Genomic DNA, 115,343 nt, shown 5'->3' with positions numbered 1-115,343 from the left:
TCAGTCTTGCAGTGCCCGCCCCGATACCGGAGACGCTGATCAATCCCAGAAAAATATCCTTCTCTTTATGTTCGGAAAATCCATACAGCAGCTGTGCATCTTCCCGCACGATGAGGTGTATAAAAAGGAGCCCTTCCTCCAGGCCCTCAATCATTGAATAAGTATTCAGGCTGATGTTTACTTCATAGCCCACACCGTTCACATCAACAATTACAGAGGACGGGGTCTTGCTTACAAAGCTTCCTTTTAGATATGCATACATGATGCGAATTTAAATTTCTAATTCCGGATTTTCCATTTCTAATTTATGATTTCCAATTCCCGCACATTCACCCTAACTTTGGCGCTAAATTTTTTTTACCAGATGAGCAACAAAGTTACAGCAGCCATTACGGCAGTGGGCGGATATGTTCCTGAAGACAAGTTAACCAATTTCGACCTGGAGAAAATTGTAGATACTACAGACGAATGGATCCGCACACGTACGGGGATCGAGGAACGCCGGATACTGAAAGGCGAAGGGAAAGGCATTTCAGAAATGATCGTACCTGCTGTAAAGCAACTTTGTGAAAAACGGGGCATCGATCCCATGGAGATCGATTGCCTGATCGTGGCCACGGTAACGCCTGATATGGTCTTTCCGGCTACGGCAAATCTTGTTTGTGATAAGATCGGTGCAAAAAATGCATGGGGGTTCGATGTTTCCGCAGCCTGCTCGGGCTTTTTGTACACCCTTACGCTGGGCGCCACACTGATCGAAAGCGGGCGCTACAAAAAAGTAGTGGTGGTGGGCGCTGATAAGATGAGCTCCATCATCGATTATACCGACCGTGCTACCTGCATTATTTTTGGCGATGGCGCCGGCGCCGTTTTACTGGAGCCCTCCGAAAACGGGTATGGCATCAAAGACAGTGTTTTGAAAAGCGATGGAAGCGGCGCGCAATATTTAAGGATGAAAGCCGGTGGATCCATGTACCCCGCAAGCGCCGAAACAGTGGCAGCCCGCGAGCACTATGCTTACCAGGAAGGTAAAGCCGTTTTCAAATTTGCAGTTACCGGTATGGCAGATGTAAGCGCCCTGCTGCTGGAACGCAATCATTTAACAGGAGACGACATTGCCTGGCTGGCCCCCCACCAGGCCAACCTCAGGATCATTGATGCTACCGCCCAGCGCATGGGCCTGCCGAAGGAAAAGGTAATGATCAACATTCAGAAATACGGAAATACGACCGCAGCTACCATTCCCCTTTGTCTTTGGGAATGGGAAGACCGTCTGAAAAAAGGAGATAAAGTTGTATTGGCGGCATTCGGCGGAGGCTTTACCTGGGGCGCTACCCTGGTAGAATGGGCTTATGACCGTAAGGGATAATGAATATGGAATCCATGTCGTTTCCTTAAGAGAGAGTTCCAGGTTTAATGTTCAAAGTTCCGTTTAGAACCAACTAAAACTTGAAACCTGAAATCTGAAACACCCCGGAATTGCCATCAACCGGTTTTATTTGGATATGCTGTCTTTTACATTATACCCATAAATAACCAGCAAAGCAGCCAGCAGTGGCGCTATTTCTTTCAGCGGCATTTGCTGAATGCCGCAAAAATGTACAACCAGAGCAGCGATAAGCGCGGCAATAGCCAAAATACTGCAGTACTTCCGCAACCGGTTATCCTTTATAAAAGCCATAAATACATTGAGCGGAAAGGCCCATAAGATATTCCAGTTGTAGGCGCAGGACTGGTGATTGGTGAACAGCCACATGAACAGCAGCTGCAATCCCAGCAACCCGGTAAGAAACAGGACCGCAACAGCCACGCTCTTCCTGTATTTTTGAAGCGCCGTAATAAGATGTACGGCAGCTACCAGCAACAGCAGGAGCAGCAGGATCCAAAAAGGCTGGTTGCTGGTGTTCCCCCGGAGATGCAGACCGCCTATAAAGATCTGCCTGCTGGTAACCAACGGTTTTCCATGATACCGGGCACCTTGCAGGCCGTTGTAAAGGTAATCCGGCAGGAACATAGAGGCCTGGTCATTCATGCGCGCATCTACCGGGTTGCCCAATATGATATCGATCCCCAGGCGCTGCCAGGGCTTGCCGGACAGGCGCCGGTCGATCGCCTCGCGGAAACGGAGCGGTTTTTCCTGAAGTGCCGCTCCAAACTGAAACGACCGCCCCAGCACCAGTGGAAAAACATCCCGTACTCTTGTGGCGCAATTGTCAAAAAGAAAATCGTACCGGTAGGCCCGGTTGGCCGGCAGCAGGTTATTTTCGAGAAAGGCCCGGATCTTTTCCCCGTCTTCATTTGACAGATGGAGCACCTGTTCCGTCACCGCCCTGCCCTCCTGCACATAATCATACAGGAAATCCCCGTAGGCTTCTTTTTCCAAAAAATACAATAGCTTTCCCAGAGTGAACTTCGAATAGAACTGCGGATCATTAAAATCAAAAGTGCCATAATTATACACTTCATCTGTCCCGCCGGTGCTATCGCTTATCCTGATGGCCGTATGCCCGAAGGAAGCGTAAAGTTCGCTGCCGGCCCCGCAGGTCAGCACGCTGATCCGCAACCTCTTTTCTGTGGTTCCCGCGCCGGTTTGCGCCCACAGGCCGGTAACGCCGGTGACCAGGAACAACCAGAACAGAACGATTCTTATCATAGAAACAGGCTGCCTACTTTTTAGCGAGCACAGAAAGCATAACGATCACTTTATCCGCCATTGTAATGCTGCTCCGGCCGATCTTATAATCCAGCCGGTTCAACGAAAAATTCGAGGTCAGCAGAAATCCGCCGTCAGCGGGCCGGGCAATAAAATCAAATCTGATCTCCCGGGAAATACCGTGCATGGTGAGCGTCGCTTCCGCATAATAAATATTCCCCTGCTTGGGTAGGATGCGGCTGGACCGGATCCGGATCTCGGGATATTGAGCCGCGTTAAAAAAATCGGGCCGCTTCAGGTGATTGTCCCGTTTACTGTTTTTGGTATCGATCGTATTTACATCCACCGTTACATCAAAATAACTTTTGCTCCAGTCGGCCGGGTTTATATGGATCACGCCCTCCAGCCCTTTAAAACTCCCTTCCACATCTGTGCCCATATTCTTGATCACGAATACTACTTTGCTCTCTGCCTCAACCGGTTTATAGGATTGGGCCTGCAACGTACTTTTCAGTACAATGGCTGCAATAAATAACAGCAAGATCTTTCTCATAGCTTCTTTTTGGGTTATCGTTTAAAATTGATTGGTAGCCAATAGTACCAGGGTACAGGCGGCAACCGGCTCTATTCCCTGTAGCCTTGCTTTTTGCGCCAATACCTCGTTTTCCGCGCCCGGGTTAAAAATAATGCGTTTAGGGTGTAATTTCAGGATATAATCTTCGTACTGCTGCTGATGTATGGGATTCAGGTACACTGTAACGGTGTCCACATCCTGTTCTTCCGGCTGCTCCTTTTGTATTGCCACATCATTGATCCGGCCTTCCCGCTTGCCAATGGCCACCACCTCATGTCCATGAGTCCGCAACCGCTTAATGGCCATATTGCTGTACCGGGCGGGATTTTCAGATGCTCCCAGCACCACTGTTTTTTTACTCATACATTTTTTCTTTCCGTATAATAGAACAGGCTGCTCCCAAAAAAGGTTGCAGCCTGTATGATTTATTTTCCGGTCACGCGGTTTTAAACCAGCATCCGGAGCGGTTCTTCCAGAAGTTGTTTAAGGGTTTGGAGAAATGCCGCGCCCGTTGCCCCGTCCACCACCCGGTGATCGCAGGTAAGGGTCACTTTCATAATATTACCAATCCCGACCTCACCGTTTTTGATAACCGGCACTTCGTTGATCGCACCCACTGCAAGGATACAGGAAGCCGGGGGGTTGATGATGGCCGTAAATTCCTCAATTCCAAACATTCCCAGGTTGGAGATCGTAAACGTGTTCCCCTCCCAGTCTGCCGGCTGCAGTTTCTTATTTTTCGCCCGCTGGGCAAAGTCTTTTACCTCTCCGGCGATCTGCGACAGGGATTTTGTATCCGCAAAACGCACTACCGGTACCAGCAATCCTTCCTCCACGGCCACCGCTACGCCAATGCTCACATGATGATTGACCCGGATCGTTTCGCCCATCCAGCTGCTGTTGATGGCCGGATGTTTCTTCAATGCCACGGCGCAGGCTTTCAGAACCATATCGTTATAAGAGATCTTGTTGGCCGAAATCTCATTCAGCTGGGCGCGGCTGGCGACCGCTTTGTCCATATTGATCTCCATAGTAAGGTAAAACTCCGGAGCCGAGAACTTTACTTCGGAAAGTCGGCGGCTGATGGTTTTACGCATTTGCGAAACGGGGACATCTTCAAAGCTTTCCTGACCGGCCGGTGCTGCAGGTGCTGCCGGGGCCGAAGCCGGGCTTTGCGCTGCCGCCGGCTGGTAATTATCAATATCCGATTTGGTGATCCGGCCATTATCGCCACTGCCTTTTACACGGCTCAGGTCTACCCCTTTTTCTGCGGCCAGCTTTTTTGCCAGCGGCGATGCCTTGATGCGGCCGTCGCCGGAAGCCGGAGCCGTTTCCGGGGCAGGTGCTGCCGGAGCGGATGCCGGAGCCTGTGGTTCGGGGGCAGCCTCGCCGCCCGTTGCTGCAACAGCACCTCCGCCTTTGACCGCGGCCACAATGGCGTCTACATCCACTTTTGCCGCATCACCGATGATGCACAGCAGGTCATTCACCTGTATCTTTTCTCCTTTTGCAGCCCCCTGGTAAAGCAAGGTGCCGTTCTTATAGCTTTCCAGCTCCATCGTGGCCTTATCGGTCTCAATCTCTGCCAGGAGATCGCCTTTTTTAACAGGATCGCCTACATTCTTTGCCCAGCTGGCAATAACGCCTTCTGTCATGGTATCGCTCAAACGGGGCATCAGCACCACTTCTTCCATTTTAGATACATCCACCGCCGGTGCCGCAGCAGCAGCCGGTTGGGCTTTGGGAGCTTCTTTCGGCGCCTCTTTAGGAGCCTCAGCTTCTGCAGGAGCAGCGCTTTTGGCAGCGCCGCCGCCATTGCCGATCAGTCCGGAAATATCCTCCCCTGCTTCACCCACGATCGCCAACAGGTCGTCTACCTGTAATTTACTACCCTTGGGGCCGCCCAAATGGAGAATCACCCCATCCTTATAGCTTTCCAGCTCCATCGTGGCTTTATCGGTCTCGATCTCTGCCAGCAGATCGCCTTTTTTAACAGGATCTCCTACTTTTTTATGCCAATCTGCGATAACTCCTTCTGTCATGGTATCACTCAAACGGGGCATTAATATCTTCTCGGCCATTACCTAATTTATTTTCGCCGAAATTAAGATAAAATGATGAATTTGCAGGAAAAGATCATGAGCTTTTCCTGTGCAGACGAGGCGGTTAATTGTAATTCCGGCAATTCATCCCCGCCCCTTCTCCCCGGGTTCCGAAGCCGGATATTCTATTTTTTCATACGCAACCATTTCACTAATTTGGCTCGTCTGTACAAAGTATTGAATGGAAATGAAAAAAACAGTTGTAACAGTATTGATGGGGTTGTTTTTGAGCACTGCCATCTGGGGCCAGAGAAAACTGACTGAAGCCACTATTTATTATGATATTGTCATCAATACCAATAATGACAAGCCCAGCAAGGCAAATATGCTGGATGGTGCCACCAGTGTTATTTATCTGAAAGGAAATGCCAGCCGGGCGGATATGATCAGCTCCCTGGGTACCGAATCGGTGATCATTGACGGCAAAACCGGGGGCGCTACCATTTTAAAGGATTATGGCGAAAAATACATGATGAAGCTTTCCGCAGCCGACTGGAAGAACCACAACAAAAAAAACGAGAACATTACTTATACCATTGAGAACGAGTTTAAAACCATTGCCAATTACAACTGTCAGAAGGCTATTGGCAAAATGACCGATGGTACTACGTTCACCGTTTACTTTACCAAAGAACTCATTCCGGTCAATACGGAGTTCCAGTATCTCAACAAGAACCTGCCGGGGCTGGTAATGGAATATGGCGCATCCGATGGAAAAACAAAGGTCACCTATACCGTTTCCAGTATCGATTTCGGGGCCGTTCCCTTATCAAAATTCGACCTCCCGGAATCGGGGTACCGGATCATTCCTTATAAAGAGAAAAGCAAAAAGTGAGCATAACGCAAACAAAAAAGTGCCTTCCGGCACTTTTTTAATTTCAGGTCCAACGGTCACCGGTTGTATCATTCAAACGCCTCCTGCCAGGCCATCACGCCGCCTTCCACATTCACCGTATTTTGAAAACCCATGGCATCGAGCAGCAAACAAGCGGTAGCGCTCCGTTTTCCGCTGCGGCAATGAAGGATCACTTCTTCTTCTTTTAAAGATTCCAGCTCCTCAACCTCCATATTCTGAATTTTTCCCAGCGGGACCAGCTTACCGCCAATATTGTATTCGTCATACTCAGCCGGCTCTCTTACATCAATCAGGTTGATCTTTTCGCCGCTGTCGATCCTTTTTTTCAGATCCTGAACAGTAATGGTATTCATATTTATGTATATTTTAAACAATGATCAAAACAGCTACTCCGCCGGCGTATCAGGAGATTCCTGCTGCAGCGAATCGGGCAGGGTACCGCTGCCCGTTGAATCCACCACCGGCCGTTCCAGGCTCAGCCATACATCCACGATCTGTCCGGGGCGTATGGACCGGGCATTTCCTTCCGCGTCAAAACGGTCCGGGTTCTGGCGGTACACAAAGGCACTGGCCGTATCCGCAACCCCCGCTTCAGGGATAACGGACCCCACCCCGAGGCCCTTGCCCTCCAGAAGCGCTTTTGCCTCTGCATACGTAAGCCCCACAAGCCTGGGAACCAGGAAGGAAGTTCCCAGCCCGCTTCCGATGATCAGGTCAATACGGGCGCCCTGTCTTATTTTAGCACCGGGCTGGATGGCTACCCCATTATACAATTGCTCCAGTACGGTATTCTTGGCAAAATCCGGCTTAAAAGTGGTATCGCCCAGCTTCAGGCCCATATTCGTCAACGTAAACTCGGCGCTCCGTAAACTGTACCCGATGATATTGGGCATTTCAATTAACGGCGGCGCGGCACGGTTGATGGTCAGGTACACGGTTCGGTTAGACTTTACCACCTCGTACTCGTCCGGCACCTGCCGCACCACCTGCAGGGGCTTCAGCGTGTCGTTAAAGATACTGTCCTGCACCACTACTTCAAAGCCGGCATCGGTCAGGATCTTTTCCGCCTGCGCCAGGGTTTTGCCCAACAGCGGCGGCACCGTCTGCGCATCGTTGTGATGTGTCAGCCATCCCAGCGAGAGGATCACCATTGAAAAAACGGCTAAGGCCAGGATGATCCCGGCCAGTATATTTACCCAAAGCGGTCTTCTTGTTATAAAACGAAACATGCGTTGATTATTCTCGGTAAATATAGCATAATTCAGCTATCAGCTGTCAGCTTTTAGCAATTTGAAAATGTGCAAATGTGCAAATCAGGCATAAAACCGGAGCCCATGCACACCCGGAGCAGGAAACCTTAAAAACACTCGTCAACCAGAAGGCTATAAAAATCGGTCAGCTTTTCCCCGGCCGCAGCTACCTGCTGGGGTACGATGCTGGCGGCGCTTTGCCCGGGTATCGTGTTCACTTCCAGCATATACGGACGGTCTTCCTGTTCATTATAAATAAAATCGATCCGGATCACACCGCGGCAATTGAATACTTCATAGACCTTTGTTGCCGCTGTCCTTATTTTTTCTGCAATGGATTCCGCTACCACGGCGGGTGTAACTTCCGTAGATTTCCCTTCATACTTTGCTTCAAAGTCAAAAAAGGCTTTGCTGTCGTGTGCCTTCACTTCGGTCAGCGGCAATACATGGATCGCTCCGTTTGCCTTATACACACCAACGGTAAACTCGCGCCCGGTGATCATTTCTTCCACCAGTACCTGGTTGTCCTCTTTAAACGCTTTTTCTATTGCAGCATCCAGTTCGTCCGCTTCCCCTACCTTGCTCATGCCGATGCTGGACCCGCCGTTATTCGGCTTTACGAACAGGGGCAATTGCAGCTGCTGCAGGATCGTTGCCGCTGCTACGGGTGTATGCGCAAACAGGTGCCGGGAGTTGGCTACTCCGATGCCTGCCATCCTGGCTACCGCAACGGCATATCTTTTATTAAAGGTAATGGCGGAGCTGGCCGCATCACAGCCGGTATAGGGGATCCCCAGCATATCAAAATAGCCCTGGAGCTTCCCGTCTTCCCCCGGAGTGCCGTGCATACCGATCAGCGCCGCATCAAAATTGATCTTTTGCCCGTCTGCAACAATTGAAAAATCGTCCTTGTTTACAGCCGTTTTGTTGCCGGCACTATTGGTATAAAACCACCCTTCGGGATTGATGTCGATAACATACACATTGTACTTTTCCCGGTCCAGGTTCTTTTCGATAGTAGCAGCGCTCTTATAAGAAATCACCGATTCTCCCGAAAGTCCTCCTGTTACTAACGCGATCGTTTTCTTCATATTTCCAGTTAAAGACCAGACAACGCTGCCATGAACCGCATCCCTGTTGATCCGCTCTTGTTGACGTTTATAAATGTAATTTCTCTTTTTTGGCGAGCAATTCTTCTACGGTTTCCTGGTACATTTCATCCGGTACGCAGCAGTCAACCGGACAAACCGATGCACATTGGGGCTCTTCATGAAAACCCTGGCATTCGGTACATTTATCGGGCACAATATAGTAGGTATCATCACTGATGGGCGCATTTTTAAAGTGGGCGTCTACCACATTGCCGTTAAACAGCTTAAACTCTCCTGCAACCGTATTTCCGTCTGAAATGGTCCACTCCACGCCTCCTTCATAAATGGCATTATTGGGACATTCCGGCTCACAGGCTCCACAGTTAATACACTCTTCGGTTATTTTTATTGCCATGTCGAATAATTATTATTTGATTGAACGTATGCTGTAATCTATTTATTTTGTACAAAATTAATCATTGAAGATGACATTATCGCAACGCATCCGTTTATTGACCAAATTGGGCGCTTATATGCAGGCAGACAGTCCCGGCTGGCTGGCAGCGAAAGAACAGGCATTCCGCAACAACGGGTGGTTCTTACCGGAATTCATCGACCGGTCGGTGCACAATATCGTTACTGCATTCTTACAGGAGCCCCTGTTAAAAACATGGGCCGGCTCCTATGCGCTTCCGGAAGCAGGCAATCCGGCTCCAAAACTGGTGGGCGTTGTTATGGCCGGAAACATTCCGTTGGTGGGGTTTCACGACCTGCTCTGCGTTTTTATCAGCGGGCATCGATGTCTTATCAAAGCCTCTTCAAAAGATGAAGCCCTCATCCGGCATCTGGTAACCCAAATGACAGCCTGGGAGCCAGAAGTGGCAGAATGGATCCGTTTCTCTACCCTGCTGAAAGGCTGCGATGCTTATATTGCCACCGGCAGCGATAACACTGCCGGTTATTTTGATTATTACTTTGCCCCGTACCCGCACCTCATCCGCCGCAACCGGACCTCCGTTGCGCTGCTGACCGGGAAGGAAACAGAAACGGAACTGGCGGCGCTGGCAGACGATGTGCATCTGTACTTTGGAATGGGATGCCGCAACGTGACCAAGATCTTTGTGCCGGAGCAGTATTCTTTTGAGCCCCTGCTGCAGGCCTTCCGGAAATACGACTACCTGGCGGATGTACATAAATACAAGAACAACTATGACTATAACCTGGCCCTGTGCCTGCTCAACAACCGGTTTTATATGAGCACGGCCGCCTTGTTGCTTGTAGAAGAGCAGGCCCTGTTTTCGCCGGTAAGCCAGCTGAACTACGGTTTTTATGGAAACAAAGCCAACCTGGTGGGCGAGCTGGTCAACAATCCGTCCGTGCAATGTATGATCGGCCACGATTGCATTCCCTTCGGACAGGCACAGTCGCCGGCAATAGACCAGTATGCCGATGGCGAGGATACGCTCGCCTTTTTAAACTCCCTGAACCCCGCGGTCTGAAAGGGCCTACTGGTCAGGATCTTCGAACTCCGGACGCCCCGGACCGAAGTACGAAGACTTTAGTAAAACTTTGTTAAACTGACGCCCTGCTCTTTCAAATGTCCTGTACAGTTCGTTATTTTGCAGGAGCAAGGCATAATTTTTGAAAACGAAACTTTTAAATTGAATCGTAAAATGAAATTGAAACAAATTCTTTTAGTGGTTGTGATCAGTGTGCTGTCTGCATTCGCAGGCATTTTCCTTTACGGAAAATTTGCACGCAGTGGCGCCAGCACCGTGGGCGTGCCTGTAGATGGAAAATTGCCCGCAAACTATGCCAGTTTCTTTGACAGCAAAGGCAATGCTGCCGAGCCTACTGATTTTACCAAAGCATCCGAATCGGCGATTCCTGCGGTCGTGCACATCAAAACAAAAATACCCGCTAAAAAATTGGATAACGGGCTGCCCAACCGGGGCAGAACCGGTGATCCTTTTGACGACTTCTTTGGCGATATGTTTGGCCTGGGCCCGCAGATCCGCCCGGAGCAGCGTGCCTCCGGCAGCGGGGTGATCATCAGCCAGGACGGCTATATCGTTACCAACAACCACGTTGTTTCTGACGGCGGGGATGGTGTTGCTGCAGAAATAAAAGTGACCCTGAATGAAGGGCGCAAAACGTATAATGCAAAGGTGATCGGACGTGATCCCAGTACGGATATCGCTGTTTTAAAAGTTGAAGCCAACAATCTGCCGTATATGATCTATGGCAATTCGGACGATGTAAAGCTGGGGCAATGGGTACTGGCAGTTGGTTATCCCTTTAACCTGGAAGCTACCGTTACTGCGGGGATCATCAGCGCCAAAGGCCGCAGCATCGGCATCAACGGGCAGCAGAGCATGTCGCCTGTAGAGTCTTTCATCCAGACCGATGCGGCCGTGAACCAGGGAAACAGCGGGGGCGCATTGATCAATACCAGCGGACAGCTGGTGGGGATCAACTCTGCCATCCTGGCCCCAAGCGGTACCTATGCAGGCTACTCTTTTGCCATACCCGTTAATATTGTAAAAAAAGTGGTCAACGACATCATCAAGTATGGTGATGTAAAACGCGGTTACCTGGGCATCAGCTATTTTGACGAACAAAAAACTCCCGGTGAAAACGAACGCCGCCTGAAACAGGCCGGCCTGCAGCACGGAGACGGAGTATATGTACTGGAAGCCCCCGGCGACGGAGGTGCTTCAAAAGCGGGGATCAAACGGGGCGATATCATTACCAAAATAAACGGTACGGCTGTTTCTTCCGGCCTGCAAATGTCGGGCATCATTGCCAGCGCACAACCGGGAGATAAGGTAAAACTTTCCTACCTGAGAGGTGGTAAAGAAACCACCACAGATGTAACCCTCTCCGGAAAGCCCAGTGCAAGCAGGCTCACCAATGCCGACCAGATCGCCGATCAGTTAGGCGTGGAGCTGGCGAACGTTGACACAAAAAGAGCGGAGCAGCTGCGCATACATGGCGGCGGCGTTGAGATCAAGAACATACGCCCCAATGGCCTGCTGAGCAAAAGCCGGATCGATAAGGGATTCATCATTACCGCTGCCAACGGCCAGCGTGTTAAATCGATCGACGAGCTTGCAAAAGTATTAAGCAGCAGCCGGAGCAGCAGAATCGAACTGGAAGGCATTTACCCGGGTTACAGCGGTCTGTACTCCTACCAGATCAACCTGGATGGTGACGACGGCGATCCCGGCTCCTTCTAAGAAATATCCGGATCTTACACCAGAAAGAGGCTGTTCCTGAAAATAGGAACAGCCTCTTTTTATTTTCTCATACCGATGACAACAGCGGCTTACGGCTTATTCCGTTGTCCGCGTGATCCTGCGGCATCCGTAAAAAATAATACCGGATGTTTATTGATCATTTGTTATGCCCCCGCAGACGGGATGCACCATCTTTTTTGTATATTTATATACGGGAACTACCGCGCTCCGTATGTATTTCCCGGCCATGAAAGTACGGTCCTGCTGCCCGGCAGTGATAAACCGGTTGCAGGACGTACAGCAGTTGCAGGTATAAAAACATAAAAATGAAAAAGATCCTCGCTCTAACCGATTTTTCCGAACAGGCAGCGCACGCCATTGACTACGCACTGGGTCTTGCTGCATTTTGGCAAACAGAAGAATTGGCTTTGCTGCATGTTTATGAGCCGCCTGTTCTTTTTCAGGCGGACCCTTCCGGTGGCATCAACCCCGAAGGCACACCCGGCCTTATCAATTATACGCTCATGGAGGCGCAGTCTGCCGAAATAGCCAAACACGCGGAACAAAAAATAAATGTGCTCCGGGAGCAGCTTGCGGCCGCTCATCCGTCCATCCGCATCACTACCCGGGTTACGGAAGGCCTGCTGGGAGATGTGGTAAATGAGGATACCGAAAAGGGCGCCCCCAACCTTATCATCATGGGCATCACCGAAAAATCGGGACTGGAAAAGATCCTCATCGGCAGCAATGCGATCAAGGCCATTGAAAGCCTGTACCATCCGCTGCTGATCGTTCCGGGCAAGCCGGCAGGCGCCGTCCCGGGCAAAATAGCATTGGCATCTGATCTTGAAATGCTGAACGAAACCGGCATCCGCCAACTGGAAGCGTTTATGGACGGGCTGCCGGTTAAAGAGCTTCAGCTGGTAACGGTGAACAAGAACCCAGCCGACCCCATCAACCAGGAAAAAATAAGCGCCATCAAGGCACAGCTGCACCACCTGAACCCCGTGGTACATTTCCTGCAGGCGCCGCATATAGAAACGGGACTGGAAACATTTGTAACGCAGCAGCATATTTCGCTCCTGGTATTCATTCACCACGATCGAAGCTTCTTTGGACAACTCTTTCACAAAAGTGTAAGCAAACAGATCGCCTGGAACACCACCATCCCCGTATTGCGCCTGAAAGGATGATGCGCCTGCCTGTTGCTACGCATATTCCTTGTGGTTCAATGAACCGCAACGCACTCAAGGTCATCCAAAGGAGGTTCTAAAAAAGACGCAGAACAAAAAGATGGTTTGAACAGCCGCTGCTTCGCTGCTCCCCTGTATTGCCGCGTGAAATGAAACCGAAAAGAACGCGAGGGGCCATCATCAAAACAGCACCTGCCGGATGATCGCGCCGATCTCATCTGCGCGGTTCCATACCATCATATGCGTTCCACCTTTAATGACAAAATCTGCGTGGATATATTTTATCGGAAAAATACGGTCGTGATCGCCATGGATATGGACAACATTCTTAAAGCCATTTGTATGCCGCCAGTTGAGTATTTTATCAAAGGACCAGTTTACATAATTAAGTGTTGCCGTGCGGCGGTAGGCGTTTGCAAACTCCCGCTCTTCCTCGGTATAGGCGCCCAGCTTCCGGTTTGCAATTTTGTACGCCACCGCACTTTGCTGTATCTGTTTTACAGGAACGATACGGTTTAAACGGAGCAGGCCGGCAAGCCGCATTGAAAGCGGCATTTCGGACCTGTTTTTAATGCTCGAAATCAGGATGATCTGTTTTATCTTCCGGAACCCTGCAATTTCCAGGGCGATCATACCGCCGAACGAGATGCCTACCAGAACGGCATTGTCTTCTTTGATCCCTTCGGCCATGCGCCGCGCATAGGCATTGAACGATTCGCCCGGTTCCGGATCCAGCCAGTTCAGAAAACAAAGACGGGTACCATTTACAGACAGGTTGCCATAGATGCGCTCATCAACCCCAAAGCCTGGTATGCAATACAGATTCAATGGTTTTCAGTTATCTACCACCAGCTTTTAGCTTTCAGATCTCAGCTATCAGCTATCAGATTCGAGATTTGAGAATCGAGACATCGCATCGGGTATAAAACCGGCTCTGACCTGAGACCTTAAACCTCAAACCGGAAACCAATTCTACCCATCTCCTCTAATCCAGTCCAAACATTCCCTTATTCAGCTGTTTCAGCAGGTGCACTTTTTCATCGGCGCCTACCAGCAGGGATATATTGTGCTGGCTTCCGCCGTAAGACACCATGCGGATGGGAACATTCCGGATGGAACCGAATAATTTCTTGATGATCTCTTCTGTTTCATTGATCCGGTAACCAACCACCGATACAATGGTCTGGTCCTTATCTACGCTTACAGCGCCCAATACTTCCAGCTCTTTAACGATCTGTCCCAGGTGATCCGCATTATCCACCGTCAGCGAAACAGCCACTTCTGAGGTGGTGATCATATCGATGGAGGTTTTGTATTTTTCAAATACTTCAAACACCTTTCTCAAAAATCCGTAAGCCAGCAGCATCCGGCTGCTTTTGATACGGATGGCATAAATATTGTCTTTTGCGGCAACGGCCTTTACCCCTGTACCGGAAGGATCCTGGGTAATAAGGGTACCTTTGGCTTCGGGATCCATTGTATTGAGCAGCTTCACCGGTATTTTATACTGCTGTGCCGGCCAAATGGAAGCCGGATGCAGGATCTTGGCGCCAAAATATGCCAGCTCCGCTGCTTCCTCAAAGCTCAGCTGTTCCACCGGCCGCGTTGTGCCTACCATCCGCGGGTCATTGTTATGCATGCCATCAATATCCGTCCATATTTCGCAAACAGAAGCGCTGATCGCGGCGGCAATCAGGGAAGCAGAATAATCGCTGCCGCCCCTCTTCAGATTGTCCACTTCCCCCCGTGCATTGCGGCAGATATATCCCTGCGTTACCAGCACTTTTTTATCTGCATGCTGACCCAGCAGCTGTGTTAGTTTAATACGGATGCTCCCGATCTGCGGTTCCTCATTTTCGTCGATGCTCATAAACTCAAGCGCCGGCAGCAAGGTATAGGATTCATCCTGCTCCTCCAGGTAGGTGGAGAAGATCTTTGTGGAAAGCAATTCGCCCTGTGCAAGGATGTCTTTGCTCAATGCCTCGCTGAAGGATATTTTCAGGATGATGTTCAGGAATTCAAAATGTTCATCAATAATGGCCTGGGCTTTTGCCAGTGCCGCTTCTTTTGTAAAAAGTTCTTTTATGAATTTGTTGTAATGTTCCTGCAGGTTATTAATGGATTGCTGGGCCGTATGCCGGTCGCCCCGTGCAATGGAATTTCCGATCTCCACCAGTGCGTTGGTGGTTCCGGAAAGTGCGGAAAGCACGACTATTGATGGTTCCTGTTCTTTCTGCAAAAGCGATGCAATATGTTTCATCCGTTCTGGTTTACCAACACTGGTACCTCCAAATTTCATTACCTTCATGGCTCTTCTTGTTTATTTCTTTTTACGATTTAGTTCTTGTTACCGGCAATCGGGTATCTGCCTGATCTTTTTTTACGCCGGGCCCTTACAGCTCCGGCGGCGACGCAATCACATACCGGGTTTATTCCCTTTCCCCTGCCTCATTGTTTTAACCCGGTCGCGAATTTCGCAAAAAATCACCAGTAAACAGCATCCTTTTTAAAATACCACACCCAACCGTTCTCCCAGGGCTTTCAGATCTGCAGCTACTGCCGGCAGCAACGGAATGCCGTGCACCCGTCGCACTGCTTCCGTTTCCCGTTCGGGATCGCCGGGGACCAGCACTTTGTGCTGCCCCTTTACCGGGGTAGCATTGCGGAACCCGCCGATCCAGTCGTCCATATCCCGTTTATACGCTTCTACCGGCCGGAATGCATCTACCCGCATGGCGCCAAAAAAATGGCCGATGCCTTTTCCGGGCTGCCGGTCGGGCATGGGCACGTAGGCCGGAAAAGGTGGCACCCAGGGAGCATAGTTGGCCCCGCTTAAAAGTGCCGAAAAAATATCCACTACGGCGCCCAATGCATATCCCTTATGGCTGCCGTGCTCCCGGTCGCCGCCCAACGGCAACAGGGCGCCTCCTTTTTTCAGGACCCCCGCGTCTGTAGAGTCCAGCCCCGCGGCATCCTGCACCCACCCCAGCGGGGCCGCTTCATTCTTGCGCTGCAATATTTCGAGCTTCCCGTTGGCCGCTGTTGTCGTTGCAAGGTCCGCCACGAATGCCGGTTCAGTACCGGCAGGTGCCGCTACACAGATTGGATTGGTGCCCAGCATTTTTGACGTGGAAAAAGTAGGCGCTACCAGCGGACTGGCATTGGTCATCGAAATTCCGATCATATCATGCTCCAGCGCCTTCATGGCGTGGGCCGCCGCGATCCCGTAATGATTGCTGTGCTGCACACTTACCCAACCGGTGCCTACATTGCGGGCCTTTTCAATTGCCAGCGCCATGGCATAAGGCGCCACTACCAGGCCCAGCCCGCTATCCCCATCCACCACCGCCGTGGAAGGCGTTTCATGAATGACCCTTACCTGCGGGGTGGCATTGACGCGTTTTGCCTCCCAAAGCCGTACATAACCCGTCAGGCGGGCCACCCCGTGCGAATCCACGCCCCGCAGATCCGCGGACAGCAATACTTCCGCCGCACTGGCAGCATCTGTATCCGGACAACCTATCTTTTTAAAAATCTGAATGGTAAAATCAAGTAATTGCTGATAAGCATATGTTGTATCCTGCATGTCTACAAAGTAACAATAAAGCCTTAAATTATTGTATAAATGTTTGTACCGGATCCGGAAGACCCAAGGTTCCGGCAGATGCCTGCATGCGTTTTGTTCGTGTGGCAGCAGTTACCCGGGCTCCGGAAAAGTCAACCCCATCAGTGCACATTCAATTCGATCACTGCTGCAAGATCCTTCATAAATGCAGCATAGGCCAGCATATAATTTTTTATACGGGGGTAAGGACGCACGTTGAAGTTTTCTTTCAGCAGCTCATACGCCTTCCGGGCATCTCCGCTGTTATAAAACAGCGCCGCAAACGGCGAGGCCGGATCGAAGGCTTTCATCCCCATTCCGCCATTATAGTAGGAAAAGGGTAAGTGAAATTTCCTTGTATTGAAATAGTCGCTGTTAGAGCTGTTCAATACCTCCAGGTACAGCGCATCGTAACGCAGCAGGCTGACCACCCTGGAGGCGATCTGCGCGCGCGTTTCGGCTTGCCGGGGTGGCTGCCGCCATTGATTCAGCAGCGGATGGCTCAGGTCTTTTCCTTCATGCTTACCTGCATCCACCCGGTAGCAGGCCAGCAATGCATCGGTATGCGCCTTCTTCTGATCGATCCTCAGTGAAAGAGCCAGGGTGCTGTCCGAAAGGACGGCGATCTCAAACACTTCTCCTCCTGCTAACCCGATCATATCCGGCGGCAGCAATTGCCAGGCCTGTTGCTGCAGCCTTCCCGTACTGTCTTCGGTAATGAACCGGCGGGGCGCAATGGTTACGGCGGTCAGCTCAAGACGGTCCTTCAGCCGGTTAAGTGTATCCTGCAGCGGCTCCAGCTGTGCTTCGCCTGCCTTCCGGGTGCCTACCTTATAGATCAGCCAGCTTCCCTGCAATTTCTTTTCTATCTGTTTGGGCGAAAGGGACCTGACGTCCCGGGAAGAATTCACCACCGGACCACAGCTGGCCAGGGTGCATAAAAGTATCAGGCAAAAAACAGGGCGCATTCGATTTTGGTCGACCGGGTTTAAAAAAGGCCCCATACACTGGGGCCGGTTCTTACTGTGTTTTAAAAATTTAGAAAGGAAGATCATCCGCAGCGTCATCATTGCCCGCACCCGATGGGGTGGTAGTGGCAGCGCCGGCACCATAACCGCTGTTGGCTACCGGAGCACCGCCTTCTCCGCGCCCTCCGAGCAGCTGTACCTCTCTGACCCTTAGCGACAACACCGCGCCATTGGTTCCGTCTGTACGCGTAAAGCTTCTTACCTCCGGTGTTCCTTCTGCGTACACCTGTTTTCCCTTTGTAAGGTATTGGGATATTGCAGTACGGTCTGTCCACCAGGCACAATCCACCCAGGTCGTTTTTTCCTGGTTATTGCCCTGGGCATCCCGAAATCGTTCCGTATGGGCTACTGTAAAATTGATAACGCTTTTCCCATTCACATTATTTACCACACAATCCCTGCCCAGGTTCCCGATAATCTGCATCTTTAACATAGTGCTCAAATTTTGATTTATAAAAATAATTTAGCAAGATAATATTTTCGTGCAGAACCACCTAAAATTTTACGCAACCGTGATAATCTTCAGAACCTATGATTTACAGCACTTTACCCTCTTTTACAGGGAAGAAAGAAAAGGACAGGCCCGGGCCCGCCGCGCGGGCTCCCCAATTCTGAAATCTTCGTTTATCTTTGCAAACTATTATTATGAGCAAGAAAGGAAAAGTTTTAGTGGCGATGAGTGGCGGCATCGACAGCACAGTGGCAGCACTCATGCTGAACGATCAGGGTTACGAGGTGATCGGCATTACCATGAAAACATGGGATTATACCGGCAGCGGCGGTGGTAAAAAAGAAACCGGCTGCTGTAATGTGGACAGTTTTAACGACGCCCGGATGGCAGCGGTTCAGCATGGGTTCCCGCATTTTATCCTGGATATCCGCGAAGAATTCGGCGATTTTGTGGTCAACGATTTTGTGGAGGAATACCTGGCAGGGCGTACCCCTAACCCCTGTGTATTGTGCAATACGCATATCAAGTGGCGGGCGCTGCTGAAAAGAGCAGATGCCCTGGGATGTGATTTTATTGCTACGGGGCATTATGCCAAAGTGCGCCGGCACGACAATGACCGCTTTGTGATCAGCAAAGCAGTGGATCATACCAAAGATCAAAGCTATGTGCTGTGGGGCGTAGACCAGGAGCTGCTGGCACGTACCATTTTGCCGCTGGGCGGCTACCATAAAACGGAGATCCGGCAAATGGCCATGGACTACGGGTACCCGGAACTGGCAAAAAAGAGCGAAAGCTATGAGATCTGCTTTGTGCCGGACAACGATTACCGCGGCTTTTTAAAAAGAAGAGTGGAAGGTTTGGAGGAGCGCGTAAATGGCGGTAATTTCATTGACAAAAACGGAAAAGTGCTGGGCAAGCACAAAGGGTATCCCTTTTATACGATCGGGCAGCGGAAAGGCCTGGATATTGCGCTGGGCAAACCTGTATTTGTAACAGAGATCGACCCGGACAGCAATACCGTTGTTTTAGGTGATGAGGATGAACTGGAAAAAAATGAGATGCTGGTGACCCGGATCAATTATATCAAGTACGATACCATTACACCCGGAATGGAAGCAGTTACCAAGATCCGTTATAAAGACAGCGGAACCCTGTCGAACCTGTATATGGAGGACAACGATATAAAAGTTTCTTTCTACCAGAACGCCAAGGGGATCGCTCCGGGTCAGAGTGCCGTATTCTATGAGGGCGACGATGTGATCGGTGGAGGCATTATCCGTTCCGGAAGAAAGTTTGCGTTACCCCTTATTTGAAATACTACAATCCAACTACGCAATGAGTAAATTGTTTGATCCCCTGCGCCTGCTGCTGGCTGCTCTGCTGCTCTTTTCCTGCGGGGAAAAAAAAGCAGATTTCATTCCTGCCTCCCAGGTAAAGGATTATTTTCCGTTGCAGGTGGGCAAATTCATTACCTACCGCATCGATTCCACCGTTTTTGTAAGGAGCGGAAGCGAAGTTGAAGTGCACCAATACGAGGTAAAGCACAGCATTACCGGTACCACCACCGATAACGAGGGCCGCCCGACCTATATCGTACAACGCAGCATCCGCAACGCCAACGGCAGCTGGGCAGACAATGGCCGGTATTACATCACGCCTTCCGATAACAATGTAGAAGTGATTGAGAACAACCTCCGGGTTGTTAAAATTGCCGGCCCGATGCTGCAGGACTATGAATGGAAAGGGAACCAATACCTGGTAGGACCGGACAGCCTGTCCAATGCCTCCCCCTACAGCGACCTGTACGATACACAGGCCGATGACAACATGAACAAATGGGTATTCAAATATACGCAGTTCGGGAACGAGACCATCGAAGCCCAGCAATATTCCGATGTATGGACCATTGAACAATCAAACGATGTGCTCAACATGCCACCCACGGGATCCAGCTATGCCTCCATGGCGGTATCCTCTGAAAAATATGCCAAAAATATCGGGATGGTCTACCGCAATTACCAGATATACGATTTTCAACCGGGGCATGTTGACAACGGGTACCAGCCTACCTATGCCGGCTTTGGCATCCGGATGTGGATGATCGATCACAATTAGACGGCAAAGGGCCTGGTAAAGCCCCGCAAGCCGGATGCAGCGCCCCGGGGGTTCGTTATGCAAATAGTATGCAATGAAAAATTATATTTTCCTGTTCCTCGCCATCATCTTTGAAACCATTGCCACTTCCATGTTGAAGACATCCGAACAATTTACCAAACTGATCCCCAGCATCGTTACCATTGCCTGTTATGCCGGCGCCTTCTACTTCCTCAGCCTTACATTAAAAACAATACCCGTTGGCATTGCATACGCCATATGGTCGGCCGTCGGCATCGTTCTGATCACTCTTGTTGGGATGCTGGTATTTAAGCAGGTACCTGATCTCCCGGCCATTATCGGTATGCTCCTGATCATCGCCGGGGTAGTGGTCATCAATGTTTTTTCAAAAACCGCGGGGCGGTAACCCGCCGGGGCGCAACAGATCCCCACATCATTTACCGGATGCCTTTCCTGGGCCGGCATCCCCTATTTTTGAACAAATCACAACAAAACAGATGCATACAACGCAATTAGCAACAGCAGGCATGGTAGTGCTGAAGGCGAACAAGGTGCTCCTGGCCTACAGTAAAAATAAAAAAGCCTGGTACCTGCCCGGAGGCAAAATCGAGGAAGGGGAAACAGCCATCCATTCCCTGCAAAGAGAGATCCGGGAAGAACTGAACCTGGACATTAACATAGAAGCGCTGACATACTTTGGTCATATTACGGCACCGGCCTACGGAGAAGCCCCGCAGGTGATCATGGAACAGGAATGCTTTCTTTACCACATTGCAGAACCTGTACGACCCGGAAACGAGATCGGGGCTATTGCCTATTTTGATGAGGAAACCTATAAAAAGGAGCCGGCACAGGTTCCGGGCGTTCTCCAATTATTTGAGCGACTGAGAACCCGTTTAAAAACAAGCCGCTAATAAAAAGGCTCTGTCATTATCCGGCCGGCCGCATCCTGGTGAGGATGGAGGATGCAGCACTTCCCGTATCATCCTCCACTATCTGCTTCTTAACGGGTTTCGAAGGCAAAACATCCGGCAGATATATGGCTCAAAGGTCCCTTTTCGGGCCGGCAAGGCGATAAGGCGTTATCGATTGGTACGTAAATCCCCCTTGCTTTCCCGTCCTGACTGATGATGGATTCACTGTTTTTGAGGCGATGCCGCTGCCTGCCTGTTTTGAAGATTGCATGCATCTGATACCGGCAGTTATCGTTAAATTACATTGAAAAAAGACCCCCGATTTGAAACAAAAGCTTCTCCTGCTGCTTTTTCTCCTGGTAGTGACCCGGCTTAGTGCCCAACGCGAGGGCGACAAAGTGGTGGCTTATTATTCCGGCGACAGTGCCACGCTGCTTCAATATGACTTCCGTAAGATCACGCACCTGGTCTATGGTTTTGCGCACCTGGATGCAATGGGCCATCTGGCTATATCCCGGGCAAAAGACACAGCCGTCTTAAAAGCATTTGAGGTCGTAAAAAAAAGAAACCCTCATATCCGCACCCTGATCGCCCTCGGGGGCTGGGGAGGCTGCAAGCCCTGCTCCGGCACCTTTAGTCATGCCGACAGTACGGAACTGTTTGCATCCTCGGTAAATACGTTCCTGCATACCTTCCGGCTCGATGGCATCGACCTGGATTGGGAGTACCCGGCATTGCCCGGTGTACCGGGTCATCCCTTTGCGCCGGCAGACCGGCCCAATTTTACCCGGCTGATCCTAAGCCTCCGCAAAAAGCTGGGGAACCGGAAGCTGATCACCTTTGCCGCCGGGGGCTTCCGGAAGTACCTGGAGCAGTCCGTAGAATGGTCGCAGATCGAAAAAGCCGTCGATTTTGTCAACCTCATGACCTATGATCTCGTACACGGGTATTCGGAAAAGACAGGGCATCAGTCGGCGCTTTACTCCGCGTTGCCCGAAGCCGAGTCCGTTGACAGATGCATTCAATTTTTCAGGAGTATACATTTCCCGCTGCAAAAGGTTGTCATAGGCGTTCCGTTCTATGTAAGGGCCTTCCAGGTGAACAGCACCTTCAATAACGGCCTTTTTCAACCGGCCCGGTTCCTTTACATGAGAGGCTACCGGCGCAATCTTGATTCGTTGACCGTGGCAAACGGGTTTACCCGCTACTGGGACGACCGGGCAAAAGCGCCCTATTGGTTCCATCCGGTACGCAGGATCTTTGTTACGGGTGATGATCCGCAGTCGCTCCGGCATAAGATGGCTTATATCCGGCAAAACAAGCTGGGAGGCATTATGTTCTGGGAGTTGTTCTACGACAGTTTCAAAAACGGATTGCTGGACCAGCTGCATTTTTAGAAAGCAGCGTGAAACCGTTTTTTGTAAAAAGTATTCGTATTAGCCGCAGCGCGGCGGAAATCTTTTTGGAGCAGCCTTATATTACCGGCAGGCTGCTCGTCCGAACGGATCAGGGGCGAACACCTCCGTTTAATCCTGTGTTCCCTGCTGATAAGAAGCTGTTTAAAAACGATCCGGGAGCATCCGTATCGTCACAAAAAGGGTACGGGTTTTTTATCGCTGCTACTTGGGGCTTTGCTGTAGCCGCCATCTGTAAAAAGCGGGGTTCAACGACCATTTTAGCAAAAGAGGCATGGCCTCGAAAGATCCGGCAAGAACGGGTTTCAATCCGTTTATAAGTCCAAAAGAACAACAGAGCGCCATAGGCTCGGGGCATGATGAGCCGTGCCTATGGCACTTATGAAATTACAGCTTCTAAGAGCACAGCTGTGCTGCAGCTTTTGCCGCTGACCATTAAATTCTTAAAATTAACCTGACGCATATGCGGGCCCTCGGGACGGCATGGCAAACATAGGAGACAACCAGTATCCCTCTTTCAACTCCGGAATTTATTCCGGAAACAGGACCCGCTGATAGGAGACGGAGTGCCATTGGCACGGTAGATTTCGGGGAAAGGGATCCGAGCCGTAAGCTTCGCTTTTCGCTCAAGTAGACTGCTATGGTAAGGACCCGGACCGGGTAGCCGGTACGCGTTTCTTCAGCAATAAAAATGTTATGCGCCCGTTGATTTACATAAATAAAATATAATTATCTTTAGTACTGTAATACAGCCCTTTAACAAAAGCCCTATTCAAATAATTGTATTATGAGCCCTAAACGATCGCTTCTGCTGGTGTTCCTGATCCTGTCTGGCACCCTATCCCACGCACAAACAGCCATCTGTGGTTTTGATGGCATCCATCAGCGTTTAAAAAAAGACGCTGTCTATGCAGCAAAAGCGGAGCTCGCAGAAAGCAAGATCCGGCAAAAAGCAACCGAATTAGCTACATTTCGCAAGTCAATGCACAACATGAGCGTGCAGTCGGGGTCCTTTTACGAGATACCGGTAGTGGTGCATATCATTCACCGGACGGGAGATGCCAACCCCGGCTCCGCATCAAATCCGACCGACGCGCAGATACAGGCCGCCATCGACCGGTTAAATGCCAATTTTGCAGCCGCGCCGGGGTCCGGCAATGTGGGCGCCGGAACGCCTATCAGGTTTGCCCTGGCAAAAAGAAATCCGGATTGTGGCAGTACCACCGGCATTGAACGGTTTAACGGAGGCACCGTCAGCGGTTATGATACCTACGGCGTTTCTTACCCCGGATCCGGGGTCTCCGGGGCTCCCGAAAATTCCATCAAAAGCCTGAGCACCTGGCCGGAAAAGCAATACTATAATATTTGGGTGGTATGGAAGATTAACGCCGTTACGCCCGGCTCCAGCTTTATTGCCGGGTACTCCAGCTTACCTTATATCGGAAACGACTATCATATCTATCCTGCAGAAGGCATGGTTATCCTGAGTCAGCAAATGAACGGTACGACGCCTACCCTCACGCATGAAATGGGCCATGCTTTTGGGCTGTTCCATACTTTTGAAGGCAGCGATGAAACGGACTGTCCTGCAAACGCAGACTGCAGCCTGGATGGAGACAGGGTTTGCGATACCGACCCCGTAAAGCACCTGCAGGGCCCCTGCCCCAACCCCGCCGACATCAACGCCTGCACCAGTGCTCCCTATGAAGCCATTCAAAAAAACATTATGGGCTACGGGTCCTGCCTTGACCGGTTTACCCCGGGGCAGAGCGACCGGATGACGGCCACACTCCTGGCAATAAGAGGCGGGCTGCTTACTTCGCAGGCTACCGTTCCGCTGCCGGCGCAACCGGTTAAGCCCTCCAGCCAGGTACCGGCGGGCATTGCAAAATCGGGGAACACCAGCAATGTAGGGCCTTGCAATATAACCCTGGGCAATCTGTCCTATACCTCATATGGGTATAACCTGGACGGCTACAAATCCTATTCAGACAACAGCTGCAATATCGGAACCGCACTCTATGTAGCTTCAGACCAGGTCCTCAATGTTACCACCCAAACCAACCGCCAGGTCTGCAAAGCATGGATCGACTTTAATAATGACGGGCGGCTCAGTGATGACGAGCAGGTACTGGACAGCCAGTCTGATATTGCAGCCTACACACACTCGGCAACCCTTCCGGTGGAAAAGCTCAATCTTGCTGTCAAAAACACGCCCTTACGGATGCGGATCATGGCCGATATGCTTATTGATCCCGATTTTACTGCCGGCAGCCAGCTGCTGTTTGGACAAACAGAAGATTTCTGGGTAAGCATTGACCAGGCCTTATCCGTAGTTATGGAAGCCGTAAGCGCATCAATGAAAAATAACCTGTTGAAAGTCCAATGGCGTACCACCTCTGAAACCAACAGCGATCATTTTCTCATTGAAGCCTCCGCCGACAACCAAAACTTTATACCGGTTACCCAGGTGGAGAGCAAGGCCGAAAACGGCTTCTCCCACAGCCCGTTGCAATACAGCATTTCATTTGATGGCAACGGCAAACTGGCGGCAGGACTGGGATTGATCGCCTTCCTCCTTTCCCTGCGACCCCGTCGCAACAGTAAAAAATGGCGATTCGCCCTCTCTGCATTGACCGTTTGTTTATTCATAACCTGTAATAAACAAACGGTAACGGAAGCGGGGAAAGACGACCAGATCCGGTATATCCGCATCACTCAGGTCGATAAAAACGGGGAAAAACAGTACACTAAGGTTGTAAAGATCGTAACCGAATAGCAGTGAGCCAGCCTTCCAGCCCGGGCTTTCTCAACGTCTTATCCTGAACAGATGGGGGCTGATGTGCATCCGGCCGGTTGCAGGCGGTATAAAGGAGCGGCGGATCATTCAAAAGATCTTGTTGCTGCTGGTGTTTGCAACGTACTTTGTGGTTAACGCGGGCCACGGGCCGATACCCATAACAAAGAAGCTGCGCCCATCAGCGGCGCAGCAGCAGTTAGTGATAATTGCCCCATTCTAAATTGAGGTTCCGTCAACTATAGTTTGAGCTCCTGTCTTCCTTTAGTTACCTGGAAAATAAAATACCGGTTTTGTAAACAGAGCGCCTTTTTGCAGCTGCAAAGTTAAACGCCCATTCCAATGTTCCTTACTATTTAAGCCCAAGTTTGTCCTGATTTATAAATCAGGACAAACTTGCTATAAGGAGCTGCGATATTGGGCCGGGCTGGTACCCGTTATCTTTTTAAAGGCACTGTAAAAGGCGCTGCGCGATGCAAAGCCACAACTTTTGGCCAATGCTTCAATCGTATAATGGTGCATGGCCTCTTTGGCAACCATTTGTTGCTGTATGTGAAGGACCCGCTGCCGGTTAATAAAATCAACAAAACTAAGCCCGTAAATATTATTGAACAACGCCGATAGCTGGTGCGGGCTTACCGACAATTTCCGGGCTACCTGTACCAGGGTCAGGCCGGCTTCTTTAAATGCGCCCTGCTTTATAATATAATTTTCGATCTCATTGCACCACCGTTCGGTTTCCTGGTCTTTTTGAAGCGACAGGCGGTGCTGCTTTTGCACTCTTAACAACGAAGCAGGCTTCATGTTCAGCATCGATGCTACCAGATGCAAGGGCAGCCGCTCCATATAGCCCGGCTTGGTTTTAATAAAATAGAGGTAGCGTTCCTTAACATTGCCGACCCTGACGATATGAGCCCGCTCCTGCGCATCGCGGTAGTATTGCTCCACCATTACACGAAAGATAAAATTCATATCAAAATATTTCAGAAAAAGTGCCTGCAGGTCCTCATTGTGCATGGCCAGTAATTCCGAATCCTCCACGGCGATAATGGCTTCCTGCGAGGGTGTTACCCCGTGCAGGCCGGAAATAGAACTCACAAATTCATTATCGATGGAAATATAGGTGACTATATTTTTTTTCTTATGGGTCGTTTGTCCCATCAGGGCACCCCGCTTAATAAAATATATGTACCGGCAGCATTCGCCTTCCCGCAGCAGTATGGTTCCTTTTTTTATTTTTAGCCCTACTGCTTTTTTTAAGAGGGCAGCGCTCAGTTCGCTACTTATGGGATAAATCGTCCCCAACATGCCTAAAAGGTAATCAACGTCTGGTTTGGCGGCTTTCTTATAATGCATCGTATGATCGAAAAGGAGCTGCAAATATAACCCAACACCCCCGGCCGGGGAGGATTTTATTATCCCCATCTCATTCCTCCACCGCACGGACCACCTTCGATACCTGCTCCGTACCGTTTTTATCCACCTGCACGATCCGTACGAACAGCTTACCGCCTTCCATACTTTTGAAAATATCCCTCTTGCTGCAGGAGAAGGCCAGCACGCTCATTGCAACTGCGGCTATTGCAAGAACGGATCCTGATCCCCATTGGTCTGTTACGCCCACAAAGGGTGTGCGGCCTGTCATCCCGATTTTGAAAATAAATAGACCGCAATGATGATCACCAGCACAATGATAACAGCCGTTGCAATTTTTGATACCGACAATGGTTTGGTGCCGCTGATGGCGCCCGTTTGCCCGTTGATGATGAACTGGTAGGTCTTTCCTTTGAACAGGTACCGGCACAGCCAGACGGGGAGGATGATCTGTTTAAATGTTTCCCCGGAATAGTCCGTTTGCACCTGCAGGTCGCGGTAAGTATCTTCTGCCAGCCGGGAGATGGCCTCCGCTTCTATTTTTCCGTCCATGATCGTTCGCGCCAGCCGGTAGGTTTCCGACAGGTCCTTATCATAAGCCCGGGCGTTCCAGCCCAGCAGGTACTCATCATCAAATACCACCACATCATTCAGGAGATAAGGGTACACATCATTGATCCGGTCCTGCGGCACGGACTTGTTGCCACAGACCAGCACATCATCAAAAAAGCGTTCAAAAGATCCTGAACGCCAGGTCCAGTCCGTATGCCTTACCTGCTCCGTAACCTCCTGCCCGCTGGCATTCCGCCGGCGCACCGTTTCATAATAATACCGTCCGGAGTAACCGGCCCAGTGATTCTCCGTTTGGCAATCAAAGGTCCAGAAAGGCACATAATGCCCTTCCAGCTTATCGGCCAGCGAAAGCTTTTTCAGATCACCGTCGTTCCAGAACCCTTTACCGATCCATTGTGTGAACCGGTCCAGCGCATCCTGTTTGGATATCTTAAAAGGAATGATACCGGCGGGGCTGATACTTCGGGTAGCATAGGCGGCCGGATTGAGCACGTTGTTCCCGCAGCTGCGGCATTCAAAAAAAGCCACATCTCCGGGCTCCTGTGTTTCCTGCCCGCATTTACTGCAACGGTACACCACAACCCGGACCGGTGCTATGGGGATCGTTTCCGCATCCTTAAAAATGCCGATATTTTTTTCTTCTATGACCTCCGTGCTTGGCCGGATGGCAAATACCGCCCCGCAGTGAAGGCATTTTAAACTCCTTTTTTCCGCATCATAATTCAGCTCTGATCCGCAGTTGGGACAGGGATATTCTTGAAACGCCTGCATAAAATTTATTGATTACAGCCTCGCCAGGATTTCTTTTTTCTTTTCGGCAAATTCTTCTTCCGTAATGATCCCCTGGGTTTTCAGCTCCCCAAGCTGTTTCAGAACATCCATCAGGTTGCTTTTATGCTCCGCAGCAGATTGCTGCTGCGGCTGGCTGGCCTGGGCCATCAGGTTGGTCAATACCACACCTGCGCCTACACCGCCCATATTGCCCGCGGCATCGTTATTTGAAAGGTTCTCCAATGCAATACCGCCCTGCATCTGGTTAAACTCGTTCAGGTTGCCTTTCAGTATATTCAATTCGGTCTTCTTGTCGAGGATCTTCTCCACTTCTTCCGGCAGTGAAATATTTTCAATAAAGAACTTCTCCAGCGAAAGGCCATAGCTATCCAGCTCTTTCTGAAACTCCGGCTTTAACTGCTCGCCCAGCGCCTGGTAGTTGGCCGCCAGCTCCAGGATGGAGATCTTTGCTTTGGCCAGTACTTCCGCAAAGCGACTGGAAAGGATGCCCTGCAATACCTCTTCCACGCCTTCCACACGCACAAAGGGATTGGTGCCGGCAAATTCTGTGATGAACTTTTTGGCATCGCCGATACGGATGGCAAAATTTCCAAAGGCTTTCAGCCGTACCTGCCCCAGCTCCGCATCGCGGATCAGCACCGGGCCGGATGTGCCCCATTTCAGATCTGTGAACTGACGGGTATTGACAAAATAGATGTCTACCTTAAACGGCGATTCAAATCCGTACTTCCAGGATTTCAGAGTAGTAGTAATGGGCATATTACTGGTGGAAAGCGTATGCAGGCCCGGCTGATAAACATCTCCAAACTCGCCTTCATTCATCAGCACCACCACCTGGCTTTCCCGTACCGTTAATTTTGCTCCGTTCTTTATGTTGTTTCCTTTATCCTGGAATTTCCAGATCAGGGTGTTGTCTGAAGTATCCACCCATTCGATAACTTCGATGAACTCGTTCTTAATAAAGTCAAATAATCCCATGAAGTGTCTGTTTTATTTATTGAAATTAAGGGAAAACGATGACAGTTGTGCCGTTGTTGTTCTTGCATTTTAACCTTGGGCATTGTCGCTTTCCGGATGAAGGGCGACGGGGAGATCATTTAGCTGTTAAATCGTCGGCGCTATTGATGATCCGGTACTTCCACCCGGCGGGAAGCGCTATGCTTTCTTTGCAGCAAAGCGCCGAACATCGTATCCGCTTTCTGATCATAGCCGGCGATCACCTGTTGTTCCAGCAGCTCCAACCCCAGTTCCTGCAAAAAAGCAACCTGGTCTTCATTTTCTGCTTTAAATACGGAGCAGGTCATATAAAGCAGGCAGCCACCCGGACGTACCGAACGGACGCAGTTCTTCAGGATCCGCTTCTGGAGCGCAGTATAAGTGGCTATTTGTTTTTCATCAAAAAAATATAATTGTTCCGGTGTGCGGCTCCAGGTGCCGCTGCCCGAACAGGGTACATCTGCGATTACAAGATCAAAGCGCTCCCCCGAAAGCAGTTCATCCGGCCTGGCGGCATCCGCAACCAGCGGCCGGAAATTTTTTATACCGGCCTCATGAAACCGCTTTTTTAAATTGGCAATCATGGAGGGCCGGATATCGGAAACGGTCAGCTGCACCGCGCCCAGTTCGTCCAGGGCCAGGATCGACTTACCCCCGCTGGCAGCACAGCAGTCCCATACCGCTATCTGAGCGTCGGGAGTCGGAATTTGAGATGCGCTCACGGTCAGCGATCTAAAGCGGCGCAGCAGGCCGGCTGTTCTCTGCGAGCTCAGGTCCTGGATCACCACTTCTTTGTTCATTTCCAGGACGGCATCTGCCTTTACCGAATTTTCCAGGCGAAGCGCCTGCTGTCCTTCCACTATGGTTTCAGCAGTAAACCGGACCCCCGCATCATGCAGTTTATCCGTTACCGCATTTTCATGACCGGGCCTTATCCTCAGGAACAGGTCGGGCTGAACAAAAAAGGAGCGTTCAAAAGCCAGGGGATCAATAGGGTTACTTAAGCGGTCTTTCCAGGGGAAAACGGCGCCGGAAAAGGTATCGGGTACCTTATAGATTGTAAACAGCTCCTTCCACGGAGCGGCAACCGCTTTCGATGACAGGCGCAACCCCAGCAAGACCCGTTGTTCAAACGAAAGGTCGGTAAACGCTTTTCCCAGCCGGTAATATGCGTAACACAATTGCGTGACCTGCCTGCGGTCTTTACCGCCAAACTTTTTTTCCCGGGAAAAATAATTTTTAAGAAAATACGCCAGTGGTTCATTGCCCTTATAATCGCCAATGATCTTTACAGCGCTGTTCAGGTAGGAGTAATAGCGCCCCAACGCTTGTGGAGGATCTGGTGACATATTCTAACCGGACCTGTTAGGTCTTAAAGACCTGACAGGTCTATAGTTCCAGTAATGTTTTAATAGGATCCTGCTGTATCAGCAGCAGGGTGGGATTCTCCAGCAATTCCTTTACACGAACCAGGAAGCTCACCGACTCCCGTCCATCTACGATCCGGTGGTCGTAGCTCAATGCAATGTACATCATCGGGCGGATCACTACCTGCCCGTTCTCTGCGATAGGCCGTTCTACGATATTGTGCATGCCCAGGATGGCGCTTTGCGGCAGGTTGATGATCGGCGTGCTGATCAGGGAACCGAATACACCACCATTGGTAATGGTAAAAGTGCCCCCGGTAAGATCTTCGGCCGTTAATTTGCTGTCACGCGCCTTTTTTGCCACGTCCAGCACGGCTTTTTCCACGCCGGCCATGCTCAGGCTTTCCACATTGCGGATCACCGGAACGGTCAGTCCCCGCGGTGTGCTTACCGCAATGCTGATGTCTGCATAGTCATGAAACAGGATCTGGTCGCCGTCGATATAGGCATTTACAGAAGGCCATTCGGCCAGGGCAATGGCACAGGCTTTTGCAAAGAAGCTCATAAAGCCCAGGCCTACACCATGGGCCTCTTTAAACTTATCCTTGTATTTAGCCCGGATGTCCATGATCGGCTTCATGTTCACCTCGTTAAAGGTGGTCAGCATGGCCGTGGTATTTTTTGCTTCCACCAGGCGGCGGCTGATGGTCTTGCGCAGGCTGGTCATTTTTTGTGCGCGCTCATTGCGGCTGTACAATTCTCCTCCTGCAAATGCTTTCCGGCCCGGACTGGCCAGGGCTGCGAGCACATCCTCTTTTACAATTTTCCCGGAATATCCGGAGGGGGTTACGTCTTTGGGATTTACACCCTTATCTGCAATAATAGCGGAGGCTACGGGAGTGGCTTTGATCGCAGCTGCGCCGGCTGATCCGTTTCCGGAAACCACCGCAGGTTTCTCCTTTTCCGGGTCCGGAGCGGGTTTTTTTGCTTCTTCCGGCACTTTATCCGCGGGTGTTTCTTCTGCGCCTGGTGCGGCCTCGGGTTTTGGAGCCGTGTCATCAATGGAAGCGATGGTATCCCCGATATTCAGGGTATCACCTTCAGCGGCATTGGTGGTCAATACGCCTGCTTTCTCTGCATTGACCTCAAACGTGGCTTTTTCACTCTCCAATTCAGCGATCACTTCATCCCGTTCTACATATTCCCCCGTATTCTTTACCCATTTCAACAAGGTTACTTCACTAATCGATTCCCCAACCGTGGGAACTTTTATATCAATTGCCATAAAAAAACTGCTTTTAAAAAGGTATGGCAAAGTACGGTAAAAAATTGTAAATTCTGAATGCTGATCTGAGAATCGGGGTTGGATTATGGAGATTTAAGACGCGGGACACGAGATTTGAGATGTGGGAATCGGGAATTGAGATGCGGATGTATACCACCGGATCCGGGCAAACGCCGGAAACGACATCTACCGGATGCGCGATGCTGAAGTTTGTTTCAGGTTTAATGCTCCAGGTTGGTATCGTTCGCCGCTCAATATGCATTTCGCAGTTCCATGGCACCAAAGCTGAATGCACGATGCTGACAGCCCGATTCTCAATACTCAATTCCCGATCCTCAACGCTCAAAATATCACACAAATTGGCGATAGGCAACTGTTTTTAATGCCGTAATTTTATCATATGAATATGACAACCATACGTGTGGCTGTTTTTGATGATAATGCCTACCGGAGGGACAGTTTAAGTATGTTGATCAACGCATCGCCCCATATGACCTGCACAGGAACCTTTTTTGATTGCAGCAATGTGATCACGGATATACGAAAAGCTGACCCCGATGTGGTATTGATGGACATCGACATGCCCAATGTGAACGGCATCGAAGGTGTCAAGATCATCAAGGTCAATTTTCCGAAGATCCAGGTGCTGATGCAAACTGTTTATGAGGATGATAATAAAATTTTTGCGTCTATTTGTGCCGGGGCTTCCGGTTATATCCTTAAAAAATCGCCTCCGGCACAGCTGCTCCAGGCAATTGAGGATGTATCGAACGGGGACGCAGCCATGACTGCTTCGATCGCCAAAAAAGTGTTGACTGCTTTTCAAAAAAACGTCTTCTTTGAAAACAACGAAGAAGTGGAGCTCACCGGAAGGGAAAAGGAGATCCTGAACCTGCTGGTAAAAGGTTATACGCGCAAGATGGTGGCTTCGGCCTGTAACCTGAGCATTCATACGGTAAATACCCACATTAAGAATGTGTATGAAAAATTACAGGTAAATTCCGTTTCAGAAGCTGTTGTAAAAGCTCTGAATCAGAAGTTACTATAAACGCTCATGTTTAGTTTTGAATAGATAAAAAAAGGGCGGAATTTCTATTCTGCCCGCTATTTCCTGCTACATGGAAAATGCCGTATTAATGATCTCTTCCTGTTCCGCTTTATGGACTTTCATAAATCCCGATGCCGGAGCGGCGCTGGGTTTGCGGCCGATGATGCCGTAGTTGATGTCCTTAAGGTTCATCTGCAGGAACGATGCCGCACCCATATTCAGGGGTTCTTCCTGTACCCAGTACCATACAGCGTTCTTGTACTTCGCGTACAAGGCGTCCAGTTGTTTTTTAGGCAGCGGGTACAATTGTTCCAGGCGCACAACGGCCACATTTTTCCGGCTGTCTTTCTGCTGTTTCTCCGCCAGGTCAAAATAGATCTTGCCGGAGCAGAACAAGACCGTCTTTACCGCCGCCGGTTCGTCCGCATAAGCGTCGTCGATCACTTCCCGGAATTTTCCGTTTGTGAATTCTTCTTTTAAGGAATAGCTGCCCGGATGCCGCAGGTTGGCCTTGGGCGCAAAATTGATCATGGGTTTGCGGAACGGCCATTTGAGCTGCCGGCGCAAGGCATGAAAATAATTGGCGGAATTGGTAATATTGGTCACCACAATGTTCATTTCTGCACAGGATTGCAGGAAACGCTCGATCCGCGCACTGCTGTGCTCAGGCCCCTGCCCTTCAAAACCGTGTGGCAGCAGCATTACCACCCCATTCATCCGGTTCCATTTTTGCTCGGCGCTGGTGATGAACTGGTCGATCATGGTTTGCGCTCCGTTCACAAAATCGCCAAACTGGGCTTCCCAAACCACCAGTACATTGGGCGATGCCAGGGCAAACCCATATTCAAAGCCCAGCACTGCATATTCGCTCAGCAGGGAATTAAAGATCCTGAACTTCTTGGAAGTAGGTAAACCGCTCAGCCGGTTATAGGAGGCATCGGTTACCTCGTCCCTCAATATGGCATGACGGGAGCTAAACGTGCCGCGGCCTACATCCTGACCGGTCATACGCACATCAAATCCGTCCATCAGCAGGCTGCCAAAGGCCATCAATTCCCCGGTGGCCCAATCCACCTTCTGCTCGGTTTCCAGCAACTTTACTTTATCCTGCAGCAACTTGGCCACTTTTCTTAAGGGGGTAAATCCTTCCGGTATGGTCATGAGGCCGTCAAATACGGTTTTAAAATGTTCCGTACTGATGGCGGTATCGGGGCTCTGGTCGAAATCGGCAGGAGCAGCCTTGCGAAGGCTTTTCCATTGTAATTCCGGCTCCTGATAGGTATAGGGCAATGGCTTCTGCTTTACCTCGTCCAGGCGGTCCTGAAGATCTGCCCAGAATTGTTTCTCCAGCTCTTTTGCCAGCTCTTTGGCGTCTTCTTCCCCATTATCCAGTAAATATTTTATATACACTTCCCTCGGGTTGGCATGCTTGTCGATCAGCGCATACATCGCCGGTTGAGTAAATTTGGGGTCATCGCCCTCATTATGTCCGTGTCTGCGGTAGCAAACCATATCGATAAATACATCTGCATGGAACTCATTCCGGTAACGGGTGGCAATTTCTGCGCATTTCACCACGGCTTCGGGATCATCACCATTCACATGCAATACCGGCGACTGCACCATTGCCGCAAGGGAAGTACAATAGTCGGCACTGCGGGCATCGGAGAAGTCTGTAGTGAACCCGATCTGGTTATTGATCACAAAATGGATCGTGCCTCCGGTATAAAAACCGCTCAGCTTTGACATCTGCAGCAATTCATAAACCACTCCCTGACCAGCCAGGGCGGCATCCCCGTGCATCAGTATCGGCAGCACGCTTTCATAACGCTCATCGTGCAGGATGTTGGCGCTGCTTCTGGCAAAACCCAGTACCACAGGATCCACGGCCTCCAGGTGCGAGGGGTTGGGCATCAGTTTCAGGTGCACGGTTTCTCCGTTCGTAGCCTCGATCACACTGCCAAAACCAAGGTGGTATTTTACATCGCCGCTTCCCATGGTCTGATTGATCTCCCCGGTTCCCTCAAATTCGCTAAAGATCTGTTCGTAGGTCTTTCCCAGAATATTGGCCAGTACATTCAGCCGGCCACGGTGGGCCATGCCGATCACGACTTCTTTTACTTCGAGTGTGGCCGCCTTGTTGATGATGGCATCCAGCGCCGCGATGGTGGTTTCCCCGCCCTCCAGCGAAAAACGCTTCTGTCCCACATATTTGGTATGGAGGAACTTCTCAAACATCACCCCATCATTCAGCTTCTGGAGAATGCGTTTCTTCTGCTCCAGCGGCAGCGGGTTGGTAAACTTCTTTTCCATTTCGTTGGTCAGCCAGTCTACCTTCTTCTGGTCGCTGATGTATTTGAACTCGATCCCTACATGTCCTGCATAGCATTTTTTGAGGTGCGACAGGATGTTCTTCAGGGTGGTGGTGCCCAAACCGATCAGGTTGCCGGCTTCATATTCCGTATCCAGGTCGGCCTCGGACAAGCCGAAAAAAGGCAGGTCCAGGTTGGCGCCACGGTCCTTGCGTTTTTTTATAGGATTGGTATCTGCCAGCAGATGCCCCTTGTTCCGGTACCCTAAAATAAGCCGATATACTGCGATCTCTTTTCTCCAGTCAGACCCCCCCGTACCGGAAACAACCGCCGGTGCTCCGTTCTTCTGTGCCAGGCCGTTGCCCACTGCAAAATCGAAACCTTCAAAAAATTTTTTCAATTCGGTGTCTACGCTCTCAGGGTTATTGACAAACTCCTTGTACATATTCTCAATAAATTCCGGCGAGGAGTTTGTGATGTACGAAAAATCCTTCATTGTAAATCAGCTATTTATATATTATTTTATCTTGTATTTTTATATTCAGGATCTGCTTCTAAAATTGCCCCACAAGATACGCAATATTTGCCCATTCCAAGCGTTCTATTTTTCTATTTTAAGTTATGTTTAGTGATTGCCGGGCAGGATCCGGTGGGGCATCCAAAAGAAAAAAGGAACAATTTGCAGATTTTTGATTTATTTCCGTTACCTTTGCCGTCCAAAAAAAGAGATCCATGGCGAATCATAAAGCTACAAAGAAACATGCGCGTCAGGCCTTAAAACGCCGCGACAGGAACAGATATTATGGTAAAACCACCCGTAATGCCATTAAAGAACTGAGAGCAGCGGAAGGCAGCGAAGCAAAGGGTAAATTATCTTCTGTTGAAAGCATGATCGATAAACTGGCCAAGAAAGGGGTGATCCACCGCAACAAAGCGGCGAATTTGAAAAGCAAACTGGCTAAGAAAATCAACGCAGCTACTGCAGCGGCTTAATCAAGATATTTTCTTTACAGGAAACAATAAAGGAAGAGCATCCACTCTTCCTTTTGTTGTTATGAAAAATATCGCTTAATGTATTTGTGCCTGGTTATAGGCGATCACGGCATTTTTTACACTTTTGTTTTCCAATAGCAGCTGTTTGGCCTGTTCATAGTCCTGCAGCCCGGTTTTTTCCATAACCATTTTGGTTCCCCGGTCGACCAGTTTTTCATTGGTAAGCTGCATATTCACCATCCGGTTCCCTTCTACCCTTCCCAGCTGGATCATTACCGTAGTGGAAATCATGTTCAATACCAGCTTTTGCGCCGTACCGCTTTTCATCCGGGTGCTTCCGGTTACAAATTCGGGGCCTACGATCACTTCAACCGGGTAATCGGCAACAGCGCTGACAAGGGCGTTCGGGTTGGAGCTGATGCTGCCGGTAACGATCCCTCTTTTCTGGCATTCCCGCAAGGCACCGATCACATAGGGGGTTGAACCGCTGGCGGCCACGCCCACCACAACATCTTTTTCGTTAACGCCGTGCGCCTCCAGGTCTTTCCACCCCTGTGCCTCATCGTCTTCTGCATTTTCCACCGGGGTGGTGATCGCTTTCCAGCCTCCGGCGATGATCCCGATAACCACCCCCGTAGGCAACCCATAGGTAGGGGGGATCTCACTGGCATCCAAAATGCCCAAACGGCCGCTGGTGCCGGCCCCTATATAAAAAAGGCGTCCCCCGCCAATCATGTTCTCTACAATCGCCTCGATCAGTTTTTCGATATTAGGGATCACCTCCTGAACGGCCAATGGCACCGCCTGGTCTTCTTTGTTCATAGATGAAAGCAACTCCAGTACCGACATTTTTTCGAGGTGATCATATCTGCTCGACTGCTCCGTAATCTTTTCTCCTGCCATATAACCGATTAATTTCTTTTTAACAATTCAGGAATGATATTCAATCAGCCCCTTCATGGGCTTTTGAAGCACCTTACCCAACTCAAAACTATAACTGCCGCAAAGTTCTTTCAATACATCTTTAAAACCAAAAGCGATGCTTCCGACAAAGTTGATCGGGTGCTTCCAGGCTTCCTGGAATTTGCAAAGGTGCGTAAAAAAGAAATCATTCAATCCATCTTCAATAATATTCTCTACCATATAGTGCCCCCTGTTGTCTGCAAGGAACTTTGCAAACCCCGCAAGATAGCGGTTGGGCAACGGTTGTTTATACACCCGTTCCAGGATCTCGGTGGCATTGGTCACATAAGCGGCATCAAACCGGGCGCGCAGGTCTTCATCGAAGGTATTGTACAGAAAATACTGGATCACCTTCCGGCCCAGGTAGGCGCCGCTGCCCTCATCTCCCAGAACATAACCCAGCCCCGGGGCATTCTTCTGGATCTTCCGCCCGTCGTAATAACAGGTGCTGGAACCGGTACCCAGGATGCAGGCAATGCCCTTGCTGCGCCCGCAAAGCCCCCGGGCCGCGCCCTCCACATCGTGCCAAACCTGCACTTTCGCCCCTCTGAACAGGCTGCGAAGACTTTTCTGCACCATTTTGCGGTTGTCCGGGTTCAGACAGCCGGTACCATAATAGAAGACCTCATCCACAGCTGCATTTTTCAGCTTCGGAAGCAGCTCCTTTCCCAACAGCGCAATGATCTGCTCCCCGTTCAGAAAATAAGGGCTCACCCCGCTGGTAAGCACCGTTTTTGCTTTCCCGTTGTTCAGAAGACACCATTCCACTTTCGTAGATCCCGCATCTGCGATGAGTTGCACTTTTGACATTTAGACTGGAGTTTAGTACCCGTAGTTACCCGGGTGGTTCTTACACCACAATATAAGTATCAAAAATAGCTTATTTATAAAATAATCAGAAAATGATTTGATTTCTAAAATAAACAGCAAAGTTTGGCTATTTTGCAGCCTCGCATAAATCATACGAATGAAAAAGAAATTTGAGGTCTGGCTGCCCTTGCTGTTCTCCGTGGTGATGATCATTGGAATGTTTATCGGTTATAAATTGCGCGGTGCGCAACCCAACGGAGGACTTTCAAAACCAGGCCGCAGCACCTCACTGGAGGAGGCGCTTGAGATCATCCGGCAAAAATATGTCGACTCCGTAAAGATCGACACGCTGGAGACAAATGCCATCCGGGAAATGATGAACGAGCTGGACCCGCACTCGGTGTACCTTCCCCCGGTGGACCTCAAAGAAACCAATGAGGAACTTTCCGGAAAATTTGAAGGCATTGGCGTAGAATATAACCAGATCAGGGATACCGTTAACATCACCTATGTATTGAAAGCCAGCCCCAGCGAAAAAGCGGGGCTTAAAATAGGCGACCAGATCATCAGAGTGGACGACTCGCTCCTGGCCGGAAGAAATACCACCAGCGCTACCGTCCGCAACCTGATCCGGGGCGAGAAGGGTACCACCATCACCCTGCAGATACTCCGGAACAATGCCCTGCTCACCATTCCGGTAACCCGGAACAATATTCCGACCCCTACACTGGTAGCCTCCTACATGGTCAACAAGAACGTCGGTTACGTAAAGCTGGACAAATTCGGAAGCACCACCTACCGCGAATTCATGGAGGCCATGGAGCAGCTGAAAAAACAGGGACTGACGGAGCTGATACTGGACCTGCGGGGCAACGGAGGAGGCTATATGGACCAGGCCATCGATATCGCTGATGAATTCCTGAGCGGCGATAAGCTGGTCGTTTTTACCCAGGGCACCAACAGCCCCAAAAAAGAATACCGGTGTAAACGGCCGGGAATTTTTGAAACCGGAAAACTCACGGTACTGGTAGACGAGCTGTCCGCAAGTGCCAGCGAGATCCTGAGCGGCTCCCTGCAGGACTGGGACCGGGCTACCATCATCGGCAGGAGGACTTTTGGCAAGGGGCTGGTCCAGGAGATCTTCCCCCTCAGCGACGGTGCTGCATTGAAGCTGACCGTTTCCCGTTATTACACCCCCCTGGGCAGAAGCATTCAGCGTCCTTACAACAAGGGGAAAAAAGTATATATGGATGATATCTGGGAGCGGTACGCCAATGGCCAGGCTTATTTTGCAGACAGCAACAAGGTCAACAACGGCCAGCAATACAAAACGCCTTCCGGGCGGATCCTCTATGGCGGCGGCGGCATCATGCCCGACGTTTTTGTAGGCCTGGACACCTCCAGGACCTCCAAAGAGATCAACCGGCTGTTCTTCAACGGGGCTTTTACCGATTTTGTTTTCCACTATTACCTCAACAATCAAAAAGTAATGGAGCCTTTTGCCTCCCCCCTTTCCTTTTCGCAGGCTTTTGACCCTGGAAAAGCGATGTGGCAGCTGTTTGTGAGCCGGGCTCAAAAAGATACCGTAAATTTAACCCACATACCGGAGGCAGAAAAACTACGGGTGTCCAACCGGATGGAAGCCTACCTGGCCCGGTTCAAATGGCGGGATACGGGGTACTACCAGATACTCAACCTGACCGATTCGGTGGTACTGAAGGCTGTTGATTATTTAAAAACAAAATAAGATGGATATCAAGAATAATATACTGGAAACCATTGGCAATACTCCGTTAATCCGCCTGAACCGGATCACAAAAGAACTGCCCTGCACCGTGGTTGCCAAAGTAGATTATTTTAATCCGGGCAACAGCATCAAAGACCGGATGGCCATCAAAATGATCGAAGTGGCAGAAGCCGAAGGGCGTCTGAAACCCGGCGGCACCATCATTGAAGGCACCAGCGGCAATACCGGCATGGGGCTGGCCCTTGGAGCCATCGTAAAAGGGTACAAATGTATTTTTGTTACCACCGACAAACAGTCCAAGGAAAAAGCGGATGTGCTGAAAGCGATGGGAGCCGAAGTGATCGTTTGCCCCACAAACGTAGAGCCGGAGGACCCCCAAAGCTACTACAGCGTGGCCGCCCGCCTGGCAAAAGAAACGCCCGATGCGTACCACATGAACCAGTACGACAACCTGGCCAACCGCCTGGCGCACTATGAAACCACCGGCCCCGAAATATGGAGGCAGACCGATGGCAAGATCACCCACCTCGTTTGCACCGCCGGCACGGGCGGCACCATCACCGGCACGGCCCGGTACCTGAAAGAACAGAACCCCAACATCAAGGTGTGGGCGGTGGATGCCTACGGCTCGCTGCTTACCAAATACTTCAATACCGGGGAAACGGACCTGAATGAGGTATACCCCTATTTCAGCGAAGGTTTTGGAGAAGACTTTGTGCCGAAGAACTATGACATGAGCGTGATCGACGCGTTTACCCAGGTAACGGATAAAGACGGTGCCATCATGGCCCGGAAGCTGGCCAAAGAAGAAGGGCTGTTCTGCGGGTACAGCGCCGGAAGCTGCCTTAAAGGACTGATGCAGCTAAAGGGGAGCCTTGGCAAGGACGACCTGGTAGTGTGTATTTTTCATGACCATGGCAGCCGGTACGTCGCCAAGATCTACAACGACCAGTGGATGATGGAACGGGGGTTTCTTGAAGTAAAGACCTTTAAAGATATTATCAACAGCCGTAAAAACCGGCCATTGATCACGATTCCGCCAACTGCTGCCGTATCTGACGCGGTAGCACTCATGCGCAAATACGATATTGAGCACATCCCGGTTATGGAGAACGGAGCCGTGACCGGCTCCGTAAGCGAGAGCGGCCTTTTTCAAAAGATATTCTCAGACCCGAACATCAAAAACGAGAGCCTGGGGAACATCCTGGAGCAGCCCTACCCGATCGTAGCCTTCGACACCCCTGTGGAACGCATCGGCTCGCTGATCAGCAAAGCAAACGGAGCGGTACTGGCACAGGACGACGCAGGCAATTATCATATTGTTACCAAGTACGATATCGTGCAAAGCGTGGCAAAATAACCGGGGCTTCCTACCGCTGTACGGGTATCGTTCTTCTCTCCGGGGAAAAGATGCAAAACATACAGATCATGAAGATCCACACAACCAATTATCAAAACACATTTATTGAAGTGGCTCCCGATTGTCCGGTAACCACCGCCGAAGTGCCCCCCTTAAAGCTTTCCGGGAAAACGGCAGCCAATATGCAGTTTGAGATGATCATGGAGCACCCCTATCAATTTACCTCCGATGACGTGCTGTTCCAGTGTTTTGCCCTGAAAAACAATATTCCGCGGTCCGGCCTGAAAACGGCAAGGGAGCAGTTCTTTTCAAAAGGACAACCCTGCCTCCGGGCTTCCCCGCTTACCAAACGCTATGGATGGGGGGTGCACAGCGACCAGGAAGGTAAAATTGCCCTTTTTGGCGTGGGAACCAAAGAATACCGGAAGCTTTCGGCGGACGGCAGTTTGAAAATAGTGAAAGCCATGCGTTCCGGAAAATAACCGGTACGGCGAGGGGAACATAGATGCGGGCACCATTTACGCCTGCCCGGCACAAAGCTGCCTGCTTTTTGCTAAATTTGGTATTGCAGTTCCAATACGTATATGGAAACTTACGGAAAGATATTACTGGTTGCGATTCCCGCATTCCTGGTACTGGTATTGCTGGAAATGGCTTATGCACGCCGGAAAGAGGGAACGGCCATGCGCACCAATGACGTCATCAGCAGCCTGCTGAGCGGGGTTACCAATATCACCAAGGATGTACTGGGCCTGAGCATTGTCATTTATTCCTATTCCTGGATGGTTCATCATTGGGCCCTGCTACATATCCATGCTACCTGGCTCACCTATGTGATCGCCTTTATTGCACTTGATTTTTCCGGCTACTGTGTCCATCGCATCCAGCATGAATTTAATTTTTTCTGGAACGGCCACCTGGTACACCACAGCAGCGAAGAGTTCAACCTGGCCTGTGCACTGCGGCAAAGCATTTCCGGCTTTGCAAATATTTTCGTCATTTTCCTGCTGCCGGCAGCGCTCCTGGGTGTGCCGGAAAAAGTGATCGCGATCGTGGCGCCGCTTCACCTGTTTGCGCAGTTCTGGTACCATACCACCTTTATAAAAAAAATGGGGTTCCTCGAAAAAGTGATCGTTACCCCCTCCCTGCATCGCGTGCATCACGCCATCAACCCGGAATACCTGGACCGGAACTACTCCCAGATCTTTATCTTCTGGGACCGGCTGTTTGGCACCTACCAGCCGGAGCTGCCGGACATTCCACCGGTTTATGGGATCACAAGACCGGTGCGGACCTGGAACCCGGTAAAAATAAACTTTCAGCATTTGTGGCTGCTGGTAAAAGACGCCTGGCGTACCGGCAGCTGGAAGGACCGGTTCCGCATCTGGCTGATGCCTACAGGCTGGCGCCCCGCTGACGTGATCGAAAAATACCCGGTTTATAAGATAGAGGACGTCTATCATTTTAAAAAATACAATCCCCGCCTGACCAACGCCACCAAAACCTGGCTGTGGATCCAGTTAGCCGCTCTTTTATTTTTTATTTGTTTCCTGTTTGGGAATATTGCAGCCATAGGAGCGCCCGGCATCTTTTACTATGGCCTTTTTATCTTTTTATTCGTTTACGCATTGGCGGAGCTCATGGACGGGAATGCCCATGCCTGGATATGGGAAGCCCTGAAAGCGGGCTGTGGCCTGGGGATCCTTTATCATTACGGAGACTGGTTCCTGTTAAAGAACAGCTTTTCTGCGGGATGGCTTTTTGTGCTGTCCTACCTGCTGCTTTCCGTTGCCATCACCGTGGCCCTCGCCAAAGGCAATCCATCTTCTGTCCGGGTTAAAGGGGCGCCTTCCAACGATCATGCGGCGGCATCCCCGCTCCAAAACCTGCCGGGTACCTGATACATACCGGATGCCTGCGATATTTTGCAAAAGAGCTGCGGAACCGGCACCGTCCGGGCTTTGGTAAGCTTTTTGTTACAATAGTGTGTTAAATCGCAAAAGAAATAAACAATATGAAAAATACAGGTGTTCTTTTTTGTTTACTGGTATTCCTGCTCTCCTGTTCAAAGCCCGTCGATACCCCCACCGCCGCCCGCGAAGCAGCGGTGTATAAGAACCAGGCCTATGGCAACGACCCTTTACAAAAAATGGATGTCTATTTGCCGGCCGACCGAACATCGGTCACCACAAAGGTGCTGATCCTGGTTCATGGCGGCGCCTGGACCGGTGGCGACAAAACGGAATTTGACCCGTTTATCAGCAACTACCTGCTCAAAGAGCTTCCGGATTATGCCATTTTTAATATTAACTACCGGCTCTATAAAAAGGACACGAACCAGTTCCCCACCCAGGAACATGATGTAAAAGCCGCCGTTGATTTTTTAAATTCAAAAAGAAAGGAGTACGCGGTCTCTGAAAAAACAGCCATCCTGGGCGCCAGTGCCGGGGCCCACCTGGCCCTGCTTACCGCCTACAAATACAACCAGGCCGGTAATATCCACGCCGTTGTATCCATTGCCGGCCCCACGGATCTTACTGCCTTATACGACAGCAATACCGTTGTAGCCAATACCTTACTGGTGCCCGTTATAGGAGGAACGCCCGACGAGGTGCCCGACCGCTACACAGAAAGCAGTCCCATCACCTATGCGGCAACCGGCGCAGCACCCACCCTGTTGTTCCAGGGAGGCCAGGATCCGCTGGTACCCCAGTCGCAGGCCGAACTGCTGATAAACCAGTTGCAGCAGCTCAACGTGCCATTCCAGAAAGTGATCTACCCCAACGCCGGTCACGGATGGGGCGACCCGGAGCTTACGGACACATTTAAAAAGACCGGGGAATTCCTGCGGCAGCACCTGCAATAGCAGAACCCGCAAAACACCCACCCGGCTTCGCTGCTAAATAAATTAGTATTACCTTTGGGGTCTTTAAGCAGATCCATTATGACCCCATTGGCAGAACGGTTAAGACCTCATAGCCTTGAAGACCTGGTGGGCCAGGAGCATCTTACAGGCAATGGCAGCATTCTTCAGAAGTCGATCGCTACCGGGAATATCCCCAGCATGATCCTCTGGGGGCCGCCGGGCGTAGGTAAAACCACCATTGCAACCATTATTGCCCATACGGTCCACCGGCCTTTTCTGTCCTTAAGCGCCATTTCTGCCGGCGTCAAAGACATCCGCGATGCCATTGCCACCGCTACGGCCGCACGCGGGGCCATCCTTTTCATCGACGAGATCCACCGCTTTAATAAAAGCCAGCAGGATGCCCTGTTGGGTGCCGTTGAAAAAGGCATCATTACCTTAATAGGCGCTACCACGGAAAATCCTTCCTTTGAGGTAAACAGTGCCCTGCTCAGCCGGTGCCAGGTTTATGTTTTAAAAGCCCTGGAAGACAAAGACCTTGTAAAGCTGCTGCACCTGGCCATGGCTCAGGACGGGCAGATCGTTCAAAAAAAAGTACAGCTGAAAGAGACCGCCGCCCTCATCAATATATCCGGGGGCGACGCCCGGAAACTTTTAAATCTTTTTGAGATCATCTGTGATGCCCTGGAAGCCCCCGCGGTTATTACCAACGAAACCGTTATGCGCATTGCCCAAAAGAAAATCGCCTTGTATGACAAGACGGGGGAACAGCATTACGACATCATCTCCGCATTCATCAAATCCATCCGGGGCAGCGATCCCAACGGCGCCGTTTACTGGCTGGCACGGATGATCGAAGGTGGTGAGGACATCAAATTCATCGCCCGCCGTATGGTCATTTCCGCCAGTGAAGACATCGGCATGGCCAACGCCAATGCCCTGCTGCTGGCCAATGCCACTTTTGAAGCTGTTAATAAGATCGGCAATCCCGAAGCGCGGATCATCCTCTCCCAATGCGCCATCTACCTGGCCTCTTCGCCCAAAAGCAACAGCGCTTACCTGGCCATTGACGAAGCGCTGGCCGCGGTTCGGAATACCGGTGATCTGCCGGTGCCCCTGCATATCCGCAATGCGCCCACAAAGCTGATGAAGAACCTGAACTATGGCAAGGGCTATCAATATTCCCACGGTTTTGAAAATAATTTCAGCGAGCAGGAATACCTGCCGGATAAGATTGCAGGTGCTGCTTTCTACGACCCGGGCAACAATCCCCGGGAAAATGAGCTGCGAAATCACTTAAAAAAATTATGGAAAGATAAATACCGCTACTAATGCCGCAACTACCAGCTATTGCATGGGCCTGTAAACCCTTTGAACAACTGACCCTTACGGAACTGTATGCGATCCTGCAATTGCGGGCCGCTGTTTTTGTGGTAGAGCAAAGCAGTATTTACCAGGATGTGGACGGTAAGGACCTCAGCGCCTTCCATCTAACCGGTACGGACAATGGCCGGCTGGTGGCCTATACCCGTCTGCTGGCACCCGGTATTTCATACAAAGACCCTTCGATTGGCCGCGTGGCGGTTGCCCCATCGCACCGTGCCTTTGGGCTGGGCCGGCAGCTGATGATGCGCAGTATTGAAGAAAGCTACCGCCTTTTTGGAAAAAATGCCCTCCGCATCAGCGCACAGTTATACCTGAAAAAATTTTATGAATCCCTGGGATTTGAAGCGGTAAGCGCGGTGTATGATGAAGACGGGATACCGCATATTGAGATGGTGAAAAGCCGCTAACGCAATGTGGCAGGGCGGTCAGCATGCAATGCCAGCCATGGTCGCGAACCGGTATCGCCCGCCCGCTCCGGCGGGGGTAAGGTTGGTGTAGTTAGCGGGTACGCGCTAAGAGCACTCTTTATGATTCGGGCACAATACACAGCGGATCCTTTTTTATACAAAGAATGCAGTTCGCCATACAAATGAAGACCGCCTCCCGGCAACCGTTTAAAGTTTCAGGAATAGAATGGGCACATACTATATCTATTCCACAGGTGACGCAGGAGACACAGCGACGGCCGGCTGCCAATCTCAGAACGCTGTTTTGCGAACCGTACGCCCCGTTCCGAAACCGGGTGCCCTGCTTTTCAAAAGCTTAACTATAGCGCAGCTGCTGTACAATCACCTTACTTGCCAGTGCAGCTTTCTGCTGGGCAGTAAGTACCTGCAGTTTATAACTCAGCAACTGGCGGCGCTCCGGGCCACAATAAGCCAGGCCAATCAACGTGTGTTGCATCCTGTTTCCTATTAGTTCTGCCTGGCGGCTGCCACGTGGAGTTTCTTCCAACAGTTCTTTCAAAAAATGTAGTTTTTGCAGCAATATCCGGTGCTGGTCTTCTAAAGCAGCAAGTTGCTGTGTAACACTGACAGAACGGATTGCAGCCCTTTGTGCCTGCGCATTCAAGAAGGCAAGACATTGCTCCTGCTGCACGGTTAAATAGCTATTCTGGCCGGGCCGCAGCAGGTTGGGTTTACGCTGGTTTTCCTGCCATTGCTGTTGCATTTTCATCCATTTTAGAGATGCTTCTGGGGGCAGGGGGCGCAGCCCTTTTTCATACATTGCAATCGTGCTGCGCGATACGTTCAGCAGCAGGGCCAGCTCCTGCTGGCTTAGGTTCAGGTTTTTACGGATCTCTTTCATAATGATTATTTTTGGGGTTAAGAAGGAAGCCTGCGGTGCACTCTTTTTAGTGTGTTATATTTAAATTGTCACGAAAAAATGGTCACAGTATATCGCATAGGGTACCCTCCCCGCTTTTGCATAAAATTGCAGTGACCTTATACGCCGGCGAACGGATCTCAAATGGTTCTTGGATTTAGTTTAGATCTATTGCAATGCTGCCGGAGGCTCTTTATTCAGGTAACAATAGCAGGCGATGCTGCGCAGTATAAAGGAGTATCGGTGCATGGCAACCGGTTTAGATTATAAAAAATGGATGACAATTATATTCTAAAATTATTTAATTTGTGATATAAAAGAACAATCAGTCCAAAATATAGGGAATTCCCTACGCCTGGTTCCAAAAGAAAGCTGTTACTTAGCTGTAACCAAAAAGTAATGCTATGACACACGAAATCACACTTGCGGAAGCTACTGCCATGATCAACCGCTATGCCACCAACCGGGAAACCATCCTGGCTCCCACACATCAAAACCAGGATATCCTCGCCATTAGTGAAACCCTGCCCCGCCAGGCTATTGAAAGCCTGCTGCAGGTAACCGGCTGCAGTCAAATGCGTATTTATTATGGTATGGATGAAGGGCTAAAAGTGCATGCCATCCTTGTAGCCGTGGACGCCGCCGGTAAGAATCTGCTGCCCCCTGCAACTGCATACCTGAACGGGAGCGAAGATGACGGCGTTATTATCGAACGGGCCATTCGCTGCCCGCCGCTTTGCCCGGATGATGCGGACAACCCGTTCATGAACCCGTAGGATCTGCTTTCCATGATAACCGGCATACAAAAGGTTGCTTCTTTCGTACCTGCTCCCTTCCGAAGATTGGATCATGAGCACACATTCAAATGATTCGCATGCTTTTTAAACTAAGCGTTTTTTCAGGCCTTTCTATAGGAATTGGCGTTTGCATAGGCTGGCTGCGGTTTTATAAGATGGACCGTTCCTACCTGCCCTTTCTGCTGCTGCTCACACTGGGTTTTATTTCGGAGCTGGGCAGCCTGGCAATGGTAAAGCACCACGGCAGCAATATCGCCATCCTCAATATATACAGCCTGGCAGAAGTATTACTGTTCCTTTGGCAATTCAACAATTGGCAGTCTCAAAGGCCGTATCGCCGGAAGTTATTGTTAACAACTTTTGCCGCTGTTGCATTTTGGGCAGCTGAATGGATGTACAGAGGCACCCTGTGGCAACCTTTTTCAGGGTGTATTATCCTGTTTGCCGCTACACTTATCTTTTTATCTATGGCTATTGTAGTAAGGCAGCTTTACCCCTTACTGCTTCCATTGCGTAGCAATGCCTTATTCATCATCGGCCTTGGGCTTATTTTTTGCAATACCTGTACGGTTATCACAGAAACCTGCTGGCTGCTGCTGCCGGGCACCATGGCCGCACCCATGCGCGCAATGGTAGTGATTTTTGCTGCCGTAAACTTTTTATCTAACCTGCTGTTTATATGGTCCATTTTTTACATACCACCGCGGTTCCGCTATATCTTCCGGTCATCATCTGCTGTGTAGTCTGCTGTTTGATATTAGCCGCCTTTGCCTTGTTGGCATATCGCCATCAACACTCCCTGTTTGAGAAGGTGCGGCAACTGCACCAGGAAGAATTAACAGCGCTTATCGAAGACCAGCGACGCATGGCCGCAGGCATGCACGATTTTGTATGTTCAAAATTGGCTGTCGTATTGATACAGCTGGAAGAAATTGGCAAAAAGGTTCCCGGCCACCAAACAATTACAGAGGAGATGGCCGGGCAAATAAGAGAATCCATTGCCCATATAAAACAGGTGGTTCAAAACATGGATGACGAAAAAATACTCGACCAGGGCCTGCAGCAAAGCCTTCAGCAACTTGTTGCCCAGTGTGCTATTATGGAGGTTTCACCGGTAATAGGGTTTAGCTACGAGGTACACCATGCACTTTCTCCTGTTATCATCAGCAATATTTACCAGATGGTACAGGAGTTACTGCACAATACCCTGGCACATGCCAATGCCGATGTGGTTGCCTTGCGCATTAAACAACAAAAAAAGATGCTTTACCTCTACTATTCAGATGACGGATGTGGGTTACCGGAAAAAATAAGCAACGACGGGCACGGACTTAAGAACCTACATTACCGTGTAACCAAACTGGGGGGAAGATTGAAGATAAAATCGCGTAAAGGACTGTCCTGCCTTATTTCTATACCGCTCATCCCTTAACAGATGATTATGAAGCCCGGTTCTAAAATAAAAATCATAATCGCCGATGACCAGGAAGACTACCACAAGGCAATAACAACGGTGCTCAATGACTGGAATGAAGCAACCGTTATCGGCACTGTTTACAACGGAGCGCGGCTGCTGGAGTTGCTGCAGCAACTAACGCCCGATGTAGTGATCATGGATCTTCAGATGCCGGTAATGGATGGCATTGAGGCTACACGGCAGGTGCGCATCCTGTATCCTCAAATTAAAATACTGGCTTACACCGTCTTTGATGATGAAGCGCTGATCCTTAAAATGATGCAGGCGGGAGCCAGTGGATATGTAATCAAAACAGCCACCAGCTTATCCTTGCAACCGGGTATTGAAGCCTTGTTGGAAGGGAAAAACTATTACTGTGCCAGTTCCAGCATGGCACTCACTAACCTCCTTTTAAAAACTTTTGAGCAGGGGCAGCCTCCCGATGGAGACCAGCAGTTGTTCAACTTCAATGAGCTGGCAATACTGCGACTGATTTGCAAACAACTCACTAACCGGGAAATTTCGGATAAGCTATACATGAGTATTAAAACCGTTGAAAAGTACCGTGCCCTGCTTTTTTCCAAAACCGGGGTAAAAAATGTAGCCGGCCTGGTAGCCTACGCCGTTGAGAACGGGCTCTATCACTCCTGAAAAATAAACACCTCCAACAAACAGCATTCTTTTTACGCATAGGTAAAACCCTATATTTTTAATCGCGAAAAAAATGTAGGGTTTTACCCCTTGACTTTTAGCCGGCGCACACTGTATCTTTAAAACAAGAAGATAAAGAATTCCTCTTTTAACATCAATGCCTATGGATTAAAGTAAAAATCGTAAATGCAACGCCCACTATCAGCGATTGCAGGCGTTGCAGGCCAGCCAGCCAAAAGGCTAACTAATTTAAATATATATTCAAATTTAAATTTTTTTACGGTAATCTTTTTTTGATTTAAAAAAAGACCTGCACATGAATACAAAACGCATTCGTATAGTAAAGCTGGTTTCGGCAGTTGCGATGACATTTGCTACCATTTTCATTTTTTCATTTCGAAATGCTGTCGATGATACAGTTGTTTTTCAGTATCAGCCACAATCAGGAGCCCATCCCTATGACCAATCCTTTGTATCAGATGAAAGTAAATGGGCGCCTGCACCGGATCAATGTACGTCTGGCATGAGTGAGGATGCAGCATGTTCGATCGTTGTCCTTAAATCGAATACAGTCGGTGGAGCTGGCCTTGTACTTGACAACACTAAAGTGTCAATATCAACCGGTGGAAGTTCAACCCAGGCAACTGTAGTTAACGGTACCGGCTATACAAATCCCATCAATATTGAGCTCCCCTAACTTTATATTAGTGACTGTGGTGCGCCTCATCAGCCACCATAGTCACTTTATTTTATATCCAAGTCATCCGGAAGTGCAACCTGGTACCCGTCACTATCAGGTTCCAGAATATACGTATTCACTCCAACTACCCTTTTTAGCACGATATTTTTCCCTTCTTTATTCAGTCTTTTTATATCGCTCCATCGAAGTCCTCTAAACAGCAACTCCTTTCTTCTGTGCTCAAGTACGAGAGCCAGCGCATCCTCCCTTGTAGTCGCAATAAGGGGAGCAAATGCGACTTTATTATTCCACCGTTTTTGTAAAAGATGGTTTAGATCCGCCATTGCGTCCTCTATCTTCCCGATCCTTGCGGCAGATTCCGCCCGAATTAAAAAAAGCTCATCCGTTGCAATGCCTGAAAAAAGCCGAAAATTCCGAGCGTAGCCGCCTTTAAAGCGATGAAATTGCTGATATGGCAAAAAAAAGGCGGTTCTGCGGAGATCACTTACGTTGTAAGACGAATACAGGGCTGTATCAACAAGCCCTTTTGTATGGATGTTTCTTAACAAGTTAATCTCTGTATAAAACACAACTTCCCTGGTGAAACGATTTGCCCCGAAGGTGCTATTAGCGTTAATATTGATACCATCTTCCGGTTTGTTATAATCCATCAAGGAATCGTAAATATGCAGGCCGGCATTTGAATATTTAAAGGAACTGTCATATAGCCGCATTGATAAATATGCCCTTCCCAAAAGGCCGTTTGCCGCTGCTCTTGAACCCCGGGTTGGCAAAAGGGCAAGATCGGGAAGGTACTTTAATGCCTCTTTTGTGTCTGCAATAATCTTGTTATAGGAATCTGCAAGACTGGACCTGTTAAATATCGTATTGAAATCAGAACTGGTTCGTAACACTATGCCATTATCTTTTTGAGCGGTACTAATATCATAGCCTTTGCAATAGGCCCATAGTAAATTTAAAAAGGCATAAGCGCGCGCAAACAAAGCCTGCCCTCTTATATTATCCCATGCAGCGGCTTTTTCTTGTGTTCTCTCTATTTTTCCCAACAGATCCAGGCACAGGTTTGCATTATAAACGATTTTATAGCATACAGACCAGTCATTTGGAAATTTACTCGGAAATTTTTGCCAGGTGTATATCAGTTTATACTCAGGGGCCAGGTTATTAAAACTCGTTTCTGTATGAAAATAGTCATCGCCAAAACATTCAGACAAAGAAGGGCTAACACCCTTGTTCATAACCTCCTGATCGTCTAGAAGCGCCTGCAGGTCTTCCAGTTTCTCCGGAACGGCAATTGAATTATTAGTCTTTTTATCCAGGAACTTTTTGCAGCAGGTTAAGGTGAGCAAAACCATAACAATGAAAAGTAGTCTATTTTTCATTTGTTTATTTTTTATGATTAAAGTGATACTTTTAGTCCAAAGGAAAAATTAGTCACGGGAACCAAGGTGTCCGGATAGTCTGGATCTAACCCTCGTTTGTTAGATCTCCAAATAATGCCCAAATTAGAAGCATTTATATATAGCAGTAAATTATTGTTAAGCAATCCGTACCGCTTGCAATTTGCCCGGTAGCTCATGTTTATGAACTGAAGGCGCAAATGATCGCCTTTTTCAACCAATGCTTCGCCGTTGAAATAAATCGTTTCCCCCGCCGATTTTGGGAGTGGATAAACGAACGCTGGCACTTGCGTTTTTAGTTCATCGCCGGGTTTTTGCCAACGATCAGCATAATCTGAATGGCCCTCTCCAAAAGAAACCAGGCTTGTGTATGAAATTGAGTTTCGTTTAAAGTAGTAGCCCAGCTTATATACCAGGTTAAACGACAAGGTTAGCCCCTTATAAGACAACTCGTTATAGATTGAACCAAAATGTACCGGAGTGGATGGTCCAATATATACCAGCGAGCCCCCGGCGTCTCCCTCTTTATCGGCATTTTCCAGGACAGCTTCGTAGTCGGTTGACAACTTCCCGTTCAAATATCCCTGGGGTGCACCCTGGGCATTTAAGCCGCCCCAGCGAAGCGCTAAAATTGAGTAAAGTGGTTTGCCCACGATAGGTGTAATACGGGTTCCGTTGGCATAAACAGCACTCATAAACCGTCTGTTTTCCTCTAAATAAGCCGTAGTTTTTGCCGTATTGTAATTATACAGAACTCCCCCATTCCATTTCACTTCTCTGTTAAGTATTTTAAGCCGCAGCTGAACGTCTACCCCATTACCTGCCATGTTTGCAACATTTTTTGTAACAATGTTTGAACCGCCCCAGGAGGTATAATCATACGTTGCGGGACCGTAAAGATCTGTTCCCCATTTTTTATAATACTCAACGGAACCGGCGATCCAGGATCGCTTTAAAGAAAAATCTACCCCTGCATTCCATTGCCGTACCTTTTCCCACCGAAGGGAAGGGTTATTAATAGTTGCCACCCGCGCATAAGGTAACCCGCCGTCATTTAATGAATAGGTAGAAAATTGTGCCACCGCCAAAGCCGACCGGTACAGGTCAACATTGCCACTGTAACCGATCGTACTTTTTATTTTTAAATAAGGTATTCCCCGCAGGCGAAAGAATTTTTCTTTTGACACTTCGTACCCGAGGCCTACCGACCATAATGGTTTCCACTTGTTATTGGTTGTAACGCCATAGATATTAGCGCCATCTTTACGCACGCTGCCTGTAAGCATGTACTTTTCGTTAAACGTATAAGATGCATTTGCGTACAGGCTTACAAACCGGTTGGTCGTAGTAGCATTAACAAACGGTGCTCCCGGTATAGAAGCGATACTGTTATTAGGCAAGGTGGGATACGAGTTTCTGAAGTCAACGGACACCGTCGTTAGCGGATCCTCCACATATCCATAAATCGTGTTTGAGTTGCCGTTCTCAACTACCTCCCGAGCTTCGCTTCCGACAATAGCGCTTACGCTATGCTTGTACCACAGCCTGCTGTAGTCGAGCTGCGCACGGTAGTTGCGCGATCTGATGGCATTATTGCTGTATGCTATAATGTTACCTTTCGGCACCATATAGGTTACGGTTCCATTGGTATAATTAATTTGTGAAAACCGGTTAATAAGGTCTCTTGTATAAAACCCCTCACCTTGGCGGGTTGCGGTTCCGGTTACTTTCTGTACCTGATGCTGTGTATTTAGCGACAATGTTAAGCCATTAATTACCTGGTATTTTAGGCCAAAGCGGGCAACCATTTCCTGCAGCGCTGTATTGGTGTAGTTATACCGGTAATCCGTAGCAGGGTAATAACGCCAGTTGAGCAGTTTTCCACTGCCTGCAGTGTCAATATATTCCTTCCTGTATATATTATATACGGGTGCCGGGTTGCCATTCTCATCAATTAATGGTAAATAAGGTACACCCCGCCTTGACCCGATTTGGATAAGGCTTTTATAATCCGGTACCTGATGGCGCTCCGTACTCCTTGTGGTATAATAAACACTGGAGATAATTTGCAACCGGTTAAATGGTTTAAAGGTATTTTCAATCCTGAAATTGCCCTGTGTATTTTGCTGTTCTGTTCTATTGCTTACCCGCACTAAATTGCCCGCTATTATCCACGAAAAACGCTGGCTACCTGCCTGTACGTTTAAGGAATATTGCTGGGTGAGCGTATTTCTTAAAAATAGCCGGGTGTATTGCTGCCGGGCATCCGTTTGTTTTAATTTGCTAATAGCTAAAGCTGCTGCCTCCTCTGTAATCAACCCTTTCTTCCTTTGATACAAAATATCTACCACAGGGGTTAGCGGCGCTCTGGACGCCGGGTCTGTTACATTGTCAAAATACCCCTGATCAAAAAGCAGCTGCTCCACATCAATATAGTCGGATGAATGCATTTGGTGGTAATTATCCAGCCCGGGCCGAGGGCTTATGATTACCGTGCTGTTCAGGTCCATACTCAGTTTTTGATTGAAATGTCCTTTTTTAGTAGTAATAACAATAACACCGTTTCCGCCCCGCGCTCCGTAAATGGAGGTAGCCGCCGCATCTTTCAGAACAGTGATACTTTCTACGTCGTTGGGGTTTATATTATCAATATCTCCTTCGTATACATAGTCATCCAGCACTATGAGGGGGTCCAGCGGCCCGTTGATGGTGCCAGGCCCTCTTATGGAAATATCCGTTTTCCCCTGGGATGCGGGGTTGGTTCTTCCTGTATTAAAGAGTAGGCCGCTGGTAACGCCATTTAAGCGTTGAAGGATATTGGTTCCGGTTTGCTCGCTTAGTTTTTTACTATCAATGATCACATAGGAGCCATTAACTGCATTGGGTTTTAGCTTTTGGTAACCCGTGTTAATCATTACCTCCTCCAGGTTTCCGGTTTTAGGCATCAGGGAGATAGTAACGCCTTCTTTTAACCCGGCAGCCTGTACCGCTTGCGTTGTATAGACAACATGGCTGAACAGCAGCGTATCCGCTGCAGCTACCACAATAGAAAAATGCCCGTTTGGCTGTGTAAATACGGTAGCCTGCTGCAATTTCGAGGTTACGGTAACGTTTTTAACCGGCTCCCCGGTTTCTGAATCTATTACCCGTCCAGTAATGGTAAGCTTGTTTTGGGCCATAGCTGCGCTAAATAGCAGCAGGCTGCATAATAAAATCGCAGTTCTCATAGTTATGTTTTTTAGTTAGTAGAGCGTTTCTGTTTTTTGCGGAATACACGGAATTTTTCTTTTTCCAACGCTTCTGCCACACCGCTCAGGTTGACATCGTTTAAGAAATAAGCAGAGGTTTGCGCTATCACTTCCCCCTCCTGCGATAGCCATATATAGTGCGGAGCATACCTTTTATAAAAACTCTTGTTCAACATCGTATCAGATACTATAATGGGCAGTATAAAACGGGTATTGTTTTTTTGCTCCCAGTTTTTAATAAACGCGCGTACAGCTGTCTCCGGCTCGTAGGTAACCAGCACCAGTTGCATGTCACGGTCGCGCTTTTGTTGTAAGGCGTTTTCTTTAGGAAACTGGGCAATACAGGAAGTGCAATGGGTAAACCAAAAACCAAGAATCACCAGCCTATTCTTAAAATCGGCCAATGTGGCCACATCCTGTTTATAATTAATAAATTTTCCCAGGGGCATATCCAGGCTAATCCGCTCTCCTATATGCACCGGTGTCTTTACCATGCGTAAATCTATTCTGTTATTTTGGCTATAAGCGGTGTTTACAAAATAGCATAGCAAGGCTGTTACGCTCAGCAGCGCAATTTTTTTCATATAAAAGCATTAAAAATGAGCAATATTGTTTGGGGAAACGGGCATTGTATATAGGTATAGCGATGTAAAGGTGTTTTACGCCCAACAAAATGCCGGGAAGGCCGGGCCGTTGCTTAAATGGAGTAACCGGCCCGCCACCCGGCAGTATTTTATACCGGCATTTTGGGTTTACACGCAAAAAGGACCCTGAATGCTACGGCATTGGCAACAATGGTGGAATATGATGTTTTGGCGCTCATCCGTTTGGTTTTGGATGAGTCTTTTCGGCAAGAAAGAACAAACGTGGAACCTCACTTACCGGTCTGAGGCCCTCGGAGCGCCTTGCCACGAATAAGGAGGCCCACGTTTTACCGTGAGCCTTTGCTTATCGTCCTGTGGCATTGAAATTTCCGAGGTTTCAGACCAAGACTCAAAGCGAAAGCTTCAAATTCATTTATGAAGAATCGCGAATTTAATATGTTATTCCTTATGTAAAAATAAGGAAATATGTTTAGTTACGCTTCACCGTAACAAAAAATATTTTTAAAAGCTGTTCCTTTCGATATGAATGAAGAGGAAGGATTGTATTGGATCAAGTGTAGGTATGCATTGGCCTTGCGAAAGCTTATTTCAAAAAATAAGGCTGCAAATCGACATCTGCACCCTTCTTCCTTTCCCGGTATTGATGATAGCTACGACAAACTATCCAGCAGTACCGGCCTTCGTAAGGCTACAATTTCCGATATCATAAATGCAAAATCGGAAATGAAAACGTATACGTTGTACCGTGTCTTACATGCCCTTGGGTACAATCTCACCCAGTTCGGAAAAATATTTGATGCGATTACTGAGGCAGAACTTCACGAATATATGAGATCCTTAAAGAACAATTGAAACGCAGAGCGCCCGGAAAAACCTCATTTTACCCCGCAGGTCCGTTACCGTATCAATGCCCCCGGGAAATCGCGAATGGTTTCACAGCAAAGCTGTTCCATTACCTGTTTTAATTGTGCCTTGAGCATGGCGATGGTATGATCACCACCGGCTTTACCCAGGGCGCCCACGCCATACATAAAGGGCCGCCCCATAAAGGTAAAATCGGCACCGCAGGCCAGCGACCGGCCAATATCCGGACCGGAGCGAAGACCGCTATCGATCATTACCTTGTATTTATCCTTAAACTTTTCTGCCAGTCCTTTTAGCGGGCGAATGGTGGATTCCCCGGCGTCGATCTGCCGGCCGCCATGGTTAGAAACAATGATGCCATCCACCCCGATGCCCGCGCACAACTCCGCATCCTGCTCACTTACCACTCCCTTTACCACCAGCTTGCCCTTCCATTTATCCCTGATGGCTGCTACCTTATCCGCATCCACGCGACCGGTAAAGGTAGCGTTCATAAATTTGCCCAATTGCTTCATATCCATCCCCTTTTTCATATAGGGCTTTAAGGTGGCAAAGGATGGGATGCCCACCCGCAGCGTTTCCAGCCCCCATACCGGGTGCATGGCCGCCTGCACAAAATTGCTGATCGTATTTTTGGGCGGCATGGAAAGCCCGGCCTTTATTTCGCGATAGCGCAATCCAAAGGAAGGTACGTCGATGAGCACTACCAGCACCGGGCAGCTTACGGCCTCCAGCCGGCGCAGGAGATCATCCCGCAATTCATTCTCCGTGGGATGGTATAACTGGAACCAGAATTTGCTTTCTGAAAGCTCGGCGATCCGCTCAATGCTGCTGGTGGATACCGTACTTAAAATATAGGGGATGTTATGTTTTAATGCTGCTTTGGCCAGGATCTCCGGGGCGTTGGGCCACATCAGCCCCTGCAACCCTACAGGCGCTATACCGAATGGTGCATCATACGTGTGACCGAATAATTCGGTGCGCATATCCACACCTTTGTGCTTTTTCAGATACTGGGGCATCAGGAAAATATGCTTAAAGTCCTCCTCGTTCCGCCATACGTTCAGCTCATCATTGCACCCCCCTTCCAGGTAGTCAAAAGCAAATTTTGGCATGCGCTTTTTTGCCTTTCTTTTCAGATCCGCTACGGAAGGATATTGGGGGTTGTATTGCAGTAAATTTGTACTCATAATTCTGTTTGCAAAGAAAAACCGTTCATAGAAACAGCAAGATTAGCAAATAAATTCTAAATTCCTATCCTGTGCCATCCGGTAACACCCTTCCCTGAATAAATTGTTTTATAATTGGTAAAAATGGTTTATTCGAAGGAGGTCTGCAAGGTAGTAGCCTGGGCCTCAATTTCCTTGCTGCAGCCGGCCTTGTGGCTGAGGTGACCGGGAGACAGGGATGAATGCTTTGCGGTTTGTTATTGGAATACTTTTTTAAGATAGGCCACATTGGCGCCGTAATTATACTTTACATCCCGGGGATGCTGTGCATCGCGGGAGCGCTCTACCACCAGCCAGCCGCTCCATTTCATTTTGTCCAGCGTTTTCTTCACTTTATAAAGATCCAGCTGCGGATCATTTTGCAGCCATACACTGTCCTTATTGGTGCAATGGATCATAGCAATATTTTTTGCACCCAAAATGCGAAGGTCTTTACGCAGATCCCGTCCCTCCTTTAAAGGATTGGAAAAATTAAAATAGATCTTTATTGCCGGTGAACCGATCTCTTTCAGCAGCGCTACCTCTTCTTTTGCAGAAAGGGCTGTTTCAATAGCGATGACCACGCCAGCCTCCTGCGCCATCTGCCCCGCTTCTTTTAAACGGGCCACAACAGCCGGCCGTTTTTCCGGGTATTTTTTCAGATCGCATTGGATCCCCAATGGCAAAAAGGCGGTCTTCACCCGCATCTTTTTCATGGTAGCAATACAATCTGTTATTGATTCTTTGTAATGCTCCCTGCCACAAAAAGACTGCGCGTAATAACCCGTCATGGCAAGAGCGGGGATCTCCAGGCCCAGTTCTTTTGCTTTCTGAAGGTATTGCCCCCTGATGGAATCCACTGCCAGCTTATTGTCAAAAGTCTCCCGGTTGCCCAGTCCGCCCATATCGATCTCAATCCCGTCCGCGTTCAGCTCCTTCGCCATCGGCAGCGCGCTGAGCTTCTGGCGCTTCAGCAGCATCAGGTCGATCAATGCGATTTTGTAACGTTGAGATTTTTGGGCAATGCCGGCAAGCGGTAATGTAAGGATAAAGAGATATAAGAGTACTTTTTTCATTTCAAGTAAGTTTTATGCGGCATTTGTTCAAGGCGGGGCATCTTGAATAGTTGCCAGCTTATGAACCGAGCCTACGGCTCTCCGCTTTTATTGTCGCCATTTCAGGCAACGAACTTCAGTTCGTTGCCTGAAATAATAAGCCGAGGCGATGCCTCCAGCCATACCGTCACAAAATTCCAACATATTTCATAACAACTGAATCCCGTATAGATCGCTCCGCTTTGGTCGAGATGAAGATGATGCATAGTATAACACTGAACTATTTTATTGCCGCTTCAAAAACTTTCACCAGGTTATCAAAACCCTTTACCGCATGCGCCGGTAAGCGCTCCCCGTGATCGCCAAAAACATACATTTTTTTCTCTTCTTCTATCGTGACTCCCGATTCATCGACCTGCCCCTGTTTATCTTCAATGGCTTTTATATTCAGTCCCAGGTATTGCGCCATAAAACGGTACACCGCCGTTCTTTTGTTGATGCCGAAGTCGTGCTTTTCTGCCGGCAGGTGCACATTTTGCACATCGGCTTTTTTCCCATACCAGCTGTACATTTTTTGCAGGTAAGGAAAATCATGTTCCGGCATTTTATCCGTCCAGTCGCCCCCATCGCTTACCACCAGCTGCGGACGCGGGGCCGCCATCGCAGCGATCTCTACATTATCGGTACCACCGGCACAGCTATGGATATCCATCCCGCTTTCGCAGGGGCAGCCGCCATAGAAATAAGATGAAAGCGAAACCACGGGAGCCGATACCTTTATGCGATCATCGATAGCCGTCATCAATACCGTATGACTCCCGCCACCGGAGCCCCCTGTAATGCCCACCCGGCTGGTATCTGCATCTTTTAATGCTAACAGATAATCGAGGATGCGGATAGCACCCAATGCCTGTATGGTCATGGCGAGACTGCGGCGATGATCTTCGGACCTGAATTGCAATAAGGATTCACCCCAGGCAAACAGGTCGTAGCTAAAGGCCATGGCGCCCATCTTTGCAAGCGCCGCACAGCGCAGCTGGCAATCGGCACGGTACCGCTGCTGCGGCCAGTGACCATCCGGGTTCAGGATCACCGGGATCTTTCCTTTATATTTTGCCGGCTTATACAGCGAACCATTGATCCATACACCGGGCAAAATTTCCAAAGCAATATTTTGTACTGTGTAACCATTGTATTTTCGAAGCGGGGTGGCAACCGGCTTACTGATGGGCCAGGCAGGTAATTTTGCCAGCCTCAGTTTTTCAAGGATGCATTGCTTTAATGCTTTTTTTCGCAGCTCCCATTCCGGTACATTTTTGTACTGCGACGCAATACGGTCCAGCTCCGCCCAGCCATCTTCCACCGCCCAGCGGTAATATTCATAGCTGCCTATCTTGAATTTTTTATCGCCGTCTTTTTTTGCCTTCAGGTCAAAAGGGGCCAGCACATTGTCCAGCGTTTCCGCCACGCCCGGCCGAAAACGCCAACGTGCATAGTTCAGGACCTTTCCTTTTATCAACGAATCCGGATAACGGATGGCAACATCATAGCGCGTTTCGATATTCTTCAGCACCTGATCCAATGGTTCCGCATAGCGATTGTCCGTATTTTCCTGTGCCCCGGCAAAAAAGCCAAGCAGGGTTGCCCAAAGTACAAGAGTGCGACGCAAGTAAAGCATAATAGTAGTACTGAAGCTGGTGAAATAATAAAAAATCAATTCATTAAATGCTACGTGAGACCTACCACGGCAACATCACCGCAAATTACAACCCTGCGGGCTGAATTCCTAACCGCTCGCACCAACCCCGGAACCGGTCGTACAGCGCATCCACTTCTTTTTTCTGATCCGGTGTCAGGTGCAATGCATAGGCCCTGCTGATGGTACGCACCGGTAACCCGCGTTTTTCCAGAAAGTATTTAGCACTCATGGGATACGCCTGGTGGATCATGGGGTCCACACTGGTGAGCTCCTCCTGCAACCATTTTGCCAGCTCCTGTTGCTGTGGATTATTGGCATTCTTTACCATCCAAACCAACACCTCCGGATAAAAGTTCCCGGATATGGACGACATACCCACGGCGCCCTGTTGCATGCTGAACAAGGCATTGGGTGTATGCGCATCGTAAAACTCAAGCGTACTGCCGGCCGCTTTTAGCACATCCAGCTTGGCTTTTACATTTTCATGCGTGATGGAAGTATCCTTGTGGTAGACCAACCGGTCCGATGCCAGCAATTGTTTAAAAACATCTGCGCCCAGTATGCGTTTGTAAGGTGCCGGGCATTCGTAAATACCTAAAGGAATATTTTCAGTAAGCGCGAACAATTTTTCAAAATTGCGCTGCAATACATCATCGCCTTCCTCCAGTTTTGCGAAATGCCCGCTGATCATGATCACGGCGTTCACACCGGTATCGTAGATCTTTTTTGTAAACAACGCTTTGTCCTCCACGGACAGGCCGAAAGAACCGGTGGCCACCACCGGTACGCGCCCGTTGACACATTCCACTACATGCTGTGTGAGTGCCAGCCGCTCTTCCTCCGTGATGCTGAACATTTCGCTGCTGAGGCAGTTGGCGAAAAAGCCTTCTACTCCGGCTTCCAGGTAGAACGCTACCAGCTCGGTTACGGCATCGTAATCGATGCCCGCCTTCAGGTTAAAAGGCGTGATCATTACCGGTACAAACTTTCCTGCAATCGCTTTCATGGATCCATTATTTGAGACCGATAAAGTTTGCGCATTTTTTTATTTAAGGACTGCACGATCCCACTAAACAGATGTAGGATTTTGTTATTTTTTGAGAGGGGCAGATGGGGCGTGCCGATGGCACTCGGTGCTCGCCCGGTGGGCTCAGTCCCCGGAATAAATTCCGGAGTTGGGAGATGGGGCAGGCCGAGGGCCTTTGGCACTTCATGGAGTATGCGCTTCGTTAGCCGAATAGCCGGTTACCGAGCGACTTCACACAGACAGACCGTGCCTACGGCACTCCGCTCCCGACTTCTGCCCCAGGAATAAATTCCGGGGTTAAAAGAAGGATCAGGCCGATGGCCTTCCGTGTTGGGCGCCAGAGGCATCGCCTCGACCAATCACCAACTGCGAACTTCAGTTCGCAGTATAGCGGAGCATCACCGAGCAGAGAGCCGTAGGCTCGGCGCGTAGGAGCTCATGAAGTATAGCGCGCCCATCAGCCGAATAGTTGGCTATAGAGCGACTTTCCACAGACAGACTGTGCCCACGGCACTCTACACTTCTGTTAGCAGGTTCTGTCACCGGAATAATCCGTACACTCGGATCCGGTGTTGAAAGATGGTCCGAGCCGAAGGCCTTAGGCTTTCTCTGAGAGTACGCCAGAGGCATCGCCTCGCCAGTCACCAACCGCGAGCTTCAGTTCGCAGTATGGCGGAAGATCACCAAGCAGAGAGCCTTAGGCTCGGCACATATGCGCCTAATCACCCCTCACCACGCCCTTGCCACCCGCGGTGCCCGGCCATTTTTTATTCTTTATTGGACTCAGCTTCAGCTTTGACGGATCGAGCTTCACATACTTGATCTTCTGCCGGCGCCAGGTATATACAATGTGCACCATACCATCCTTGCCCTGGATCACGGAAGGATAGGAATACTGGCTGATGGGCGAATCTTCCAGCACCAGGGCAGCCATCCAGTTCTTCCCATCTTTTGAAAGCGCTACATTCAAGGGCGTACGCGGTCCCTTTCCTTTCTTCCAGGTGGAATCCGGCAGCACATGATTATATACCAGCAGCTGACGGCCGTCTTTTAACGTAACGGCATCCGTACCGGAATTGTTGTTGGGCAGCTCCAATGCAGACATCGCCGACCAGGTTTTTCCGTTATCCTTGCTTCTGCTTTGATAGATCACTGTGTTACGCGTGCGGCCTAACACCTGGAGCCCTCCATTTTTATATTTCAAAATAGAGGGTTGAATGGCGGAGAACTGTACCCCGTCATTGATAGGCGCTGACCTGGTCCAGGTATGGCCCCAGTCTTTTGTATATTCAAAATGCACTTTCCATCCGTTCTTCTCGGTACTCGAAGGACAGATCAAAACGCCATCGATCAATTCGGGTTTATTCTTGATCGGTCCCAGGAAGCCTTCCGGCAGCGCCTCCCGCTGACTCCAGGTTTTGCCGTTATCACGGGAGCGCTTCAGCCAGCCGGTCCACCCCGCTACATTGGGCCCTATTTTGTAAAACAATAAAAGCTCTCCTGTGGGCGCATAATATAATACCGGGTTATAACAGGCATAACGGGTAGAGTCATTCAGCACCCCGTCGGCCACCATTTCCGGCGCTGTCCAGTGATCATTTACCAGGTGGCTCGTCCAGATACAGACATCTTTATTCCCTTCCCTGGTGCCACCAAACCAGGCTGCGATCAGCCCGTCCGGCGTCTCTGCAATGGTAGAGGCATGCGCCTGCGGAAAGGATGCCGTATCATAAATAAATTCATCCACCAGGATGCCTTGTTTCCATCGATTGGTCTGTGCCGTAGCCAATGCCGTTACAAACAGGAAACAAATGGTTAGGAAGTTCGCTTTTTTTATCATTGTTATTTGTTCTTTATCAGTTATTATTTTTAGCCCGGCAAAAGTACCCGTGGCGGCTTTACTTGCGTCGCACTCTTATGCTGTAATACAGATGGCACCAGGGCGCCTGTAAAACAAATGTGATTCGTCCGTCATGCTTCGTCAGGCTCAGCATGACAAAGATGTTTCCCATTCACAAAACTCATCCTTTTTTCTTTTCCTTTTCTGCCTTTACCTTATTCACATAATCCTTAAACAGCTGCCGCCAGTTCCTTCCGTTATTATTGAGATATTGTTCGCATTTTGTTTTATAGATCTCAAAGATCCCCGATATTTCTTTCATATTCTTATAGTCGATCGCCTGCTCACGGGCCTGTTCCAGGTTCTTCCGGATCTCGGCGCGCTCTTTATCCGTAAGGTCGGGCACAATGGCTTCGTAGCCTTTTAAGGTAAATGCTACTTTTCCGATCGTATACTGGTCCAGGATAAAAGCAACCTGTTCCGCATTCAATTCTGCGTTTAATACCTGCATAAGCGACGTATGAATGGTAGCCGGTTTTGATGAACAGACGATCAGCTGCCGGTCGAGATCAGACAATTTATTTCCCGTAGCCGGGTTGAGCCCCGCCGGAACCAGTGTAAACGGATGGCTGTTGTGCCAATCTCTTACCGCTGTAAGATGCATCACTATTGCCTCTTGTACCTTTGCTGCCTTTGTTTTATCACCCAGCTTCAGGCCGTCTGCCCATCGCTGTGCTTTTTGTTGCAACTCATGCGTTGCACCGGTGTCCTGTGCCTTTGCACTGCAAAACAATAACAACAAACAAAATCCTAAAACATGTTTCATTTCCTTATTTTTTATTGATCCATAACGATGTTAAACGAGTACCGGCCACTTCCCAGTTCCAGACGGGTCGTATGGTCCTTTACATCCATTGTGGTCTTTAAAGGCTTACCCGATTCTGTTACCCGTCCCGGAGGAAGGATCACTGAAGCCGAGGCATTTGCCGGCACTTCTATATTCCATTCCAGTATATGGGCCTGCCGTCTCCACGAGCTTTTGATCCTGCCATAGGGCGACTGATAAGAAGCCGTAACCTTGTTTAATCCTTTTACAAATACCGGCTGCATGCAGATCTTCTTAAATGCCGGCACCTGCGGGTCTGCCCGGATGCCTGCCAGGCTTTCAAAGCTCCAGGTGATCAGGTCGCCCAGCAACATGACGTGGTTTTGTGAATTCATTTGCGGATTGGCCGTATTGCCATTCCACAACTCCCAGATCGTAGTTGCCCCCTGCTCCACCATATATCCCCAGCTCGGGTAGGTCGTATTACCGGCCAATGTGAATGCTGCATCAGCATATCCAAACTTCGTCAGTCCGCGCATCAGCCACTGTGTGCCGATCACACCTGTACTGATGTGCATATGGTCCTGTTGCAGCTTCTGTATGAGCCGCTCTTTGACGGCTGCAATCTTATCGTCCGGCACCATTCCAAAATACAGCGGCAGCAGGTTGGCGGTTATCGTATTGTTGTCATAATGATCTCCTTTAAAGAATGCTTTATTAAAAGCCGTTCTTATACGGCCTGCCAGCTGGTTGTAGCCGGTTATATCCCCGGACCTGCCGGCAAGCAGGGCAAACTGTTTCATTTTTTGCAGCAGGTGATAATAATAAGCGCTGGCCATCAGCGTTCCGTTCGTGTTCCGCAGCGGGTCTTTCGACCGGATCAGCTCCAGGCTTTCCGGCGGCACGCACCAGTCACCGTATTTATCCTTCGTGATCAGATCCTCCTTCATGTACTTGCGTTGCACATAATCCAGCCATTTCTTCATGGAAGGATAATGCTCCGCCACCGATTGCCGGTCGCCATACTGGCGGTACAGCATATCCGCCACCAGGATATAGGCAGCAGGCCAGGTAACATTATCGCTGTAATAATTCCAGAAGGCTGGCGCTACATCGGGGATGGCGCCCTCTTCTGTCTGCGCTTCCCGGATATCATCCAGCCATTTGGCATATAATGTGGCATTATTAAACAAATAACTTTCGCCCAACGCTCCCTGGGTGCGATCACCCAGCCAGGGCTGCCGCTCATTGCGCTGCGGACAATCCACCGGCATACCCTTATAATTGGAGGCAATGCCCCACCAGGCATTTTTCAACACCTGGTTAAGGGTAGCATTGGAGGTTTCCAGTTTACCGGTTGTCGCCATTTGATCATACACCAGCAATCCAGTAAAGTCATCCACCGTAGGGACACCGGGATACCCCGTAATTTCCACATAGCGGAATCCATGATACACAAAAGAAGGCTGCCATTGTTCTTCACCCCCGCCCTTTAAGGTATAAACGTCCGTAACCCGCGCATCCCGCAGGTTGGCCGTATACAGGGAACCGTCGGGTTGCAGACTCTCCGCAAAACGCAATGTTACTTTTTGTCCGCGTATACCTTTTACTTTCATACGCAGCCATCCGGCAAAGTTCTGACCAAGATCAAGGATATAAATGCTATCCCTTAAATGGCTGATCTTTCCCGGGCGGACGGAATCCATGATCCGCATCCCCGGTATTAGCTGTGCCCGCAGCGTTCCCTCCGGTGCGGTTACCAGTTGCGGCTGGCTCCATTCTGAATCATCAAAGGAGGTGGTTGCCCAGCCGGGAAATTCTTTGGTAGCATCGTATTCTTCCCCATCATATTCATTATTGGTACGGATGGGGCCATCTGCCGTAAACTTCCAGGTATCATCAGAAAGCAGCTGTTGCCTGCTTCCATCGGCATAAGTAATATCCAGTTGCAGTAAGAGCTTCGGATACCCAAAAGTGTTGATCTTTTTTGGCTTGTAATTTTGCCGCATGGTAAAAAAACGGCCATTGCCCAGCACCACACCGATGGCATTGTTTCCGCCGGTCAACGCCGCAGATACATCAAAACTATTATACAGCACCGACTTCCGGTAATCCGTAGGCACAGGCGCCAGCACCTGGTCGCCGATCCTCTTCCCGTTCAGGTAGCATTCATACAAACCCAGGCCCGCAATATGTAATACTGCAGTTTTTATTTTCTTTTGTACCGTAAATCCTTTCCGGAAATACCGCGCGGAAAGCCGCGACCATTGCGTAACACTATCCCAGGGCGATGCCTGGTCATAACCGATCCATTTCGCCTTCCAGTCGCCGGGGTGCAACAGTCCCATACTCCATTGATCCGCAGTGCTCCATGCACTGTCGTTCTTATTGGAAAACACCTGTACTTTCCAGAAGCAGCTGCCATTGGTGCCCAGCGGCTTTCCCTGGTAGGATACAAGCACCGATTGGTCTGAAGCCACTTTGCCACTGTTCCAGAGGTCCGGCGTACCGGCATCCAGCAAGGCCTTTGTAGAAGCCACCCAGATCCTGTAGGCGGTTTGTATTACATTTTTCTGATCGCTTTTTAATTGCCAGCTCAGCCGCGGTTGCAGGACATCGATACCAACCGGGCTTTTCAGTTGTTCGCACTTCAGCTCCTGCACCACCAGCTGTGCCTGCACTGCCGCCGGCAGTACCATTAATAATCCTATGATCACCTGCCACCGCTTCATTTGGCTTCCGGGTTTGATGAAAAATTAAAATACAATACCGTTTTCAGCGCCCTGCCGGGATCTTTCTCATAATCATAAAATATATTCTTTTGTCCCATTGGGCCCGTCGTTTCGCCGGTCTGTGTTTTATTGCCGATAGCAGGGATCCCCTGCATAAATGAAATAGCGCCATCCGGGAAAAGCGGTTCATAATTATGCCAGGGGTCGGTCTTTGGCGTTACAGAGAACAACCGCAAAAACAAATCTTCTGTTTCCGTAGCTACGGCAAAGCGGTGATCCGCTCCATTAAAATAGCCTCCGTAAAAATCGGAATAATACCCTTTAAATTCAGGATATACCCATTGTTCACCGGTTTCCGTGCTATTATATTGTTTGTTCCAGACACCAAAAGCAGTGCCCTTCATCCGGTTCTTCCAAACCCGGTAGGGGCCGTTACCCATATAGGTTACCGAGCGCATCTGCGATTCCGGGTAATCAAAATTCACGCCCAGCATATGGGTATGCAATGCGAGCGGAAAATAATGCACTTCCATCCGCACCCAGCCACTGGGATAAATGGTCCACTGCAACGTATTGAAGCTTTCTTTTTTATCAAATGCCGATTCAATAATGAGGTTCTTTCCCTCAAAGCGGTGTGAAAAGTTTTTGAAGTTGGTAATGCCTTCCTGGATCCGCGGTCCGTTCGTAAGCGGTATGCTCCGGTTCCCATTTTTTACCGACACCAGCAGTCCCGTATTTTTATCAATGCTGATCTGTAGCTCTTTTACCCGGATCTTATACAATGAATCCACCGTATTGATCTGTACCGCGCCTGTCCCCTCTTTCTTCACGATCTCTGCAGCCTTCTTACCGGGCAGGCTAATGGGAAAGCTCCAGGTAAAAAGCTCCATCCGGTTCCGGTCCCTAACCGTTACATACAATGCATCATAGGTCTTCCAGTCTTCCGGTAATTTTAATTCCAGAACACCCTTTGCGCCGGGTGCAACGGAGGGCGCAACAGCCGCACCTTTTTTATTTGTTATAGTAGTCAGTCCAAACCGTTTGAGCTCCCAGCTAAAACTACATTGATCCAGGTTGGTATACAGGTAGCGGTTCTCCATATTCAGTTTGCCATCAAAATCCGGGGTCATCTCCCTGCGTTCAAAATATACCGGGCTCCAGATCTGCTTTACCGCATAAAAACTTCCTTCCTTTTCATGATGCGGTCCTACAATGCCATCCGCACCCCGGTGTTTATCGGTATCCAGGGAATCATTCAGGTCTTTCCGCACCACGGCCTGGTCGGCAAAATCCCATAAGAAACCACCTGCATGCAGCGGATCCCGCCACATTTTATCCCAGTAATCCTCCAGTCCGGCACCATGTCCCCCGTCATATTGTCCATGTAAAAATTCGGTGGGCAATACAATATCATGCCCGTTATCATAGTTGCCAATCCCATAATTGTATTGCCGGTAATGTTGTGTTTCGATCCCGTTGAACAATTGCCAGGGATGCACCACCGGCCGTTGTTGCGGATCAAACTTCGCAAACAGGGAATCGAGATCAAAATTATGTCCGCCTTCATTGCCGTTCGACCAGAGTACGATCGAAGGATGATTGACATCATGACCGATCATCTCCTTCAGCAGCTTTGTTCCGGTAGGCGTATCATAATGACCGTGCCAGCCCGCCAGCTCATCCATTACAAACAATCCCAGCGAATCGCAAACATCCAGGAAGTGACCATCCGGCGGGTAATGGCTCATCCGCACGGCATTCATATTCATTTCTTTTATCAATAATACATCTTCGATACTGTTCTTTTTACTAAGTGTACGCCCCGTCTCCGGACGGAAAGAATGCCGGTTGATGCCTTTGAATTTCACCTTTACCCCGTTCACATAAATACCATCCCGCTTCCTTAGTTCCACCGTACGGAAACCAAATTTTCGCGACAGACTGTGAACCGGTTGACTGTTTCGGTACAATGTAAAAACGGCGGTGTACAATTCCGGTGTTTCCGGCGTCCACGGTTTGATATTATTTGCCTTGCCCCTTACAAAAAAAATATCTTTTTGCAGAACAGAAGCACCCGACATATTATCAGGCAGCTTCTCCCCTTTGCTGTTAAAAAGTTCAACTTTCACCTGCGCCTGTTGGGATGCGTTGGTATGAACAATAGCTGCGAATACGCCATCGGCTCCCGCATTAATGGCTACATTGCTGATATGTAGTTGAGGAAGCGCCTCCAGCCATACAGGACGGAAGATGCCGCCAAAGATCCAGAAATCGCCTTCGCGCTCCGCTGCGTTTACAGACCGGTTGGCGGAATGCTTGGCCACCGTTACTTCCAGCAGATTTTCAGTTCCGTATTTTAGCAATTTACCGATGTCATACCGGAAAGCATAAAAAGCACCCTGGTGCACCGGACCTGCCAGCTTTCCGTTTACCTTTACTTCGGCATCGGTCATCACACCTTCAAAAACAATGTTCACCGTTTTGCTTTTCCAATCCGCCGGCACGGTGAAGCGATGTTTATACAAACCCTTTTCTTTTCCCTTAACGCTATCTTTGGCAAACCCATAGTTATATTTTCCAAAACCCTGCAATTCCCAGCAGGAGGGCACTCCAATGGTGGTCCATTTATTTGCGTTCATTCCGCCGGTGCAATAAAAATCCCATTGCACCATATCATCGCTGCCGCTACCGGATAGATACTGCACGGCTGTTTGCTGGGCATCGGCGCTTACAAACGCCAATAAAAAGAATATATAAACCAGTTTACGCATTTTTTTATTTCTGCCGAGGCTGACCAAAAATTCACCCAAAACGTTTTGTCGTTCTGAACTTGGTTCAGAACCTATTGTCGAGTATTTCTTTTTAGATGCTGAAACAAGTTCAGCATGACAAGTGAAGACTTTTTAGTCAGCTCAAATAACTCTATCTAATTCTTACTGTCCCTTAAATGTTTCTTTCAATTCATTATCCGTCCGGAACGGCAACGCCGGCAACCCGTCTTTGTTGTACAATGCAGGTTTGGCATTCTCCCTCCATGCATAACGCACGGCGCGCGGCACCGTTACCCCCACTGCGTGCACCCAAACCTTATTATCTTTAATGATGGCATCCGCTCCTGTGTACACCCCTTTTTCATTCTCCACTTCAAAGCCCTGTAAAGCCTTTCCATCTTTACTGATCAGTCCTTTTCCCTTATGGTCAAAATCGATCACAAATGTATTTCCTTTTTTTACAGCGCTTTTAAATACCGGCCCCATTGCGGCCGCGGTGCTCACTTTATAGGTGGCACTGAGCGCCGTACCAGCCAGGCGTTTTCCCAGGTCCCATTTGTTCACCGGGTGCAAGTCGGCCGGATCATCGTTCAGATCCATTGTGCTGATCATAGCGGTATGTGGAATCTTTAAGACCGCAGCCTGCGCTTCCCAGAACTCCGGCTCGCTGTACACGGTATAAGGCCGGTCGGTGGCTTTGGAATAATAATAAGGTGCGATCTGTACATAATAAAACGGCAACCGGTCGTTGTTCCATTGCTTGCGCCAATAGTTGATGAGCGCTTCCATTTTATAACTATATTGTAATCGCTCATTTAAAAAACAGTTGGACTCCCCCTGGTACCATAAAAATCCCTTCAGGGCAAACGGTACCAGCGGCCGGATCATCGTAGCATAGAACTTGCCGGGATCACCGTCGATTTTATGTGTGCTGTCTTTTTGTTCCCGGAAAAAATCAAGCGCCGCAAAGGCCTCCCGGGGCATCCAGGGCTCAATGCGGCTGCCGGGTATAGCGGCGGAGATCACGCCTACCGGCACTTTCAGCCTCGCCTGTAATTCCTTGGCAAAAAAATAACCCACAGCAGAAAAACGGCGCAGGTCCGCTCCCTCCGCCACCGCCCACCCGGAGTGCGTGGAATCAGGTCCCATTTTTTTTCGCTCATCCAAAAAGATACGGATGTTTGTATTGTGCGCGGTTTCTACCTCATGAACCGGCCAATCCGCCCCGGGCGGCGGCTGCAGCTTGCCCAACTTCCGCATAGCAAATTCCATATTCGATTGACCGGAGCAAAGCCATACTTCCCCTACGAGTATATTATGCAGCCTTATATGTTCCTTCCCCGAAACGATTTCCAGCTCCGCAGGATCAAAAGAAGCTTTCAATGGCGCAAGCAGCACCTTCCATGCCCCATCCTGGTCTGCGACACCCCGTTTTATCTGCCCTTTGAACCGTACTTCTATTGCAGCCCCTGTCTTTGCCCGGCCCCACACAGGAACAGGCCCGCCCTGCTGCAATACCATATTGTTGCCCAGGATCTTTGGCAGGATCAGTTGCCCCCTTACACACAAAGAGCCGACAAACAGCATCGCTATCGTAAATAAATATTTCATCCGTTTATAACGTTCCAATTATTCTCCTAAGCTTTTTTGACCGCTTTACCAGTTTACCATCTGCCCACACAGAGAGCCCTTTTCCTTTATGGTATTTTTTTCCGGTCCTGTCCCAGATGACCGTGATGATCTTTCCGTGATATAAAACATTGTCCAAAGCAAACCAATCCCATGCACCCGCCGGCAGCAACGGATGGATCTCAACCTGATCATCCGCCCGGGGACGCAATCCTACAAGTCCGGTAATGACCAGGTCGTTAAAGGTGGAATGATTGTAATAGCGGCCGCGCTCATCGGCGGTCAGCCACCTGCCTGTTTTTTCATCCATGTATTCTCCTATATAAGGCCGGCCATTGGCATACTGCGACCGTGTATATTTTTTGAGCTGCGTAAAATAATCCTGTTTACTTATAAAATGTTGCCTGTAATTATTTAACACATTGGCCATTGCGGTCAACGTCTGCGAAGTGGCAAAGGGCCAGACGGCGCCATCCCATTCGCATTTGCAACAGCCATGTGTACGGAATTCGGGGTGACTGCGATCTGCTGTAGTAATGCCTGCGGGTGCATTAAAATGAGCCGGATCCATAAGCTTGCTCCACGCGCTGCTGTATTGCCCGTCGGGCATATTAAAATACCAGGGTATAAAGCCAATCTCTTCCATAACATTGGCCAACGTGTCCGCAGGTTGTTTCCGCACTTCAAAGAAATGGTCTTTAGCATTCCACAGATCCCGCTGCAGCATTTTTTTTAACGTGTCTGCCTTGGCCTGGTATAATTGCTGCAAAGCACCGTTACCGGTTAATGCAGCAATGCCGGATATGGCTTTTGCATTTCCATACATATACCCGTTAATGGATGGACGCGGGTTCTTTTCCCTGCGCCCGCCGCTGATGGTTTCCTCCATGGCATCCCGCACATCATATTGCCAGAACAGGCCGCCGGGGTATCTTTTTTCCGCCTCCCATGCCTGATAGTCGGCAAGCAGGTCGGGGAACAACTTCCTGATAAACGCCGTATCGCCGTTTACCAGGTAACGGTTATAAATGGCATCACTGTTCCAGCCGCTGTAAAACCGCAGTCGCTTTAATGGTTTGCCTTCGTTACCCCGGTACCAGGTCAGCAGATCATCATTCAGGTATTGCTGATCATGCAGCCAGCGGCTTTCATAAATATGATGTCCCAGGGCACTGCTGATAAGATTGTACTTATCTGCATACGACCGTTTTATCAGGAATTCTGTGAACGCAAAGCCATGCGGTGTGTGTTCAATATGCTTGCGCAATGTCCACCAGCGGAAATAGTATATTTCTTCAAAATTTTTGTCGGGGCAGTTAAACAGGGGAATATTCTTTTGCATCCAGTTCCAGGATCCCGTATTGGGTATCGCCTGTACAATGGTTTCCTGTTCCATGGTATTAAAATGATCTACATAATGCTTAAACGTGTCCGGTTGCAGGACCTGAGCCCGGGAGACGTATCCCGTAATCAACAAAAAGAAAATACCATTAAAAAGTTTTATACGCATATTCGGTTATTGCTGTGCTGCTTTAAAATATCCAACCTGATAAACGGCCTTTTTATCTTTTTCTCCCGCCCGGGGCAGATCATAGTCCTGGTCCGTAGGCGTGTCCGCATCCGGAAAACGGCGTACCGGTCCCGTTCTGAAGGTTACATGATGCACTTTATGAACCGGTGCAAAGAAAATATTGTTAACCGGCTTGCCACCATTGACCGACACGGTGTAAAACCGCTTTTCGGCATCCAGCATTATCACAAAACTGTATGTTTTGCCGGCTTCGTATTTTGCAAGCATACGGTCCCTGTAACCGGCTTTGGTAAGGATCGCGCCCGTGGAATCAAATGAGATCCGCACACAGGCCGTATTTTTTGCGTCCTGCAATTCAATATCCAGCCGCCCGTTTACTGTTTGCCCCGGCGTTACACTAAATTCCAGCTTCATTTTAGCAGACTCGGGCACCACCCGCTCCGCCTTTGCAAAATCAAAAGGGTCGTAATCCGTAAGGGACAATACTTTTTTGTTACGCAATTTCTCGATGGTAACCGGCGCCCACAGCGGGCTGTATATATTCCAGCTGTTCCATTCTTCTCCTGGTTTCAACACATCAAAATCATCCTCCACATCGGCCGTCACTGCACTTTTGACCGGAACAGGGATCTTCGCCACCCAGATGTCTTCCTTATTCATGCTATAGCTCACCCATACATTCCCGTCAGGACCCTTACCATTGACTTCCTGTATGCCTCTTACATATTGTGGTCCGTAGCTTTTGTATGCCCCGCCATACCGGAGCGATGTAATCTCACCATTCACCAGCAGCAGGTTTTTATAGTGCAGGCCGTCATCACTTACCGATAACGCCAAAGGCCAGCGAAACTCCGAAGGGTTATACACCGTGATGTATTTACCATCGGAGGTCCTTTGTCCCCATATTTTTGCATTGGCATTTACAAAGCCAGGCGCCCGGGTAGGCGTATATTCCCAGCTTTTGCCCTCATCGCTGCTGATGCTGGTCAGTGCATATTTCCATAAGCCGGCCACCTTCCCATCCGGCAGATGATAATAATTAAACGCTTTGTACTCTTTCCGCAGAGGTATCAGCGGGTCGTTACGGTCCGCCTCTTCTACCATTTGCTGCATCAGCAGCGGCGTAGCCAGGATCTCTTCGCAGGCGGCTACTAGTCCCTTATCTTTTGCGCTTTTATAAAACGGGTAGTTTGTATTCTTTTCGCTGAAGCGATGATTGTATCTTAAAAAATAGACCGGTCCAAAACTGCCATCCTGCTTTATTTCACGGATCACCCGCCCCACGCCGTTCCCGTCGTTGGGGTCATCTTTCGGCCCGAGGGCAATGCCGTAAAAGCCCAGTGCAAATAATCGTTTATCTTTCGAAACATAAAAGCCGATCCGCTGGTGCATCACCGCATAGCTGTTGTGCGCCGCTTCTGTACGGCCTTCCTTTACAAACCCATCCGGCAATCTGTATTCCGGAAAAAGCGTTACCGGGGCCGACCACTGATAACCATCTTTTGAGGTAACCAGGAAGGTAGCTCCCGGAGCCACATGTTCCCCCACCGGATCGCTTAAAAAATGAAGATAGAAGGTGTTGTTCCAGTTCACCAGCATGGGCTGGTGATTGTAGGTCCAGTTCATGCCGCCCGCCCATTCCGGATGCTCCCGGTTAGCGCGGAACACCTGTATATTGTGCACTCCCACTGCCGGGGTCAGTTGCCCGTTGTGATAATCCACATTGGATAAGGTTTCGCCCGTATAACGGATGGTATCCTGCTGTGCGTGCAGGATGCATCCGGTTAAACTTAAAAATGCTGTTATATAATATTTCAATTGCATATTGTTTCCCCTGGGTTTCAACCCTGGGCTATTTGTTTTCATTTTCTAAATTGTTTAACCAATCGCCGCACCACTTTTTTCTTCACCGGCACAATCGTACCATGTTTATGTCCTTCCGGAACCATGACCTGGCCGGTAATATCTTCAAAATGACGAAAGTCCTTTGTTGCTTTTACCTCGTAGATCTTTTTACGGTACGAATCATAATAGATCAGCCAGCGGTCTTTTATCTTAACCACCGAGGGGCCTTCGGTAAAGTGGTCGGAAAAGGGTTTTGACACATTTTCCCAGGGGCCAAGCGGGTCATTTGAAAACGCCACTTTCAGGTTCCGTTCCGGCCGCGTATTGTCTTTTAATACCAGTACATAACCGGCCCGCTCTTTTTTAACGATCACTGCATCGATCACGCTAAAACCGGGATCCAGGAACAACTTTGCCGGCGTGAAGGTTTTAAAATCCTTTGTGGTAGTGACATACATCCTGTGATTGTTGCTATCCTCTTCCATCCCCCGTTCAAAGCGCCCGGGAATGGTACTGGCCCAGATGATCTTGTAATCCTTTGCCGCACCGTCGTAAAATAATTCCGGCGCCCATACATTTACTGTTGTTGGCTCCTGCTCCATTACCGGTATGAACTGCTGCTTGCTCCAGTGCAGCAGATCTTTTGAGGAAGCATAACCAAAGCCCTTATCTCCCCGCCAGCTGCTGGTCCACACCAGGTGAAAACTACCGTCCGGCCCCTGCACCATCGATGGATCACGCATCACTTTTTGCTGTCCCACAGCTGGCTTTAGAAAAGTGGTATCAAGATCGGTCCAGTGATAGCCGTCATAGCTGTACAGCATCCGTAAACCGGCATCGGCAGGTTCATGAAAGGAGGTGAACAGGTAAGTCTTGCTGGAGCAGGAGCTGACTGCAATCGCGATAATCAGTATGATGATAATCCTTTTCAATATTTTTTACTTTATTATTCCCGTTCATGCTTCGACAAGCTGCCAATGACAAGAAACGCATATGTCACCCTGAGTTTTCAATTTGCGTTGCTAAATCAATGAAGCAATGACAAATCTGCTTTGGGTTATCCTGAACCTGTCATCCCGGACTTGTTCCGGGGTCTATTCTTGTTTCAGGATCTGCTTTAATCTTGTATGGATGCCGAATAGATGCTGAAACAAGTTCTGCAAGACATTGTTTGACATGACTAAAGTATGATTCATTGTCAATACATTAAGAAATCTGTCATTGGCAGCCTGACGAAGGGTGACGACTGCATGATTCCTACTTCTCCAAAACCAGCACCCGGTCCGCCCCATCCGCATCCGCTCCAGCTTCCGGCGGATCAAACCGTACCACACCCGCAGGCCGGGTCAGCTTTACAGGCGCATATTTCCCGTTTGCCGGAAAGAACCATTTTGCTTTCGCCGGTTTAAAACCCAGCCGCGACAGATCTACGTTAAAAGCGTCTCCTGTATAGGTATAAACCATTGCATATCCTTTTCCTTTTGTGGCCAGCAGGTAATGATACTGCTGCCCCCGGTTATCCGTCAGGATATCCTGGGCCGGAACACGGCTGTAATAATCATGGGACAACATCAGCGCTTTGATGAACTGCATCTGTTGTGCCCCGGGAGCATGTACCGCCTGCATCCATTCTTCCCTTACCCCATAGTTGGCGCCTGTAAATCCTTTTTTATTAAACTGCATCACCGCATTTTCGCCATAAGTAAAACCGGCACCACCTGCAAAAACGCTCCAATAGGCATAGCGCCGCAGGTCGGCAGCCTTCCACCTCGGTTGAAGGCTATCATGCAATCCATGGGGTATATTTTCATAAGAAGGTTCACCATCCAGCGTTGGCTTTACCGGTCTTAGCCGGTAATCCGCCCGGACGTATTTCCAGTTATCCTCTCCAAAATGATTTTTATCGCCGATGCTGGTGTCCTGGGCATAGGTGCGGTGGCCACTTTGAAACATATTGAAATCGAGCCATGCTGCCTGGTGAAACCATTCTGATGAAGAATAGCGTCCGCGTGGGTGAAAGCCCACTAAATGATGCGGATCGTATTTTTTGATGGTTCTGCCGATGGTATTCCACACTGCTGCACCATCGGTTCCCTTAATATCGCCGCCATTCAACCAGATAATATTGGACCGGTTCTGATAACGCCCTGCAAGAAATTTTGCGAAGGCGGAAGCCTGTGCAGGGGTAACTTTTCCTTCTTTTACATTACTGCCCCAGACCGGCACCAACGCCATATAGATGCCTCTTCTTTCCGCCTCACGGATCACAAAATCCACATGATCCCAGAAATCATAGGCCTGTGCATCGGAGGGATCGGCTCCCGTGGTTGTAATGGGTTTTGATATATCATTGTCTTTGATGGCCCAATCTCCGTAAACATTCCAGGCATTTGTTACATCATGCAGCACCATTACCTGCACCACATTAAAACCCTGCGCCTTGCGGGTTTCCAGATACTGTACCACTTCTTCCCGGCTTAACCGCACAAACAACAGCCAACCGGTATCGCCCAGCCAGAAGAAGGGTTTTCCATCCGCTGTCTGGAAAAAACGTTTGTTCGCTGAGATCTTAACCGGCTGCAGCTCCTGCGCCCGGGCACCGGTAACGAAACCCGACAGGCTCAAAAGAAAAATAAGGATGTACAATAGTCTGCTCATAACAACAAGGCATCTGATATATTAGCTGTTAAGCGCTGCAATCAAAAAGACAAGCATCCTGATGCTTAACAGTGACCTAATAAAGATAGACCGGAGAACGGATAAAAGCCATGAGCCGGTAAATATTTCCAGTAACTTAGAAAGATTCTCCATGCTGAAACAGCACAACGGGCGCAACCCGGGTTCCACGTGGTTTTAAGTGGTGCAAAGCATCATTACAGGTCCTGCGCGGTACCGGACCTTGTGCTGCCTGCATGCGTTACCTCCTGTACATCCAAACAGGGGTTACCCTGCCTTTTTTGACAGGGGCACAGAAATTCCATATACTGTGCGCATATGATCACCGCGACATTTTCTCAGAAAACGGGCCGTTCATAATAACAGGGCGACGTCTTTATGCCCGGGAGTGCCTGCTGTTTTTAACCGGCGCTATTCCTATGGGATGTGGATCTTATAATCCCGGGGCGGCACTGCGCCCAGCAGGTGTTCTACGAAATAGTCCCATCTCCGCCGTGTCATATAATAAGCATCTGCTCCATAACCATGCCGTGCATTGGGTATCACCAGCAGGTCGAACGATTTATTCGCCTTAATGAGCGCATCCACCACCAGGTAGGTATTATACGGTGGGACATTATCATCCATTCCCCCGGTCACCAGCAATAATTTACCCTGCAGGTTTTTGGCATACAGCTGATTGGCCTGTTTTTCATAATTATCTCCTTCCAGTAAGCCAATGTAGCGTTCTCCCCAGTCGTCCTCGTAGTTCCGGTTATCATGATTGCCCGATTCGGCAATGCCCACTTTAAAGAATTCCGGATATTTAAACAGGGCAGAAGCCGTTGCAAAACCGCCGCCGGAATGCCCCCAGATGCCTACGCGGTCCAGGTCCATAAAGCTGTTTTTTGCTGCCAGCTGCCGCAGGCCTGCGATCTGATCGGGTAAGGTATTTTCCCCCATATGACCGTAGCAGGCATCATGAAACGCTTTAGAGCGATTGGGATTACAACTGCCTTCCAGCCGCACCACGATAAACCCCAACGATGCCAGCGCCTGAAAATCGCCGGGTGCTGCGCTAAATGACCAGCTGCCAACGCTGCCCCCCTGTGGTCCGGGATATATGTATAAGATAACGGGGTATTTCTTCTGGGGGTCAAGATCTCCGGGTTTATACATCAGGCCGTAAAGATCAAATTGCTGATTGGCCGATTTTACGGTAAACACCTCCGGGGCCAGCCAACCTGCCTGTTTCAGCTTTGCAAGATCAATGGCGCCCAGGTCACGAATGGTCTTCCCGGAGCGGTCTTTCAGTTTTACGACCGGCGGAATAACAGGCGTAGAATACCGGTCGGTGAAGTAGCGTTTGTCCGGAGAAAACGTCAGTGAATGGTTACCCGGTTCGGGCGTTAGCGCCGTAAGCTCCTTTCCGGCAAAATCGGTCTTGTAGTAATGGCTGAAATAAGGATTTTCACCGGGTTCCTTTCCCTTTGCCTCAAAAAGAAGCTGTCTTTTCTTTGTGTCGACCTCCAGCATTTTGGTCACTACAAAATCACCCTTCGTGATCTGCTGTTTTACGGCACCGGTCTTCAGGTCATACAGGTACAGATGTCCCCACCCGCTCCGTTCAGAGTACCAGATCGCTTCATTGGTCTCCGGCATGAATTTCCAGTTGGCCATGCCCTGACCGGATTCATATTGCGTGGGCACTTTTTCTTCAAACACCGTACGTATTTCCCCCGAGGCGATATCGGCAATACGGAACTGCGCCACTTTATGATCGCGGCTTACCGATACAAAAGCAAGCTGTTTTCCATCGGCGCTCCATTCATTATCGCCAAAACTGCCATCGCAGGCAATGTCGTCACAAAGTGTTCCCCTGCGGTCATCCGGCGGCATCTTAAACCGGGTGATCGCGGCCCTTTCCACATCGATCACCAGCCGGTGTATCTTTATGATCGCACTGTCGCCCGGCAGCGGGTATTTCCATTGTTCCAGTTCCGGCGCTCCTACTTTTGTGCGCACGAGGTACATATCCTTTACATGGCGCTGGTCCTGCTGAAAAGTAGCGATCTTCTTGCTGTCCGGCGACCATAAAACGATCGGCCGGTCTGAATGCGTCCATCCCGCATTATCCGTGGCATAACCAAAATCCTTTACCCCATCCGTGGTCAGCGGTTTTTCTGTTCCGGTGGCAATGTCTTTTACCCAGAGGTTCCAGTCTTTGATAAAGACCGCCTTTTTTCCATCGGGTGAAGGTACACCGGAGACCTTGTTTGCGGAGCGCGTGGCCGCTACCGGAGACCGGTCCATAACCACGGGTTTGCCTTTCTTTGAAGCCGGATCGATAACAATGTACTGTCCGGTAGCCGGTAACCGGTACCACAGTTTACCATCCGGCAGCCACTGCGGATGAATGGATTGGCCGTTGTATTCCCTGGCGGCCTTTCCCCCGCTCATCGTACTTACCGCCCGGTCATAATCTGCGGGGGTGAACACTTTCTTTTCCTGCGCAACCAACCCGGCTCCCGTAAGGAAGAGCCCTGCCAGTAATATATATTTCTTCATAAACAATACAATTAAACCTGCTCCAAAAATTTCCGGCCAAATTAGCTTAAATTTTCGGAAATTTGTATCTGCGGGTTATCAGGTCCCGGCTGCCAGGCATTGTTGCCGGTTATGAAGCGTAGCCACCTGTTGTTTTTTGCAAAACCAATACGCGTGCTGTTAAAAGAAGTAAATGAATGGTTTCAGGTACATAAAATTGTTGTTCATTCTTTGGATCGCCGGGTCAGTCGCCGGCTGTCAGAAGAACGGAGATTCTACGCCTGACAAATATACCCAGACCACCATTTTTGAAAACCCCTTACCGGAACCGGTCACCATACAGTATCTGAATGTCCGTATCCGACCTGGTGGAGATACCACGATTCTTCTTTTGGGTGAAAAAATTATTGTGGATGCCAATTCCAGTACCCAGATCGTGGAGACCATCTGCCTGAAAGACTGCGCCCCCCATCTGATACAACCACCTCCCAATATGGCGCGGATCACCATCGGAGAAAAACAAAAAACAGATGTCAATTGCCACCTTGTGCCTTCCGCAACAGCAGAGCCCGATTGCGGGAAAGATATTGCCAATATCTTTAATGAAACCCGGTGGTCGGTAACTAAAAAAAATTCAGGAGATGTTCTGAAGACCATTACCTTAAACCAACTGGACTACAGCAAGGCTCAGTAATTGCTGCATGGGTCCTTAAAGCGTTTTTAACAAAAAATTGGATGCACCATCAATGCCGCAACGAAAAGCCTGCTTAATTTTAATACCCATGCCAAGGGGAATGCTTATACTATTTCTGGGCACGCTGTTGCTGCCGGCGGCAGGGTTTGGCCAGACCTACCTGAAAGGGAATATTTTTGTGTACACCAATGACTCGCCGGTTCCGGGTGCATCCGTTACCAATATCACCAGTGGTAAAACAGCCATTTCTACTCCGGCAGGCACCTATATCATCGAAGCAAAGAATAAAGATATTGTTGTATTTTCCTTTACCGGCCTTACCAGCGATACGGTAAAAGTAGAAGAGCAGCTGTTAAAGACCGGTTACGACGTTGGGCTGAAAGAAGACCCGCACACCCTTAAAAACGTAACCGTGATCAGCAATTATCAGCTGGATTCCCTGAGAAGAAGAGAGGAATATGGCCGGTATTTTGAGAAGGGACCAGGCATTACCGGTGGCAACCGCCCTTCCGATGGGTTTGGGATCTCTGTAAGCCCGATCTCCCATTTTTCAAGAAAAGCAAGGGAGCAACGGAAATTCCGGAAGCAGCTTATTAAGAATGAAGAAGAAGCCTATATCGACTATGTTTTTTCTCCCGCCTGGGTAAGCAAGCTCACCGGTCTAAAAAACGATTCATTACACCAGTTCATGTACCGGTACCGCCCGTCCTATAAGCTGGCCCGTACCCTGGATCATGCGGATATAATCGTATATATCAATGACCGGTATAAGGAGTTTATACGTCCCAAACAATAGCCCTGCGGGAATTTGGGATATCCGGGGACAAGAAATGCCGTTACGGCTCCGTTCCATTCATCTCCCCGGCGATAGCGATCGCTTTATTGTCCTTCTATATTCATAGCTTGCGCAGGTCCCATAATGGACCGGTATCCATTTTATTAAAATGTGTATCTTTTTAAATGGTTTGGAAAACATAAACCATGATCTGCGCCACGGGGTTGTATCTCCGCCTGCCCGCCTGGATGACCCCGGTCGGACCCGAATGCCTTAGCAAGTGCGGGTAATTTCAATTATTTTAGCACAAGAGGCATGGCCTCGAAAGATCCGGCAAGAACAGGTCTCAACCCGTTTATAAGTCCAAAAGCACAACAGAGCGCCTTGGGCCCGGGACATGATGATCCATCCCCAAGGGCACTTATGAAATTACGCCCTCGTTAAAACAACGCGCAGGATGACGCTTATAAGAAGAATCAAAATGCTGTTTTTAAAAAGCTTCTAAGGTTTAACTGACTACCAAAAGATTGTGAATCAATCGCCCAACTGCCCGTCTGGTCGGGAGTTCAGAATGACAGCACGGTTTAAAACGACTTTTGATTCAAACCACGCGCATAATTTGTAAAGCGCATTTTGATACCGGTTCATTATTATTGAACAATCCGGACCTCCCCCTTCAAACCGGCCGGCAGCAGTGGTTTCCCCTGCAGGCGAATGGGCGCCGTGGTCCAGGTGACCCGTTTTGCTTCCGGCAGCTGCTGATCGCCCGCCAGCCGGTTTGCCCAGGTATTGGTAACTGCTATTTCCAGGGTATTGGTCCCTTTTTTAACTGCTTTTGAAATATCCACCCTGTACGGGTAGGTCCAGACGGTACCGCAATCAATACCGTTTACGTTTACTGAAGCCAGGTTGTACAGACTGTCCAGCTCCAGCCAGACGGGCCGACCAGTGGATGGCCGGTTCCATTTAAATTGATTCCTGTAGAGAGCCGTGCCGGAATAATATTTAATCGCCGGCTCATCAAATGCATTCCAGAGTTTCAGCGTCTTCATCGCCACAACGGACCGCGGGCCACCAAACGCGGGATCAAACTGCACCTGCCAATTACCGGAAACAACCGCCCCGGTTTCTCTTGTCCGCGACGGTTGTTTTGCGGCGGATTGTTGCCGCCCCGCTTTTTTAAAATGGATGAACACGGATGCGTTGGGTTCCAAATCAATATCCACCACCGTGCGTGCTCCTTCCCTGCGCCAGCTCGCTGTGCCCGTTACACTGCCTGTTACAGCGTCTAATAACTGCGGCATGCCCTCTTTTACCCGGAACGCTATTTCCAACGTGCGTTTTCGTTCAACGGGATTGGAAATAAAATAAAGATCCCCGTCCAGAAGACGGCGATGTGCCCATGCAATGGTATCGCTGCCTTTCAATACTTCCACATCCTTCTCCAGACCGATCCTCCGGAGATCCTGTTCCCGGTAGGGTGCAGCAATCAGGTTCCTGCTTGCATACAGCTCTTTTAATATCGCCTGTAATCCGGTTTCGCTCTCTTTAAAATCAATGGTGGCATCAAACCCTCTGTCCATAATGACCGTAGCTCCATCCTGCACCAGCTGTTGTATCTTTTTTGCCACCGCTACCGACAGCAGGTGGCTGTTCGGGTTCAGGGCCTGTTTGCCCGGAATTACCAGCACCGCATAGGAAGCACCGCCCGGTGTAACTACCCTGCCCTTCTCCACATACATTTTCAATAATACATCCGGGTTAAAACAATCATATTTATATCCATGCAGGGCATTGATGTAGTCACCGGGATCTGCAATATTGGCGGCATGCAGTACACCGGAGGGCTGCCGGGTCATAGGTTGCCCGGCATTCTCCATCCTTATTTTTTCACGGGCCACCGCTACGGCTCCAAAGAGGCCGGGAAGCGTTTGTACCAGCCGCTCCGGCAGCACAGAGCGCCGGGGCAGCTCTTCCCCCGTAAACACGGCAATATCCGCAACGGGTTTCCCCAACTGCAATAACGCAGAAGTCCTTGCCAGGTAATCGATCCAGGCTTTACCGGGCTTCATCCAGGTCTGGTCCCGCTGAAAATACAGGCCGATCCCATCAAGGGTCACCCCCGGCTTTTTGTTGACGAAGGGGTTGTGGGCAAACACATGCAACACCATTTTATTGATGCCCATTGCAAAATTGCGGTCACCCAGCACTTTAAGGTTACCGGGATGTTCGCCCCAGTCCATTCGTAAGGTCGTAAATGCCTCTGCCTGTATAATATTCTTGCCATAGATATGTGCACCGCTGATCGCATCCAGCATATCATTGGGCTTGTCGTGCGTAGGGCTATTGAGCCAGAACTCGCCCATGGGAATATCTGTCGACTGGTAGTGCAGCAGCCCGTCACTCACCATGGTGGGCGCCACACTTTCTGCACTGAAGCGGGTTCCTTTTTGATGTGCCAGCTCCTGCAAAGTAGTATAAAAAACATCCCGGATCAGCTCCGCAATGGTGGTACGCACATCATGCAGGATCCTTTCTGAAGCGGCTGCAGTTTCCAGCGGCACACCGGTCATCACCAGCAGATACGGCTGCAGATCGTATCCGCGCCGCCGCCGGAATTCAGAAAGAAAGTTATGGCCCCAGTTCTGACTGCCGCATTCCCAGCTGTCCACATGAAAAACTTTCAGCACTTCTTTTGCAATACCCGGATCTGTTTTTTCAAAAGCTTTTGCAAACCAGCTATCAAACTGCAGCCTTATCGCCTCCGGGTCAAACTTATCACATTCCAGTCCTTTTCCTGCACCGCCGGTGGCGTTTACATGCCCGGTGCTGGTATGCCCGATGCGTACAATGACCCAATTGCCCGACGGAGGCGCCCAGTTCAGCGTTCCGTCGCTATTCATTTTTCCGGTCAGATCAATAACATCTTTTAATGATACCGCATCCCGGTCCGGAACCTGCAGGCTGTCTGTGTTTGCAGCAACCCGCCATATACTGCCGTTCTTCGCTTCATACTGGTTGATCACCGGCTCATCGTTCAGATAGATCCCCATCACCTTCAGCGAAGGTTTCCATTTTGCCGCATCCAGGTCCTCCGCCCCCGGCTCAGCACCTGTTTGATCATAAACAAAGCGAAAAAATTTTGCTGTCGCAGCGGGTATGGAAAACGTGTAATCTTCGTCCGTATCCTGCCAGCCATGGCGGGGCGGCTCCAGCCGGGCGATCCTTTTAAAATGCAGGCCGTCATCACTGCTTTCCAGGATCAGCCGTAAGGCCTGATAGTTATTGCCCCCAATATGAATACGCACCGATCTTATGGTAAAAGGCCCGGGATATTCGTACCGGATCCATGCAGCACTATCTGTTTTAAAGCTCTGTTTATTCCCGGTATCCGGCAGGGCAAGGAAATCCGCCGCAACACCGGTGCTCGTTCTGACCAGCGGCCTGGCCTTTTGATCTGCAAATGCCACCCGGCTTTTAGCCGGGTAGGCAAAAACGGCCACATCGCGGTAATAGTCTTCATTCGATGCCGGCTGATCCAGCGTAACAGGCATTTTTGATCCGGTTTTTATATAGGTCTTGCTCCAGGTAAGCTTTTGCATAGACTGTTCGGGAGTGATCCAGGGACCACCACCCAGCGCAAAGCCATCACTGAAATGCATGGCCAGCTTTAAGTTCAGCCGCTTTGCCTCCTTCATCGCATGATTGACCATGCCCCACCATTTCGGAGTGAGCTGCCGCACCGGATGTGCATAGGGCAGCTTTACGGAGGTATCACCGATCGGCATCAGGTAGGCGCCACCGATCCCGGCATTTTTCATCGATTCCAGGTCGGCAGTGATGCCCTCTTTGGAGACCGCCGCATGCATCCAGTACCAGAACACCCAGGGACGGGCATCTTGCGGAGGGTGGGCCAGCACCGCTTCCAGAGAGGGCACCACACTGCGCTGCCCTTTACCCTCCGGCAACAAAAAAAGTAAAGCACCTATAACGATCAATGATCTTAAACCCAACATATCTGATATTTTTTATTAAGACATTCAGCTTCGTCTGTTAACTAAATTGCCATGAATGTCCATGCCCCAGATCCAGCCTAAATCCATTATCCAATTTTAAAACGCCCCCTCCTTTAAGCTGACCTCCGGTTCCTTTAATCCCTTTTCCGGTGCTGTCACGGGTCTTCTTCTCCAATAATTAGCCAGGATGCTGCCGCTGATATTCATCCACGGGCTAAAAACAGCCGCCGCCAGACCAACCGTACCCAGCTTTCCCATACTTCCTGCCAGGCCGCTGGCCATGCCGCCATTCTGCAAACCTACTTCAAAAGCAATTGTGCGACTTGAATGCTTATCCATCCCGAATAAGCGGCTTAGCCAGTATCCGAAAAAATATCCTGCGGCATTATGAATGACCGAGGCAATGAACAAAAGTGCCCCTACCTGCATCAGATGATCCCTCCCCGCAGCCGTGGTAACGGTTGTAAAATAAACAATGCCAAACATGGAGATATACGGCATTCCTTTATCTATCGCCGGGTACCGGTGCTGCAACCAATGGTACACCACACCTGCTACCACAGCACCCGCAAGGAATCCTGAAAGCTCCAGCGACTGCAATACCGTATGAACTCCGATCCTGGCTTGCATCCAATCATATCCTCCCAGCAATAGTCCGATAGCATAGAGCGCGCAAACCACCGCCACACCATACAGCTTTCTTTTTTTAGCCGGAGCGGTATGCTTTAAATAATCATGCAACAGGGCTGCGCCAATGGGCACGATCACGATCTTGATGATCTCAATCATCATGTCTGCAAACTTTACATCAATCAACGTACCCGCAAAGGTCTTCATCAGCAACGGCGTAAGAAAGGGCGCCGCCAGCGTAGCCATTGCTGTTACGATCACAGACAATACGAGATTGGCACGTGCCAGGTAAACCATTACATTGGAAGCCAGCCCGCTGCTGCAGCTGCCAATTAATATGATCCCCGCAGCAATTTCTGCATCAAAATGAAACAGCCTTGTCAATAAATACCCCATTAGCGGCATTATGGAAAAATGACAGAACAATCCAACCAGAACGCCTTTGCCTGTTGTTGCCAGCCCTTTGAAATCCTTCAGGCTCATATGTGTGCCCATACCAAACATCACCAGCTGAACGATCACCAGTATCAGTGTTTTATCGCGAAGATCTATGGATCCCCAGCTGGTAAATGCCTCCGGGTAGATCATACCGGCGACCACCGCTGCAATGATCCATGCTGTATATTGATACCCTTTCATGGAAGGCAGGGCGCCCAATCCCAACGCCAGCAGGATCGTGGCGATCAGCACAAAGGCCTGGGCAACCGCTGCAATATGCAGTGTCAAACCTGCCAGGGATACAACTGCTGCAATACCACTGCCTATTAAACTAATCCTGTATAATTTTTGCATATGACGGCGCATTTTTTATTTTATCACCCGAACGGTTCGGTTCTGCTAAGCAAGCAATGCTGCGAGGTATTCCATCGCGATCGGCGGACTCGCCAATATGGGCACTTTCTTATCTTCTTCCGCCAGCGTATCTACCACCCGCGCCATTGAAGCCTGGGCCAGCAGGATCACTTCCACTTCATCAGACAGTTGTTTCAGTGCTGCGCCCACTTTTTGATCATGTGTAGCTGCATCCCCGCTCATGAGCGCATCAAACGCCCCCTCGCAAAGTACCGGTACCAGCCCGATCTCCTTTCCGGCCAGCGCCGCGCGGCGCCTTACCAGATCACTGGTAGGCTCCAGCGTGGTTGCCAGGGTGGCGATCACCCCTATCTTACGTCCGGCGGCAATGGCCTTATCCGCCATCGGCTGGTCTACCCGCAAAACCGGAACCGTACTTAATGTAGCCGCTGTTTCTACAGCCGGACCAATGGATGAGCAGGTAAACAGGATATAATCGGCACCCGCATCCTGCGCCGAACCCGCATAGTCTACCACCCGCTTTCCCGTTTGCGGTGTCAGCGCTCCACAGGCGATCGTATTTTTGATCAGGCTGTCATCGACGATATTAAATACATTCACATCCGGGATATATTGCTTACATAGCTCCGCAAATACCGGCACCAGCGTTGCTGACGTATGTACCAGGCCCAATGTTTTTTTTGCCATATTGTTTTTTTTATTCGTTATTATTTCTTTTATAATGCGTTTCCCGGTGTCCCCGGGGCACCTTCCGTTTTTTCCAGCTCCCCGTTTAAGAGAACGCCAAAATAATCCGCAGCGCCTACCTGCCCTCCCTTAAAATTCACTTCCAGCCCATTTATGGCGGAATGCAACGACCGTGCCCTGCACAGGGGCGCCCCGCTTACAAGGGGAGCGATCATCTCTACTGCTTCGATCTCCATTGCCCGGGCCGCATAACTGCTGGTATCCCCTCCGGCAATGACCACCCGCTTAACACGGTGTGTCACCACTGCTTTTTTTGCCAGCCCGCCCAGTGTGGTGCCCAACTTCCGGGAAGAAAGCGTTCCTCCTTCCTTCGTGCCCGTATGTATGACGACACTGTTTCCGTTTGCCAACAGCCGATCCAGCTTCTCATCCAAAACCGTGTCTGGCTCATCGTTGCAGGCTTTTGTTGCATCCAGCACCAGCTCTTCAAACCCATTTGCTTTTGCCCAGCCGATCTGGCCTGCCGTTACAGGTGAACAGCTGCCGGAAATCACCAATAACGGCGCTGCTTTGCCCGGATGATCCCAGGTGGTAACCGGCTGCAATACACCTTTTTGATTCCAGTAGCGGCCCAATGCCATTTCGATTGCCGAGGTGCCTACTGAAAAAATCGCTCCCCCGGGATTTACGCAATGCCCATCCAGCCATTCTCCGATCGTTACCAGTTGTGCTTCATATAAGGCATCAATCAGCACCGCCTGTTCATCCCCGAGCGCCGCATTCCATAATGCCGGCGGCCGGCATAGCTGCATGATATCGATCAGACCGATCCTTTTTTCAGTTTGCCGTTGCAGATGAATACGCAGATCGCTTTCATCCGCAGGCGTAACCGGGTGTTTGCTCATTGAAGGGTGGCGGTCCAGCCGGTAGATCGCGCCTTCACTGCCAATACCCATCCGGGCAAACAGGTTCCCAAATACACAGTAACGCCCCAGGGAGGGTGTTCCGCCTAAAACGGGCACCAGAGGATTCCCAAATACACGCTGCCCCGTATCTATGGCGCGGCCGATACTGCCCGTTGCCGCCGACGAATCAAACGTAGAGCATACTTTATAATGAATGTGCTTTGCGCCGCAATCTTTCATTTTATGAAACGCCGTTTCCAGTGTTGTTTCCAGCTCATCGGCAGGCAAGGAACGGGTTTTGCCTGCTACTCCAATGACATCCAAATCATCAAACGCCTCCAGTTGTTTTACATCCGGTGGCTCTATAAATAATACCGCCCTTGCCCCGGCCCTGCAGATAAATTCAAGTGCATCCGTTGAGCCGGTAAAATCATCGCCATAAAAAGCAAGTAAAAGTTCCTTATTCTGCCGCATGCTTTATCGATTTCCAAATTTCTCCACACTTTTTCCAAACTCTTGATACTGCCGCGCCGCCTCTTCCAGGCTGTATCCTGCTACCGCAGCCTGCCAGGCCTGCTGCAGCGCCACCACTCCGGCAGCGGGCCCCATCGGATGCGCCATGATCCCTCCACCGGCCATGTACAGGCAATCCACCGTGTGCGTCCGGTTCCAGGTTTCAAATGCCTGGCCACCCCATTGCCCCGATGAAATGACCGGCAGCGGCTTCCGGTGGTCAAACAGGTCTTCCAGGCAGGCCTCTATCGAACTGACCACACTGTCATCCGTTTCCCAGAATTTATTCCGGATTCCGTTCACATGCAGCTGATCCACACCCGCCAGCCGCCATAGTTTCTGGTAAGCCCTGAAATCGATTCCCAGCAAGGGATGCCGTGTAAGCATACCCCAACCATTACGATGACCATGTATGGCGAGCTGCCCCTGATCCGCGATCTTTTTTGCAGCCGCCAACCCGACGCTGTTGATGCTGATCATGGCACAGGTACCACCCCATCTCAAAATCGTTTCATACCGTTGCAGCATCTGGTCCATTTCTCCGCTGATGTTAAACGCATACATCACTTTCTTTCCGGTCTTATCCGCATACGCGCTCAATACACGCATTACGGCCTCAACGCGATCTTCAAAAGCGGAGTTTGCCGACGAGGATAACAGCTCATCATCTTTTATAAAGTCGATCCCCGCGGTTGCCAGGGTCTTCACCAATGCTGCCGTTTCTTCCACAGTAAGCCCTATGGAGGGTTTGATAATGGTACCGATCAACGGACGGCCTTCCACACCGGTCAGTTTCCGGCTGCCGCTGATGCCAAACTGCGGGCCTTTAAAATACGTTCCATATATTTCCGGCAGTTCAATATCCATCAGCTTCAACCCGGTGAACTGTGTTATCTCATAGAGATTGCCTTGCAGGGTGGAAATGAGCACCGGCAGGTTGTATCCAAAATTCTCCATACTCCAGGATACGCGTACCATTGCCCGGTGATACTTCCCCTCCCTGCTGACAGCTCCCGGCATAGCCGGTTGACCCACGGTCTCCAGGAACTTCACTGTTTCCACACGCGCAGCAAAGCGCTGTTTCAGGGCCTCGGTTTCCCCGGGCACTGCTACAAAGGTTCCGGAAGACTGCTCCCCTGCCAGCACCGCAGCCGCTTGCTCCGGCTCATACGGCGTTTCGATGTAATATGTTGCAATCACCCGCTCCATCTTGCTTTATTTAAAACTTGTTAACTGATTCGGGATACCTGATCTTTGATACTTGATGCTTGATATGGTCATAGCATCGGCATCCGGGATCTGCCCATTCACCATTCACTACTCCACCATTTAGTTCCGCATCAACGGCAGCCACACCGCCATATCACTTTGTCCCCGGTTGGCCCAGGCATAATAGGGGATCAGTTTTACCGTTACCGGCCGCAGTTCCTTTTTCACTTCCTGGTAAAGTGTATGATCCCAGCTTTCACCGGTAACTGCCTTTGCGGTTCCTGTTAACGCCATAAATGTTGCGTGATCTAAATTAACCGGAACCGGGTTCCATTTTATATCCGAGGGGATCACTACGTTTGTGATTTTACCTTTTTTATAATCCGGAGACTCCAGGCAATACACCACCGGTCCTCTTTTGACCGCTACCTGGTTGCGGGTCTCTTCTACCAGGGGATTGCTTTCCATCAGCTGAACCGGCATTTCCAGGATCAGCTCTATTTTATCACCCGGCTTCCAGTTTCCGTCCAGACGTACATACCGGCCGCCTTCAGCATTTCTTGCGGTTCCCTTGTATTTCAGCGTAGCATTTTTGCACCATCCGGGAATGCGCAAATGAATGGGCATCGCTGCCGGCGCCTGTTGAATGGTGATCACTACGTTTCCCTGCCAGGGATAATTGCTTTGCTGCGTCAATTGTATGGAATGACCATCCAGCCATTTTGTTTTCAGCCGGTTGCTGCTGTAGGTATTGATGTACAAGCCGGTCTTACCCACACTATACATATAATCCCCCACTTCCGCAATCGTGCGTACCAGGTTAGGAGGACAACAATTGGACAAACTGATATAGGGTTTCCTTCCTCCGCTCCATCGCAGCTGGTAAGGATAATCTTTTGCTGCAGCCAGGGGGTTGGTATAAAAATAATCCTTTCCATCCAGGCTCACTCCACTTAGTACACTGTTGTATAAAGCCAGTTCCACAATATTCATATACCGCTCATCGCCGGTCAATAAAAACATGCGCCAGTTCCAGAGCACATTCCCGATATTGGCGCAGGTTTCGTTATGGGCACTGAAGTTGGGCAGCTGGTAATCTCTTCCATAAGACTGATGCACCTTCTGTACCGTGTCCGGTTTATAGGAAGTACCGTCTACCGACACTCCATCATACAAAGCGCCGCAACCGCCGGTTATATACATTTTTGTAGTGATGACATTGTTCCACAACTGATCCAATGTATGCTTCAACGTCTTATCGCCATTCTCTGCATACAGGTCAGCGACGCCCGCCATAAGATAATTAGCCCTCACGGCATGGCCAACAATCTTTTTCATTTCCCGGAAGGGGGCCCGGTCGCTGTTATCATCGGTGCCTTCAACTGTGCCACGGAGATCAATCAATTTCACCAGCAGGTCAAGGTATTTTTTCTGATGCGTGGTGCGGTACAACTCCGCCAGTCCCATGTAATGCGACGGACAGATCGCATTGCGTGCCTGCTCCGGTGTGGCGGTGTTATAGAACCCGATGAGGAAGTCAGCAGCCTTCGTTGCAATACGCAGCAGGTCGGTTTTACCTGTGGCCCGGTAATGCACACAGGCTGCGGTCATCAGGTGCCCGAAGTTATAAGCTTCAAAGCTGAGCTTGTCATCAAACATCTTCTGCGCACCGGTCCGTTGCTGTTCAATAATATTCTTTGTGTAGAGATACCCATCTGCCCGCTGCGCCCTGCCGATCACAGCAATCGCCTCTTCCAGCCACCGGTTCAGCTCCGGATCTTTTGTAACCGCATACATCGCAGCCAATGCCTCCAGCGTTTTATAAAAATCGCCGTCGTGAAAAGAAGGTCCCCGGAATCTCCCCGTATCCAGTCCGGCCGCTCTCCTGAAATTCTGGAATGCATAACAGATCGTATCGCTGGTATAGGTCTTCCAGAGCGTGGGTACCATTTCATCCCGGCAAACAGCAAAACGTTCGGCCCAGAAGCCGCCGGTAAATTGTACATCACCCAGGCCCACTGTCGACAGCGTTGCATAGGGGCTTTTATCCGTGTTTACCAGGCCCTGCTGGCCGTAGGTGGCGGCGCTGCCTGAAATAAAGCCCGCGATCAAAAAATACTTCTTCATCTTACGTTCATTTTAAATGGCTCGCGAAAACACGCACCATGGTGGCGGGCCCCGTCCCTCATCCGCAACCGGGAAAGGATGCTCCCGCCGGGCGGCCCTTCAATAGGCATGACAACTCTTTTTTTCCTTTTAACGGTTTCATTCAATTGGACGGCTCACTGCCATTATCTTACAAATCCTTATCTAAATCGCTTTATATAAAACCCTGTATTCCTTGTGCTTCTCTATTCTTAATTCATACCTGCTATTTCCTTTGCTCACTACTTCCCCTTCTTTACACACCGGCTTTTTCCTGCTGCTAAGGATCAGCTTTCCGGTCCCTACCGGTGATTGGATCTTTATTTCCTGATCACTGCAATACAATTCAATGGTGCCGGCGGGGGTAGGCACTTTGCCTTTCATCCATTTTAAACCGCCCAATGCCGGTTTTATCTCATATTGTTCAAAGCCGGGGGCAGTAGGGCTTACTCCCAGGTAATACTTACCCAGCAAGTATAGCGGGCTGGCACCCCAGGCATGGCAAAGGCTTTTACCGTATTTCCTGCCGTACATGGCGTAGTGCTCCGCTCCTTTTTTGGAGGGATCATATTCCTCCCAGAAAGAGGTGGCACCCAGCTTCAGCATGCCGCCCCAGTAATTCTTCATTTCCTGCAGCACATAGTTTTGTTCGCCCAGCGCACAAAGCGCTTCCAGCTCATAAAAGCGCATATATGGCGTGGTGATGGCCGGAACATTTTTATTCAGCAACACGGAGGTCTTCACATCCTGTTGCTGCTGTTTGTTAAAATAGCCAAAGAAGATCGCGAACATATTGGCATAACGGGTCACATTCTCCGTAGGCTGACCATTTACCCTGCTGTGCACCAGTGCCTTTGCTTTGTCGCTCCAGTAAATGGAAAATAATTTCTGTTTCAGCTTCGCTGCCGCGGTTTTGTATTGCGCAGCATCATCCCCGCGCCCCGCCAATTCCGCGCAGAGCGCCATCGTTTCCAGGCTCCGCGCAAAAAGCAATTGCTCAAAGCTCACCTCCCCTTTTTTACTAAGGCCCGTTGCCCAGTCGATAAAGATCCAGTCGCCCGGCAGCCCTTCCAGCAAGCCGTTCTTATTGCGCCGGTTCCAGACAAAGTCCATCAACGATTTCATGCGTCCGTAGTTCTGCACCAGAAAATCTTTATCACCGCTATAGAGATAATAATCATAAACGCCCATAAACCAATAGAAGGTATAATCCATAATGGTATTGATATGGCTGTTCACGGGGTCTTTTCCGCGCAATGCATAAATGGTACGCTTTACCGTTTCGTTATCGTTCATCAGGTAATAATTCATCAGATAGCTTTGATAGGCATCCCCGCTCCAGATCCAGCGGTCGCGCTTGATCCCGTCGATAAAGAATTCCCGCGTACTGAGATGCAAGGTATATTTGGCCACATCATAAATCCGGTTTATTTCCGCATCACTGCAACGGAAGCCGCCTTTGTCTTCCAGCGGCGCATATTCATACAAGAGAGAAGCATGATCCAGTTGCACATTGCCATCCGTTACAATGTTCACATACCGAAGCGCTTTTGAATGGGGGCTGACGGTATCGGCAGCATTTAACTGATCGATGGTTATGCGATCAAAGGTTTCCGAAGCGGCAGTATCCAGCGCCTCTTCCCGGCTTTCGCCATAATAAAGCGATATCGTTCCTTTTCCCTTTATACCCTGCAGCTTTACAAAACCAAAGGTCTCTTTCCCAAAATCGACCAGTAGACCTCCGTTCATTTTTTCTGCTGACTTCGCCTCCACCGGTGTTACCGGAAGCTTATAAGCGGAAGGGGTCGCAGCCGCACTATTAAAATTCCAGCTGCCGGCATGTTTAAATACCGTGGCCGACAGATCCGATGCCTTACCCGTTTCATCGATCCATTCCTTATCCTCAAAGGTTACCTGCCAGCTGCTATCGGATATGATTGTCCGGCCTTTTACAAAAACGGCGGGTGGCGCGGCCTGGTTGAATACTTTGATATTGATCTTGTGCTTACCCGCCGGTACTTCAATAGCCTGCGGGGTTCCCGGGAACGCTTTGCCATCCAGCTTGATATTGTATCGCCCTTCTGCATGGACCATTACCGTTTCCGGTTGCGCCAGGTTAAATTCTTTGTGAAAATCCACCAGGGGATAATGACTGTCTGCCCTCCAGAACACCGGGTAAAAAGTGCCTCTTTCCGTACGGCGGTTCTGCATTTCGTTCGCCAGCCATATTTCATAATCGCCGGGATACCAGATCCAGGTTTGGGCCGCGGCAGAGAACCACGAGGACGCAAAGACACAAAGACACACGAAGGGTTTCAAAAGCGGAGACCTGTACTGCTGTACAAGTGTGCGACGCAAGTCAAGCAACATAGTAGTACCACCGCCGGGGTCATTATTTTTTTTACTCATCATATGCTAACCAAATATTAAATACAAAACAATCATAACCGTGCATAAAGCGCCCCAAACGATCTTCACACGCCGCGTGGGCCTTGCCAGCTCCTGCGTGGCCACTGCTGTCCGCACGGGATGCGGATCCGTAATGGAAATAAGCATGGCAATAACAACGAGCAACAGGAAAATAAAAAACGACAGCAACAGATAGTGCGGCCAGAAGGTATATTCTTTTACCGGCAACACCCACAAATACACCACCCCAATACCCAGGCTGATGGCCGATCCCCAGGAAAGCGTAAAATTCACCGCCCTGCGCGTGGTCTTTTTCCAGAACACGGCCAGCAGGAATACAGCCGATAAGGGAGGTGCAATAAAGCCCAGCACCGCCTGGAATACATCAAACAAATTAAGGCCTTTGATGCTATCGATGGCTATAGCCATCAAAATCGCAAACCCGCAGCCCGCCAGCACGGTAAGACGTCCTACCTTGATGATCTGCCGGTTGGTGGCGGCAGGATTTATTTTCTTTACGTAGATATCCGTTGTAAAAACCGTACTCAGGGCGTTTAAAGAAGAGCCGATGGTACCCACCAGTACGGCGATCAGCACTACGATCACCAGGCCGTTCAACCCGGCAGGGAATAAATTCGTAACCATCGTCATATAGGCTTCATCCGGACTTGCCAGCTGCGGGTACAATACGGCACAGGCAATACCGGGTATGATGAACAGCGGAATGGAGAGGATCTTCAGCCAGCCAATAAAGCTTACGCCCAGCTGCCCCTGCTCCAGGTTGCGCGCGCCCAGCACCGATTGTACCATGGCCTGGTCCGTACAAAAGAAAGCGACCGCCGAAACCGGGTAGCCCAGCAAGATAGCCGGCCAGGGATAAGCCGGATCGGATGCGGGCCGGACAAGACTCCAGTAAGAATCCGGCGTTCCGGCGAACAATGCGGAGAGCCCGCCTACCTTTTGAATACCCAGTACACAAAGAATGCAGGACACAATGATCAGTAAGATCATCTGGAACACATTTACACGGGCGATTGCCTTCAGGCCACCTGCCACCGCAAACAGCGCTGCAAACAACACCAGCACGATCACCGATTGCCACATGGGAATGCCCAGTATCTGCCGCACCAGGAAGCCGCCGGCAAAAAGGCCGAGCGATAACCAGGAGATCAGCATCTTCACCAGCGCATACCAGGCCAGGATGTTCCGCGTATCTTCGCCATACCGCTGTCCCATGAACTCCGGCATGGTGGTTACCTTGCTGGCCAGGTACCGCGGAGCAAATACCATCGCCAGCAGCATCAGGAATATAAAAGCATACCATTCAAAATTACCGGCCACAATACCCGTGGCATAACCAATGCTGGCAAAGGCCAGCAGCATCGACGGCCCCACATTGGTGCCCCACATATTGAACCCGATATTGTACCAGTTCAATGATTTGCCGGCCAGGAACAGGGTCTCTTCCTTTTTCTTTTTTTTGCCAAAGCTGGCGCGGTAGCCAATGACCAGCAATACCACGAGGTACACCACCACAATGGCATAATCGACCGGTTGCAATCTGGAAATAAGATGGTTCATTGATTTGTTATGCTTTATTTTTTGTTACCGGTTGTGGTGCGGCTATCATCTTCCTTGCGTCGCACTCTTGTGCTGTGGTGCAAATTTCTACAAATAGTATGCTCCTCCGGAGCTGCGGCCTGTCGGCCCAATATTCTCTTTTCACTATCTCCTTCTCATCATTCACTACAATTTCCCCAGCCCATATTGTTTCAGCAGCGCCTTTACCCCAACGGGCTGCCGCGTTCTTAAACTTTCATCCATCGCCTGCAGCAATGCCACGGTTCTGATCCCTTCACGCATATCAGGGTAGGCCACCGTATCATTGCTGATACTGTCTGCAAAATACTCCAGGTAATTCTGGTACTCACCGGCATGATGGGTCTGCCCCTCAAAACGGAAATAATGATTCAGTTGCTGATCGCCCCAGGTGATCAGCTGCTGCTCACCTTTTTTATTGGTAAGTGCATAACGCAGCTCATGATAATCCGCCTGGCTCGCGCCTTCCGTCCCGCGCAGGATACAGCTCATCTCGCTTTCGCGGCTGGTGGGTTGTACGGGTCCTGTATATGCACCACTCACGCGTGCCACCCTTCCATCCCTGTTCCTGAAAATAAAATGCATGGTATCCTCGTTTTTCAGACCGGCTTTTTCCCCATTGGCACTGATCATACCATACCCCATCACTTCTTCAATATCCGGCAGGTACCAGCGGATAAAATCAACCGGGTGGCTCAATCCGCCATACAACCATTTAAACGATTTTCCCAGCGCCCATTTCTTTTTTAAAAACCAACGGTGATCTGCATTGTAATGGCTCTCTACCGTGATCAGCTCCCCGATCAGGCCTTTTTCAAAATCGGAACGCTGCCGTTTATAGGGTTCAAAAAAACGGGAGCTCTGCCCTACAAAGACCTTTTTCCCGGCCTGCTGTTGTAATTTCAGCAATGCCTTTGCATCTGCCAGGTCATCTATAAAAGGTTTGGTGCATACCACATGCTTACCATGCTCCAACGCCAGCTGTACATGCTGCGCATGTAAGTGATCCGGTGTATAAATGGCCACAATATCAATATCCGGATTCTCCAATAACGTCTCATAACACGTGGTATAATGCTCAAACCGGAATTCTTTGCTGCGTTGCTTACACAATTCCTCATTGGCATCGCAGATCATTTTTAACTGCAATTTTTTACTTTGCAATGCAGCTGACATTGTGCTACGGCCTTCACCTAATCCTATAATTCCGATACGTAACATGCATTTATTTTTTATTATTACCATTTGCCCCAACGGGGCCATAAATATGTCGCTCCCACGGAATAGACCGATTCACTACGCACCACTCACTTCTCACTAAACTCCACCCAGGTCTCTCCTTTTTTTGTTCCTTCGATCCCTTCCTGGTAACCGCTCATGAGCTGGTTCCAATCGTTCACCCTTGGGTTATTTTCTGTTGTCTTCGGATTCAGGTCGTCCAGCTTTTTTCCTTTGGGAATACTGATCACCAGCATCAGTTGTCTTCCGTTCTTAAACACCCGCAGCTGCTGAAAATCCGCCCTGCAAAATCCATTGGAGACCTCCGGCCATTTTTCAAATTGCGTAGCGTGGTAATCCAGGTATTCCCGTTGCTTCTCCGGATCATCCACCAGGTTGGCCGTCATGATAATATCCGTCCATTCCTTTGCCATGTGTGTATCCGGGCAGCGCGCCGCCCGGTCAAATTCGTACACCAGATCCTGATATACCTTAACCGTTATGCCCGGGAACGCTTTTTGCAACTGTCCCCGCAGCACATTCACATCCGTTACCAGGCCATAGAGCACGGTATGATCCTGCCATTGCCCGATGGTTTCCTGCTGTACCTTTTTTTCCTGTAGGAGGGCTTTCAGTTTGCTGATATCGATGCCCCTGTTGTTGCCAACCAGTTCGATCAGTTCTTTTCGCTGTTTGCTGATCTCCTGGTGTACACCGCCGCTTGTTTTTTCCTTCAGTAGTTCGTGGTACCGGCTTTCCAACCCAGCGTTGTTTTTTACCGCTGTTGCCACCTGCGGGCCGTTGTTTTCCCAACGATTGCCCGGACCATTGTTGTTCTGCAAATATTTTTGGGCGGGCGTCCAGTTATTACGCACGGTAATGCCCGATGAACCTTCGTCCGTGTACAGGTAAAACCAATGCGTGGGCAGATGCGCATAGGGTGCTTTATAAATGCTGTCGATATAATTTTCTTCGATCACCGTTCCCGGCTGTGCACTGAGGGTGTAGATGCCGGCGCAGTCATAGTTTGTACGGCCATAGTGATGGATTTTATTAAGACGGATCCGGTTGTTTTCCATTATACTTTTTACGGGCGTCCAGCCCCATCCCATGCTGATCCCCGAATAGGGAATATTCTCAATCTCATTCTGTTCAATGGTAATATGTCTTGAAAATCCCATTCCAATGCCCACACAGCCCCAGTCTTCATTGCCTGCATCGGTAACCAGGTTATTGGCAATGCTAATGTTTTCACAGATCACCCGTTGATCCTGCGGATTATAGGTCTTGTGAATTTCCGCACCATCATCGCCATAATACCCACCCTGGATCGCCGTTCCACCAATATCCTTAAAAAGATTTCCGGCAACAGCCGACGACTTTACACCGATCTTAAAATCCAGACCGGTAGCGGCAAGGTGCTCAAAACGGTTGTTTTCAAAACGGATATTGCGTGCATACGATACTGCAACGGCTGCTTCCGGCCGGCCCACCCAGGCCTGGTTGTCCAGCGATGGTTTTTCTTCCGTGCCGGCCGGCTTGAGTTTATAGGCTTCGGTCATGTAAAGCCCCGCCTGGTGCGGCACATGCCCCTGCTGCGAAGGACGGCTCCAGGCGCTGTGCTGAAAGCGGATCCCGTTGATGCGCAGGTTTTGGACCGGATGTTCCGGTGTCCCTTTAACCAAAAAGAGCTGTTCTAAAAAGGGGATCACCGCTTCCACAGTTGTCCTGTCTTCGCCCGCCCGCGGATAATAATAGATCGTTCTTGTTCCTGCATCAGAATACCATTCTCCCGGCTCATCTAAAAACGAAAGGGAATTGTTCAGGCAAAAAGCGGAATTGCCTGTTTCCTTTGAAAGCCAGGGCGCCGGCCAGGGATGTTCATTCTGAATATGGCTTTCGGGTTCATAAAAATAAACCCGGCAGCTGTCGCCCGCTTTTTCCAGCCTGCGAACGCGCAAACGCGCCACCTCCCACCACTGGTGAATGAAGAACTCCAGTCCGTCGGTTACCTCCAGGTTTTCAAACGGATGCAACGGTATAATCGCCGTCGCCGTTTTTTTATCCCAGTTCAATATGCGCTGCATACTATCGCCGGGTGTGCTTTTTGCCCGGACGGCCTTTTTGCCATTTACCCATAGCTGACGGAGCGGAACGTTGCCAGCCATGACAGGCAGATCTGCCATCCATAGTTTTCCCTGCGCCGCCTCCGGCAGTCCTTCCACCCGCCCGGTAGTTGGTCTCCAGCCTTTTATCAGGATCCCCCCGCTTAGAACAGGCGTTTCACCCGGAGCCGCTTCAATGGTCAACGGTTTTGCTGGGGTGCCATTGTCTTCCGGTCTTACACATACCGGTTCATTTAAGTAATAAGTACCTCCTTTGAGCAGGATTGTACCCATCGTATTCTTTTTCAACCGGCGATCTTCCCGTACCTGCCGGATGGCTGCATTCAATGTTGCCTTAGGTGCACCCATTGTACCAACACCGGCATCGTTCCCGTCCGGGGCAACATACACCTGCGCCCGGCCCGCGAGCGAAGCAAAAACACCTGTAATCAAAGCAATGCACAACCGTTTCACAATGGCACTCTTTTACCGTTTTTTGATTGAAATACGTAATCATAAATGTACTGGAAACCACTCTAAGGCAAATGCCTGTAATCACTATTGTGCTGGAGGATTTTACTAAAGGGGATCGCCCCGCTGTTTACCGGCGGGTTCGCCTGTTTTACCGACCAACACTGGTGGCCGCTCATTAAAAATCCAATCTTTGTGCCTGATCAAATGTATAACAATGATGAAACTATTTGGTGTTCTGTTTGCCCTGGTTGCCAGCATACTGGCGGTGGTAGCTTTTATCCCCTTGCTGGGTTGGCTGTATTGGCTGGTGATCCCTATCGGCATCCTCTCATTGATCTTCTCCGTACTGGGCAACTCTTCCACCGGAAAGACCCTAAGCATCATCGTGATCCTGGTAGGTGTTTTCCGGCTGATGATCGGTGGAGGTATCTTATAGAAAGCGCGGCTTGACGGGTCACTTTCAAAACGGCGACCTGCGGGCCGGTACCGCCCTCATGAGGACCGCCGACATCGCTGGTGAAATCATAAAAAGCCCATCGTTAAAAACACAAAAAGAAGCCGTATCACCAGCCGGGTTGCCATTCGGGACCCGCCTGCATTGACACCGCCTCTTTTCATACGTTTCCATCAAACAATCCGGCATGCCAGCACCCCTTACGGCCTACTGCGCCACATCTGCATAGCTGGTGCCAATGCGGATGCCTTTTACAATGTTGGTAGCCTGCGACGCGTCTCCTCCGTATACACCCCATTTGGGATCACAATAATCGGCATCCATGGTGCGGCAGTAGTAACGCTGGTTGCCGTTGGAGAAGGTTTGCTTGGTACCGTTGTGCCAAAGCTCAATATACCCGGTAGAAGCGCTGTAGGACAATTTCATCCGCAGCACAAACTTTTCCCAGGTTCCGGTAGACAGGGTCACCGACCAGGGCACAGATGCCACATGATTGATGTCGAAATACTGCAGCTCTAAATTACCGTTCTTGGTACGCAGCATAATGGGATGATTGGCGGTAGTGCCGGTGGGGTAGGATTTCCACTGGAAGACCGCATCGGTCTTTAAGCTGGAGGGCATGTAGAGCTTGCTGGTCCAACCGATATAGATCTCGTCGCCATCCGCGGCCTGGTAATTCTTGGCCCCATGCCCTTCTGTACGATGACTGCCGGATGGCTTTAAAAATTTCCAGCAAAGGGTACCCGTTTCATCATTGATGGTAGTAACGGTTCCTGTTCCTTCGATGTTGATGTTCTTCCATACGTTTGCCGATCCCAGCGAAGCAGCGCCATCAAACAACAGGGACAATGTACCCATCGTTCCGTTTGCGGTGGCAAGCGTTTCCTTTTTGCCGGTTTCTTCCGGATCTGTGACGGATGATTTTTTACATTGAGACAAGGTCATTACACACGCAATGCCCAGGAGGCCAAGGCCAAGGGTTGATTTCGTCTTCATTTTTTTTAGTTTTTAGTTTACAGGTTTACGATTCAGACAACAAGCGCTTGTACAAACAATCATTTGTATAAATATATAAACAAGTCATACAGGAATCCGAAAAAAGTCCTACAACGTTTTCGGGTTGCGGGTACATCAACCGGGGGAAGAAACGGGGTGCCGGCAGACCGGCCGCTGCAAAAAGCGTTGCTTTTCTGTCAGCCCCGGCAAAATGAAAAAAACCGGTCTGCAAAACACCATCTCCTGCCCATTAGGCCCTACTTTTGCACCGCCAATGCCCCCAGAGGCGATCGGCATTCAACGCAGATGAAACAAAAGAAATACTACATCATCGATTTTGACAGTACGTTTACACAAGTGGAGGCCCTGGACGAGCTGGCCCGGATCTCTTTAAAGGACCACCCCAAAAAGGATGCGATCTATAAAGAAATTGAGGATCTCACCAACCAGGCCATGAGCGGCACGCTGTCTTTTTCGGAAAGTCTGGCACAACGGGTACAATTGCTGGCAGCAGACAAATCGCATCTGAAGAAACTGGTCAGCCACCTGAAAAAGAAAGTATCCAGGTCCTTTTCAAGAAATGCCCCGTTCTTTAAAAAAAATGCGGATGATGTGCTGATCGTTTCGGGAGGGTTCAAGGAATTCATCACGCCCGTTGTAAAAAAATTCAACATCCGGAAAGAAAATATCTATGCCAATACCTTTGTGTTTGACGCGGAGGGAAAGATCATCGGTTATGATGATCAAAACCCCCTGAGCAAGGAAGGCGGAAAGGTGATCCTGATCCGGGACCTGAACTTACAGGGCGATCTGTATGGCATTGGCGATGGCTACTCCGACTTTCAGCTACGGGAGAGCGGGCTGATCAGAAAGTTCTTTGCCTACACAGAAAACATCTCAAGAAAAAGCGTTACTGCAAAGGCAGACCATGTTACGCCCAGCTTTGATGAATTCCTGTACATCAACAAACTACCGGGCGCTATCTCCTATCCCAAGAACCGGATCCAGTGCCTGGTAATGGGAGCAATACCAGAGCAGGATCTGCATCCGTTTACCCAGGAAGGATTTACACTGGTATATGAAAAGGATGCGGATGAAAAAGCATTCCAGCAGGCCGGTATGCTGGTAATCGGTGTCGGAACCGCCATCGATGTAAAGCAATTGAAAAAAGCCACCCGCTTAAAGGCGATCGGCATTTTTGGAAAGGCCAAAACCGGCGTTCCGCTGCCCCTATGCACGGAAATGGGCATCGTGGTCTTTGGCAGCGCAAGCTCCAACCTGCAGGTAGCGCAACGCATGATCGATTTTATGAATAAAGGGGCCATCAATGGCAGCCTGAATTTTCCAAAGCTCCGGTTACCGGCCGTAAAAAATACGCACCGCATCATTCATATCCACAAAAACGTGCCGGGCGTTATGGCCCAGGTGAACCTGCTGCTGGCAAAGCACCAGATCAACATCAACGCACAGTTCCTGATGACCAACAAAACTGCGGGCTACACCATCATCGATATTGATAAGAATTACGATAAACAACTCCTGAAAGAGCTGAAAAAAACAGAGCACACGATAAAAACACGGGTACTTTACTAAAAACGGCCTTCAGCATTTCCTATTGATTAAAATCGGGGTAAGGAAATCCCTTACCGGTTTCACAAAGGAATTTAAGACTTCTGAAGAACAATGCCCAGTCGTAGCTGCAGGAAGCGAATTCCGGAGTGTATTCCTTCCACCCGTCATGATGAAAAAACAATACCGTGCCTTTCTCGTGCGGTAGCAATTCAAAATGGAGCGTCGTACCGATCCAGTCTTCAAACGCGCGGATACACCGCCATTTTACACTGCTGAAAGGCGTTAGTTCCTCGATCTTCATTTCCTTAAAATAATCCGGGCCAAAAGCAAACCGGGCAATACTGCCCGTTTCCGGTACGGCCACCGTTTCCGGCGTCCACCAACCCGCCAGCCCTTCCCGGGTGGTGAGGGCCTGGTACACTTTTTCTGCAGGCGCCGCGATCAGCAGCCTGTGGCAAATACTTTTCATGATCATTTGTTTTGATACAAAGCTACTGGCTAACCAGCAGTAGCACAGGGTGTAAACCAGACTTTATCCGGGGCCGATCTGGACATACGCCAGGCGGTACTTCCTCTATGCGCATGCTCTTTCGTAACCTGGAACCTTTCTGCAACTCAAAAGCGGCCGTTCCCAGGCGTAATGGACCTTTCGGATTTACACTTACTTTCCGCCCCCGACAAACGAAAGGAACTCTGCCCGGGTATGCTCGTTCTGAAACTTACCCGAATAGCTCACCGTAACGGTGCTGCTATGGGTATCCTTAATACCCCGCGAGGCTACGCACAGATGGTCTGCTTCCACCATAACCGCCACATCATTGTGCTGCAGTACTTCCTTCAGGCCATTTGCGATCTGGATGGTGAGCCGTTCCTGTACCTGTGGGCGCCGGGCGTAATATTGCACCAGGCGATTGATCTTTGAGAGGCCGATAACCTTTGTGCCGGGGATATACGCCACATGCGCTTTTCCGATGATTGGTACAAAATGGTGCTCGCAACAGGAGTACAGGGTAATGTCCTTTTCCACCAGCATCCGGTTGTACCGGTACTTGTTCTCAAAAAGGCTGATCCGCGGCTGGTTCGCCGGGTTCAGCCCGCTGAACATTTCTTTAACGAACATCTTTGCCACCCGTTTCGGGGTTTCGCTTAGGCTGTCATCATTCAGATCCAGTCCCAGCGCATACATGATCCGGGCAAAGTGGTATTCAATTTCACTTATTTTTTCCTGATCGGTCAGCTCAAAAGCACCCGCACGAAGCGGCGTATTCAACAGTGTTTCCTCCGGTTCATGATCGATGATCTCCTGCATAAGGTCCTTCTGCATTAAAGTAAATTTATTTTATTCATAACATTTTCCACAATGGCATCGCAATAGATCAAATTGAACTCAAAGATCTCTGAAGGTGCATACATTTTCTCTATTTCCTTCCGCAGCATCATCTTTGCCCTGCTCAACCGCACTTTTACGTTGGCCTCGCTGATCGTCAGCAGGTCCGCGGTTTCCGCTCCATTCAATCCGTTCATCTCCCGCAGGGAAAATACCATCCGGTAATCGAAGGGCAATTTGCTGAGCGCCTCTTCTATGATCTGTTTCAGTTCTTTGTTTTGAACCACCTTCCCCGTGTCATTATTGGAGCTTGTAAACATTGGTTTTGAATTATCATTTATGTCTTTTACAACCTCGTTCTTGAAAACCGGTCTTTTTTTTCTGCGGTAACAGTTGTTCATCATGATGCGGATGATCCAGGTTTTGAATCCCGAGCGCCCTTCAAACTGCGACAGGTGCTTATAGGCATCGATAAAGGTTTCCTGCATCAGATCCTGCGTATCTTCATGATTGTAATTATAAGACCTCCCGGTCTTGTACAGGCAGGGGTTATACCGCCGGATCAGCATTTCGTAAAGTGCCGTCTCCCCCTCCAGGATCCGCTGGATGATCTGCATCTCAGTAAGCCGCTCAAATGACGTCATAAGTTGCCTTTGCTTTATGAAACGAGTCTGGATATTCTCGCCATTGAAAATGCGGAGATCGCCATCACAAGATCACGGACCGCCACATCGGCATAACGGAAGTCCAGCAGTAAAGTTAACGCAATTGCAGTGAGCCAGGCAGCTACAATGTACCCGCCCAAGGCCGCCTTCCGCAGTACGATGATGCCCGCAACAATTTCAATGACTCCTACGATCATCATAAACGTTGATGCGGGAAATGGCAGCAGCGCTGCTAACGAAGGATTGAGGTACTGCTCCCAGTTGGTAAGCAGGTTCGTAAATTTGTCGAGCCCCGCAACTATGGGCACTACTACGAATGTGCATTTTAGCAGGTTGAAGATCTGCTTCAGTGCCTGCTCTGAAGTTTTTGTTTCCATTTTTTCTTTTTTTGATTGATGACTGTTATCCTATTAGAGTACATAACCATTCAAAAGGTTACAAAAAAAACATCCATTCCGGCAGATCCCCGGCGTTGCTGTATTTGAACGGCTCCGGCGCCATCCATAAAACACCGGGTGCGGCGGCAACAACATTTTGCCCTTATTGTTCCAAAACTCGCCGGTGTTATCGTATTTTTACCCGTATGAGCAACGAATTAACTGAGTCAACATTGTTACCCAAGCTGGACGCCGAAGAGATCCGCGTGCTCGGAGCGCTGATGGAAAAATCAAAGGCAACGCCCGAATACTACCCCATGACGTTGAACGGGCTGACCGCAGCGTGCAATCAAAAAACGGCCCGTTACCCGGTAGTAACTTACGACGAGCAGACCGTAAATCTGACACTGGACCGGCTGAAACGGAAAAACCTGGCTGCCACGGTCACCGGAGGCAGCAGCAGGGTAGTGAAATACCGGCATACCATCGCGCTGAACTACCAGTTTACACCGGACGAACTGGCCGTACTGTGCCTGCTTTTTTTAAGAGGGCCCCTGACACCGGGTGAGATCAACAGCAGCGCAGGCCGCCTGTATGCATTTGACGACCTGGCGGAAGTACAGTCTGTGCTGGAAAAATTATCCTCTGCGGAAACGCCTTATATACGGCAACTGGCGCGCCAGCCCGGGCAAAAGGAGGCTCGTTACATGCACTTATTCGCTGCGGAAGATGTGCTGGAAGCTTATATCGCCGAATCTGTATCCCCGGGCGCAACCGCATCCAACAGCAATATCGAAGAACGGCTCAATGCGGTAGAACAGGAACTGGCCACACTCAAAGCTGCATTTGAGCAGCTCATGAAGGAATGGACCGGGTAAACGTGCACTCGTTGCTGACCGTAAGCCGGGAGCCAGCTATTTGACGTCTCCTGTACAAAGGTCGTCTAAACTTTTTGATCGGGATCGTTTTGTAGGAAGTATCCGTTGCTGACCGGCAAAAGCCGTTTTCATAGTTCCGCAGGATTCGTTATCTTGAATTGTATTCCTGTAAGATCATGCAACAAGCCATACGAAAAATAACAATCCCCGTTCTGCTCCTCTGTTCGCTGGCACTGGGGGCACAGCCACCTGTAAATGTAACGGGTGTTAAGAAAAACGGTGCTCAGGTCCATGTGGACAAAAACAAGATCACCATCCTGTGGCCTGCAGGAAATGCCGGCACGGGTAAGATGGTCCTGGACCTGGACTCCGCGCGGCCGCTGTTCAGCAGCATCCAGGTACGTAAAGAGAAATCGTTCCGGGAAGTGGTCAAAGATCTGGACCCGGTTTTTATCCTCCGGGAGGGAAAACGGACACTGAGCCCTTCCAGCGGAGGCTGGGATGTGTTCTTCGATAAAGTGCCCACCCGGCCGTATACCACAACGGTTGCACACTTTACCAAACAGACGACCACTGTTTTAAGCGATGGCTCCCGTACGATCGTAAAAACGGGCGTCTTAAAAGCCGCTTCTTTTTCCGGTCATCTGGAGGTTACTATTTACAACGGGAGCCCGCTGTTTAACGTTGCGGCCGTGGTTTCCACTGCAAAAGACTCAACCGCTATCTTGTATGACGCGGGGCTGGTTTGCAAAAACAGGATATGGGACACCGTTGCCTGGGCGGATGTGCAGGACCGGATGCAGTACCGGAAAGTCCATACCGGGGATTCGGCGACGAACCTGGAAGTAAAATACAGGACCATTGTTGGCCGGACGGCATCCGGCAGTGTAGCCGTGTTTCCTGCTCCGCACCAATATTTTTATCCGCTTGACGAGGCCTTTAATTTAAAGTTCACCTGGCAGGGGCGTCATTATCTCGACCAGGTACCGGATTTCGGGATCGGCATCCGCCAGGATCCGCTGGGCGACCGGCGCTATGTACCCTGGTTCAATGCCCCGCCCGGTACCCGCCAGCGACTGAACTTTTTTTGCCTGGTGAGCGCAGACCGGCCGGCGGCTACCCTGGATGCCGTAAAGAAATTTACCCACAACGACCGCTTTGCGCCGCTGCCCGGCTATAAGACCATGGCCACGCATTTTCATAATGAGTTTATTACGCGGGTGGCCCTCAGCGGAAAACCGGTTCCTGAAAAGCCCGAGTTTACCGAAGTATTAAAGAAGGCGGGGCTGGACATTGTCAAGCTGGCTGAGTTTCATGGAGTGGGTCACCCCAAGGGACCCGATTCGATCCGGCTGAAAGAGCTTCATGCATTGTTTGAACAAACAAGGCGACTTTCAGACACCGGGTTTCTTTTGCTTCCGGGTGAAGAAGCCAATAATTTCTATGGGGGACATTGGCTGGCCCTGTTTCCCAAACCGGTGTACTGGGTCATGTCCAGGAACGCCGGTGTGCCTTTTCTTTCCCATAATCCGGAATATGGGAACATTTACCATGTGGGCAACAAGGAAGAAATGCTCCGGCTGCTGGAACGGGAGCAAGGGCTGGCCTGGGTAGCGCATGCCCGTACCAAGGGATCTACCGGTTTTCCGGACCGCTACAGGGAAGAAGCTTTCTTTAAATCCGATACCTATTTAGGCGCCGCCTGGAAAGCCATACCCGCAGACCTTTCATGGGAAACGCTGAGCAAGCGGGTACTCCGCCTGATGGACGATATGGCCAATTGGGGGTTGCGGAAATACGCGCTTGCTGAGTCGGATATTTTTACCATTACCCAACAGAATGAGCTGTATGCCCACATAAATGTCAATTATCTCAAATTAAAAAAACTTCCGCGGTACAACGAAGGCTGGCAACCCGTTCTGGATGCCTTGCGCAACGGGCGCTTTTTTGTTTCCACCGGCGAGGTGCTGATCCCTGCTTTTAACATCAACGGAAAAGAACCGGGCGAAACGCTGAAGCCGAAGGCACCGGGCAAAGCAAAGGTCACCATTCAGCTAAGCTGGACCTTTCCGCTCCGGTACGCCTCCATTGTTTCTGGAGACGGGAAGCATACCTACCATACGCGCATCCCCTTGAATCATACCCTTCCCTTTGGTAAGCAAACGTTTCAATGGCCGGTAGACCTGGCCAACAGGAAATGGGTACGCGTGGAGGTATGGGATGTTGCCGCCAATGGTGCTTTTACACAACCGATCTGGCTGGAATAGGCCGGGAATCGTATTTCCGTATCGTTCGTGGGTACCTGTTAGGTTTGCGGGTATGTGGCTGCCTTACCGGCGTCTTATAATCTTTCGTCCAGCGGAGTGTAATAATATCCTGTGGGGAGCGTCATTTCATACCGCCCCAGCTCAAAGCGCTGCATTTCCATTGCGGCCGCTCCTCCTATACTGTTGCCAATGATCGTAGCTCTTTTCCAGTCTTTCAATGCTGCACAGAGCAGTTTCCCGGCGGCGCCGGTCAGGCTGTCGGCCAAAACCGTCAGCGCTCCCGTTTCAAACAAACCGGGCCTTTTTGCGCGGTAGACCTTTTCCCGCCGGTTGGCACCCTTTATACCGGCGATCCGTTTATCACCCGGCAGGAACTCGTCGGCAATCTCTATGGCGTCTTCAAACGAAGCGCCTGCTACGCCCCGCAGGTCCAATGTAAGCCGGCCGGCTCCTGCGGCCCTAACCACTTCCAGCTCTTCCGCCAATACGGCATGCGACCGGGAGGAAAGCGCCGACAGCCGGATATAAACGCTCTGCTGATCCATTCTGCGAACGGTGATCTCCGGCCGCTCATTGGCGGGTCCGTTACTGCCCGCCTGCTTCCGCACCGCAAGCCTGCCATTGAGCTGCGAAAGGATCTTATGAAGGGCGATCTGCTCTAGCCGGGACCTATCCACTTCATCTGCATAATGCTCCCCGATGGTATTTAAAACATCGCCGGCCGTGACAACTGCCGTACGACGTATATTCAGGTTGTACCCGATCCCTGCGCCCAGGAGCAGGGCCAGGAAAAAGAGCGGGGGATATCTATAGCGACCGGTCATGAGATCGAATGATTTTTCCGGGAAGGTAACAAATTCCCATAAAGGGCCGGTATGCTTTTAAGGTTAAGGCCCCCACAGGATGCTCCGGTTTTTTATAAGCAGCTGTTTAAAATAAGCCTGATCGTTATTTAACAGCAGAGGATTTCAACGCGTAGGCTGTCAACAACAGGTTCTTATGTGCATCGAAAAGTTTTAAGCCCTTTTCAACTGTATAGAACCGGGCCTTCACCAGGGCATCGGAAACAAGGGTTTCATATTTGTAATAACCGGGGCAATGGATTCCTGTGACATTGGAATAAACGAATGCGATCTTATTTTCGCTATCTGCGCTTACGTTGTAAGAAAGAACATTACAACCCACCGAGATCCTGGAATTACCGGGAGCAGCTGCCTCCCCGGCGGTGTTCAGCGGCTGCACATCATTGATCGTTAAGATGGGATAATATCGTTTGGCCGCACTATCATATTTTTTCAGTTTATTGAACTCGGCTTCATTCACCCCTGAAACACTCGCAATTGCCCAATTACCCGGCAAACCGGTCTTTGAAGAATCGATAATATTTAAGCGTTCCGGATGGGCAGCCGCATGCTGTTCCTGATCAGGCTTTGTATCTGATTTTGAACAGGCTGCTAAAAAACACAGCAGAAGCATCGAAAAGGCAGTCAGTTTCATATTTAGTTACTTAGTTTTAATATATAACAAACAACAAATATACAAAATATAAAAAATATAAAATAGTAATGGGTTGCGAATGACGAAATCTTACCAGCTGTTTAAAAATAAAATTTTGCTCCTCCTTATAAGCGCCATCCGGCGCGTTGTTGTCCGTAATTTCCTAAGTGCCCTGGGCAAGGCCTATCATGCTCCTAAATCTTTCGCAGGTCTGCGGCAGGGCAGTGCGCAGAAGCAGACCTGCAATTAGGTTACTTTCCTGCTATACCGCGGTTAAGTGACGGCTCCGCACAGGCCGGGAGGCCTGCACGAGATGCGTATATCCTATCCACGGCACGCATTCTTACGGCGCCGCGCCTGTGGCTGCACTTCTCTATAGCATTACAATGCTTTTTATGTGCTTGTCCGCAACCGGATCATCAATGGCCTGCATTGCCCGAGGTCTTTTGCAGCAGCGCTCCCAGCCGGCTTGGTTTTGGGTGCTGCTCCTCCGGCAGGTACCGGGGTCGTACCACGTAAACACCGCCTGTAGAAAGATCCGGGTACAGGGGGTTGGGATCCTGCGCAATAAAGAACACATCGTCACGGCCGCCATACTTTTTGGGCACACGAAATACTTCCAGGTTGATGCCCAATGCCCCGAAATGGCGGAACCGGAGGGTATCCCCTCCGGGCAGGTACAGTTCCATATTGTAAAAGCCCGCCGAGTACCGGTGTTTGGTAAAGCCCCAGTCTTCCTCTTCTTTATCCACCACGGCATAGCCCAGGCTTTTCAGCAGGGTCGTGTCCCGCTTTTGGGGAGCTACTCCAAAATCCGGCCCGATCTCCTGCATAGGAACAAAACGGTTTGAAGGCTTAAGCGGGTATTTTTTCTTGGCGGCGTCTGTAGCAAGATATTTGTTCAATTCCGTATTAAAGGGAAGACCGTATGTTATCCATTTGCCATCGATTTTAAAAATTGGATACCTACCGGCGGGCCGCATATAGTATGACGCATTATAATAATCCCTTGCAAAAATCTCAAATCCTTTATCGCCCTGGGGAGAAGGTATGTTTTCCGGGATCACAAATATCGAGCTTCCATTTATCAGCCACTCGCTAATTCCTCCACCATCTTTATCAATAATCCCATTTTCAAATAGACCCATCGATTCAATGTTCGTCGTATCGCTGATACTTCCTATAAAAGTTAGTTTATAAAATTTATTTGTCAAGAGTATTCCGTTACGATTGATAGTATCGTACAAAAATTTGCGATATGTTATCTGATTATTATCAGAAAGCATTTTTACCTCATAGTGCGTAGTTCCCGGAGAGGTTGACAGATCATACTCATATGGACTCATTATACTCTTTTTTTTCTGACAGGAGATCATATTTATTGCTATTAAAAGGATGATGATAGAAAAACACATTCTGTAAGTCCTATTTTTCATAATATTTCTTAATTACATTCTCAATCATACTCGTTGCCCCAACAGACGTGTTAATAAATTTAGATAAATCCTTCACCAGCCCTTCAACTTCCTTTTTGTCATCATCCATATTAATTCTATCATACAAATAGCGACCCCATCTATCTTCCTTTTTATATCTTTTCTTCACTCTATAAAACCGCTCCTCTCCCACCTTCAGTATCCGCTCCCATATATTTGTTTTCACGCCAATGGTATCGTGTTCATAATTCCAGTCGTCCAGGATCTTTTTATTGGTCAGTAACGGCACCGGGCTAAAATGCGCATACAGGTCCGCCTCCTGGAGCGCCGCATAATCCATCAATGCCGCTATATAATTGTAGCCGACTGCGAAACCCGCATCCTGCCGGATCACCGCTGCGGATGGTGCAAAGAATCGCCGGTACAAGGCAGACAATGGGTCCGTTACCACCTTCATTTTTTTTGCATAAAATCCATGCAGCGTCGCGTCCAGCGACGCCACGGCCGTTTTACCATTGTACGGATCGAAGCGCTCCCCAAACTTCCCGTAATAATACTGTTTTAGCCAGTAGTACCTTAAAAAGGAGCGCGCATAGTCTTTTGCCAGTGTTTCATAATCGGTCCAGACCTGCTCTTCCCAGTCTTTGAATTCGATCCGCCTGTTGGCAATAAACGGAGACAGGAACAGATCGCCCAGTAAACGGCGATCAACATCAAAAACCGGGATCCGTTTCTTATTCCGTATGCCGGCCACGGTCTTTTCCAGATCAGTGCCGGACGGGTACACTTCAAAGCTCAGCAGGGTCCAGTCTCCCCGGGGATCACAGGCACTGTCCACCTCCGGTATGTCTCCGCAACGGGTTACCGGGTCTCCGCGGTCGTTGGTAAAGTCAAACTGCACGGCCCGGCTGCGGAAGGCATTCCAGTTGCCCGTTATCTTTTTCAGATGCTCGTATATGCCGGCTTCCTGCCGCAGCTTGTTATACTTTTCATTAAACAGATCCGCCAGGCCATCTATATAAGCAGTTGCATTCTTCGCCTGCTCCTTTTTAAAAAGCGTGAGTACCGACCGATCTATCTGCAGGTAATCTTTTTTCCATCCGAGAAAATCCCTGTATTCGGTACCCGTCAAGTTCACCGGCTGGTGCGACCCCAGGAAGATGATGTTCACCGGTATCTGTTCCCATCCCTGCTCTGCCGCGTAATTTAAGATCCCCAGTACCACACCGGCCGCACAGGCGCTGCCCTGGCTGTGGCCCACAATGGTTACCGGGCGGTAAGGGGGCGTGTATCCTTTTAAGATCTCCCTGAACGCTTCCTCTTTCACGGTGTCGAAATGCTTTTTACTAAGAATGCCCCAGGCGGTCGCCGCCCAGCGATAGCCCAGCAAAATGCCATGATCAATACGATGACCGGCAGCAGACCCCAAACCATGAGAGCCGTTAATAAAATATTCATTGCCCTGGGCATTGAAGTAGCCGGCGTACGTACTGGACCCGTTATAATGATTCGATTTTTTATTCCAGTACCCCCAGGCCCCTTCTGCTTCACCATAAGAAAAAACCGCACCCGGGTCTTTCTCGCGGATCGCTTCCCGGATATTCTGTTTGGTGAACCCGCCTTTGTGCTGCTGCATGATCCGGTCGGCCTGCCGGGGATCTTGCCGTTGTGCCTCCGGTATCCGGGCATCCAGTTCCCCGGGAGTAAAAATATCCTGATCACTGGCCGGGTCCCGTTCATCCGCGTTAGCACCCTTAAACACATACCAGCGATCCTGATCCGGGTTGGTGTCCATAATAGCATTAACGTTGGCTCCTATGTTTTTGATCGGATCGCTCAGATACCCGTTGCAAAAAATGACGAACCCCTGGAACACCGGGCTGCCTTCTTTTTCGAACGGTTCCTGGCCGGTAGCTACTATACTTTTTACCGGGCTATAGCGATAGGTATGGTCCGCAGGCGACCGGTCTGGTATGCCAGTATGGCCTTTCAGCGGTGCCGGATGCACGGGGATCCTGTTTGACGGAGAACGAACAATTTTACCCATAGCGGTTCCTTTTGTCTTTATACATACATCCCTGAAAGCCCCGGAAGCGATCCTGCCAGGAAACGGGTCAACCGTACGGAAGCCTCCTGCGCATGCTGCTGAATGGTCAGAATCCCGCCGAAGCTGCATTGTGTATAGGAATCATCCATTACAAACCGCTTGTTTCCCATGGTGGCCTTCTTACTGGTATTCTTCCAGTATTGCAGCCGCGGCGTGCAGGGCGGTGGCAGACTGCTGCGGTTACAGGTGCCACAGGGAAGAACCAGTTGCGTATCCTGGTCCGTTATTTTTAATTTTCCCCCGATGTATATTTTTTGCTGGGAAGTTGCTTTTATCTTTCCCAAGGCAGTGCCAAGACTGCACTTTACCATTCCTCCATCAATAACATAGTTGCGGTTTTTCATATGATCGCATTTAATGAATAAATTATTTTACGGTTATAGATGTGGTCCATAGCTGCTCCTACGGATAATGTTGCCTGTTCAAAAAAGCCAGACCGGTCTGTAAACAGGTAATGCCCGGTATAAGAAAAATCAAGCTCCCCGGATCCTGCGGCGCCCACCTGTAAAAAAAGATCATGATTCAGTTGCCCGGTATTGATTTTTCCGGGCTCTAAAAATCCATTCACTTCAATCATGATGCTCTCTTCTTCAGCAAACAGGATCTGCTTTTCTTCCTGTATGGCAATGTCAGCGGCTCCTGTAAAACCGCTGATCATTTTTCCTCTTATCCTCGGGGCGCCGGTATTTTTATATGTGCCGTAAATATCATTGCACAACCATTGAAAGAAAAGATCATCCCGGTACACTGCTGCCAGGTCCGTTCTCAGTTTCCGCTCAAACATTGCCATTTTTTGAAGCAGTTCCGGATCCCGGCTGAATGCGCTGTCTGACAGATCCCGTTTTACACCTTCCCAGGCCTCCAGAACCGCTTCCCGGTTGAGCACTTCTTCTACCTTGCCTTTTTCATCCGCCCGGAAGACGAGGTTCCGGTGTATGTCAAAAATTTTTGTATAGATCCACTGCTCTTTATTGTATTCCGGCCCAGCGCCGAACCGCGGGCGTGAAAAGCACAACGTATAAACGATCCCTTCTGCGTGCGCCGGCGAGCAACCCAGCGTCAGCTCCAAATAAACATCTACCTGTTCTGTTGCGGAACGGGTATGCAATAGTGATCCGATCCTCAGTTCATACTTCCGTTTCCCTTCTTTGGGTCTTATTTGTACGCAGCGCCCCTTCTCTTTACAGATATCATTATTCTCCATAGTTGATCCGGTTTTTGCTTTGCAGCGTTAATTTATCCGTGGCATCGATCAGCATCTTCCCGTTGCTGCTGTGCAGCAATACCTCACTTCCGATGGTCTCCATTCTTCTTCCCACACGTACTTTCCGGTTCTCCAGCACCAGCTCTTCGCTATTCTCTGATTTCTTAATACTCCGCTTCCCGATGTTCTCCTGCTTATCCCTTCCGATGGTTGTTACCAGGTCTTTTCCTACATTGACTTTCATATCCTCCTTAACATTCATCCGCATATTGGTTGCATTAAAGGTCATGGTTTCGGGAGCGGTGATGGTGATGTTCTTACCCGTAGTGTCCAGGTAGATCTCGTTACCACCCGGATCCCGGATTATGATGTGCGTGCCTTCACCGGCATCGTTAAACTCTACCGTATGACCACTCCGCGTCCGGATCACTTTCAGATCGTTTGCTGCATTGCTGAACCGGTTGTTGGCACTCCCATGGTACACCGTCCCGATCACATAGGGCTTCGTAGCACTGTCGCTCTCAAAACCCACGATCACCTCTTCCCCGATCTCCGGTATAAAAAAATGACCCTTCCCGCCGCCGCCATGCGGGCTCGTTACCCGGATCCACGGCGTCTTCTCCGACCCGTTCATCCAGTGGAACTTTACACGCACCCGCCCCAACCCGTTGTAATCGTTGTTGTCCGTTACGATCGCNCTCTGCGTCTCACATACCGGGTCCACCGGAACCTCCACCGGCGGCACTTTGATGCTCGAGGGCACCGCCGTAAATTCATTCTCATAATTGCCCTGCGCATCCACATG

96 protein-coding genes (1 of these 96 running past the window's edge) are annotated in these 115,343 nt (G+C 49.7%); 33 read left to right on the top strand and 63 right to left on the bottom strand.

Going from position 1 to position 115,343, the window contains the following annotated elements:
• Positions 1-262, bottom strand: the start of a protein-coding gene (gene ruvA, locus B160_RS0121615) for a Holliday junction branch migration protein RuvA (RefSeq protein WP_018630032.1). The gene continues 326 nt to the left of window position 1, outside the view; the window shows 262 of its 588 coding nt (coding positions 1-262); its start codon is at positions 260-262; its stop codon lies off the left edge, out of view.
• Between the two features lie 102 nt (positions 263-364).
• On the opposite strand from ruvA, the gene B160_RS0121610 reads away from it, so the two are divergent.
• Positions 365-1,369: a beta-ketoacyl-ACP synthase III gene (locus B160_RS0121610; RefSeq protein WP_040680311.1), complete on the top strand. Its 1,005-nt coding sequence runs from the start codon at positions 365-367 to the stop codon at positions 1,367-1,369.
• Positions 1,370-1,495: 126 nt separating this feature from the next.
• Here the strand turns inward: B160_RS0121610 and B160_RS0121605 are convergent, their stop codons facing one another.
• From B160_RS0121605 to B160_RS0121590, 4 genes are all read right to left on the bottom strand, one after another.
• The gene (locus tag B160_RS0121605) at positions 1,496-2,653 is read right to left on the bottom strand and encodes an Lnb N-terminal periplasmic domain-containing protein (RefSeq protein WP_018630030.1); all 1,158 of its coding nucleotides are present in this window, start codon (positions 2,651-2,653) and stop codon (positions 1,496-1,498) included.
• A gap of 13 nt (positions 2,654-2,666) precedes the next feature.
• Positions 2,667-3,206: a YceI family protein gene (locus tag B160_RS0121600; RefSeq protein WP_018630029.1), complete on the bottom strand. Its 540-nt coding sequence runs from the start codon at positions 3,204-3,206 to the stop codon at positions 2,667-2,669.
• 21 nt (positions 3,207-3,227) lie between these two features.
• A complete protein-coding gene (locus B160_RS0121595) occupies positions 3,228-3,590 on the bottom strand; it encodes a CoA-binding protein (RefSeq protein WP_018630028.1) in 363 nt (120 codons plus the stop codon).
• A gap of 83 nt (positions 3,591-3,673) precedes the next feature.
• Positions 3,674-5,308 carry a pyruvate dehydrogenase complex dihydrolipoamide acetyltransferase gene (locus B160_RS0121590; RefSeq protein WP_018630027.1) on the bottom strand — a complete coding sequence of 545 codons (1,635 nt, stop codon included), beginning with the start codon at positions 5,306-5,308 and terminating at the stop codon, positions 3,674-3,676.
• 208 nt (positions 5,309-5,516) lie between these two features.
• Here B160_RS0121590 and B160_RS0121585 point away from each other — a divergent pair, with 208 nt between their 5' ends.
• Positions 5,517-6,164 carry a hypothetical protein gene (locus B160_RS0121585; protein ID WP_157558173.1) on the top strand — a complete coding sequence of 216 codons (648 nt, stop codon included), beginning with the start codon at positions 5,517-5,519 and terminating at the stop codon, positions 6,162-6,164.
• Between the two features lie 68 nt (positions 6,165-6,232).
• Here the strand turns inward: B160_RS0121585 and B160_RS0121580 are convergent, their stop codons facing one another.
• From B160_RS0121580 to B160_RS0121565, 4 genes are all read right to left on the bottom strand, one after another.
• On the bottom strand, positions 6,233-6,538 hold the full coding sequence (locus B160_RS0121580) for a rhodanese-like domain-containing protein (protein ID WP_018630025.1): 306 nt from the start codon (positions 6,536-6,538) through the stop codon (positions 6,233-6,235).
• Between the two features lie 33 nt (positions 6,539-6,571).
• Complete coding sequence (locus B160_RS0121575) at positions 6,572-7,414, bottom strand: PASTA domain-containing protein (protein ID WP_018630024.1); 843 nt, start codon at positions 7,412-7,414, stop codon at positions 6,572-6,574.
• Positions 7,415-7,542: 128 nt separating this feature from the next.
• The gene (locus tag B160_RS0121570; RefSeq protein ID WP_018630023.1) at positions 7,543-8,526 is read right to left on the bottom strand and encodes a D-alanine--D-alanine ligase; all 984 of its coding nucleotides are present in this window, start codon (positions 8,524-8,526) and stop codon (positions 7,543-7,545) included.
• Positions 8,527-8,593: 67 nt separating this feature from the next.
• Entirely contained in the window at positions 8,594-8,941 is a 348-nt protein-coding gene (locus tag B160_RS0121565) for a 4Fe-4S dicluster domain-containing protein (RefSeq protein WP_018630022.1), read from the bottom strand.
• 70 nt (positions 8,942-9,011) lie between these two features.
• Between B160_RS0121565 and B160_RS0121560 the strand changes: the two genes are divergently transcribed.
• The 3 genes from B160_RS0121560 to B160_RS0121545 all read left to right on the top strand — a co-directional run bounded on the left by B160_RS0121560 (position 9,012) and on the right by B160_RS0121545 (position 12,958).
• The gene (locus B160_RS0121560; protein ID WP_018630021.1) at positions 9,012-10,025 is read left to right on the top strand and encodes a hypothetical protein; all 1,014 of its coding nucleotides are present in this window, start codon (positions 9,012-9,014) and stop codon (positions 10,023-10,025) included.
• Between the two features lie 174 nt (positions 10,026-10,199).
• A complete protein-coding gene (locus tag B160_RS0121555; RefSeq protein ID WP_040680310.1) occupies positions 10,200-11,765 on the top strand; it encodes a trypsin-like peptidase domain-containing protein in 1,566 nt (521 codons plus the stop codon).
• A 326-nt stretch (positions 11,766-12,091) separates the two neighbouring features.
• On the top strand, positions 12,092-12,958 hold the full coding sequence (locus B160_RS0121545) for a universal stress protein (protein ID WP_018630018.1): 867 nt from the start codon (positions 12,092-12,094) through the stop codon (positions 12,956-12,958).
• 180 nt (positions 12,959-13,138) lie between these two features.
• Here the strand turns inward: B160_RS0121545 and B160_RS0121540 are convergent, their stop codons facing one another.
• The 5 genes from B160_RS0121540 to B160_RS0121520 form a co-directional block, all read right to left on the bottom strand.
• A complete protein-coding gene (locus tag B160_RS0121540; RefSeq protein WP_018630017.1) occupies positions 13,139-13,786 on the bottom strand; it encodes an alpha/beta fold hydrolase in 648 nt (215 codons plus the stop codon).
• Between the two features lie 157 nt (positions 13,787-13,943).
• A complete protein-coding gene (locus B160_RS0121535; RefSeq protein WP_018630016.1) occupies positions 13,944-15,266 on the bottom strand; it encodes an aspartate kinase in 1,323 nt (440 codons plus the stop codon).
• A 198-nt stretch (positions 15,267-15,464) separates the two neighbouring features.
• Positions 15,465-16,544: an Ldh family oxidoreductase gene (locus tag B160_RS0121530; protein ID WP_018630015.1), complete on the bottom strand. Its 1,080-nt coding sequence runs from the start codon at positions 16,542-16,544 to the stop codon at positions 15,465-15,467.
• Between the two features lie 140 nt (positions 16,545-16,684).
• Positions 16,685-17,530 carry a hypothetical protein gene (locus B160_RS0121525; RefSeq protein WP_018630014.1) on the bottom strand — a complete coding sequence of 282 codons (846 nt, stop codon included), beginning with the start codon at positions 17,528-17,530 and terminating at the stop codon, positions 16,685-16,687.
• A gap of 70 nt (positions 17,531-17,600) precedes the next feature.
• On the bottom strand, positions 17,601-18,023 hold the full coding sequence (locus tag B160_RS0121520) for a single-stranded DNA-binding protein (RefSeq protein ID WP_018630013.1): 423 nt from the start codon (positions 18,021-18,023) through the stop codon (positions 17,601-17,603).
• Positions 18,024-18,235: 212 nt separating this feature from the next.
• On the opposite strand from B160_RS0121520, the gene mnmA reads away from it, so the two are divergent.
• From mnmA to B160_RS0121485, 7 genes are all read left to right on the top strand, one after another.
• The gene (mnmA, locus tag B160_RS0121515; protein ID WP_018630012.1) at positions 18,236-19,354 is read left to right on the top strand and encodes a tRNA 2-thiouridine(34) synthase MnmA; all 1,119 of its coding nucleotides are present in this window, start codon (positions 18,236-18,238) and stop codon (positions 19,352-19,354) included.
• A gap of 22 nt (positions 19,355-19,376) precedes the next feature.
• The gene (locus B160_RS0121510) at positions 19,377-20,156 is read left to right on the top strand and encodes a hypothetical protein (protein ID WP_018630011.1); all 780 of its coding nucleotides are present in this window, start codon (positions 19,377-19,379) and stop codon (positions 20,154-20,156) included.
• A 73-nt stretch (positions 20,157-20,229) separates the two neighbouring features.
• Complete coding sequence (locus tag B160_RS0121505; RefSeq protein ID WP_018630010.1) at positions 20,230-20,562, top strand: DMT family transporter; 333 nt, start codon at positions 20,230-20,232, stop codon at positions 20,560-20,562.
• A 91-nt stretch (positions 20,563-20,653) separates the two neighbouring features.
• The gene (locus B160_RS0121500) at positions 20,654-21,070 is read left to right on the top strand and encodes an NUDIX hydrolase (RefSeq protein WP_018630009.1); all 417 of its coding nucleotides are present in this window, start codon (positions 20,654-20,656) and stop codon (positions 21,068-21,070) included.
• Between the two features lie 323 nt (positions 21,071-21,393).
• On the top strand, positions 21,394-22,467 hold the full coding sequence (locus tag B160_RS0121495; RefSeq protein WP_018630008.1) for a glycoside hydrolase family 18 protein: 1,074 nt from the start codon (positions 21,394-21,396) through the stop codon (positions 22,465-22,467).
• Positions 22,468-22,475: 8 nt separating this feature from the next.
• The gene (locus B160_RS0121490; protein ID WP_018630007.1) at positions 22,476-22,805 is read left to right on the top strand and encodes a hypothetical protein; all 330 of its coding nucleotides are present in this window, start codon (positions 22,476-22,478) and stop codon (positions 22,803-22,805) included.
• A gap of 467 nt (positions 22,806-23,272) precedes the next feature.
• The gene (locus B160_RS0121485; protein ID WP_018630005.1) at positions 23,273-25,264 is read left to right on the top strand and encodes a M43 family zinc metalloprotease; all 1,992 of its coding nucleotides are present in this window, start codon (positions 23,273-23,275) and stop codon (positions 25,262-25,264) included.
• 417 nt (positions 25,265-25,681) lie between these two features.
• Here the strand turns inward: B160_RS0121485 and B160_RS0121475 are convergent, their stop codons facing one another.
• The 6 genes from B160_RS0121475 to odhB form a co-directional block, all read right to left on the bottom strand.
• Complete coding sequence (locus B160_RS0121475) at positions 25,682-26,590, bottom strand: helix-turn-helix domain-containing protein (RefSeq protein WP_169540115.1); 909 nt, start codon at positions 26,588-26,590, stop codon at positions 25,682-25,684.
• Positions 26,591-26,708: 118 nt separating this feature from the next.
• Positions 26,709-26,927 (bottom strand): hypothetical protein, encoded by a 219-nt coding sequence (locus B160_RS0121470; protein ID WP_018630002.1) that lies wholly within the window; start codon positions 26,925-26,927, stop codon positions 26,709-26,711.
• Entirely contained in the window at positions 26,924-28,000 is a 1,077-nt protein-coding gene (locus B160_RS0121465; RefSeq protein WP_018630001.1) for a hypothetical protein, read from the bottom strand. Before B160_RS0121465 ends, B160_RS0121470 begins: the two co-directional genes overlap by 4 nt.
• A 12-nt stretch (positions 28,001-28,012) precedes the next feature.
• A complete protein-coding gene (locus B160_RS0121460; protein ID WP_018630000.1) occupies positions 28,013-28,999 on the bottom strand; it encodes an SPFH domain-containing protein in 987 nt (328 codons plus the stop codon).
• A gap of 140 nt (positions 29,000-29,139) precedes the next feature.
• The gene (locus tag B160_RS0121455; RefSeq protein ID WP_245562256.1) at positions 29,140-30,366 is read right to left on the bottom strand and encodes an RsmB/NOP family class I SAM-dependent RNA methyltransferase; all 1,227 of its coding nucleotides are present in this window, start codon (positions 30,364-30,366) and stop codon (positions 29,140-29,142) included.
• 40 nt (positions 30,367-30,406) lie between these two features.
• Complete coding sequence (gene odhB, locus B160_RS0121450; RefSeq protein ID WP_018629998.1) at positions 30,407-31,669, bottom strand: 2-oxoglutarate dehydrogenase complex dihydrolipoyllysine-residue succinyltransferase; 1,263 nt, start codon at positions 31,667-31,669, stop codon at positions 30,407-30,409.
• A gap of 406 nt (positions 31,670-32,075) precedes the next feature.
• Here odhB and B160_RS0121445 point away from each other — a divergent pair, with 406 nt between their 5' ends.
• Positions 32,076-32,717, top strand: a complete 642-nt coding sequence (locus B160_RS0121445; protein ID WP_245562255.1) for a response regulator — start codon at positions 32,076-32,078, stop codon at positions 32,715-32,717.
• Between the two features lie 66 nt (positions 32,718-32,783).
• Here B160_RS0121445 and B160_RS0121440 read toward each other — a convergent pair whose 3' ends face one another.
• Positions 32,784-35,525 carry a 2-oxoglutarate dehydrogenase E1 component gene (locus B160_RS0121440; protein WP_018629995.1) on the bottom strand — a complete coding sequence of 914 codons (2,742 nt, stop codon included), beginning with the start codon at positions 35,523-35,525 and terminating at the stop codon, positions 32,784-32,786.
• Positions 35,526-35,761: 236 nt separating this feature from the next.
• Here B160_RS0121440 and rpsT point away from each other — a divergent pair, with 236 nt between their 5' ends.
• Complete coding sequence (gene rpsT / locus B160_RS0121435) at positions 35,762-36,022, top strand: 30S ribosomal protein S20 (RefSeq protein ID WP_018629994.1); 261 nt, start codon at positions 35,762-35,764, stop codon at positions 36,020-36,022.
• Positions 36,023-36,097: 75 nt separating this feature from the next.
• Here rpsT and murQ read toward each other — a convergent pair whose 3' ends face one another.
• A complete protein-coding gene (murQ, locus tag B160_RS0121430; RefSeq protein ID WP_018629993.1) occupies positions 36,098-36,925 on the bottom strand; it encodes an N-acetylmuramic acid 6-phosphate etherase in 828 nt (275 codons plus the stop codon).
• 27 nt (positions 36,926-36,952) lie between these two features.
• Entirely contained in the window at positions 36,953-37,795 is an 843-nt protein-coding gene (locus B160_RS0121425) for an N-acetylglucosamine kinase (protein ID WP_018629992.1), read from the bottom strand.
• Positions 37,796-37,952: 157 nt separating this feature from the next.
• Here B160_RS0121425 and B160_RS0121420 point away from each other — a divergent pair, with 157 nt between their 5' ends.
• The 7 genes from B160_RS0121420 (at position 37,953) to B160_RS0121390 (ending at position 45,561) form a co-directional block, all read left to right on the top strand.
• Complete coding sequence (locus B160_RS0121420) at positions 37,953-39,542, top strand: S41 family peptidase (RefSeq protein WP_018629991.1); 1,590 nt, start codon at positions 37,953-37,955, stop codon at positions 39,540-39,542.
• Between the two features lies 1 nt (position 39,543).
• A complete protein-coding gene (locus B160_RS0121415; protein WP_018629990.1) occupies positions 39,544-40,902 on the top strand; it encodes a pyridoxal-phosphate dependent enzyme in 1,359 nt (452 codons plus the stop codon).
• 68 nt (positions 40,903-40,970) lie between these two features.
• A complete protein-coding gene (locus B160_RS0121410; protein ID WP_018629989.1) occupies positions 40,971-41,384 on the top strand; it encodes a DUF6157 family protein in 414 nt (137 codons plus the stop codon).
• Between the two features lie 102 nt (positions 41,385-41,486).
• Positions 41,487-42,803: a sterol desaturase family protein gene (locus B160_RS0121405; protein ID WP_018629988.1), complete on the top strand. Its 1,317-nt coding sequence runs from the start codon at positions 41,487-41,489 to the stop codon at positions 42,801-42,803.
• Positions 42,804-42,916: 113 nt separating this feature from the next.
• Positions 42,917-43,768: an alpha/beta hydrolase gene (locus B160_RS29840; protein WP_018629987.1), complete on the top strand. Its 852-nt coding sequence runs from the start codon at positions 42,917-42,919 to the stop codon at positions 43,766-43,768.
• A gap of 78 nt (positions 43,769-43,846) precedes the next feature.
• Complete coding sequence (locus tag B160_RS0121395; RefSeq protein ID WP_018629986.1) at positions 43,847-45,100, top strand: replication-associated recombination protein A; 1,254 nt, start codon at positions 43,847-43,849, stop codon at positions 45,098-45,100.
• Positions 45,100-45,561 (top strand): GNAT family N-acetyltransferase, encoded by a 462-nt coding sequence (locus B160_RS0121390; protein WP_018629985.1) that lies wholly within the window; start codon positions 45,100-45,102, stop codon positions 45,559-45,561. The genes B160_RS0121395 and B160_RS0121390 overlap by 1 nt, the downstream gene beginning before the upstream one ends.
• A 355-nt stretch (positions 45,562-45,916) precedes the next feature.
• On the opposite strand, the gene B160_RS0121385 is transcribed toward B160_RS0121390, so the two are convergent.
• Positions 45,917-46,462 carry a helix-turn-helix transcriptional regulator gene (locus B160_RS0121385; protein WP_018629984.1) on the bottom strand — a complete coding sequence of 182 codons (546 nt, stop codon included), beginning with the start codon at positions 46,460-46,462 and terminating at the stop codon, positions 45,917-45,919.
• Positions 46,463-46,884: 422 nt separating this feature from the next.
• Here B160_RS0121385 and B160_RS0121380 point away from each other — a divergent pair, with 422 nt between their 5' ends.
• From B160_RS0121380 to B160_RS31825, 5 genes are all read left to right on the top strand, one after another.
• On the top strand, positions 46,885-47,256 hold the full coding sequence (locus tag B160_RS0121380; protein WP_018629983.1) for a hypothetical protein: 372 nt from the start codon (positions 46,885-46,887) through the stop codon (positions 47,254-47,256).
• Positions 47,257-47,354: 98 nt separating this feature from the next.
• Complete coding sequence (locus B160_RS0121375) at positions 47,355-48,020, top strand: hypothetical protein (RefSeq protein ID WP_018629982.1); 666 nt, start codon at positions 47,355-47,357, stop codon at positions 48,018-48,020.
• Positions 48,021-48,052: 32 nt separating this feature from the next.
• A complete protein-coding gene (locus B160_RS0121370; protein WP_157558172.1) occupies positions 48,053-48,709 on the top strand; it encodes a sensor histidine kinase in 657 nt (218 codons plus the stop codon).
• A gap of 9 nt (positions 48,710-48,718) precedes the next feature.
• Complete coding sequence (locus B160_RS0121365) at positions 48,719-49,384, top strand: response regulator (protein ID WP_018629980.1); 666 nt, start codon at positions 48,719-48,721, stop codon at positions 49,382-49,384.
• 316 nt (positions 49,385-49,700) lie between these two features.
• Entirely contained in the window at positions 49,701-50,081 is a 381-nt protein-coding gene (locus B160_RS31825; RefSeq protein ID WP_018629979.1) for a hypothetical protein, read from the top strand.
• Positions 50,082-50,128: 47 nt separating this feature from the next.
• Here the strand turns inward: B160_RS31825 and B160_RS0121355 are convergent, their stop codons facing one another.
• From B160_RS0121355 to B160_RS0121345, 3 genes are read right to left on the bottom strand one after another with little or no spacing between them, the layout of a single operon-like run.
• Positions 50,129-51,466 (bottom strand): RagB/SusD family nutrient uptake outer membrane protein, encoded by a 1,338-nt coding sequence (locus B160_RS0121355; RefSeq protein WP_083927741.1) that lies wholly within the window; start codon positions 51,464-51,466, stop codon positions 50,129-50,131.
• A 17-nt stretch (positions 51,467-51,483) separates the two neighbouring features.
• On the bottom strand, positions 51,484-54,711 hold the full coding sequence (locus B160_RS0121350; protein WP_018629977.1) for a SusC/RagA family TonB-linked outer membrane protein: 3,228 nt from the start codon (positions 54,709-54,711) through the stop codon (positions 51,484-51,486).
• Positions 54,712-54,722: 11 nt separating this feature from the next.
• The gene (locus B160_RS0121345; RefSeq protein WP_018629976.1) at positions 54,723-55,316 is read right to left on the bottom strand and encodes a TlpA family protein disulfide reductase; all 594 of its coding nucleotides are present in this window, start codon (positions 55,314-55,316) and stop codon (positions 54,723-54,725) included.
• Between the two features lie 543 nt (positions 55,317-55,859).
• Here B160_RS0121345 and B160_RS0121330 point away from each other — a divergent pair.
• Positions 55,860-56,189, top strand: coding sequence for a helix-turn-helix domain-containing protein (locus B160_RS0121330; protein WP_018629974.1), 330 nt, complete (start codon positions 55,860-55,862; stop codon positions 56,187-56,189).
• Between the two features lie 44 nt (positions 56,190-56,233).
• On the opposite strand, the gene B160_RS0121325 is transcribed toward B160_RS0121330, so the two are convergent.
• The 14 genes from B160_RS0121325 to B160_RS0121250 all read right to left on the bottom strand — a co-directional run bounded on the left by B160_RS0121325 (position 56,234) and on the right by B160_RS0121250 (position 79,587).
• Positions 56,234-57,391, bottom strand: coding sequence for an alpha-hydroxy acid oxidase (locus B160_RS0121325; protein WP_018629973.1), 1,158 nt, complete (start codon positions 57,389-57,391; stop codon positions 56,234-56,236).
• Positions 57,392-57,627: 236 nt separating this feature from the next.
• Positions 57,628-58,485 (bottom strand): sugar phosphate isomerase/epimerase family protein, encoded by an 858-nt coding sequence (locus tag B160_RS0121320; protein ID WP_018629972.1) that lies wholly within the window; start codon positions 58,483-58,485, stop codon positions 57,628-57,630.
• Between the two features lie 259 nt (positions 58,486-58,744).
• Positions 58,745-60,142, bottom strand: coding sequence for an alpha/beta hydrolase family protein (locus tag B160_RS0121315; protein WP_040680252.1), 1,398 nt, complete (start codon positions 60,140-60,142; stop codon positions 58,745-58,747).
• Between the two features lie 85 nt (positions 60,143-60,227).
• Positions 60,228-61,169, bottom strand: a complete 942-nt coding sequence (locus B160_RS0121310; protein ID WP_018629970.1) for a dihydrodipicolinate synthase family protein — start codon at positions 61,167-61,169, stop codon at positions 60,228-60,230.
• Positions 61,170-61,908: 739 nt separating this feature from the next.
• The gene (locus B160_RS0121305; RefSeq protein WP_018629969.1) at positions 61,909-63,030 is read right to left on the bottom strand and encodes a sialidase family protein; all 1,122 of its coding nucleotides are present in this window, start codon (positions 63,028-63,030) and stop codon (positions 61,909-61,911) included.
• Positions 63,031-63,211: 181 nt separating this feature from the next.
• On the bottom strand, positions 63,212-63,856 hold the full coding sequence (locus B160_RS0121300; RefSeq protein ID WP_018629968.1) for a DUF3826 domain-containing protein: 645 nt from the start codon (positions 63,854-63,856) through the stop codon (positions 63,212-63,214).
• 11 nt (positions 63,857-63,867) lie between these two features.
• Positions 63,868-66,588 carry an alpha-L-rhamnosidase gene (locus B160_RS0121295; RefSeq protein ID WP_018629967.1) on the bottom strand — a complete coding sequence of 907 codons (2,721 nt, stop codon included), beginning with the start codon at positions 66,586-66,588 and terminating at the stop codon, positions 63,868-63,870.
• Positions 66,585-69,359: a glycoside hydrolase family 2 protein gene (locus B160_RS0121290; RefSeq protein ID WP_018629966.1), complete on the bottom strand. Its 2,775-nt coding sequence runs from the start codon at positions 69,357-69,359 to the stop codon at positions 66,585-66,587. Before B160_RS0121290 ends, B160_RS0121295 begins: the two co-directional genes overlap by 4 nt.
• Before the next feature lie 162 nt (positions 69,360-69,521).
• Positions 69,522-70,970 carry a sialate O-acetylesterase gene (locus tag B160_RS0121285; protein WP_018629965.1) on the bottom strand — a complete coding sequence of 483 codons (1,449 nt, stop codon included), beginning with the start codon at positions 70,968-70,970 and terminating at the stop codon, positions 69,522-69,524.
• A gap of 4 nt (positions 70,971-70,974) precedes the next feature.
• A complete protein-coding gene (locus B160_RS32035; RefSeq protein ID WP_018629964.1) occupies positions 70,975-72,498 on the bottom strand; it encodes an MGH1-like glycoside hydrolase domain-containing protein in 1,524 nt (507 codons plus the stop codon).
• A gap of 6 nt (positions 72,499-72,504) precedes the next feature.
• Positions 72,505-74,385 (bottom strand): sialidase/neuraminidase family protein, encoded by a 1,881-nt coding sequence (locus tag B160_RS32030; protein ID WP_018629963.1) that lies wholly within the window; start codon positions 74,383-74,385, stop codon positions 72,505-72,507.
• Complete coding sequence (locus B160_RS0121270) at positions 74,382-75,296, bottom strand: glycoside hydrolase family 43 protein (protein WP_018629962.1); 915 nt, start codon at positions 75,294-75,296, stop codon at positions 74,382-74,384. Before B160_RS0121270 ends, B160_RS32030 begins: the two co-directional genes overlap by 4 nt.
• A 325-nt stretch (positions 75,297-75,621) precedes the next feature.
• Positions 75,622-77,022: a glycoside hydrolase family 140 protein gene (locus B160_RS0121265; RefSeq protein WP_018629961.1), complete on the bottom strand. Its 1,401-nt coding sequence runs from the start codon at positions 77,020-77,022 to the stop codon at positions 75,622-75,624.
• A 435-nt stretch (positions 77,023-77,457) separates the two neighbouring features.
• Complete coding sequence (locus B160_RS0121250; RefSeq protein ID WP_018629958.1) at positions 77,458-79,587, bottom strand: S9 family peptidase; 2,130 nt, start codon at positions 79,585-79,587, stop codon at positions 77,458-77,460.
• Between the two features lie 172 nt (positions 79,588-79,759).
• Between B160_RS0121250 and B160_RS0121245 the strand changes: the two genes are divergently transcribed.
• Positions 79,760-80,260, top strand: coding sequence for a hypothetical protein (locus tag B160_RS0121245; RefSeq protein ID WP_018629957.1), 501 nt, complete (start codon positions 79,760-79,762; stop codon positions 80,258-80,260).
• A 100-nt stretch (positions 80,261-80,360) separates the two neighbouring features.
• The gene (locus B160_RS0121240; protein ID WP_018629956.1) at positions 80,361-81,056 is read left to right on the top strand and encodes a hypothetical protein; all 696 of its coding nucleotides are present in this window, start codon (positions 80,361-80,363) and stop codon (positions 81,054-81,056) included.
• Between the two features lie 629 nt (positions 81,057-81,685).
• Here the strand turns inward: B160_RS0121240 and B160_RS0121235 are convergent.
• From B160_RS0121235 to B160_RS0121185, 10 genes are all read right to left on the bottom strand, one after another.
• Complete coding sequence (locus B160_RS0121235; RefSeq protein WP_018629955.1) at positions 81,686-85,051, bottom strand: glycosyl hydrolase; 3,366 nt, start codon at positions 85,049-85,051, stop codon at positions 81,686-81,688.
• A 96-nt stretch (positions 85,052-85,147) separates the two neighbouring features.
• A complete protein-coding gene (locus B160_RS0121230; protein ID WP_018629954.1) occupies positions 85,148-86,473 on the bottom strand; it encodes a bile acid:sodium symporter family protein in 1,326 nt (441 codons plus the stop codon).
• Between the two features lie 45 nt (positions 86,474-86,518).
• Complete coding sequence (locus B160_RS0121225; protein WP_018629953.1) at positions 86,519-87,181, bottom strand: aspartate/glutamate racemase family protein; 663 nt, start codon at positions 87,179-87,181, stop codon at positions 86,519-86,521.
• Between the two features lie 29 nt (positions 87,182-87,210).
• Complete coding sequence (locus tag B160_RS0121220) at positions 87,211-88,560, bottom strand: four-carbon acid sugar kinase family protein (RefSeq protein ID WP_018629952.1); 1,350 nt, start codon at positions 88,558-88,560, stop codon at positions 87,211-87,213.
• Between the two features lie 3 nt (positions 88,561-88,563).
• Positions 88,564-89,808, bottom strand: a complete 1,245-nt coding sequence (locus tag B160_RS0121215; protein WP_018629951.1) for a ribulose-bisphosphate carboxylase large subunit family protein — start codon at positions 89,806-89,808, stop codon at positions 88,564-88,566.
• Positions 89,809-89,928: 120 nt separating this feature from the next.
• Positions 89,929-91,935: an aceric acid hydrolase gene (locus B160_RS0121210; RefSeq protein WP_018629950.1), complete on the bottom strand. Its 2,007-nt coding sequence runs from the start codon at positions 91,933-91,935 to the stop codon at positions 89,929-89,931.
• 183 nt (positions 91,936-92,118) lie between these two features.
• Positions 92,119-94,365 carry an alpha-L-rhamnosidase-related protein gene (locus B160_RS0121205; RefSeq protein WP_245562254.1) on the bottom strand — a complete coding sequence of 749 codons (2,247 nt, stop codon included), beginning with the start codon at positions 94,363-94,365 and terminating at the stop codon, positions 92,119-92,121.
• Between the two features lie 3 nt (positions 94,366-94,368).
• Positions 94,369-95,943 (bottom strand): SLC5 family protein, encoded by a 1,575-nt coding sequence (locus tag B160_RS0121200; protein ID WP_018629948.1) that lies wholly within the window; start codon positions 95,941-95,943, stop codon positions 94,369-94,371.
• Positions 95,944-96,108: 165 nt separating this feature from the next.
• Complete coding sequence (locus B160_RS0121190) at positions 96,109-97,182, bottom strand: Gfo/Idh/MocA family protein (RefSeq protein WP_026309924.1); 1,074 nt, start codon at positions 97,180-97,182, stop codon at positions 96,109-96,111.
• Between the two features lie 86 nt (positions 97,183-97,268).
• Complete coding sequence (locus tag B160_RS0121185; protein ID WP_157558171.1) at positions 97,269-99,758, bottom strand: L-rhamnose mutarotase; 2,490 nt, start codon at positions 99,756-99,758, stop codon at positions 97,269-97,271.
• 214 nt (positions 99,759-99,972) lie between these two features.
• Here B160_RS0121185 and B160_RS0121180 point away from each other — a divergent pair, with 214 nt between their 5' ends.
• Positions 99,973-100,194 (top strand): hypothetical protein, encoded by a 222-nt coding sequence (locus tag B160_RS0121180; protein WP_018629944.1) that lies wholly within the window; start codon positions 99,973-99,975, stop codon positions 100,192-100,194.
• 225 nt (positions 100,195-100,419) lie between these two features.
• Here B160_RS0121180 and B160_RS0121170 read toward each other — a convergent pair whose 3' ends face one another.
• Entirely contained in the window at positions 100,420-101,208 is a 789-nt protein-coding gene (locus tag B160_RS0121170) for a heparin lyase I family protein (protein WP_018629942.1), read from the bottom strand.
• 306 nt (positions 101,209-101,514) lie between these two features.
• On the opposite strand from B160_RS0121170, the gene B160_RS0121165 reads away from it, so the two are divergent.
• Entirely contained in the window at positions 101,515-102,801 is a 1,287-nt protein-coding gene (locus B160_RS0121165) for an HAD-IB family phosphatase (RefSeq protein ID WP_026309923.1), read from the top strand.
• A gap of 19 nt (positions 102,802-102,820) precedes the next feature.
• Here the strand turns inward: B160_RS0121165 and B160_RS0121160 are convergent, their stop codons facing one another.
• The 4 genes from B160_RS0121160 to B160_RS0121145 all read right to left on the bottom strand — a co-directional run bounded on the left by B160_RS0121160 (position 102,821) and on the right by B160_RS0121145 (position 105,149).
• Positions 102,821-103,249, bottom strand: a complete 429-nt coding sequence (locus B160_RS0121160) for an SRPBCC family protein (protein WP_026309922.1) — start codon at positions 103,247-103,249, stop codon at positions 102,821-102,823.
• A 192-nt stretch (positions 103,250-103,441) separates the two neighbouring features.
• Positions 103,442-104,104, bottom strand: coding sequence for a GTP cyclohydrolase I FolE (folE, locus tag B160_RS0121155; protein ID WP_018629939.1), 663 nt, complete (start codon positions 104,102-104,104; stop codon positions 103,442-103,444).
• Entirely contained in the window at positions 104,104-104,751 is a 648-nt protein-coding gene (locus B160_RS0121150) for a sigma-70 family RNA polymerase sigma factor (protein ID WP_018629938.1), read from the bottom strand. The genes folE and B160_RS0121150 overlap by 1 nt, the downstream gene beginning before the upstream one ends.
• A gap of 14 nt (positions 104,752-104,765) precedes the next feature.
• On the bottom strand, positions 104,766-105,149 hold the full coding sequence (locus B160_RS0121145) for a hypothetical protein (RefSeq protein WP_018629937.1): 384 nt from the start codon (positions 105,147-105,149) through the stop codon (positions 104,766-104,768).
• A gap of 206 nt (positions 105,150-105,355) precedes the next feature.
• Here B160_RS0121145 and B160_RS0121140 point away from each other — a divergent pair, with 206 nt between their 5' ends.
• Entirely contained in the window at positions 105,356-106,027 is a 672-nt protein-coding gene (locus tag B160_RS0121140; RefSeq protein ID WP_026309921.1) for a YceH family protein, read from the top strand.
• A gap of 176 nt (positions 106,028-106,203) precedes the next feature.
• Positions 106,204-108,294: a CehA/McbA family metallohydrolase domain-containing protein gene (locus B160_RS0121135; RefSeq protein WP_018629935.1), complete on the top strand. Its 2,091-nt coding sequence runs from the start codon at positions 106,204-106,206 to the stop codon at positions 108,292-108,294.
• Positions 108,295-108,368: 74 nt separating this feature from the next.
• Here B160_RS0121135 and B160_RS0121130 read toward each other — a convergent pair whose 3' ends face one another.
• From B160_RS0121130 to B160_RS32290, 7 genes are all read right to left on the bottom strand, one after another.
• Entirely contained in the window at positions 108,369-109,118 is a 750-nt protein-coding gene (locus tag B160_RS0121130; protein WP_018629934.1) for a S41 family peptidase, read from the bottom strand.
• Between the two features lie 124 nt (positions 109,119-109,242).
• Positions 109,243-109,791: a hypothetical protein gene (locus B160_RS0121120; RefSeq protein ID WP_018629933.1), complete on the bottom strand. Its 549-nt coding sequence runs from the start codon at positions 109,789-109,791 to the stop codon at positions 109,243-109,245.
• Between the two features lie 419 nt (positions 109,792-110,210).
• Positions 110,211-111,005: a hypothetical protein gene (locus B160_RS29835; RefSeq protein WP_040680250.1), complete on the bottom strand. Its 795-nt coding sequence runs from the start codon at positions 111,003-111,005 to the stop codon at positions 110,211-110,213.
• Between the two features lie 211 nt (positions 111,006-111,216).
• Positions 111,217-113,274 (bottom strand): hypothetical protein, encoded by a 2,058-nt coding sequence (locus tag B160_RS0121105; protein WP_018629930.1) that lies wholly within the window; start codon positions 113,272-113,274, stop codon positions 111,217-111,219.
• 17 nt (positions 113,275-113,291) lie between these two features.
• Complete coding sequence (locus B160_RS0121100) at positions 113,292-113,678, bottom strand: PAAR-like protein (RefSeq protein ID WP_018629929.1); 387 nt, start codon at positions 113,676-113,678, stop codon at positions 113,292-113,294.
• A complete protein-coding gene (locus B160_RS0121095) occupies positions 113,675-114,538 on the bottom strand; it encodes a hypothetical protein (RefSeq protein WP_018629928.1) in 864 nt (287 codons plus the stop codon). Before B160_RS0121095 ends, B160_RS0121100 begins: the two co-directional genes overlap by 4 nt.
• A complete protein-coding gene (locus B160_RS32290; RefSeq protein WP_425411199.1) occupies positions 114,528-115,193 on the bottom strand; it encodes a phage baseplate assembly protein V in 666 nt (221 codons plus the stop codon). The genes B160_RS0121095 and B160_RS32290 overlap by 11 nt, the downstream gene beginning before the upstream one ends.
• Positions 115,194-115,343 lie beyond the last annotated feature (150 nt).

The organism is Niabella aurantiaca DSM 17617 (assembly GCF_000374125.1).
GTDB classification, from domain to species: Bacteria; Bacteroidota; Bacteroidia; order Chitinophagales; family Chitinophagaceae; genus Niabella; species Niabella aurantiaca.
This window is presented reverse-complemented; position numbering and strand designations above follow the sequence as displayed.

What these genes read in the sequence shown, in the direction of transcription:
- B160_RS0121610 (WP_040680311.1), top strand. Translation starts at nt 365, where the DNA reads ATGAGCAACAAAGTTACAGCAGCCATTACGGCAGTGGGCGGATATGTT.
- B160_RS0121605 (WP_018630030.1), bottom strand. Translation starts at nt 2,653, where the DNA reads ATGATAAGAATCGTTCTGTTCTGGTTGTTCCTGGTCACCGGCGTTACC.
- B160_RS0121600 (WP_018630029.1), bottom strand. Translation starts at nt 3,206, where the DNA reads ATGAGAAAGATCTTGCTGTTATTTATTGCAGCCATTGTACTGAAAAGT.
- B160_RS0121595 (WP_018630028.1), bottom strand. Translation starts at nt 3,590, where the DNA reads ATGAGTAAAAAAACAGTGGTGCTGGGAGCATCTGAAAATCCCGCCCGG.
- B160_RS0121590 (WP_018630027.1), bottom strand. Translation starts at nt 5,308, where the DNA reads ATGGCCGAGAAGATATTAATGCCCCGTTTGAGTGATACCATGACAGAA.
- B160_RS0121585 (WP_157558173.1), top strand. Translation starts at nt 5,517, where the DNA reads ATGAAAAAAACAGTTGTAACAGTATTGATGGGGTTGTTTTTGAGCACT.
- B160_RS0121580 (WP_018630025.1), bottom strand. Translation starts at nt 6,538, where the DNA reads ATGAATACCATTACTGTTCAGGATCTGAAAAAAAGGATCGACAGCGGC.
- B160_RS0121575 (WP_018630024.1), bottom strand. Translation starts at nt 7,414, where the DNA reads ATGTTTCGTTTTATAACAAGAAGACCGCTTTGGGTAAATATACTGGCC.
- B160_RS0121570 (WP_018630023.1), bottom strand. Translation starts at nt 8,526, where the DNA reads ATGAAGAAAACGATCGCGTTAGTAACAGGAGGACTTTCGGGAGAATCG.
- B160_RS0121565 (WP_018630022.1), bottom strand. Translation starts at nt 8,941, where the DNA reads ATGGCAATAAAAATAACCGAAGAGTGTATTAACTGTGGAGCCTGTGAG.
- B160_RS0121560 (WP_018630021.1), top strand. Translation starts at nt 9,012, where the DNA reads ATGACATTATCGCAACGCATCCGTTTATTGACCAAATTGGGCGCTTAT.
- B160_RS0121555 (WP_040680310.1), top strand. Translation starts at nt 10,200, where the DNA reads ATGAAATTGAAACAAATTCTTTTAGTGGTTGTGATCAGTGTGCTGTCT.
- B160_RS0121545 (WP_018630018.1), top strand. Translation starts at nt 12,092, where the DNA reads ATGAAAAAGATCCTCGCTCTAACCGATTTTTCCGAACAGGCAGCGCAC.
- B160_RS0121535 (WP_018630016.1), bottom strand. Translation starts at nt 15,266, where the DNA reads ATGAAGGTAATGAAATTTGGAGGTACCAGTGTTGGTAAACCAGAACGG.
- B160_RS0121530 (WP_018630015.1), bottom strand. Translation starts at nt 16,544, where the DNA reads ATGCAGGATACAACATATGCTTATCAGCAATTACTTGATTTTACCATT.
- B160_RS0121525 (WP_018630014.1), bottom strand. Translation starts at nt 17,530, where the DNA reads ATGCGCCCTGTTTTTTGCCTGATACTTTTATGCACCCTGGCCAGCTGT.
- B160_RS0121520 (WP_018630013.1), bottom strand. Translation starts at nt 18,023, where the DNA reads ATGTTAAAGATGCAGATTATCGGGAACCTGGGCAGGGATTGTGTGGTA.
- mnmA (WP_018630012.1), top strand. Translation starts at nt 18,236, where the DNA reads ATGAGCAAGAAAGGAAAAGTTTTAGTGGCGATGAGTGGCGGCATCGAC.
- B160_RS0121510 (WP_018630011.1), top strand. Translation starts at nt 19,377, where the DNA reads ATGAGTAAATTGTTTGATCCCCTGCGCCTGCTGCTGGCTGCTCTGCTG.
- B160_RS0121505 (WP_018630010.1), top strand. Translation starts at nt 20,230, where the DNA reads ATGAAAAATTATATTTTCCTGTTCCTCGCCATCATCTTTGAAACCATT.
- B160_RS0121500 (WP_018630009.1), top strand. Translation starts at nt 20,654, where the DNA reads ATGCATACAACGCAATTAGCAACAGCAGGCATGGTAGTGCTGAAGGCG.
- B160_RS0121485 (WP_018630005.1), top strand. Translation starts at nt 23,273, where the DNA reads ATGAGCCCTAAACGATCGCTTCTGCTGGTGTTCCTGATCCTGTCTGGC.
- B160_RS0121475 (WP_169540115.1), bottom strand. Translation starts at nt 26,590, where the DNA reads ATGTTGGGGACGATTTATCCCATAAGTAGCGAACTGAGCGCTGCCCTC.
- B160_RS0121470 (WP_018630002.1), bottom strand. Translation starts at nt 26,927, where the DNA reads ATGACAGGCCGCACACCCTTTGTGGGCGTAACAGACCAATGGGGATCA.
- B160_RS0121465 (WP_018630001.1), bottom strand. Translation starts at nt 28,000, where the DNA reads ATGCAGGCGTTTCAAGAATATCCCTGTCCCAACTGCGGATCAGAGCTG.
- B160_RS0121460 (WP_018630000.1), bottom strand. Translation starts at nt 28,999, where the DNA reads ATGGGATTATTTGACTTTATTAAGAACGAGTTCATCGAAGTTATCGAA.
- B160_RS0121455 (WP_245562256.1), bottom strand. Translation starts at nt 30,366, where the DNA reads ATGTCACCAGATCCTCCACAAGCGTTGGGGCGCTATTACTCCTACCTG.
- odhB (WP_018629998.1), bottom strand. Translation starts at nt 31,669, where the DNA reads ATGGCAATTGATATAAAAGTTCCCACGGTTGGGGAATCGATTAGTGAA.
- B160_RS0121445 (WP_245562255.1), top strand. Translation starts at nt 32,076, where the DNA reads ATGACAACCATACGTGTGGCTGTTTTTGATGATAATGCCTACCGGAGG.
- B160_RS0121440 (WP_018629995.1), bottom strand. Translation starts at nt 35,525, where the DNA reads ATGAAGGATTTTTCGTACATCACAAACTCCTCGCCGGAATTTATTGAG.
- rpsT (WP_018629994.1), top strand. Translation starts at nt 35,762, where the DNA reads ATGGCGAATCATAAAGCTACAAAGAAACATGCGCGTCAGGCCTTAAAA.
- murQ (WP_018629993.1), bottom strand. Translation starts at nt 36,925, where the DNA reads ATGGCAGGAGAAAAGATTACGGAGCAGTCGAGCAGATATGATCACCTC.
- B160_RS0121425 (WP_018629992.1), bottom strand. Translation starts at nt 37,795, where the DNA reads ATGTCAAAAGTGCAACTCATCGCAGATGCGGGATCTACGAAAGTGGAA.
- B160_RS0121420 (WP_018629991.1), top strand. Translation starts at nt 37,953, where the DNA reads ATGAAAAAGAAATTTGAGGTCTGGCTGCCCTTGCTGTTCTCCGTGGTG.
- B160_RS0121415 (WP_018629990.1), top strand. Translation starts at nt 39,544, where the DNA reads ATGGATATCAAGAATAATATACTGGAAACCATTGGCAATACTCCGTTA.
- B160_RS0121410 (WP_018629989.1), top strand. Translation starts at nt 40,971, where the DNA reads ATGAAGATCCACACAACCAATTATCAAAACACATTTATTGAAGTGGCT.
- B160_RS0121405 (WP_018629988.1), top strand. Translation starts at nt 41,487, where the DNA reads ATGGAAACTTACGGAAAGATATTACTGGTTGCGATTCCCGCATTCCTG.
- B160_RS29840 (WP_018629987.1), top strand. Translation starts at nt 42,917, where the DNA reads ATGAAAAATACAGGTGTTCTTTTTTGTTTACTGGTATTCCTGCTCTCC.
- B160_RS0121395 (WP_018629986.1), top strand. Translation starts at nt 43,847, where the DNA reads ATGACCCCATTGGCAGAACGGTTAAGACCTCATAGCCTTGAAGACCTG.
- B160_RS0121390 (WP_018629985.1), top strand. Translation starts at nt 45,100, where the DNA reads ATGCCGCAACTACCAGCTATTGCATGGGCCTGTAAACCCTTTGAACAA.
- B160_RS0121385 (WP_018629984.1), bottom strand. Translation starts at nt 46,462, where the DNA reads ATGAAAGAGATCCGTAAAAACCTGAACCTAAGCCAGCAGGAGCTGGCC.
- B160_RS0121380 (WP_018629983.1), top strand. Translation starts at nt 46,885, where the DNA reads ATGACACACGAAATCACACTTGCGGAAGCTACTGCCATGATCAACCGC.
- B160_RS0121375 (WP_018629982.1), top strand. Translation starts at nt 47,355, where the DNA reads ATGCTTTTTAAACTAAGCGTTTTTTCAGGCCTTTCTATAGGAATTGGC.
- B160_RS0121365 (WP_018629980.1), top strand. Translation starts at nt 48,719, where the DNA reads ATGAAGCCCGGTTCTAAAATAAAAATCATAATCGCCGATGACCAGGAA.
- B160_RS31825 (WP_018629979.1), top strand. Translation starts at nt 49,701, where the DNA reads ATGAATACAAAACGCATTCGTATAGTAAAGCTGGTTTCGGCAGTTGCG.
- B160_RS0121355 (WP_083927741.1), bottom strand. Translation starts at nt 51,466, where the DNA reads ATGAAAAATAGACTACTTTTCATTGTTATGGTTTTGCTCACCTTAACC.
- B160_RS0121350 (WP_018629977.1), bottom strand. Translation starts at nt 54,711, where the DNA reads ATGAGAACTGCGATTTTATTATGCAGCCTGCTGCTATTTAGCGCAGCT.
- B160_RS0121345 (WP_018629976.1), bottom strand. Translation starts at nt 55,316, where the DNA reads ATGAAAAAAATTGCGCTGCTGAGCGTAACAGCCTTGCTATGCTATTTT.
- B160_RS0121330 (WP_018629974.1), top strand. Translation starts at nt 55,860, where the DNA reads ATGAATGAAGAGGAAGGATTGTATTGGATCAAGTGTAGGTATGCATTG.
- B160_RS0121325 (WP_018629973.1), bottom strand. Translation starts at nt 57,391, where the DNA reads ATGAGTACAAATTTACTGCAATACAACCCCCAATATCCTTCCGTAGCG.
- B160_RS0121320 (WP_018629972.1), bottom strand. Translation starts at nt 58,485, where the DNA reads ATGAAAAAAGTACTCTTATATCTCTTTATCCTTACATTACCGCTTGCC.
- B160_RS0121315 (WP_040680252.1), bottom strand. Translation starts at nt 60,142, where the DNA reads ATGCTTTACTTGCGTCGCACTCTTGTACTTTGGGCAACCCTGCTTGGC.
- B160_RS0121310 (WP_018629970.1), bottom strand. Translation starts at nt 61,169, where the DNA reads ATGAAAGCGATTGCAGGAAAGTTTGTACCGGTAATGATCACGCCTTTT.
- B160_RS0121305 (WP_018629969.1), bottom strand. Translation starts at nt 63,030, where the DNA reads ATGATAAAAAAAGCGAACTTCCTAACCATTTGTTTCCTGTTTGTAACG.
- B160_RS0121300 (WP_018629968.1), bottom strand. Translation starts at nt 63,856, where the DNA reads ATGAAACATGTTTTAGGATTTTGTTTGTTGTTATTGTTTTGCAGTGCA.
- B160_RS0121295 (WP_018629967.1), bottom strand. Translation starts at nt 66,588, where the DNA reads ATGAAGCGGTGGCAGGTGATCATAGGATTATTAATGGTACTGCCGGCG.
- B160_RS0121290 (WP_018629966.1), bottom strand. Translation starts at nt 69,359, where the DNA reads ATGCGTAAACTGGTTTATATATTCTTTTTATTGGCGTTTGTAAGCGCC.
- B160_RS0121285 (WP_018629965.1), bottom strand. Translation starts at nt 70,970, where the DNA reads ATGAAATATTTATTTACGATAGCGATGCTGTTTGTCGGCTCTTTGTGT.
- B160_RS32035 (WP_018629964.1), bottom strand. Translation starts at nt 72,498, where the DNA reads ATGCGTATAAAACTTTTTAATGGTATTTTCTTTTTGTTGATTACGGGA.
- B160_RS32030 (WP_018629963.1), bottom strand. Translation starts at nt 74,385, where the DNA reads ATGAAAACAAATAGCCCAGGGTTGAAACCCAGGGGAAACAATATGCAA.
- B160_RS0121265 (WP_018629961.1), bottom strand. Translation starts at nt 77,022, where the DNA reads ATGAGCAGACTATTGTACATCCTTATTTTTCTTTTGAGCCTGTCGGGT.
- B160_RS0121250 (WP_018629958.1), bottom strand. Translation starts at nt 79,587, where the DNA reads ATGAAGAAATATATATTACTGGCAGGGCTCTTCCTTACGGGAGCCGGG.
- B160_RS0121245 (WP_018629957.1), top strand. Translation starts at nt 79,760, where the DNA reads ATGAATGGTTTCAGGTACATAAAATTGTTGTTCATTCTTTGGATCGCC.
- B160_RS0121240 (WP_018629956.1), top strand. Translation starts at nt 80,361, where the DNA reads ATGCTTATACTATTTCTGGGCACGCTGTTGCTGCCGGCGGCAGGGTTT.
- B160_RS0121235 (WP_018629955.1), bottom strand. Translation starts at nt 85,051, where the DNA reads ATGTTGGGTTTAAGATCATTGATCGTTATAGGTGCTTTACTTTTTTTG.
- B160_RS0121230 (WP_018629954.1), bottom strand. Translation starts at nt 86,473, where the DNA reads ATGCAAAAATTATACAGGATTAGTTTAATAGGCAGTGGTATTGCAGCA.
- B160_RS0121225 (WP_018629953.1), bottom strand. Translation starts at nt 87,181, where the DNA reads ATGGCAAAAAAAACATTGGGCCTGGTACATACGTCAGCAACGCTGGTG.
- B160_RS0121220 (WP_018629952.1), bottom strand. Translation starts at nt 88,560, where the DNA reads ATGCGGCAGAATAAGGAACTTTTACTTGCTTTTTATGGCGATGATTTT.
- B160_RS0121215 (WP_018629951.1), bottom strand. Translation starts at nt 89,808, where the DNA reads ATGGAGCGGGTGATTGCAACATATTACATCGAAACGCCGTATGAGCCG.
- B160_RS0121210 (WP_018629950.1), bottom strand. Translation starts at nt 91,935, where the DNA reads ATGAAGAAGTATTTTTTGATCGCGGGCTTTATTTCAGGCAGCGCCGCC.
- B160_RS0121205 (WP_245562254.1), bottom strand. Translation starts at nt 94,365, where the DNA reads ATGATGAGTAAAAAAAATAATGACCCCGGCGGTGGTACTACTATGTTG.
- B160_RS0121200 (WP_018629948.1), bottom strand. Translation starts at nt 95,943, where the DNA reads ATGAACCATCTTATTTCCAGATTGCAACCGGTCGATTATGCCATTGTG.
- B160_RS0121190 (WP_026309924.1), bottom strand. Translation starts at nt 97,182, where the DNA reads ATGTTACGTATCGGAATTATAGGATTAGGTGAAGGCCGTAGCACAATG.
- B160_RS0121180 (WP_018629944.1), top strand. Translation starts at nt 99,973, where the DNA reads ATGATGAAACTATTTGGTGTTCTGTTTGCCCTGGTTGCCAGCATACTG.
- B160_RS0121170 (WP_018629942.1), bottom strand. Translation starts at nt 101,208, where the DNA reads ATGAAGACGAAATCAACCCTTGGCCTTGGCCTCCTGGGCATTGCGTGT.
- B160_RS0121165 (WP_026309923.1), top strand. Translation starts at nt 101,515, where the DNA reads ATGAAACAAAAGAAATACTACATCATCGATTTTGACAGTACGTTTACA.
- B160_RS0121160 (WP_026309922.1), bottom strand. Translation starts at nt 103,249, where the DNA reads ATGAAAAGTATTTGCCACAGGCTGCTGATCGCGGCGCCTGCAGAAAAA.
- folE (WP_018629939.1), bottom strand. Translation starts at nt 104,104, where the DNA reads ATGCAGAAGGACCTTATGCAGGAGATCATCGATCATGAACCGGAGGAA.
- B160_RS0121150 (WP_018629938.1), bottom strand. Translation starts at nt 104,751, where the DNA reads ATGACGTCATTTGAGCGGCTTACTGAGATGCAGATCATCCAGCGGATC.
- B160_RS0121145 (WP_018629937.1), bottom strand. Translation starts at nt 105,149, where the DNA reads ATGGAAACAAAAACTTCAGAGCAGGCACTGAAGCAGATCTTCAACCTG.
- B160_RS0121140 (WP_026309921.1), top strand. Translation starts at nt 105,356, where the DNA reads ATGAGCAACGAATTAACTGAGTCAACATTGTTACCCAAGCTGGACGCC.
- B160_RS0121135 (WP_018629935.1), top strand. Translation starts at nt 106,204, where the DNA reads ATGCAACAAGCCATACGAAAAATAACAATCCCCGTTCTGCTCCTCTGT.
- B160_RS0121130 (WP_018629934.1), bottom strand. Translation starts at nt 109,118, where the DNA reads ATGACCGGTCGCTATAGATATCCCCCGCTCTTTTTCCTGGCCCTGCTC.
- B160_RS0121120 (WP_018629933.1), bottom strand. Translation starts at nt 109,791, where the DNA reads ATGAAACTGACTGCCTTTTCGATGCTTCTGCTGTGTTTTTTAGCAGCC.
- B160_RS0121105 (WP_018629930.1), bottom strand. Translation starts at nt 113,274, where the DNA reads ATGGGTAAAATTGTTCGTTCTCCGTCAAACAGGATCCCCGTGCATCCG.
- B160_RS0121100 (WP_018629929.1), bottom strand. Translation starts at nt 113,678, where the DNA reads ATGAAAAACCGCAACTATGTTATTGATGGAGGAATGGTAAAGTGCAGT.
- B160_RS0121095 (WP_018629928.1), bottom strand. Translation starts at nt 114,538, where the DNA reads ATGGAGAATAATGATATCTGTAAAGAGAAGGGGCGCTGCGTACAAATA.